This window comes from Paenibacillus sp. JCM 18996 (assembly GCF_055392555.1).
Genome location: NZ_AP043884.1, coordinates 1126118 through 1241460, shown reverse-complemented (window position 1 = coordinate 1241460; position 115343 = coordinate 1126118). Strand labels below are relative to the sequence as shown.

The window sequence follows — 115343 nt, the reverse complement described above, 5'->3', positions numbered from 1 at the left end:
CCAGGTCACTGGGAATGCCGGGATCGATGGCGATGCGCCTTATCGTATTCCCGCAAGCGCTCCGTAACGTTCTTCCCGCGCTGGGCAATGAATTTATCGTTGTAATAAAAGAATCATCGATAGTCTCCGTCATCGGACTGCATGAACTGATGTTCAGCGCGGATACGATCAGAGGAGCGAAATACCTTGCGTTCGAGCCGTTGATTGCGGTGGCTGCCATTTACTTTGTGATGACCTATACGCTGTCCAAACTGCTTGGTGTCGCTGAAAGGAGAATGAGCAACTGATGCTGGATGTGAAGGATCTGCATATATCGTTCGGAAAACTGGATGTTTTGAAAGGCATCGACATCGGAATTGACAAAGGAGAAGTGGTGGTAGTGATCGGTCCCAGCGGTTCGGGAAAGAGCACATTCTTGCGCTGCCTGAATCTGCTTGAGGTGCCTACGCGGGGCGAGATCGTTCTGGAAGGCGTTTCGGTCCTGGACAAAAAGAACAACATCAATAAATTGCGGCAAAAAATGGGAATGGTGTTCCAGCAGTTCAATCTGTTCCCGCATTTGTCCGTGCTGGACAACATTACGCTCGCTCCACGCAGGCTGAAGGGATTGTCCAAGGAGGAAGCGAACAAAGTCGCGCATGACCTGCTTGCGAAGGTAGGCTTGTCGGATAAGGCGGGAAGCTATCCTTCCCAGCTGTCTGGCGGCCAGAAGCAGCGGATCGCGATAGCTAGGGCTCTCGCGATGAAGCCGGATGTAATGCTGTTCGACGAACCGACTTCTGCGCTTGATCCGGAAATGGTCGGAGAGGTTCTCGATGTGATGAAGAAGCTGGCGAAGGGCGGCATGACGATGGTAGTCGTCACTCACGAAATGGGCTTTGCCCGTGAAGTTGGAGACCGGCTGGTCTTTATGGACGGCGGCAAAATCGTCGAAGAGGGCAAGCCGGCGGAGGTTTTCGCCAACCCTCAGCATCCGCGCACTCAGGACTTCTTAAGTAAAATACTGTAGGATCCGTCGAGGCCCGTTAACCCTTCCGATACAGCGGCCAGGTTTTCGGGCCTTTTTGTGCCCAGGGTACTGCAATGCTATAATAAAAGAAATCCAAAAAAAGGGAGTGAGTGATGTGGCAGATACCTTCTACGTTTTGAAAGCGACCCGAGCGAACGGGGAAGAAATTTCATTGGAAGCTTATAAAGGCAAAGCACTGCTTATTGTAAACGTGGCTTCCGCCTGTGGTTTTACGCCTCAATATGCGGGGCTTGAACAGCTATACCAGAACTACAAAAACCAGGGACTGCGTGTCCTCGGATTTCCCTGCAACGATTTCGGAGGCCAGGAGCCGGGTACGATGGAAGAGATCCAGCAGTTCTGCTCGACCAACTACGGCGTGACATTCGAACTTTTTCAAAAAGTGGAGATATTGGGTGACTCCCCGCATCCTTTGTATGGGTATCTGATGGAAAATGCGGAACCTGCAGGCAAAGTGCAGTGGAATTTTGAAAAATTTCTGGTTTCCAAAGACGGTGATATCTTGGCCAGGTTCGGCAGCAAGGTGGCTCCCGGCGACGAGGAACTGGTCAGCAAAGTGGAAGCCGCGTTAAACCAGAAAATCGAGTAAAACATAGCCAGCATGGGCGACAGGAGGAATCGACAGCGATGAAAGTAAGAGTTTCTGCGGTACAATATCATCTGCATACGATTTCAGCGTTTAGCGAATTTGCCGCGCAAGTGGAGCATTACGTTAAAACGGCTGCTGAGTTCGAACCGGATTTTATTCTTTTTCCCGAATTGTTCACTACACAGCTGATGTCGATCGGAGATGGGAGTGGGCGGGCTCTTTCCATTAACGAACTGCCTGAATTTACGGACGAATATATCGGTTTATTCACCTCCTTGGCTAAGCAGCATGATGTACATATCATCGGAGGGACACATATCATCCGCAGAGGCGACCGCCTGCTGAATAACGCTTATTTGTTCTATCCGGACGGGACATGGGACGAGCAGAACAAGCTCCATATCACTCCAACGGAAGTCAAGGAATGGAATATGGAGAAGGGCGACGGGCTAAAGGTGTTCCAGACCTCGAAGGGAAAAATCGCCATTCTCATTTGTTATGACATGGAATTCCCGGAGATTGTCAGGATGGCCAAAGCTAGAGGAGCTGACATTCTATTCTGTCCTTCCTGCACGGATGACCGCCATGGCTTTCATAGGGTGCGTTATACAAACCATGCCAGAGCGGTGGAAAATCAGGTGTATACTGTAGTCACGGGTACGGTGGGATCGCTGCCGACGGTTGATTTTATGAGGGGGAATTTCGGGCAAGCAGCGGTAATAACGCCGAATGACGTGCCTTTTCCTCCCCAAGGTATATTGGCTGAAGGTGAAATCAACCATGACACGGTCATTACGGCGGATTTGGACCTCGATCTGCTTTACGAAGTAAGGGAACGCGGTTCAGTGACCACCTGGCGGGACCGGAGAACCGATCTTTATCCCGATTGGGAGTAGGACGGCAAGAACATCAGAGCAAACTGCTCAGCAGCTTGGGAGGCGAAGGAATGTACCGCAAAAGGCTGTATGTTTTTGACGGCGACCGTTCGGTACATGCGATTGTCCGAAATTATACGGCAGACGATTTTGACGACCTGATCCGTATTCAGCAGATAAGCTTTCCTCCGCCGTTTCCTTCCGAGCTTTGGTGGAACAAAGAACAGCTGGCGAGCCATGTGCAGCATTGCCCGCAAGGGGCACTGTGTGTTGAACTGGACGGAGTGGTAGCCGGCTCTATTACAGGGCTTATCATTCAGTTCGATGAGGACCAGCCGGAGCATACGTGGGAGGAGGTCACCGACAGCGGCTATATCCGCAATCATAACCCGCACGGGGATACTCTGTATGTTGTTGACATTTGCGTGGAGCCTGCCTATCGTAAGTTTGGCCTTGCCAAATTGATGATGCACTCCATGTATGAAACCGTGGTTCATTTGGGACTCGCACGGCTGTTGGGAGGCGGGAGGATGCCCGGTTACGGCCAGTATGCCGCCGAGATGTCTGCGGAGCACTATCTTGAGCATGTGCTGGCAGGGCGGAAAAAGGATCCGGTGATCACTTTTTTGCTGCGCTGCGGCAGAACCCCCGTCAGAGTATTGAAGGAGTATGTGAAAGATGAGGAATCGCGCAATTATGCGGTTTTAATGGAATGGAGCAATCCTTTCATCCAAAATTAATCGAGATCGGAGGAGAAGATACGTGGAATATATACGCATTAACGATATTGGCAATCCGCTGTTCGCTCAGATGCACCGGATGATGCAGAACATTTTTCCGCCGGAGGAAGTGCTGGAATTCAGCCTATGGAAAGAGCCGCTGGAAGATCCCGGAATTCGGGTGTTTGTTGCTGTGCATGAAGGAGAAGTGGTGGGGGCGACGGAGTACCGCTATTATGAAGATACCAATACCGCTATGACCGATTTTACGATTATTGGCAGGGAAGGGCTTGCAATCGGCAGATTCCTGACGGAACAGCGAAGCAAGGATTTGTTCGCTCTGGCGGAAGCTGCAGGCAAGAAGCTGCGCGGCATGTTTGCCGAAATATACAATCCTTATCTGGTGGAGGACGAAGGGTTTGGCGGGGTAAAGCCGATGAATCCTTTTGTGCGCAGGGAGGTGCTGTCTCATATGGGATACCGCCGATTGGACTTCACTTATGTGCACCCTTCCTGGAAAAATGACGGGGAAGTCGTGACCGGACTTGATCTGTGCTTTCTGCCGTATGACGGGAACGAGGAATCCATAGAAGCTGGCCTGGTTGCCGCTTTCTTAAGGCGCTACTACGCCGCTCTCTCCGAAAAGCCTCAGCAGTGGGAAGAGATGGTACAGGCTCTGGAGAAAAAAGATGAGATCAAGCTGCTGCCGCTGTGATTATTCTTGCTGAAAAGGGGAACACTATTATTTATCGAAAAAATAGATAGGAGTGACCTTTATGCCGGGGGATTACCGTTTTGCCGATCTTGAAGACCGGACGGATTTAATAAAAGAAATCGCGGAGCTGGAAGCAAAGCTTGGGCAGGCGACCGGTGACGATGTCACGCTGATCGCATACAGCAAAACAGAAGATTTGGGATGCCGAGCTTCTCTCGACGACTAGTAACCTGCCATGGGCGGGTTCTTTTTTTGGCTTTTGCCGGATAATGAAAGGATGGATGTTCTATGCGGAATGTGCTGCTTTCGACTATAATGGTTACAGCCCAAATATACAATAATTCGTGAAGGAGGCTGCGATGAACAAATACGGTTCCGAGCGGTACCTGGACAGCCAATTCACTTTATTGATCAAAGAAGTGGAAACGCAGCAGCAGTGGTTGAACGTTTATATGGATCTGATTTTTGCGGAAGGGTCCGTCAAGCCGGAGGAGCTTCAGGATCCGAGTCTGCTGGTTATCGCCACGCACGACGGAGACATCATTCAGATCGTCCTGCTGGAGGAAGACTGTGACAGCGAATTTTTGCTTTCTCCCGGAGAAAAGGAACTTGTCAGAAGCTTTTTTTTCGAGCATTGGAACACGATTAATAGGAAGTAAACACAACCATACTCTGATTCTCTTTGAGTGAATATTGATCCGGAGAAGCCGAGAGCCAGACAAGAAAATCCTTTAAGAGGGTATTTGGTCGGCTCTCTTTTTCTATCGTCCAACCAAGACAAATACATTTCCATCCGGCGCTTTCATTATTAACGGATCGAATAAAGGCTATCAGGCTGCTGTTATTGTATACTTACATTAATTCATATCTATTCAGGGGGGAATTCAGATGGAACAGTACATATTATCCTTAGACCAGGGAACGACCAGCTCTCGCGCCATCTTGTTCAATAAATCCGGGGATATCGTCTATACCGCCCAAAAAGAACTTACGCAATATTTTCCGAAGCCGGGTTGGGTTGAGCAGAATGCCTATGAAATTTGGAGCTCCATCCTGGCCGTTATAGCTTCCTGTTTGTCCGAGTCGGGTGTGAAAGCGCAGCAAATCGCGGGCATAGGGATCACCAACCAGCGGGAAACTGCCGTGGTCTGGGAGAAAGCTACGGGGAAACCGGTTTATAACGCTATAGTATGGCAATCCCGCCAAACGTCGGGCATTTGCGAGGAGCTTAGAGCGAAGGGACTGAGCGATCTTTTCCGGGACAAAACAGGCCTGCTGATCGATCCATACTTTTCCGGCACAAAAGTAAAGTGGATCCTCGACAACGTAGGGGGGGCAAGAGAGCAAGCGGACAAGGGTGAGCTTCTTTTCGGAACGATCGACACCTGGCTCATATGGAAGCTGTCGGGAGGTAAAGTTCACGCCACAGACTACTCCAACGCCTCCAGGACGCTAATGTATAATATTTATGAGCTGCAATGGGATGACGAGCTTCTGGAGTATTTATCGGTTCCAAAATCGATGCTGCCGGAGGTACGGCCGTCATCCGAGGTGTACGGACACACGGTGGACTATCATTTCTTCGGATGCCACGTTCCTATCGCAGGTGCGGCGGGTGACCAGCAGGCGGCTTTGTTCGGGCAGGCCTGTTACGAGAAAGGAATGGTCAAGAATACGTACGGCACGGGCTGTTTTATGCTGATGAACACCGGGGAGAAGCCGGTCAAATCCGCACAGGGGTTAATTACGACACTCGCATGGGGACTGGGCGGCAAAGTGGAGTATGCGCTCGAAGGAAGCATTTTCGTGGCGGGCTCCGCGATCCAATGGCTGCGTGACGGGCTGCGTATGTTTAGAGATGCCAAGGACAGTGAATCCTACGCGGACCGGGTGCCAAGCACGGAGGGCGTTTATTTTGTTCCCGCTTTTGTAGGCTTGGGGAGCCCCTATTGGGACAGCGATGTGAGAGGCGCCATGTTCGGCTTGACCCGGGGCACGACCAAGGAACACTTCGTACGCGCGGCTTTGGAAGCGCTGGCTTATCAGACGAAAGACGTGCTGACCGCGATGGAACAAGATTCCGGTATACCGATACCCGCCTTGCGTGTGGACGGGGGTGCGGTCAGGAACAACTTTCTCATGGGCTTTCAGAGCGATATACTGGGTATTCCGGTCGAGCGGGCAGTGATTAACGAGACGACCGCGCTTGGTGCGGCATATCTTGCAGGTCTCGCAGTAGGATATTGGAAGGATCAAAGTGAAATTTGCGAAAAATGGAAGGCTGACCGCCGTTTTGAGCCGCAAATGCAGGAGGATGTTAAGGACAGTCTCTATGCCGGTTGGAAAAAAGCGGTAAACGCAGCAAGAGCTTATAAATAAAGCTGTCCGGACGAGTTTGACGCACGCCCCTACTCCAAGGGCTGTTTCTCAAGCTTAAGAATACGCATCCTATATGCATTCATGCCGGTGATTCCGAGTTCCTCCTGGAGGCCGTAATTGTCCCAAGCGCCGATGACTGCGTCTATGCCGGGGATCATTTGAAGCATTTTGCGAAAATCAATCGCATCCCGTTCCTGTAAGAAAAGGCCGACTGCCACTTCCTTTTTGGGCAGATACTCGGCTCCGGCCAGCGCGGACTTCACTATGCCTTTTACACTTGCGGTTATCGCGGCATGCACTATGGCCGGGATCAGATTATTCACCTTCACCGACAGGTTTTTGGAAGTACGCTGAAGAAATCCCGGAGGCTTGAGCAGCTCCTGCTCCCAACGCTTTAGTTCGGTCTTCACTTGAATTGCATAAATGTCCATACCTGCCCTCCATTCGGCAGAACGATTGATTCAGTCACGCACTTCAGCAATATCTATAGGCAAAATGGCATATTTTATCGTATCATACTCATTGGAGCAGAACCAAACGCCCATGTTAAAACGATCACTAAAATGGATTGAAAGGTGACATCATGGCAGGAATTAAACTTTTTACGGACAGCACAAATGACTTAAGCCCGGAGCTCATCGAGCGGCATGAAATCGGAGTCGTGCCCCTTTATGTGACATTCGGAACGGAATCCTATCGCGACGGAATAGATATGAACCCCGGACAGCTTTTTGACAAAGTGCGGCAAACAGGCGTTTTACCCAAGACGTCGGCGCCTTCTCCGGCGGATTTCTATGCCGCGTTCCGTCCGTATGCAGAGCAGGGTATGGATGTTGTCTACATTGGCTTGTCTTCTGCTTTATCGTCCACGGTACAGAATGCATTGCTTGCCTCGGAACAGCTGCCCGGTGTGTCCATCTCGGTTATAGATTCGAGGAATCTGTCAACGGGTATAGGATTATTACTGTTAAAAGCGGCCGATGCGAGGGCGCAGGGCGCAGTATTACCGGAAATTGAAGATTTGGTAAAAGAAACCGTGCCCAAAATTGAAACCTCCTTCGTCATCGACACGTTAGAATATTTACATAAAGGCGGACGTGTCTCCAATCTGCAGCATCTGCTGGGTAGCCTGCTCAAGATCCGTCCTATAGTGAAAGTGGCCGATGGCGGAATGATTCCTGCGGAAAAAATTCGCGGAAAACGTGAGAAAGCGGTGGAAAAGTTGGTCCGCAACGTGCTGGAAAACAAGCAGGCCATTGATCCCCGGCGTGTTTTTGTCACTCATGCAATGTCCTTGGCGGAAGCCGAACAAATCAGGCAGATTCTTGTGGACAAGTCCGTCGCGCAGGAAGTCATCGTCACGGAAACAGGCTGCGTGATCTCCAGCCACTGCGGACCGGACACGATAGGGATCGTTTATTCAAGAAAATAAGAAGTGAGTTGATACAGCAAGATGGCAAACGTAAAAATCATAACAGACGGCAGCTGCGACCTGCCTGAGGAGCTTTTGAAGCAGTGGGAGATTGGCGTAGTCCCTCTTACTGTGCGTTTTAACCAGTCTGAGTATAAATCCGATATGGATTGCGACTTGTTTTATAGCATGATGAAAGCCTCCAAAGAGCTGCCCAAAACGGCAAGCCCTTCCCCGAACGATTTTTTGGAGGAATATAAGGAGGTAGAAGGGGGCAGGGACATTCTTGTTCTTGCTCTATCGGCCAATTTAAGCTCCACCTACAACCATGCTATCATGGCGAAAGAGCTGTATAAAGAAGCAGGGCACAAAGGGCGGGTGGAGGTTCTCAACTGCAAAAACACTTCCGTGGGCCTCGGCCTGATCGCTTATAAAGCTGCTATGATGGCCGAAGAAGGCACGAGCCTGGATGTGCTTATGGACAGAGTGAATGAGCTCATTAAGCAAGCGCATATTTATATCATGCTGGATACTCTTGAGAACGTGATCAAGGGCGGCCGGCTGGACCGTGTGAGAGGAGCGGTGGCTACCGTACTCAATATTAAACTCCTTATGCACAACAGCGAAGAAGGCACCATCGAATTGATTGAAAAGATCAGAGGCTCCCGGAACACGATAAAAAGGATGGTCGAAAAAATCGGCGAAACGAAGATCGGTGCCGGCCGCGATATTATAGCTGTTGCCCATGGCAATTGTGAAGAGAAGGCGAAAAGCATAATCGAAATGATCATGTCCAAATACCCTTTTAAAAAGGCAATTTTGTCCAATATGGGGTCTGTCATCGGCACCTATGCGGGAGAGGGCGGCATTCTGGTCGCCTATTAGTCTCTGATTAGAAATCTCCTGTGATGGTTAATAAAACAGTGTTCAAGGATTGTCCATCACATTAATAGGAGGATGAAACATGAATAAGCATATCGTTGGTGTATTCGAATCAGAGCATGAGGCCATTAAAGCGATCGAGGAATTGAAAAGCCTGGGGTTCCGGTCCGATGAGATTTCTGTCGTAGGCAAGAATAAAGAGGATGTTAGTCACGTAGGCGACGAAACCGGAACGAAGGCTCCGAAAGGACTGGCTACTGGCGCCGCAACGGGCGGTGTGCTGGGAGGTCTCACCGGACTTTTGGCTGGTCTCGGTATGCTTGCCATCCCTGGAGTAGGACCCATTCTGGCAGCAGGGCCAATTGCGGCAACCCTGACCGGAGCTGCGGTAGGCGCTGGAGCGGGCGGTTTGGTGGGCGGCTTGATCGGTCTGGGCATCCCAGAGGACGAAGCCAAGCGCTATGACGAATATGTGAGAAATGACAAGCTGCTGGTAATGGTGGATGTGGCCGACGACCGTCAATCCAGAGTATACGATATCTTCCGTACTCACGGATCTCTCAACTCCGATATGTATGGAACGATGGACTCGAATGCAGTTCACAGCCGTTCTGGCCGCGACCATTTGGACAGCGACCGTACGATTCTGTAATATTGTTTAATACTTGATGGCATTTAAATAGCAGATCAAGAGAGGCACACGTAAAGCTGTATTGCTTTGCGTGTGCTTCTTTTTATATAAAGAAAGATAAATTCTTTTTTTATATCATAACGAAGACATAAAGGATCAGCAGGGAGCTATTCCTCTTGCAGTTAATACATATCGACCCTATAGCGGATTTTCAAGTTCTTATTCCGGCCCATTGACTTGGGAAAGGCAAGAATGTAGCGAATAAGAACTCCAAACGGCGTTATCGGGTTAAAACGTACAATAGGAGAAAGAATAAGGCCTCCGAAATCCGCTATATCCCAGAAGAACAGACCGCGCGATGCACACCGAACCAAAAATACGGGCATCGACAACAACAGAAAAGTAATCCCCCAAATGTCATCTTCTTATCATGCATCGTGGGAAGAATTCATGCAGTGCGAGTATCGATATGAGTTGGCTTTTCAGCAAAAGAATCCATCACGGAGAGGCAAATTTAATATGAAAGGGAGTATCATTTTAATATGCTGTATACAACTTCACTTCAAGGCATCTCCCCTGAGATGTTAAACGGTTTCTTTGCAGGTTGGACTAACCGTCCTTCGAATTCTAAACATTTACAATTGTTGCACCAAAGCTATAAAGTTGTCCTTGCAATTGATCAAAGTGCCAATCAAGTTGCGGGTTTTATTTCGGCAATTAGCGATGGCATATTATCCGCCTATATTCCTTTGCTTGAGGTGTTGCCGGACTATCAAAGAAAAGGAATAGGGCAGAATTTGGTTAGCCTTATGTTAGATGAACTGCATGATATATATATGGTTGATTTAATTTGTGATGAAAATTTACAATCATATTACGAGCGATTTGGTATGTTCAAAGCAGCAGGCATGGCAATCCGAAATTACAATTTTCAAGCAGGAAGATAGGGAGGTTGTATATGTTTTTGATCACTAATCCTAAAGTCGCTGGATTTGTACCTCAGTGGGCCCCATTCAAAGGTTTTTCCATTCTGTTCGATAATCCGGGAGTCAGTTTGATAGATTAACGAAGTGGGGAAATTCCGTCCTGGCAGCGCGTTTTTCTCATCACCGCTCTATCCACTCTAATCTTGTCAGCAACTTTTTGTAAATTACACATTTCGTCCGAGCCGCCGGTTAAATTCGTCCTTGATCGACTTCAGCACCTCAGGATTCGAGATCGCATCGTATGCGGTGGAAGCCAGAACTTTGGCCGCAAAAACCATGCCGTCCAGGGCCCTGTCCTTCATAGCCAAATCCCGGAATTCGGGTGTGTGCAGCAGATGCTTCTCGTCCACGACTTTTACGTAGGGATGAATTGCCGGGCAGTGGATTGAGACATTGCCCAAGTCAAGCGATCCGTGGTCTTTTCCGGTCTGTATTTCCGCCTCGCTGATCCCCATAGCAGTAAGATTGTTTGTAAAAAGCTCCGATAGCGCCTCATTCGTCATCAGCTCATCGTACGAATATTCATAGTTGGACACCTTCAAGGTGCAGCCGGTTTGCAGTGCGGCGCCCTCCGCGCAGCTGAGCACTTTATGTACCACTTCATCTGTGTATACGCGGGTGGCCGAGCGGACATAGAACTGGGCGGCCGCATAATCGGGAATGATGTTGGCCGCTTTGCCGCCTTCCGTGATGATCCCGTGGATCCGGGTGTCGCTGCGAAGCTGCTGCCTTAACGCGTTTATGGAGTTGAACAGCAGCAGGACTCCATCCAGAGCGTTTACGCCTTCATAAGGGCTTGCCGCCGCATGGGCCGCTTTGCCTGTATATTCAAACTGCAGCGCATCCATCGCGAGGGAGGCGCCCGATTTCTCGTACGCATAATACGGATGGGCCATAAGAGCGATATCTACATCGTCGAATAAACCTGCTGCTGCCATCGGAACCTTGGCCCCTTTCGTTTCTTCTGCGGGTGTGCCGTAGACCCTGATCGTTCCGCCGGTTTCGTCGATGACGGATTTCAAGCCAACCGCCGCTCCGATACTCATCATGCAAATAAGATGATGCCCGCAGGCGTGTCCCAGATCTGCCAACGCATCATATTCACATAAGAACGCCACCACCGGCCCCGGTTTGGCAGCGGAGTACGTCCCCAAAAAAGCGGTCGGAATATCCAAAACCGCCCGCTCCACCTGAAAACCGTGAAATTCCAGCTCTTCGGTTAAGCGCTCGAAAGCTTTGAATTCCTCATGCCCGAGCTCCGGATTTTCTCCGATATATCTGGAAATTTCTTTAAAGCGCCCGGAACTCGCGTCAATGGCGCTATGAATCCTTTCTTTCATCAACCAAACCTCCCGATTGAAATGTTATGAGTTATATGAGATTCTCGGGATTCAGAACGAGAAGCTCATCCACGACGAAACGCCCGTCCTTGCGGATCAGCACATCATCGAACCAGATCTCGCCGCCGCCGTAGTCCGGCCTTTGAATAAGCACCATATCCCAGTGAACGGAGGATCGGTTGGAGTTATCCGCTTCTTCATACGCTTGTCCCGGCGTAAAGTGGATGCTGCCGTCGATTTTTTCGTCAAAAAGGATGTCTTTCATAGGATGTTTAATGTACGGATTGACACCGATCGCAAATTCGCCTGCATAACGGGCGCCTTCGTCCGTGTCCAGAATTTCGTTTAAACGTTCCGTATTGCTGCTTGTCGCTTCCACAATTCTGCCGTTCTCGAAGCGGAGGGAGATATTCTCGAAAGATGTGCCCGAGTAGATCGTAGGCGCATTGTAAGCAATGGTGCCGTTTACGGAATTTTTCACCGGAGCGGTGAAGACCTCCCCATCCGGTATGTTCAGCTTGCCAGGGCATTTGATCGACGGAATGCCTCGGATGGAGAAGGTGAGATCGGTGCCCGGCGCGGTTAGCCTCACCTTATCGGTCCGCTGCATAATGCCGACAAGGGCATCCATCGCTTTGGACATTTTGCTGTAATCCAGATTGCATACCTGAAAATAAAAATCCTCGAAAGCTTCCGTGCTCATATTCGCCTGCTGGGCCATCGAAGGGCTCGGATATCTCATCACAACCCATTTGGTGTGGTTAATCCGCTGGTCGAATACTTTACGCTGATATTCGCTTAAGTACAGCTTCATTTGATCTTTCGGCACGTCCGACGATTCTGTAATGTTCTCGCCGCCGCGGACCGCGACATAAGCCTGCATCTTCTTCATCCGGTCCACTTCAAGCTCGGCAAGCTGCTGAAACTGCTCTTTGCTGCCATGCAACTGAAGGCTCCTTGTCACCGCGGGATCGCGCAGGTCGATAAAGACGCGGCCGCCGACCTCGGCGACTTCTTCGATAAAGCATTTGGCCAATTCCTGGTCCTTGACTCCGATCATTTCGATCAGTATGTTTTCACCGGGCTGCAGATCGACGGAATAACGGATTACGCTGCGGGCAAAGCTTTTTAAACGAGGGTCTCTCATGATGTTGTCTCCCTGTTCCAGAATGACTGTCCTGGTAAAATTATAGCCCATCGCGCTAAGAATACCAAAACAGCGGAGATGCCGCATTCATTCCCTTTAACCGGCGAGATATGGCATGGGCAGGACATAATAAAGCACGCAAATAAAGTGGCAAAAGCTTCCCGCCAGCACGAACAGGTGCCAAATCATATGATGGTAAGGAATCCGTCTCCACAAGAAGAAGATCGTGCCGAAAGTATAGGCCAATCCGCCCCCTACAAGCCAGGCCATGCCGTTAAAAGGAAGCTGCTGATACAGAGGCTGTATGACAAGCACGATGAGCCAACCCATGCCGATATAGAATAATGTCGAGAGCAGAATAAACCTTTTGACGAAAAAAGATTTCAGTATGCATCCAATCAAAGCGAGCCCCCATACGATGCCGAAAACCGTCCAGCCGATCGGACCGCGCAGAGTTACCAGAAGAAAGGGGGTATAAGTGCCGGCAATGAGTAAATAAATGGAGATATGGTCAAGGATCTCAAATATATTCTTGATTCTGACGTTCTGAAAGCTGTGAAGCAGCGTCGAATTCGTATACAGCATCAACAGGGATACCCCGAACACGGTAAAGCTGACGACATGCCAGATGTCGCCGTACTTGACGGAGAACACGATGAGCAGCACGAGCGCCGCAATGCTTAGTAAAACGCCGATACCGTGGCTGACCGCGTTAGCAATTTCTTCTTTCAGGGAATATTCCATTATGGACCTCCTTAATATGACTCGGGACGGGGCAGCGGACTATCGGGACAGGCTTGACTCATGGTAAAATTGTAACGTATTTCAAGTAACAGGTAAACCTTTGTTGAAGAGGGAGGGTGGACGAATGGACAGTAAGCGTGAAGATCAGCTTAACCTGTCGATGATCTTTGCCATGGGCAGTAACAGGGTCATCGGAAGGAACGGCCGGATGCCGTGGAACCTCCCGGGCGAAATGGCCTATTTCAGGCGAACGACTTGGGGGCACCCCGTCCTGATGGGCCGAAAAACGTTCGAGTCGATAGGCAAGCCGCTGGAAGGCCGCACCAACATCATCTTCTCGAGAAATATAGATTATGCGCCCATAGGCTGTTCGGTGATTCATTCCGTGGAGCAATTTTTAGAGGAATACCGGGGCAGCGAGCAAGAAATATTCGTCATCGGCGGAGAGCAGATATACAGGCTGTTCCTGCCCTATGCGAATAGGCTCTTCATGACTTTAATCCATCATGAGTTTGAAGGAGACGCGTATTTTCCGGAGGTGGACGAGCAGGAATGGGAAGTGGTATCGGAGCGTAAGGCGGAGGACGAAGGAGACAGTCCGTACGATTACAGCTTTCTCATTTGGGAAAAAAGATAGACACACTTTGGTCACAACCCTGTCGGCTTAGAAAGTCACACTTTTGTCACATATCCGTCGGCTTAGGCTGGTCATAACAACGTGTTTTTCACCATATATTCAAATGTCCGGCACAGTTAGCTGCCAGCCAAGAAAGGGTGATTCTCGAAAATTATGACAATTGACGGTAGAGCGCAGGCCATGATGAAATTAACGGTTAAGCAATTGGTAGTAGCGCACCACAAGAAGCACGCGGTGGAGATGGCTTGGGCAAGGTTAAACATCGAGAATGTTTCGCTTAGGGCGCTGAATTTAGTCGATGAACGAGGCACAAAGCACAAGGCAGTCATCCAGCAAATGGAAAGTATAGTTTGGCTTGAAGCGGAACAGACGGATATCAGCAGCCGATATAATGTTATGGGAGAAATGTATTTCCATCTTTCCTTGCTCGAATGCGGCAATGACGGCAAATGGAGCAAGAAGGAGTGCTTCACCGATTCCGAATACTGGCTGCCGCCCTCCGTTGTGAGCGAAAACTCGATCCTCGCAATATCCTCCAGCATGGATAAGATATTTCTGGAAGTGCTCCAGCAACTGCTTGTTTGGAACCTTCCGGCTGCAGGGGAAGATGAGGGCAGCGCGGCTTAATTATAACGGGGATAACAAAAAGAGATTGGGCCGAGGTTCAGGGCCCGGTCTTTTTTTCCTTGCACGGAGCGGGATAACCACGGGTCAAAAAAGGATTGATTTGCAAAAGTAAAGCATGTAATATAGAACCATGTTATTATAGATTACACTTTTGTAACATCAATTATTTTCCGGCAGCGCTTTTTTTATACGTTTATACCTGGGCAATTTCCGTAGTGCTTAAAAGGAGGGGTTCGATGATATCATTTCGCAGCGTCAATAAATATTATGGGAGTTTTCACGTTCTACGGAATATCAACCTGCATATTGAGCAGGGGGAAGTCGTCGTAGTTATCGGCCCGTCCGGATCAGGCAAAAGCACACTGCTGCGCTGCATCAACCGGTTGGAGTCTATAACGGACGGAGAGCTGACGGTGGGTGGGGTGAAGGTGAACGACAAAAAGACCGATATCAACAAACTTAGACGCGATATCGGCATGGTCTTCCAGCATTTTAATCTTTACCCGCACAAAAAGGTGCTGAACAACATCACTCTTGCGCCAACCAAGGTGTTGGGCCAGTCGCAGCGGGAGGCGGAAGAGACGGCCATGTATTATCTGGAGAAAGTGGGCATTCCGGATAAAGCCGCGTCCTTTCCTTCCGAGCTGTCCGGCGGACAGCAGCAGAGGGTGGCTATAGCCAGGGGTCTTGCGATGAAACCGAAAATCATGCTGTTCGATGAACCGACCTCGGCTCTGGATCCGGAAATGATCGGCGAGGTGCTGGAGGTTATGAAGACGCTTGCCCGCGAAGGAATGACGATGGTTGTCGTCACGCACGAGATGGGGTTTGCGCGTGAGGTGGCGGACCGCGTCGTTTTCATGGATGGCGGACAAATCGTTGAAGAGTCGGCGCCTGCCGATTTTTTCGCAAATCCCAAGGAAGAGCGGGCCCGCTTGTTCCTCAGCCGCCTGCTGCAGCATTGAAAGCCGATGTGCCATCTTTGTGTGAACGAGTGCGGAAGAGGTTTGGCGCCTATACAATAGAAGAATACATAGCCGGCTGAGCGCCGCGGCAGCCATCCTCCGAAGCCTCTTTACTTTAAATCAACAGAAAAGGAAGGGGATTGAAAGATGGTATTGAAAAAATGGTTTACAGTCAGCCTGACTATGGCTTTGGTCGCTATGGCGCTTGCCGCCTGCGGAACTAAGCAGAATGAGCCGGCTGCTCCGTCCGCGCCGGGTGGGGGAACTGCTGCTGAAGCTCCGAAGATCGACAGCAAGACGATGGATGCCATCAAGAAGCGCGGCAAGCTGGTGGCCGGCGTGAAGTACGACACGATGCTGTTCGGGCTGAAGGATCCGAAGAGCGGCAATGTGGAAGGCTTCGACATCGACATGGCGAAAGCTATCGCCAAATCGATTTTCGGCGATGAGAATAAGCTGGAACTGAAAGAGGTCACTTCCAAAACCCGCATCCAGATGCTGCAAAACGGCGATATCGACATTATTATAGCAACGATGACGATCAACGAGGAACGCAAAAAGCAGGTGGACTTCTCCGATGTTTATTTCACGGCCGGCCAGTCATTGCTTGTCAAGAAGGGCAGCCCGATCAAAAGCCTGGATGATATCAAAGACGGAACCAAAGTTCTCACCGTGGTAGGCTCCACTCCGGCTAAAACCATTAAAGAGAAGAAGCCTAAGGCCGATGTCCGCGAACTGCCTAACTACCAGGACGCGTTTACTGCGCTGAAAGCCGGCCAGGGCGATGTATTGACAACCGACGATATCATTCTTTACGGTATGGTGAAGCAGGATCCGAATTTTGAGGTTGTGGGCGGAAAATTTACCGAAGAGCCTTACGGGATGGCGATAATGAAAGGCGACAGCGGATTTGTCAAATATGTCAATGATGTGCTGGCCAAGATGAAGTCTTCCGGTGATTACGACAAATTGTATAAGAAGTGGCTTGGCGAACAACCAAAAAAATAAACCCGTACTAAACACAGGATGGGCGGCGCTTAAGCCTCTCATCCTGTTTACTTCATGGACACAGGGGTGAGCACACCGCGATGCTGGACTTTCAAATATTGACAAAGTACTGGCCTCAATTTATGGAGGGATTCATTCATACGATTCAGATCAGCCTGATCTCGCTGGTATGCAGCTTTATTCTGGGCACTCTCATTGCAGTGTTCAGAATCGCTCCTTTCAAACCGCTGAATTACATAGGAACGGCTTATGTTGAATTTATCAGGAATATCCCGCTGCTCCTTGTAGTGTTCTTGTTCTACTTAGGACCGCAGGTCATCCATCAGACACTGGATCCGTTCGTGGCAGGGACACTCGGGCTTACGGTTTATACTTCCGCTTTTATCGCCGAGGCTATCCGTGCCGGAATATTGTCCGTCCCTAAAGGCCAGTCAGAGGCGGCCCGTTCCTCCGGCTTGACCTATAATCAAACGATGAGACATGTCATTCTGCCCCAAGCGATCAAAATTGTTATCCCGCCGCTCGGCAACCAGTTCATTAACCTGGTCAAAAACTCTTCGATCCTGAGTGTCATTGCCGGGATGGATTTAATGTACTTCGGGGATATCGTCAATTCCGAAACCTTTAATGCGGTTGACACCTATATCTTCGTGGGCATGTTCTATCTGATTCTGACGGTGCCTTTGAGCCTGGCGGTCGGTTATTTGGAACGCCGTCTGGCCAAGAGCTATTAGAGGAGGAGAGAGATGGACGTATTTTCAGCTTTTACACCGGATAATTTGAAGTTTTTGCTGGAAGGCTTCGGAGTCACTTTAAAAGTAGCCTTTATCTCGATAGCGTTCAGCTTTATTCTCGGTACGCTGATTGGAACCTTGCGTTATGCCAGAATCCCTGCCGTGTCGCAGCTTATGTTCCTGTGGGTGGAATTGATCCGGAACCTGCCGCTCATCCTGATTATCTTTTTTACGAAATTTGCTCTTCCGAGCTTCGGAATCCGGATGAGCATCGAATGGGCGGCCATAACCGCATTGACCGTATTCGAAGCGGCCATGATTTCTGAAATCGTCCGAAGCGGCCTGCGCAGCATTGACAAAGGCCAGATTGAAGCAGCCCGTTCTTCCGGCTTGACTTATACGCAGACGTTATGGGAAATCGTGCTTCCCCAGGCACTGAGAAGAATGGTGCCTCCGATGGTGAGCCAGTTTATTTCCCTGTTAAAGGATACTTCGCTTGCCGTCGTCATTTCGCTGCCTGAATTAATGCACAACGCCCAAATCGTCAGCGCCAAGAATGTGAACCATATTCTTCCTGTGTTGGCGCTTGTCGCTTTGATGTATTTTATCATCAATTTCTTGCTCTCGCGTTTGGCCCGGAAGCTGGAGCTCAAGAGCGTGTAGTTCCATCGGTTAAAACAAAAACTTGCCGCCGTTTAAGCAGCAAGTTTTTTTGGTTTTTAAGTATTCTCGATGGCCACGGCATGCGCAATACATGGGATACTTTCGCCCTGCTGAAAAGACAGGGGAGAAAGAAGGGCTCCGGTCGCAACGACAAGGATCCGGTTCAGTTCTCCTTTTTTCAGCTTTTTCATCAGGTGTCCGTATGTTACTGCTGCCGAACAACCGCATCCGCTTGCCCCGGCTTGAAAAGCCTGCTTTTCCAGGTCGTAGATCATAAGGCCGCAGTCATTGTACTGGGTCTGTTGGATTGGAATGTTATGCTTCTTAAACAGATCGTTTGCAATTTCATAGCCTACTTTCGCCAAATCTCCAGTGACAATCAGGTCGTAATAACCCGGTTCTCTTTTAAAATCCCGCATATGGGCCTCAATCGTATCCACAGCCGCAGGCGCCATGGCAGCGCCCATGTTCAGCGGATCTTTGATCCCCATATCCACTACCCGCCCTATTGTGGCTCCGGTTACAACAGGACCTTTCCCGTGCTTAGCAAGCACGGCAGCGCCGGCGCCTGTGACTGTATTTTGAGCCGTAGGAGGCTTCTGCGAACCGTATTCCGTGGGGTAACGGAATTGTTTTTCCACGGAGCAGTTGTGGCTGCACGTTCCGGCGAGGACATGCTTCGCATGGCCGGAGTTGACCATCATGGCGCCCAAAGCCAGTCCTTCCATAGATGTAGAGCACGCGCCGAAGATGCCGATATAGGGAATGGACAGCGTTCGTGCGGCAAAGCTGTTGGAAATGATCTGGTTCATCAGGTCGCCGCCGACATAGAACTGCACCTCGCCGTTGGTCAGCCCGGCATTCTCGACAGCCAGCTTCGCCGCTTCCTCCATCAATACTCTTTCCGCTTTCTCCCAGCTCTTCTGCCCTAGTAGGAGATCCTCGTGAATGATATCGAAATCCTGATTCAAAGGCCCCTTTCCTTCATCGGGACCGACTACTGTGGCTGTAGCCAAAATGACCGGCCGATTCTCGTATTCCCAGCTTTGATGTCCTTTTAAAGTCATGAGGAGCCTCCCGCCGTCAAATTAAGTAGTAGTAAAAATAGGCTTTAATTGATCTACGATCGATTTGATCTTTGCAGCGCTGTTCTCATACATCATCTTGGCCAATTTGTCCTGAGTCGTTAAACCGAACAGCTCGAGATCGGCTTCGCATTTTTTCAAGGTCGCATAAAGCAGTTTTTTTTGCTGCGGCGAAGCTACCTTTAACTTGTCATCGTATAAATCCGCATAGAATTCTCCATAAGAATCGACTTGTCCGATAAACACATTGTCTTTACTCACACCGAGCTTCTCCATCTCGGTTTTTAACCAGGCGCGGTTAAGTCCCAAAGTCGAGAGCGGCTCGTCCATAATTTGGCCATCAAGGATAACGGCCTGTGTTTCCCGTTCCGGCCCTACCTTGAGGCCAAGGTGCTTGGGAGTCAGCGGCTGATTCTCGGTTTTCAAAAGCACGCTTAAATCTCCGCTCGCTTCCAGTACGGCAAATTCTACGTCCGCCAGTTTAAATACATTTTTGGTCCTGAGCTGTTCCAGCAGCTCATCGCTGGAGAGTCTTTCCTTCTTTAAATTATCTTCCAGGACTTTTCCTTCTTTAATGAGGACTCTTCCTTTACCTTCGAACAAGTCGCGCAGCTTCTTGCTTTTCAGAGTGAGGAATTCAATGGACAGAGGAACCACAAACCAAACGGCGAGCGCCACAACGCCCAGAAAGTAATGGGATTCCAGATCGGTCGAAATAAAGCCCGTCAGCTCTCCTAAAGTGATGCCTGTTATATATTCAAAAAAGGTCAGCTGGGAAATTTGTTTTTTGCCAAGCACGCGTGTTATCACAAACAGCATGCAGATGGCAAAAAACGACTTGATTGCGATCAATAACCAGTCAGGCACGGTTCTCTCCCCTTTGCTTAAAATCGTTGTCGCTATGAATTATTTGCTAAAAGCGAGCGAACTATGATTGTATTTATCTTACAGTTATTTAAGCGTCCGCGGCGGGCAAAATAAAAAACGGCACCAACAATATCAATGAAGAGGTGAACGAAAATGACAGTAGCATCCCAGGTCAAAACAACAGTAGCTTCTTTGAAAAGCGCGCAGGCCAGTCTGGAAACCTTTGCGCTCAGCACTCAAAATCAAGCGGCAAAATCGCTGTTTGAGAATGCGGCCCAGACTACGCAGCAAGTAGTCGACCAACTATCGTCCCGGGTACAGGAAATTGAAAACGAAGAACCTCAGTACAAAGGATTTTAAAAAACGAAAAAAGCCTGTCGGGAAGTTCCCCACAGGCTTTTTTCACTTGGTAAAATGCTTTCAGTTTCGCCGCGTTGTTAAAAACTGTCCGTTATGTAAATAATGAGACAAACTTTTATTTACTGAAGAGGCAGGTAAATGAAACGATGGACACACAAGTAGAAATGGAAATGGAAAGCAGCTACGGTCTTATTGAAGAAGCAAATAAAAGAATGTACCACATTTGGATGGAACATGTTATCTTCAGTTGGCAGTGGTGGTTAGGAGTAATTTTGACCTTGGTTCCATGGGCATTATGGATCTGGCTGCGAAAAAAAGGAAGTGAAGGACGGCTCTTGTCTGCCGGGCTGCTTGTTATGATTATCATTTCCTGGTTTGATTTCCTGGGGGTTGCATTGGGTGCCTGGCATTATCACATGGAGGTCCTTCCTTTTATTCCAGCCTTTGTGCTATGGGATTTTTCGCTCATCCCCGTAATAGTCATGTTTTTGATCCAAATCAAACCGGACTTAAACCCTTTTGTGAAAGCAATTATGTTTGCGTTATTTGCAGCTTTTGTAGCCGAGACTATAGCCAAGGGACTTAACCTTTACAATCCGGAAAAGTGGAACAGCATTTATTCGTTCCCGATTTACATAATGATCTATTTGGGTGCGCATTTTATCACTACCAGAAGATTCGAACATATATAACCCGGCTGCTATATTCCTTATTGTCCGGAACGGAAAGTGAAATCGCCTCGGATCGCAGCGATCAACGGGGAAGGGGAGCCGTCGTGCCAAAGCTCCAGTGTATGCAGGGCTCGGGTGCAGCCCACGTAAAGAAGCTTCGCGTCCTGCGGGGAGGCCTCATAATTTACCTCGTCCGTGTCGATAATGATCACCGCGTCAAACTCCAGTCCCTTCGCCATGAAGATTGGGAGAATCGAAATACCGCCCTCGTATTGCTGCTGCCCCGGTGCGATCAAATTCACCGGCAGGTGCTCGGCAAGCAGCCGCTTGTGGAGCTGCAGGCACCTGGCCTCCGTCCGCGCCAGGACAGCTACCGTATTGGTATCTCCGCGCAGCCTCCGGATAGCTTCCTTGAGGGCGGCAGTGAGCTTGTTCTCGTCAACCTGTACAATCTTCACCGGCTCGCCGCTGCGGAACACGGGAATCGCCTCGATCGCCTCTTCAGCCATGCCGCCCCGCAGCACTTCGTTGGCAAAACGGATGATTTCCATCGTGGAACGGTAACTGCGGTTAAGTGCAAAATAGGCCGATCTTCCCTCGCCGAACAGATCCGAAAATTCACGCCAGTCGTTGATCCCTTGATAGCTGTGGATCCCTTGCGATAAATCGCCGAGAATGCTGAATGAATCGTTCCTCGTATGCAGCCTTAGCAGCGATACTTGAAACGGCGAGAAGTCCTGTGCCTCGTCGATCACGGTATGGTCAAACGTAAGATCTCCATGGATGCCGAACAATTTGGAGCGGATATAGAGCAGGGGAGCAAAATCCTCCGGCTGCACCCGCTTCTTCTCCATATAAGTCTCCGATTCCATACGAATCGGCTCAGGCAGGAAGGACAGCATTTCCTTGTTCAGAAAAGCGGGTCGGCTCTCTGCCCTGAAAAGCTCCAGGTACAAAGAAAACGGAGTGTACAACTTCCATTTTTTGCCGAATTCGCGCAAACGCTGGGAGGCTTTCTTTTTGTATTCTTTTTTCAGATGTACTTCCCACACCTTTTCCAGCTGCATCTCCTGCCAGCGCTTGATCCGCGCCAGAACCCGCTCCCGCCGCTTCATCAGAGGCTCGTGTTTGTTTTCAATATCATGCCATTGAACGATCGTGCTGCGGTCCAGTTTGGCTCCGTCCCAAGGGAAGTAGTCCGTATCGGGGACGGCGTTCGCCTCATAAAGCTCGAGCACCCGGTCAAGCCACCGCATGAATCGAATGGAGCCCTTGAACCGGCCTGGAGCCATATCGTCAATCTGCGGCCTTCCGGGTCCGGTCTGGAACCAATACCGCAGCCGTTCGGCAGGGTTGGCCGGCTTCACCTCATGCTCGAGCAGCTCCAGCGCCCAGTCGGCAAACGTCGTTTGCTGGATTTGGCCCACGCCAAGCTCCGGCAGCACACCTGAAATATAGTCCAGAAACATCCGGTTCGGGGCAAAAATAATCATCCGTTCCGCCTTCACCTGATCGCGATACTGATACAACAAAAAGGCGAGCCTGTGCAGGGCTACCGTCGTTTTTCCGCTGCCCGCGACGCCCTGGATGATTAGGGCGCTGTTCTTCACCGCGCGGATAATCGCATCCTGCTCGGATTGAATGGTGGAGACGATGTCGCGCAGCTTGTTGTCCTTGTTCTCGCCCAGCCTGTAGAGCAGGAATTCATCCGTTACCGCCATTCTGTCGGAAGAGCGGTCGAACGTATCTACTACCCGCTGCAGAATTTGTTTGCGGATAACCAGGTTTCGTTTGAGATAGACCAATCCTTCCACCGTTCCGTCCGGCGAATCGTAAGACGCCCCGTCGACTCCCCCTGTAAAGGAATAAAACAAGCTCGCCACTGGAGCCCGCCAGTCAACCACCATCAGCTCGTTTGAGGAGTCCCGCTCTACGCCCACTTTGCCTATATAGAGGGGTGACGGTTGGCTTTTGCCGGACTCTTGAAAGTCCAGTCTTCCGAAATACGGCTCCGGATGCGCCGCTGTCAATTTCCTCCGTCTGTCTGAACGGATCGATTCCAGAACCTGTTCCGTATGGTCGGGACCGTTGTACACCGGGATTTGCGCCAAATTTTGCAGCTGCAGGTCGATTTCCTTCATGGTTTCCTCCAACTTGTGGAGTTCTTCCTGATACGAGCTTTGTATTTCGGTTTCCAAATAGGTACCTCCGATCATTCTTCCATTATTCTGGAAAGAGAGATACATTATATCACAATGAACGCACGGTTCAAAGCAGGTTTCGAAGCGGTTCCAAGTTTTGAGCCCGGCACGGGCAATGAATATTAAGTTTACAAAGAAAAATTTATTGGTTACCATTATGGGACGAAGGTTGTTTTTTGAGGGGCGATAAGGTTTTGAAAACACTCATCATTGCGGAAAAGCCGGACATGGGGCGGAATATAGCTGCCGCGATAGATCCCAAGGCCAAAAATCATCGCATTTATATAGAAGGCGAGCATTATATCATTACGTGGGCGATAGGCCACCTGATTGGTTTGGCTGAGCCCGACGCCTATGACGACAAATATAAAAAGTGGAATTTGGGCGACCTGCCGATTATCCCGGATCATTTCAAGCTTGTGCCCAATCACAAAACGAGGGACCAGCTAAAAGTGATCGCCGAGCTTGCCGGGCGCTGCGACAGGCTTGTGAACGCTTGCGACGCGGGGCGGGAGGGGCAGCATATTTTTTCGCTGATCCAGCGGCATTTGAAGCTGAAGCAGCCGGTAAAGCGGCTATGGATCTCGGATTTGACCCAGGAGACGATCCGCAAAGGGTTCGAGGAGCTGAAGGAAGGGGCGGAATTCGAGAATTTGACCAAAGCCGCCCGCGTCCGCAGCGAAGCGGATTGGCTGGTTGGTATGAACGGGTCGAGAGCTTTTACGACGAAGCATAATACGCTGCTTTCAGTGGGCCGGGTACAGACTCCCGTGCTTGCTTTGATCTATGACCGGGAGAAGCAGATCGAGGCTTTTGCTTCGCAGACATTCTTCGACGTGGAAGCGCAGTTTGTGCAAAGCGAAATCCGCTATAAAGCGATGTGGCAGGGAGAGCGGTTCACCGATAAACAGAAGGCGGATGCCTTGGCCGACAAAGTCAGGGGAAAAGAAGGCCGGATCTCTTCCTACGAAGTGAAGGAGACGAGAGAGTATCCGTTCAAACTGTACGATTTGACGCTGCTGCAGCGGGAGGCGAACGGAAAATACGGCTTCTCGGCCAAAAAGACGCTCGATACCGCTCAGTCTCTCTATGAGAAGCACAAAGTGATCACGTATCCGAGGACGAATTCGAACTATGTAAATGAGCAGAACATCCCTGAGATGCACCGGGCTTTGGACGCGCTCAAGGGTACAAGCTATGAAAGCTGGTTGCCGGGCGCGCAGCGGAGCCTTGTGCATAAAAACAATAAACATATCTGCAATCCGGCGAAAGTGGAAGATCACCACGCCATTCTTCCTACGCATAAAAGGGCGGGTTCGCTGAATCCGGACGAGCAGAAAATTTACGATCTGGTTGTCAAAAGGTTTCTTGCCCAGTTCTATCCGGCCGCGGAGTACAAAGTCCACACGGTCATGACGGAAGCGGCGGGCGAACTGTTCAAGACAACAGTGAAGGAATTGCTGCAATTGGGCTGGAAGGCAATCTATGCCGACGATAAGAAAGAGAAGCGTGGCGGCAAAGGGAAAAGCGGCGAAGCTTCTGACGAGGATAAAAGCGGGGCGTCCGAACCGGAGGCGGAAGAGGAACGCGATACGCCGTTTCAGCTGGACGCCGCGCAGCCTGTGCTGTGTGCGGACGCGGAAGCGAAGCAGCGGGATACGCAGCCTCCGAAGCCGTACACCGAGGGCACGCTGCTGAAGGCGATGGAAAGCGCCGGCAAGCAGATCGAGGACGAGGAGCTGCGGGAGGCGATGAAGGAATCGGGGCTGGGCACGCCGGCCACGCGCGCCGCGACGATCGAACGGCTGAAGCAGGTGGGCTATATCGAGATGCAGGGCAAGCGGATCCGGGTGACGGCCAAAGGCCGCACAGCCGTGGAACTGATCCGCGCAGCCGGCATCGAGCTGCTCACCTCGCCCGAGATGACGGGCCGCTGGGAGCGGCGCTTGAACGAGATTGCCAAGGGCGTGGCGACGGACACAGGGTTTATCGACAACGTGAAGCGATTCACGGTGCAGATTGTGGACAAGGTCCGCAGGCAGGCGAGGGTGCAGTTTGCGGCGGAGGGGGCCGTCGCCGCGGGCGGGCGCAAGGGGCGCGGCACGGGCCGCGCCCCGAGAGGCACCGTCGCCGCGAAAGGCGGCGGTGCCTCCAGCGCCGAAGGCGCTGGAGCGCGCGCGAGCCGTGCGAGCCGCGGCGCCGCCGGGGCCGCAGGCCCGGCGGCAGCGGGCACGGGCTCGCCGGCGGAGCGGCGGGCTGCGCCTGCGGCGGTAGCGGCGTGCCCGCGCGAGGGGTGCGGCGGCCGCATTTTTATGGGCCGCAAGGGGTACGGCTGCAGCGAGTATAAGCAGGGCTGCGGCTTCGTGATCTGGAAGTCGAGCCTGGGCAAGACGCTGAGCGACTCGATGGTGAAGTCGCTGATTGAGAAGGGCAGGACGAATAAGCTGAAATTCAGCACCCAGTCGGGGGAACCTTTTGAAGCCAGAATCGTGCTGGCCGACAGAAACACCGGCGCATTGGAGCTGGAAAGAGGATGACCATGGTCTTGGAGACATTATTTCCGTAGGCTGGTGCGTAAGATGGTTGGTGAACTGGAATGAAGATGGGCGCCGTTGTATTTTGTGCAGTCAACAACCCTATATTTTTCGGAAAATCGCCAGCCGATTGTATTTCATACAATGGAATACGGTAAATCCATGTGATTTGGCTCGATTTTGAGAAAAGTATTGTACTTTGCAACGAAACCTCTGACAGCGTTCCGAGTACATTCATCAATTGCACAAATTACAATCGAGCGAGACTAACCCTGTCTCGAGAAGTCCATTGAGGAAGCTTCTGTCGCCAAGCTTCCCAACACGTGTCTCTCCCGGCGCGCGTTGTGGCGTTGCATGGCGGGTGGTCAGACCCCAAGTTACTATTTGCCACTGCCGATGAAGTATAAAAACCTCTTGATTTTTCCGAATCCAGCTGGTAAGATGATAAAAATCATATCTACAATCGATGAATAGGACAGTAATCACTGCAGATAGTCGCAGCGAGCCGGGTGGGTGGAAGCCGGTACGGAAGCGGTGATGAACGGGCCTTGGAGATTGCCTCCGGAACGGGAGAATCGGACCTCATAACGCCTCGCGCTTTGAACATCCGACCCAAGTAGGAAGGCACGGATACTCCGTTAACGTAACTGAGGGGTGCGGACGCCGCAGAGGCAGCCGTGCACTAAGAGTGGTACCGCGGGAACAACAGCTCTCGTCTCTTTATGGAGACGGGGCTTTTTTTTACGTATTTTCTGCGTTACAAAACATCAGAATTCGCAAAGCGATCCATCAACCCCTGAACCGCTGCAGCTCGTCCAGATCGAAATTCACTTTCTGTTCTGTACCAGGAAAACCTGCCTTTTAAGTCGCGATCGAGCATCCATGGAATGCCTACAACAAAGGTTTTCATATCAAAAAACAAAGGAGGAAATCAAATGCTGCTCAAGAAAGCCGCACAAGCGCTGCAGCCTTATTTGCAAGTGCCAGAGGAACAAATTCTGGATTGGCTGGAAATTCCGCGAAGCTCGGAGCTGGGGGACGCCGCTCTGCCTTGTTTCCACCTTGGCAAACAATGGAGAAAGTCGCCTCAGGCTATCGCCCATGAGTTCGCTGGCCAGCTGAAAGCCTTGCCGAACACTCATGGTATAACGTGCAGCGCAGCGGGTCCTTATCTCAATCTCTCTTTTGACCGCAGCGTGTACGGCAAGCTTTTACTCACAGAGATACTGCAGACCGGCTTCGGACAGTCGCAATCGGGGCAGGGGGCCAGGGTGATAATCGACATGTCGTCCCCCAATATCGCCAAACCTTTTGGCATCGGGCACCTTCGCTCCACGGTCATAGGCAACGCACTGTACCGCTTGTACAAGGAAACCGGATCCGAGCCGGTGAGGGTCAATCATCTGGGAGATTGGGGCACCCAGTTCGGCAAAATGATCGCAGCCTACAAACATTGGGGTACACCGGAAACGCTGGAGCACAATTCCATAAAAGCCTGTCTCGACCTGTATGTGAAATTCCACGAGGAAGCCGAACACCGGCCCGAATTGGAGGATGAAGCCCGCGAATGGTTCCGTAAGCTGGAGCAGGGCGATGAGGAAACCGTACGCTTGTGGAGCAAGTTCATCCAAATCAGCATGAAGGAATTCAAACGAATGTACGAGAAGCTCGGCGTTTCTTTTGATTACACGCTGGGAGAGAGCTTTTACAATGATAAAATGGCCGAGGTCGTGGCTTTGCTGCGGGAAAAAAGATTGCTCGAACTGAGTGAAGGCGCCTACGTCGTCAGGCTGGATGAACGCAATCTGCCGCCCTGTTTAATCCTCAAGTCTAATGGAACTACGATTTACCCTGCCAGAGATTTGGCAACGGCGCTGTACCGCCACCGGGAGATGAAAGGTGATCGTTTGCTGTATGTCGTGGGTATGGAGCAGACGCTTCATTTTGAGCAGGTATTTGCCGTGCTTGAGAAAGCGGGCTTTGACTGGGCGGAAAGCTGTGAGCATATCGGTTTCGGGTTGATGCGTTTTGAAGGAAAAAAGATGTCCACACGCAAAGGAAAGATTGTAGTGCTCGAAGAGGTACTTGACGAAGCGGTGGGTAGAGCCCTGCAAATTATTGAGCATAAAAATCCGGACCTCCCTGACAAACAGCGCGTGGCTGAACAAATCGGAGTGGGGGCCGTCATTTTCGGGGATTTAAAACACAACCGTTTGAACGAAGTGGATTTTTCACTGGAGGAAGCTCTGAATTTTGATGGTGAAACGGGGCCTTATGTGCAGTATGCTTTCGCCCGGACGCAGAGTATCCTGCATAAATCCGGCATGGAAGCTTCCCTGCTAACCGGCAGCTCGGTTTCCGGGCTAAACGGTATTTACCTTGAAAGCGCCCAGGCGTGGCAGCTGCTCAAAGAGCTGGCGGACTATCCGTCCGTGGTCCTGAAAGCGGTTGAGAAGAATGAACCTTCCCTGCTGGCCAGATATTTGATCCACTCCGCCCAAACCTTTAACCGTTTTTATCATCAAGAACGCATACTGGCAAGCGATGAAGAGGAGAAAGCGGCGAAGGTCATTCTGACTTATGCAGCGGGATGTATTTTACAAAAGGGGCTTCATCTTCTGGGAATTCACACTCCCTCACAGATCTGACAGGCGCGCGTTCGCCGGCATGGCTTGAGACAGCCGTTCTACTCTCCACCCGACTGTAGTAGGTATGAGGTAAAACTATGCTGCAGGGGAGAGGGAATATGAGCTTGTCCAAGAATCAATCCGTCGCGATTATCGGGGTGCCTATGGATTTGGGAGCTGACCGAAGAGGAGTGGATATGGGCCCCAGCGCGATCCGGTATGCCGGGCTTGAGTCCAGACTGGAGCAGTTAGGATGGAAGGTGTCGGACATCGGAGATTTAATTGTAAAAAGATCGAAGCATGCCGCGTCCCCCTATGCGAATTTAAAATATTTGCAGGAGATTGCCAGAGTGAATCAAGAGCTGCGGGATACAGTGGCGAACGTTATGCATAGCGGACATTTTCCCTTGATCCTCGGAGGGGACCACAGCATTGCGATAGGAAGCCTGGCTGGAGTAGGCCGCCACGTAAAGCGGGTCGGCGTGATCTGGTTTGATGCGCACGGAGATGTAAATACACCGGATACGTCACCCTCCGGCAATATCCATGGAATGCCGCTGGCGGCAGCGCTCGGGTACGGCCATCCGGCTCTTACTTCCATTGCGGGGGCCAGCTCCGCTGTTCAACCTGAGCATACGGTTTTGATTGGCACCAGGTCCTTGGACGACGGTGAAAAAGTGTTTTTGAAGCATGTGGGCATCACCGTCTTTACCATGCATGAGCTTGACCGTCTGGGAATGAGCAGGGTAATGGAAATGGCGATAGATATCGCTTCCAATGATACGGATGGAGTGCACCTCAGCCTGGATCTTGACGGACTTGACCCTAATAACGCGCCGGGAGTTGGGACACCGGTTCCGGGAGGAATCACCTTCCGCGAGAGCCACCTTGCGTTGGAGCTGCTTTCGTCTGCAGGTTGTGTCGTCAGTGCCGAATTCGTTGAAGTGAATCCGCTGCTAGATCACCGCAATCAAACTGCCGATACGGCGGTGGCGCTGATTGGCTCTCTTCTGGGCGATAAAATTATGTAGCGTGGTGCGGATTGGCTCTCTTCTGGGCAATAAAATGATTTAACGTCGATTTAGGGCTAATTCAAGGGAGGAAACTTGAAGTTTATATCGAATTGTTAGAATAATGCCGATTATTCCCGTGTGAATATGCGCTGGCAACGCGCGGTTGTCCCGGTACGCGTTGCTGCACTTCAAGCGGCTGCAGCCGTCCAAGACTATCAATTAATAACATGAATAATTAACGGAATGAATCGTGAAAGTTCCGTAAACCCACTTTGAGTTGTACTGGAGGTACATACACGATGGCCAATGTTATGCAACAGAAGTATGAACAACTCGGAGAAGTTTTACGCTCGATGGAGCAAGTAGTGGTAGCTTTTTCCGGCGGTGTAGACAGCGCTTTCTTGTTGAAGGCGGCACTGGATTTTCTTGGAGAAGACCGTGTGCTTGCCATAACGGCGGACTCCGAGACCTACCCTGTTAGAGAAAGGGAGGAAGCGATCGCGCTCGCCAAGGAGCTGGGAAGCAGGCATGAAGTTATTCACACCAGCGAGCTGGCAATCCCCGGCTACGCAGAGAATCCGACAAACCGCTGCTATTTTTGCAAAAATTCCTTGTTCGAGCATCTGATCCCTATCGCCAAAGAGAGAGGTATCGAGCACGTCATCTTTGGCGCCATAGCGGATGATTTGGGAGACCATCGCCCGGGCCTGCTCGCGGCGCATGAGAAAGGCGTAAGAGCGCCGCTGATGGAAGTCGGGATCAAGAAATCGGAAATCCGGCATATGTCGCGTGAATTCGGCCTGCGTACATGGGATAAGCCGTCCTTTGCTTGTTTGTCCTCGCGTATTCCTTACGGAGAAGCGATTACGGCACAGAAGCTCTCGATGATTGACCAAGCAGAGGATTTCCTGATTCAGCTGGGATTCCGGCAGGTGCGTGTCCGGCAGCATGAGCTTATGGCCCGGATTGAGGTTCCTGCGGAACAACTGATGGAAGCGGTCAACGTCGCCGGAACCATCTCGGCCAAATTGAAGGAAATCGGATACGCTTATGTAACACTTGACCTGCAGGGCTACCGTTCCGGCAGCATGAACGAGGTGCTCGCGGCCTCTGCTACGAGTTGATCGGCGGTTCCGCGCTACACCGCCAAGGCTTGTGCAAATTGTACCTTCCATGTAGATATATTACGCCTGCTTCTTTGTAAAGAAAAATGCCCGTTTCGCTGTTTTTCCTGGCTCTGTTCCGCAACAAACGGAATAAGATAAAGTATCGGGCAGGAGCGAAAGGGGCATAGGCGATGGGAAAAGAGGCTTTACATTACACAGCTTTGGGCGATTCCTTGACGGTAGGTTACGGGGCGGCTCCGGGTTTTGGGTTTGTACCGATCTATGCCAATTTAACGGAGCAAAGCCTGCAATCCAAAGTCAATATTTTTAACGCGGGCACGACAGGAGCCGGTTCGGAAGAGATTCTTTCTCAAATAAAACGGGAATCATCCGTGAGAGCTCATATTGTGGCCTCAGATCTGATAACGATTACAGCGGGCGGGAATGACCTGATTGAGGCGGGAAAGAGTTTCTTTATGAATAGGGACACCCGGGTATTAACGTCAGCTTTGAACCGATTCCAAGCAAATTATTCGGAGATTGTGGCCCAGTTAAAGGAATTAAAAAAAGGGCGGAAAAGCCGCCATATGGTCAGATTGATCAATCTGTACAACCCGCTTGTCGGAATAAACGAGGCGGAAATCTGGATCAAGAGGTTCAATAAACCGCTGCTGCAGTTCAGAGACCGGAACATTCAGGTCGTAAACATCTACGACGCCTTCGCAGGCCATGAAGTACGGCTGCTATCCGAAGACGGGATTCATCCCAATGCGGCGGGTTACAAAGCGATTGCCAAAAGACTGCAGCAGACCGGCTATGCTCCGCTCGTGTAGCCAATGTGCCGCCTGGTTCCGCGACTCATGGTTCGTTGCGCATAGAGTCCGCTATGGATCGATATTCCCCGGGTCATATGCGGATAGTGACTGGCGTGCCGACGGGAACCAAGTGAGCGAGCTCAATCACATCATCGTTGTACATGCGGATGCAGCCTTTGGATACCTCATGTCCGATGGACTCCGGTTGATTGGTCCCGTGTATACCATATCCCTGTTTGGAAAGCCCCATCCAGTAGGCGCCATAAGGACCGCCTGGATTCGGGGCTTTATTGATGATCGTAAAATGTCCGACCGGCGTCTTCGTAACAATTCGCCCGATTCCGACAGGATAAGATTTCACCCACCGGTCTCCATCGTACAAATGGAGCTTTCGTTCCGACGTGACTACATAGATACGATAATTAGCCATACAAAAATCACCCCAAGACAGCATATGCCCGGGGACAATAAACGTAACCTTACATTAACGAACTTGCTTAGGCTGCCTGGTCGCAGTTTCCAGTCCCTGTATCTCCTGAAGCGCCTGGACCAATTCATTACGCAGCGGTGCCGATTGCTGATCGTGGACGGGGTCCTGCGCCAGCAGCTGATTCTGTGCCTCCTCTACACGGTGGAGGGCGAACTCCAGCTGGTCTCTTGCAACTCGCATTTCATTCGGATCCGCGTTATGCTGCGCCTCCAGTACTGCCTGTTGAGCCTGCTTCGCTGATTCGATGGCCTCTTGAGCGTTCTCAAAAGCGTGCGTTAAAAACTGCTGATGCTGGTTCGGTTCAACCATGATGAAACCTCCTGTCGTTAAATTGCGTGAGTAAGAAAGGAAACGGCATTTGTTAAGTTGCACCAAATAAATCAATTTCATTCTTGACTGGATCAGGCTTCATTTCCTGGGTAAGCGCGCAAAACGAGCGAATGAATGAAATTTCGACAAATTATTCAGACAATTGCGACTATTTTACTTCTTCTTTGACAGCATTCACCTGTACACGGCAGGGACGTACCGCTTTCTTCGCCTTCCTTGCAGGATAGAACCATAAATCAGGCGTATCCGTGATATAACGAAGCTCGGCGATGAATGACTCGGCAGGTAAATGGTCCGACTTCAGTTCCAGCAGGTTGCCATCGACTCTGACCGCGTTCAGCCGGAGGGGGATTCGCTTCCCATTCACGATATATGACACGCATTGCATTCGTTTGCCGTCCAAAATGCGAATCCGTTTATTGAAGGATATTAATACCACCCCACGAGAACCGCATCTTTCGGCTTGAACGGGCCGAGGCTTCTCGGCCACAATGCCCTTACTCAAATGATACTCATAAGCCGTCCAAGTCGAGTATCCTGATCTCCAGGCGGTGTCGGTAAAGCGATCCAGCCACCGCTTGCTGCGCATCATCTTCTTCGAGGAACCGCTGTCGGTTTGAACCCCGATGGGGATTTCAGGATGGGATCGGCGGATCTCTTCAACGAACGGCCTGTACTCTTCGACATACCCAGCTGGCAAAAAGGGATCCATCCAATCCGGCCAATGGGTTTGAAGAAAATGGATGTCGGGAGAGACTTCCTTTATCATCGCCGCCGACTCCAATCCTTGTTCCTCCCGCAGCTTATCCACAGCCTCAGTCCCGCCCCGCACGGCTAACGACCAAGTGGCCACCCCGATTCCCGGTCTGGCCTGGCGCACTCCACCTTCACCGTTGAATATCTCATTAATGAAGCCGTTCACCGCGTTTACCCTGAACTCCACCCAGAGCCGATACCGCTCGCTGTCACGCAGATAATAGGAGGCCGAGGAAGGGTCGCGAAAATCCGGTATCTCCACTCCGTACAGCCGTTTAAAGGCATTCTTCGCATTTGTGCCGATATCTCCGTACACTCCCGATTTAAGGCCGTTCCACTCGGGCAAGTAGGGTTCGGCTATCTCCAAGCCGTCAAACGGGTATTCCCGCACCAATCGGCTTAATGCTTCCTTCTTCCATTGCTTGTAGTCGACGCTATGCGGAGAGAGCCTGCAGTACCCATCGTTAACGTCCTTAAGCAATTCCATGCGCCAAGCAGGCCATTCCTTCGGCAGGGGGTCCGTGCTGTAGGTGCCGTTGCCGAGCACCATCGCCCATACGATTATGCCTTTGGCATGAAGTGCATCGATCAGCTTGGCATTCACACGTTTCTCGGAAACGACAAAATAGTGGACAATGCCAAATCCGGAGACAGCCAATTCGTCGGCGATGCTGGCTTCGGAACGGTTCAGGTAGTAAGGGAAGGTGGGATCAATCTGTATGGAGGCGCCGCTCCAAAGCCTTGAACGGTCACCGCGTTGTTGCCGTGAAATGTAGACTCGCATCCTGACCTCCTCCAATCTGGTTCGTATACTTATACCTGACATGTATGTACTTCAGCAGAAGAATATTAATCATTTACCCGCCGGTACGGTGACTAAAAAGATGGAAAAAGCCGGCCCGCTGCCTTAATCATAGTCGACAAGGGGCAGGCTGGCTTTCGCCGCTGTCAAACGTCAGGATTCATTCTTCGGCAATTCATTCAAGGAAGCTGGAGCTTCTTCGGCTTTCCTGGAATTCAATGTAGTGTATTGTTCGGCGAATCTTGCGCGGTTCTGCTGATTTTCCTTCTTCCCGCTCTTGTTGATCGGCATCGGTCTTCACCTCCATGGTAGTATGATTCGAAGACGGGACTGCCGCTATTCGTTCACGCGGGCTGCAGCAGCTTCTCCTTCAGCGAAGTCTTGATCAGATCGATCCTGCAGCGGATATAAAAATCCAGTGGAGCTCCTGAAAGCTCGCTGGGCAGAACCTCTTTGTCCGAATCGTTATCTATTATAAGAACGGATCCGTTCCCGTAAAATTTGAAGGTATAATCAACGTATCCGAAGGGAGCATTATCCAGCATCTCGTGAATTTGCTCGCTCCCCATATGGTCACTGGCCGAAAGAGCCTTCTGATACCAATAATCCCGTTCGATGAACCGATAATTCTTGCACCGCATAATGTTTGTCCCTCCCGAAACTTGTAATTGAAATATCAGAACATTTGTTTGTATACCCAGTATACCAAACATATATTCGTATGGCAATTAAAAAATTTACAAAAAAAACCTCTTTAAGAAATTTTTCTTAAAGAGGCAGATGCAATAAACTACCGTTCCACTCTATATCAATATCCCGGTGATCTGACGTCTAACCCGGGAAGGAGCCGGTCAAATATCTTTCCGTCATAATGGTAAGCAGCTGAACCCCGATTTCATTATGGGCTCCTTCAGGTATGATGATGTCCGCGTATTTTTTGGAAGGCTCAATGAATGCGTCGTGCATGGGTTTGACGGTTTTGAGATACTGGTCGTAGATCGACTGGATGGTCCGTCCCCGTTCATGGATATCACGCAGCACGCGGCGCAGGATCCGCACATCATTGTCGGTGTCGACGAACACTTTAATGTCGAGCATGTTCCGGACGGTTTCTTCCGACAGGACATGCAGCCCCTCGATAATGACTACCTGGGTGGGTTCTACCACAACCGTTTTCCCGGACCTGCCGTGGATGGCAAAATCGTAAAGCGGCGTCTCCACCGCGCGGCCCTGCTTTAACTGTTCGAGCTGGCTGAGCAGCAGCTCGTGGTCAAACGCCAAGGGATGGTCGTAATTGATAGTTTCCCGCTCGCTCATCGGCAGGTGGGAATGGTCCAAATAATAATTGTCCTGCGAGATCAGCGCCGCATTCTCCGGACCCAGATTCGTGATAACTTGGCGGGCGACGGAGGTTTTCCCCGATCCCGTCCCGCCGGCAATTCCTATTGATAGCATATATTGCGCTGCCTCCCGAACAGAGTATAGTCACAAGTCAAGCTTGCCATTTTTGTATTTTAACACACTCCTCCCCCATGTAAAAATGAGATCCCTGTCCGCGCGGCGATTCCCTGATTCAGTGTTGGATTTTTTATACCGGAGCGGCCATGACCTTTTTACCCAAAATAAGCTATAATAGATTCACCATCATCTGCATCGGTTCGAGCCAAGGGGGAGAAGCATAGGTATGATCATTGTGAGGAATTTGACAAAAGAAATCGTAAACGGTCCCACCGTCCTGCATAGAATGAGTTTTCAGGTGGACCAAGGCGATTTGGTCGCCCTTGTCGGCGCAAGCGGAAGCGGGAAGACTACTTTATTCCGCTGCTTGATGCTGAAGGAGAGGTGGACGGATGGCCAGTACATATACAACGGCAAGGATATCTCCAAGATCCGCGGACTTGAGAAATTCAAGATCAGCAAGGACTGGGCCTACCTGGAAGAGAACCCCCAGTTTAATCTCAATCAAACCGCAGTCAAAAATGTGCTGTCGTCCCGTTGGCGCCACCTTCCGCTATGGAGGACGCTGACACGCAGCGCGTCGATGGACGAGCATGTCGGGGCAATGGATTATTTGGAAAAAGTGGGACTGCTGGATAAGGCGGATATGCCCGTGAGCAAGCTTAGCGGTGGAGAAAAGCAGAGGGTGGCTATTGCCAGAGCCTTGATCAAAGGAGCGAAGGTCATTTATGCGGACGAGCCCGTGTCCGGACTTGATCCCGATGCGGCGTCCTCCGTCATGCAGGATATGAAGAAGCTGTGCGAGAAGGAGAAAATCACGATCGTCTGCGCTCTTCACCAACTGGAGCTGGCGGAGAAGTACGCCGCCCGGATCTGGGGCCTGGCCGGCGGCCGGCTCGAGCTCGACATCCCCGGGCGCCGCCTGACGATGCGGGAGAAAGAGCTGATCTTTTAAAATCACGGCATTAAAGCGGTTTGCTAAAGTGAGGCACAGGACAACCTGTGTCTTTTTGTATTGGGCGGGCGCTCGTACGGAAAATGGACGAATGGAGGAGGATTAACTGTCGTGCCGAAATGAGCTTACCGCAAATATATTGTACTACCCAGGTTGCAGGAGGTGAGAAGCCGCTATCGCCTCTCTGGCACGCGGCGATATGAAGCCGAAGCTGATGCTGTTCTCCCATATTTGCGGTTCGTCCGAAATAACCGGCGCCGAGAAGTTTTTGCTGTTTCTGATGCGCGAGCTGCAGCCTCATTTTCACTGTACATTGGTGGTGCCCGCCGACGGGATCCTGTCTGCCCAAGCCAGACACCGCGGCATAGACACAATTGTTCAATCCTACCCGCTGCTCTACAGCTTATGCATTCCGGGACCGAACACTTCCAGCGAGTTCCGCTCTCTTAGGAAGCATAAAGCGATGCCCGCCTTGCTGGACTTGCTGCATATCCGGCAGCCCGATTACATTGCGGCGCTCACCTGCGTCAATCCGCTTCCGGCATTAGCAGCCAAAATTATGGGTATCCCCTGCCTTTGGCTGATTACGGAGGCGATTGTTTCCAATCCTTATACAGGCGTTTCCGCGGCTCTGATCCATAAGCACTCGAACTGGATTCTCGGAATTTCCGATACTGTGCTCCGTCCATTTCAACCGCTGTCTATCGAATCCAAACTCCATCTGGTTTACCCGTCCTGGCACGAGGAAGATTACAAACCGGAAAGCTGGCCGAATCTTCGCTTGATGAAGAGGGGGCAGCTTGGCCTGAACGAAGCCCGCCCGCTTATAGGATGCCTCTCTTCCTACCTCATTCCGAATAAAGGAATACAGCACTTCATTTCCATGGCCATTTCTTTAAGCGAAAAGTACCCGGACGCGGAGTTCCTTCTGGCCGGGAGGCCTCTCGATGAAGATTATTACAGGCACTGCGTACAGCTGGTGGAGGCTGCGGCGCTTGGTTCCCGTTTCCATTTCGTACCTTTTTCCGCCGACGTGCAGCAGATTTATTCAGCACTGGATATTGTTGTCGTTCCCAGCTTGGTGGACGAAGGCTTTGGCCTGACTGCGATGGAAGGCATGGTCTTCGGAAAGCCCGTCGTGTCCTACGGAGGCGGAGGAGTGGAAGAAATCCATCTCCAAACGCGCAATGCGGAGCTGCTTGCCGTGAAAGGCAATATCAACGAGTTGGCGAGTAAAATATCCCCGCTTGTGGCTGATGCCGCGCTCCGCGAACGGGTTGGGACGGATAACAGCCTGGCGGTAAGAGAGGCATTCGGGATCCATTCTTTTCGCAGCAGGATGCAAGGATGGGTGGATCAGGCTAAGCGGCACACTGCGGTTCGAACCTCCGCGCCGCGCCGGTACCTTGACGGCAGACTGCTGAAAGGCTCCGAATCCATAGTAGTTTTTCTGACCGACAAAGGATCGAAGAGGCCCTTCCTGAGCAAGCGGATTTTGAAATTCTACAGGCAGCGAATGAGCAAGGTCAAGGTGCTCAAGGACGCGATGTTAAATGCGATTCCTACAGGCGCCGCCGTCGAGCGAACCCTGAGGATCAGAAAGAAAAGAAAGAGAAGAAGAAAGCCGGCGGTGACCCGAACAAGAAAAGCTATCGGACAAAGATCGGGATCGTTCCGAAAGTTTGTTTCACTCAATAGAAAACGCACCGTCAAGAAAGCTTCTTCCGCTCGAAAATCAGCTTGAACCGAAGGAGGGATACAGCTGAAGCTATGAGAGTGGTAACCATACTTGGTACAAGGCCCGAAATTATCCGGCTCAGTCTTATTATGAAGGAACTGGACCGGCTGGCTGAAAGGCATGCCGTCATTCACACAGGGCAGAATTTCACTGCCACGTTAAGCGATATTTTCTTTCAGGAAATGAACTTGAGGCAGCCGGATTATTTATTGAAGATGCAGGGGCAGACATTGGGCGGACAACTCTCCATAATGATGGCGCAGGCGGAGAGGATTTTACTGGAAGAAAAGCCCGACCGGGTGCTCATCCTCGGCGACACGAACAGCGCTTTATGCGCCGTTCTGGCGGAACGGATGGGAATCCCTGTGGTTCATATGGAGGCGGGCAACCGATGCTTTGACCTGAATGTACCCGAAGAAAAGAACCGCAAAGTGGTGGACGCAATTTCTTCAATCAATATGCCTTACACGAAGCAAAGCAGGGAGAATCTGATCCGCGAAGGGATCCCCGGCCGACGCATCGTCCTGACCGGCAATCCGATCTATGAAGTGCTTACGGCGTATGGACGGCCGATAACGGACAGCGCAATTTTACAAAAGATGAAGCTGCAGGCAAGACAGTATTTTCTGGTCACGGCCCACCGGTCTGAAAATGTCGATTCGGTCAAGAACTTGACTGAAATTCTAGAGGGACTTAACCTTATCGCAGACAAATATAAACTTCCTATCGTTTGCAGCACCCACCCCCGCACCACATCCCGTCTGTCCCTCCTTCCGGCTCTATCCGTCCATCCGCTCATCCAATTTCATGAACCTTTCGGCTTCTTTGATTTTGTCCATTTGGAGCAAAATGCTTTCTGCGTGCTGACAGACAGTGGGACGGTACAGGAAGAATGCTGCATTTTCGGGATTCCGACAGTCACCATGCGCAGCACGACGGAGAGGCCGGAAACGGTTGACTGCGGCAGCAATATCGTATCTGGGTTAAAAGCGGAGCGGATCGCCGAAGCGGTAACGCTGATGACTTCGATTCCGGCCGTCTGGAGCTGTCCCGAAGGCTATCTTGATCCTGGTGTCTCCCATAAAGTTGTCAAATTTTTGTTAGGAGGGAACTTACATGTTTGAACAGGCCGCTATTCTGATCACCGGGGGAACCGGTTCTTGGGGCCATGAGCTGACCAGGCAGCTGCTTCCTCTGAATCCGCGGGAAATCGTGATTTTCTCCCGAAACGAATGCTCTCAAGTTGCGATGAAAAGGGAGTTCGACGACACGCGGCTTCATTTTTGCATAGGGGATGTCCGTGACCGGCAAGCGATGTTCAAAGCATGCGAAGGCATTGATTTTGTGTTTCATCTCGCTGCGCTCAAGCACGTGCCCGTATGTGAGGATCAGCCCTACGAAGCATTGAAGACCAATGTGAACGGAACGCGCAATGTGATTGAAGCTGCCATCGGGAACAAGGTTAAAAAAGTCATTAACATCTCGACCGACAAAGCCGCGAACCCGTCCAATTTTTACGGCATGACCAAAGCCATCGGAGAAAAGCTGATTGTATTTGCCAACCTGCTCGGTTCCGAGACGCAGTTCGTTTGTGTGCGGGGCGGGAACGTTCTGGGAACTAACGGAAGCGTGGTGCATTTGTTTAAGGATCAGATTAGAAACAAGCGCCAGATAGGCATTACGGATAAAAGGATGACGCGTTTCTTCATGACCCAGGAGGACGCCATCAACACCATGCTGCGTGCGGCAAAAGAAGGGCGGGGCGGGGAAACGTTCGTCATGATGATGCCCTCCTGCTCCATTATTGATTTGGCCGAGGTCCTGATTGAGGCTTCCGGTGAAAAACATGTGAAGATCGAGGAAATCGGAATGCGTCCGGGAGAGAAGCTTCACGAAATTCTGTTGTCGGAATATGAGAGCCAGTTCTCCGTTCAATACGACGAAAACTACCTGGTCATCCTACCTTCCATCGACATTCCAAACCTGAAGGAGCATTACGAAAAATATTTGCGACTCGAAACCAAATCCTATTCCTCCCATGAAGCGCTGATTTCTAAAGAGGAGATAAAAAAGCTTTTGGTCAAAGGCAGGTTTTTATAAATGAGAATTCTGATCTTGGGCGGTAACGGGATGGCAGGGCATATGCTGGTACAATATTTTAAAAAGCAGTCAGCCTATGAGGTGCACTACACTTGCAGGGATCCGCGGGATCCGGACGGCATTCCGCTGGATGCCTTTGTTCCACATGCGATTGAGCCCATTCTGCAGCGGCTTCGTCCGGATTATGTTATTAACTGCATCGGCATTCTTAACCAATACGCGGAGCGGAATGAAGCCGCCGCCTTTCGCATCAACGGAAAATTTCCTCATGAAGTGAAGGAAGCGTTGGAACCGCAAGGCGGAATGCTGATCCATATCTCGACCGACTGCGTATTCTCCGGGGAATCGGGTTTTCACACGGAAAACCATCCTCCGGACGGCAAATCCGTCTATGCCCGTTCCAAAATCGTCGGCGAGGTGATCTGCAGCCGCCATTTGACGATTCGCACGTCCATTATCGGACCTGAAGTGAGGGAGCAGGGCATCGGGCTGCTCCACTGGTTCCTGCAGCAGACCGGCACGGTCCACGGATATGTCAACGCGCTTTGGAACGGGGTCACCACTTTGGAGCTTGCCAAGGTTATCCATGGCATGACCCTGAGGCCGGTTTCCGGCTTGGTTCATCTCACAGCTCCTGAGCCCATCAACAAATATAATCTTCTGAGGCGGTTTCAGGACGTATTCGATAAAAAAGATGTGGAAATCATGCCGGACGACAGGGTTGTGATCGACCGTACGCTGTTAAACACGCGTTCCGATTTTAAGCCCTGTACACCTCCATATCCTCATATGCTGCGGGAACTGCGGCTTTGGATGCGGTCGGGATGAATGGAAGGACGATCCTGATCACCGGCGCGGGCGGATTCACAGGAAGGCACGCATGCGGACATTTTCACACAAAAGGGCTGAAAGTAATAGGATTGGTCCGCCGTAAATTGGAGAATGCGGTGGAATACGAAACAATGGTTTGCGATTGTACCGATGCGGAACAGGTAAGGAAAGCCGTCTGCGAAACCGCTCCTGATTACGCTCTGCATTTGGCCGGCCGCAATGCTGTAGGCGATTCCTGGACCGATCCCGCCGGGCATTTTACGGCGAATGTGATGTCTACCGTATATTTGCTTGACGCCTTGCGCGCATTTCCTGCATGCCAAACGCTGATTGTCGGCTCCATGCTGAATTTCAAACTCTCGGCAAAACCGCAGCCTGTAAGCCCCTACAGTCTGACTAAAACACTGCAAACCTTAACTGCACACTCTTGGCGCGAGTTGTACGGACAGCCTATTAAAGTGGCGCTGCCCTCCAATTTGATCGGACCAGGGTTCTCGGGCGGCGTCTGCGGCCTGCTGGCCAGAAAAGCCGTGCAAGTTGAGCGGGCAGGGGATGAGACGCCTTTCCGATTGTCTTCTCTGGTGGAGCAAAGGGATTTTCTTGATGTCCGCGACGCAGTCAGAGCTTATGAAAGAATTCTTTTCCATGGCGCGTCCGGAGTGGAGTATCGTGTGGCATCCGGCAATTTACATTCCCTGGAAGACGTGGTGAACGGGTTTCAAAAGATATGTTCCCGGCCAATCCCTATTGAAGTGGGAACGGCGCTGCCTAAACAATCTGCTGAGCCCATTAATATCGACGGGGTGAAATCCATCGGATGGGTGCCTCAGTATTCATTCGATGAGTCGCTCCAAGACGCCTTCCGATTCTTTCTGGATTTGAAAACCGCATCTCCTTCACAAAACAATACTCTGTCGTGATGCGGCGAATTGGAATTATCCCTTCATGGTTGATAACGAAAAAAGGCCATCTGTTAAGATGAGCTTTCGATGTCGACCGGAGGGGATTTTTTATGTCTGAAAAAGGACCTCTCCGGTTATATGAATGGACGATGTCACAATAAGTAGCAGCCGGCGGCAATGCCTTCCAGGCTGCTGTTTGATGGCAGGTCGGTTTAAGATTCAAACTCTTACTTACTTTTGGATCTTAAATACGTGTCGTAAAATATTTTCCTCGCCACGGCATAAGGCAAGCCTGTCTTCGCGATTCCGGAATCATGTACGCACCACGGCTTTTCCTGTGCCGGGACAGCGATATCATATCCGGCCTTTGCAAATTCCATGCATTGCGACGCATCATAGAAATGCCACCCTTGAAAAAGGTCTTCCCTCCAGGGCAGATCGTATTGGGTAACCATAAGAAGCCCGTCGATGACTTGAACCGTTTCGTAATCTCCACAGATTTCGCGGCCAGAGTATAGCTCCATTTTTCCCAGATGGCTGTCGTATACTTTTCCAACGATATCGTCGCTCTCCCACCAAACGCCGTTTGCGTGAATCGTTTTGGCGCCGATAATGCCGAGCATTCCGATGTTAGCATTGTTTTGGAACAGGGACAGCATATCATATATAAAATGGGAATGAATTATAAAAACGTCCTGGTGCAAATACACCTTATATTTTGAGTCGGACCTTCTCATCGCATCGTTATAGCCCGCCGTCATGCTTGAGCTGCCTTCGCTCGAAATAAGCTCGATGCCGTACCCGTCCGGAACTGCCAGCGACCGGACATAAGCTGCGGATTCTTCGTACAACATCCAGTCGTTCGTACAATAAATGAACGATATTTTCCTATCGTTCATTTACAGCACCCCTCAATTTTGGATACGAATTCATCTGCGGAAGCGGTCAGACCTCTGGCAAAGCTGGTATCGGCCAGCAAACGGATCGTATATTCCTTTTCAATGATGTCGCTCTGCAAAATGTCCGCTATATCCTCATACCCGATGTCGCCGCTTGCCAGCATCGTCATGACCGTATTTATGCTATCTGCCCTTTCAACGTTCTGTTCAATTCTCCGCATCAAAAACTTCACCTTCTGCCGATGTGCGGGATCCGAGTCGTTACGGGCGGGCGCATGCTTCGCAGCCCGGAACAAATACTGGTACGTATGGTAATGATCCCACAAGCTTTCATGGCTCCACTTACACAGTTCCGTGATGAACGCTTCATCTTTTTCTGTGTGCCCGATGGTGGCCCGATTATAAACTAGGTTTTCATATCCGGTTTCCTTAAACATTTTGCAAATTTCGTAAAACGTAAAAAAGCGGATATGCGTTCGATCAAGCAACCCTCTATCGGTGTAGGTCCAATATCCGTTCAGCAAATCCCGGATCAGGCTGAAATGCATCGCGTTCGGAATGCTGGCGAGCACGTTACCGTCTTCTTTCAAGTAGAAGGCTATGTTTTTTAACACCTTCCAGGGATCGTACAAATGCTCCAGAACGTCCCCAAAAATAACATAATCGAAAAACTGTCTCGGGTAGCGCAGATCCAATGTTTCGACGTTTTGACTTTCCACGTGAGCAACCAAGGAGGCAACAGCGGCGGAATGTTCGTTTAATTCGATTCCGTACAGTTCCGCATGAGGATACAAGTTCTTCAACTGCAGCAAAGTGGCTCCACAGCCGCAGCCTACTTCAAGAATTCGGAGCGGCTCGTCTTTTGGCCGGTCGATGAACGAAAGGAGATCATACCGGATATGGGTAGAGTAGACTGGGTTGTATTTCCATTTTTCTTCAAATTTTTGTTCATTTTCCTGCAGCAGGTTTGAAAAAGCGGACGGATCGCCGCTAAACGAAGCACTGCCAAAATGCTGAATAAACGTATCCTTGCACAGCATCAGCTTATATCCGGCCAATCTGATCCGCAGACAGTAATCTTCGTCTTCAAAGTTGCCGGGAGAAAATCGTTCATCGAGCGGCCCGACCTTCTCGAACACTTCGCGTTTCATCAGCAGGCAAAAGCCGATGAGCTTGATCCGCTCCTCCCATTTCGCCCGATCGGTCTTGTTGTATTCGCCGGCGAACTGATGAAGCTCTTCCAGCGTACGGTACGGCACCTGAATTGCCGTATAGTAGGATGCATTGTTGGTCAGCGGACCTGCGGCGCCGATCCGTTCGTCGCTGTTCAAGCAGAGGAGCAGCTGGTCGAGCCAGTTGACGGTTACGATCGTATCGTTGTTCAGCAGCAGAATATAATCCCCTGTAGCTAACGCCATCCCTTGGTTGCAGCCTTTCGGGAAACCGGCGTTCTCTGCGTTATAAATCACGCGGAGATCCGTCTGATTTTGCAACCATTGGGCCGTGCCGTCCGTGGAGCCGTTATCAACGATAATGAGCTCATAGCTGTCCGCCCTCGTATAACGGCGTATGCTTTCAAGGCAAAGCTTCGTATATTCCAGTTTGTTGTGTGTAAGGATTACGATGCTCGTTTTCATGACTGCTGAACCTGCCCTTCGCGCCCAAGGTGGGTTTCCAGGATTTGTTTATTGCTCAGTACAGCCGGGTCGTCCGGCAAATAGGAACGTGCAATTTCATTATGATAAAATGCTTGTTCCAACATTCCGATTTTGCCGTAACAGACGGCGAGCTGCAGGTGGGGAAGCCACGTATAGAACTGCAGGTTAATCAATCCCCAGGAGTTCTTCGGTTTTTCCATTTGCGCTGCCAGGTTGAACCAGAAAACAGCTGTATTCCAACTTTCCTTCACAAAAAAATGATTGCCGATCCTGCAGCATTGTTCAGCGAGCGGCACATCGTACTCGAATGATTTCAATAAATAGTGAAGCTCCTTTTCCCGGTTTCCCAACAGCAGATAACATTGTGATATTTTAATACATACCGTAACCATATCTTCAAGGGCGAGCTCCTGTTTGTCTAATAAATGAAGATATTGTTCGATGGCTTTTTCATAAGACTCATTTACCAACAGCTCATCAGCAAAGTGAAACAGGTCCCGCTGGGAAAGCTTGTTCCCTTGGGCAATGAGTTTCTCGTAAATCCTTAAATTGCGCTGCGTTCTTTGAGCGAGTTTGTTGTGGGTGACGGAGATGTTGCTATGAAAGATTGTCGCTTCGGGACCTAAAAACAGATATTCGTGAACCGCTCCATACCACTTATAGTTGTTGATTCGCTTGACCAATCTGTTTCTGCGGCAGCTGGCGGCAGGATGACCGTGCAGATCCAAAGCTACATGATATAGCATCGAAACGGAATCCACTGAGGGCTCGAGCGATGCTTTTATTTCCATCAGCTTTTGCCGATCTTGCTCCAGCAGCTGATCGTCCGCATCCAGCCAAAGAATGTAATCCATCGTCGCCAAGCTGAACGAATAGTTTCTTGCCGCAGCAAAATCGTCAATCCATTCATAATCAAAGATGTTGTCCGTATAGCCGCGTACAATTTTTTTGGTACGGTCGGTCGAACCCGTATCCACGATTATGATTTCATCCGCAATATTCTTCACGGAATCAAGGCATCTGGCAATCGTATGTTCTTCATTTTTTACAATCATGCACAAGCTGATCGTTATCATCGGAGCACCTCGCATTCAAAAAGAAATAACTGCAGTATGACGCAGAAAACTTATAGAAACGGTTTTGTACACACGGTTAGAACCGGTGGATGTCAGAGAAAAAAAGATACCGCCGCGGGGGCGATATCCTTGCATACCGCATAATTACGGAGTAGCTGCCAAACCGTTCTGAGCAATCCCGCTGAAGGACTCGGGGCCAGACCGGGTAACAACTCCCACTGTAGTAGTAGCGCTTATAAACATAGCATAAACTGTCTCTGCCGCTGCCGGAGCGTTAAGGTCTACAGCATTGAAGGTAATCAAGTTATTTTGAAGTACAGCAGCGCCAAATTGGTGCTCAGCCGTATAAATGATGGTGCCGGCACCGAATACAGCGGATCCTCTCTGCACATTAACGATTACGGTTGCAATTGCAGCAGCTGCAGCCTGTGCTCCTACGGTTCCAGTAAGATTCACGATAAGGCCATTCGTGCCTGTGCCCGCTACGCCTTGCGTTTGCAGACCGATCACGCCTGCCAATGCAGGAACGGTCGCTACGGCTGTACCAGGAGCACCGAATAAACTAGAGTTCTCGGAAACTCTCAAATCAAGAAAACGTCCCATTTAGATTTCACCTCCTTGACTTAAGATATTATACGATATGACAAACTCTGTAAGATGGCATGGATGGATTATAGAATACATTTGCCTTATTTTCCTTGCGTTCGCTCGCCTGTTCACAATCTCATTTTCGTTTATACCAGGACGATAGGTATAGCATTCTTAGCGGGACATGCCAGGACTTGTCTATCATTTTTTGAGTATTGAGACTAATTATGACGATGTGGCATTTCACAGGGGAACGCCTGGTGATCAACGAACACGTGAAGTCGGCTCACGGCAATGTTCTTTCGCAGCATCTGATCCGTTATGACCTTGCCTGTCTATACCGCATGATTACGGAGTAGCTGCCAAACCGTTCTGAGAAACACCGCTGAAGGATTCAGGGCCAGTGCGAGCAACAATTGCCGCTGAATTAGCGCTTATAAACATAGCATAAACTGTCTCTGCCGCTGCTGGAGCGTTAAGGTCTATAGCATTGAAGGTAATCAAGTTAGTTGCACCAGCGACAACTTGGTGCTCAGCCGTATAGATGATGGGGCCGGCACCGAATGTGGCAGATCCTCTTTGCACATTAATAATTACGGTTGCAGATACTTCATTCGAATTCTGTGCTCCTACGGTTCCCGTAAGATTCACAATAAGGCCATTCGTCCCTGTACCCGCTACGCCTTGCGTTTGCAAACCGATCACGCCTGCCAATGCAGGGACGGTTGATACGGTTGTGACGGGGACAACCCCGAAAGTGCTGGAGTTTTCGGAAACTCTCAAATCAAGAAATCTTCCCATTTGCATTTCACCTCCTAGACTTGAGATATTATACGATATGACAAATTCTGAAAGATGGCATGGATGGTTTACAAAATTCCTCTAATGCTACAAAATGGTGACCCATTCTCAATTCAACTGCGTGGAATACAATGTACTGTCGGACAATGGATGAAGCATTCTTAGCGGGAAGTGCCGGGACTACCAGAAACTATAGGAGGAGTTATTAATGACGAATCTAAAAGACAGTACAGGCGTGTATGACATTATCAGACAGTATAACGCCTCTTGGTCAGCATTTGCCGATCTTACTCTATTTGACGAAATCACGAAAAAAAATCATGACGATGTGGCATTCACAGGGGAACGCCTGGTGATCAACGAGCTCGTGAAGTCAGCCCACGCGAATGTTCTATCGCAGCATTTGATCCGTTATGATCTTGCCTGTCGTTTCGTCGCAGGAAAAAAAGTGCTCGACGCAGCTTGTGGATCCGGATTCGGCTCGAAAATGTTGGAGATATCCGGGGCAGAGGAAATACAAGCTATCGACATCTCGGCAGAGAGCCTAAGACACGCGCTGAGAGATTATGCTGGAAGCCGTATTCATTACGTTTGCGGTGATATCAACCATCTTCCCTATGAAAGTGAAAGCTTTGATGTGGTTGTTTCGTTTGAAACGATTGAACATGTTTCCAATGGCAGCCTCTGGATCTGTGAATCCGCACGGATGCTGAAACCTGGCGGACTGCTTATAGTTTCGACGCCAAACCGCGATGTGACCAACCCGGGCCTCTACTACGGAGAACAGCCGGTTAACCCGTATCATTGCTTCGAGTATACAATTTCCGAATTTATAGGCGAGCTGTTGCCATCCTATGATGTACTGGAACTTTACGGGCAAACGATCATACCGGACCACAAGATCCATGCTCGACAGGCTGTTCGAGGGTCGCTCGGTCGAGATTTATCGTATGTACCTGGATTCTGTCCCGATATTCACGGACATCAACTTGTGCCTCTCTCAACGCTCAAGAACGCACAACCTATTTTTATCGTCGCTGTATGCCTTAAAAAGTAAGTAACTCCACCAAGCGGCCTCCCTGAGGGATGGCCAAGACTCATTGGACATTGAAAAGCCCTGGGAAGCAAGCTGGCGTCGTTACTCAATCAACGTCAGCTTCGGACTAACCCGGGACTTTTTCAATGTCTATTCAAATAGGTGAGCGCCTGGTTGCCGGCTTGCTCCTTTACGCTTATGAAATGATCGCTGGTCCCCGCGGATATCGATGGAACACTTGAACAGGAAGGGGTACTGCTTTCTCAGCCTGCCAACCGTAGGCTTGTAATTCTCTCTGGCTTGGAATCGGTCGTAAGCGCCCGCCTTCTGAATAATAAAGCCCGTTATCCGGGCCCAAAAACAACCGATACTCCAGTAATTCATGCTCCGCAAACACGTCCGGACCGATAGGAGGTCCTTCGATCAAACTTTCCAGCTGTCCGGTTAACAGCCGAATTGTTTCGTCAACATCGAATCTTAACCGGAGGAATGAATCGAAATCTTGAAAAGAATAGCGAATCCCATGGCTCACCAAATGCATAAAGTTCTTTGCGTCACGTGCCACGAAAACTGACGGGTAATGCTCGGGGAACATGCCGCCATGCTGCAGCGGCATTCCTTCGAGGATCGTAGCAATAATAGAATCCGGCAGCTGAACAAGCTGATCCGGTCGGAATCGGAACGCTTGAAATGCCTCAGTAGATACGACAGGCCGCTTGAATCCCCTCTCAATTTTGTAAATGTTCCCCTTTGAATCACTAACCAATATTCCGCCTGGCAGCGGGTTTCCGACCGGTTCATGATGACAGTGTGAATTTCCGTACCTTCCGGGTAAAAACAATTCATCTACAGTATATATAAGACGTTCGGGGTTGAATCCCCATTTTCTTATGAAGCTTCGGCGGTTTTTCCGGGCTTGCTCTGCCATGTCAATCGAATTACTGCGAAAGCTCGCATTGCCCTCATGATGGACATGTGTATCGCCGGCAACGATAAGCCGAAAGCCTGCTTTCAACGCACGGTATCCGAAATCAATATCTTCATATCCGCCTGTGGCAAACCCTTCGTCTAACATGCCGATTTTATCGATCAAGCACCGCGGGAACAGCATGCAAAATCCGCTTACCGCGGTTGTTTCCCGCCAAAGGTACGGGTTGTGCCGATTGAATATTTCCGCAAAGGGATGGTACTCTTCATACGTTGCATAAGACATCGGGACTCGCTGCATAGGCATTACCATATTAGACACAGGTCCGACGATGCCGATATCAGATGAACTATGGAGCGTGAGGACAAGATTTTGAAGCCAACGGTGGGAAACGACAGTATCGTTATTAAGTAGAAGCATCATGTCTCCCCTTGCTGCAGAGATACCTTGATTACATGCACCGGCGAAACCGCGGTTGGTCGAATTTTCAATCAAGAGAATATCCGTCCGGTTACGCAGCCGGCCTTGTGTGCCATCCGTTGACCCGTTGTCGATGCAGATCAGCTCATAGGGTAAATGGGTGTATTGAACAACGCTATTCAGGCATCGTTCCGTCATTTTCCAATTGTTGAAAGTTAATATGATGATACTGACTAACATTCCGCCCCCTCCAGTATTGAACTATGGACATGATTATCAAAGTTTTTTTAAAAGTTTCCGCAGCTGGGGCAGGCACGCCTTCTTGACTGTTTCAAACTCAGTTTGAATGGCGGCAATATGTCGTACTGTACCCATCTGTTTATGCTTGCGGTAAGCGGTGAGGGGTTCGTTAATGTAGTAAAAATCTACCCTGTGCAATAACGTGCGGAGCCAAAATTCATAATCATGAGTAAAGGGCAGGGATTCATCGAAATACCCTATGTTGTGTACAAAATCTTTTCGCATCATAACAGTGCTGCCGTTCACCGGACAGTATGAAGCGAATGCTTCAATAAGTGCTCGAGCGGTCGGAAATTTCACAGTCGCACAACTCTCTGTGACCTGGCTGGATTCGTTTATAACGTGGTAATCTGTGTAGCTGATGGCAGCATTTTGCTGCTCCATAAACGCCAGTTGACGTTCAACCTTCGTCGGATAAAACATATCGTCCGAACTAAGCCAAGCAACATACGTTCCGGCAGCCAGCCTTATTCCGTGGTTGAGCGCACTTGCTGTTCCACCGTTGGCCTTAGTGATGTAATGGATGCGATCCATGTAAGGTTTAATCCGTTCCTTATGAATAGCAGACCCGTCATCCACTACAATAACTTCAATATCCCGGCAGGTCTGGTTCATTACACTAAGTAAAGCCTGGTCTACGTATCCGCAGTTAAAAAATGGAATGACAACAGTTACTTTCGGCAATGTTCTCTCACCTCTCTATTGTGTGGGCTGCAAGCACCGTCATATTACGATATGCTGATCGCAGGATATGATTGTGGACGAATTAGGCAGATTTACATGCACTGATCATTTTTTTTAGATAGCAGTCGAGGCAACTTTTTTTAGAGGAACGAATAGTTATTCGTACAACCCGGTATCTTCCTGCAACATACATATATTAAGACCACAAATAAGGAGGACCATAATTGAGAGTATTATTTAGCTATATCATACCGAGCGGCGGGATGGAAACTCTGAATAGAACCCGAGGCGAGGCGCTTCGAAAGCATGGCGTCGATTGTCATCTGCTGTACTCACGCTGCGGGGCAGGGATGCAGAACGCCTCGGACTCTCCTACACATGTTACGGACAATGATCAAGATATTCAACATCTTCTTAAAAATGAAGGGTTTCAAGCAGCGGTGGTTTCATCCGACTATATCATGCTGGAGAGACTTCGCCGCATGGGTTTTACAGGTCCCGTAATCTATGAAGCACAAGGCCTCGGTCAGATAGATCATGCAACCAGGCTGGTAACCCAAGCTTCGCCATACATTTTGGCTTATGCCGATGCGCTGCTGTACCCTCCAACTTCTCACCTCGTGCAGCTGTTTTCAAGGTTCCCGACCAAACTCCATTTTTGCTTTCCAAACTGTGTTGATACTGCGAAATTTCAATTCCGTCCACATGCAGGAACTTCTTATCCGGTCATCGGTTGGGTAGGTCGACTTGAACCAAACAAAAATTGGCGGGAGTGCCTGGAAATCGTTCATCGGATTGCGTTGTACGAACCGCAATTGCGGTTGTGGTTGTTCGAGGACTCCAATCTGTCTGCCGAACCGGAAAGGGCTGCTTTTCAGGCTGCGGTCGCGCGCTTAGGGCTTGGTCATCGAATCGACGTGTTCTCTAACGCACCGCATAGTGATATGCCTCATTATTACTCGGTTATAGGTGAATCAGGAGGATTTTTACTGTCATCGTCTGTTCTCGAAGGATTCGGATATGCAGTCGCTGAAGCCTTGAGCTGCCGCTGCCCGGTTCTTTCAACTGATTCCGACGGGGTGCGTGCTTTCATCAATCACAATTCAACAGGCAAGTTTTATCCTCTCGGCAACATTGGGCAGGCGGTTCAAGAAGGACTGGAACTGATGAAAAACGGGCCGCTGCGTGAGTCAATCCGAATGCGAGGCAGGTCGCATATCGAATCTTTATTCAGTTCAGACACCTACGCCGCTCATTTCATCGGGATGTTACACCGACTCGGTTTACAATAAAATCGCCTTGCAACATTAGCCAAGAAGGCTGGTGTGACAGGCGAACATCGACCTCGGCAATTCCAAGAGGCCTGGCATTTATTTTACACCTGATGAGGTTAGATTCGCCTTTTTGGAAAACAGATCCCGAAATGACTTACGCAAAATTAGAAGGAAAACGCCGGATATTGCTGTTCATTATGAGTCTGACACCGTTCGGGGTATATATAACGGGAGTAACCGGCTCTGCAAACTTACCCGTTACTCCAGGAAAATTTTCGACTGAGTACAATGGCGGGATTTTTGACGCTTTTGTAACAAAGCTGAATAGCTCCCCAGTCTGTGGCGACAAGGACAGTGAGTATTGCAAGGTTCCCCGCCTATGAAACACAACTCCGTGTAACCGGCGCTAACGTAGTTGCAGATTTTTTTGCCTCAAACGCTGCGGGCAATGTAAACGCTGCACAGCGCGTTCTGCAGGCAGAAGAAAACACGATTGCGGCTATAACTCCAGTTCCGTAAAATAAATGTATGCTGGGAAGGAGCGCTCTTAAATGGAACGAAACTGGTGGAAAGAAAGCGTTGTATACCAAATTTATCCGAGGAGCTTCAAAGACAGCAACGGGGACGGCATCGGGGACCTGCAGGGGATTATCTCCAAACTGGATTATGTAAAACAACTGGGAGTGGATGTCATCTGGCTGTCTCCCGTGTTTAAATCGCCGAATGACGACAACGGCTACGATATCAGCGATTACCGGGATATTATGGATGAATTCGGCACTATGAAGGATTGGGAGCAGCTAATCGAAGCGATTCACAGCGGGGGAATGAAGCTGATGATGGACCTGGTTGTAAACCATTCCTCTGACGAGCACTCCTGGTTTATTGAATCCCGAAAGTCCAGGGACAACGAATACCGCGATTATTATATTTGGAGGGACGGCCTTGACAACGGCTGGGAACCGAACAACTGGACCTCCGTCTTCGGCGGTTCGGCTTGGCAGTTTGACGAACAGACGGGGCAGTTCTTTCTTCATTTGTTCAGCAGGAAGCAGCCGGACCTGAACTGGGATAACCCTAAACTACGCCAGGAAATGTACGATATGATGACATGGTGGCTGGATAAAGGGGTAGACGGCTTCCGTATGGATGTGATCAACATGATCTCCAAAGCGGAAGGATTGCCGAGTGTTCCCGGAGGACAGCGCTACGCGTGGGGAGGCGAATTTTTTATGAACGGTCCCCGGGTGCATGAATATTTGCGGGAAATAAACGAGCGGGTTCTATCCAAGTACGATATCATGACGGTAGGGGAAACGCCGGGGGCTTCCACCGAGGAAGCTCTTCGGTATGCGAACGACGGGGGTACGGAGCTGAATATGATTTTTCAGTTCGACCATATGTCTTTGGATGAAGGCTGGGGCGGCAAGTGGGATGTAAGGCCGTGGGAGCTGCACCGGTTGAAGGAGACGATGTCGAAATGGCAGAAAGAGCTGGAAGGGAAAGCGTGGAACTCGTTGTACCTGAACAATCATGACCAGCCGCGGATGGTCTCGCGTTTCGGCAACGACGGTAAGTACCGGGTCGAATCGGCCAAAATGCTCGCTACTTTTCTCCATATGATGCATGGCACGCCCTATATCTATCAAGGGGAAGAGCTGGGCATGACGAACGTGCGGTTCGAGAAGCTTGAGGACTACAACGATCTCGAGACCCGCAACATGTACCGTCAGAGAGTGATTGAGAACGGAGCGGACCACAACGAGGTCATGAGCGCGATCTATCTGAAAGGCAGGGATAACGCCAGAACACCCATGCAGTGGGACGACAGCCCAAATGCGGGTTTTACGACCGGTACTCCTTGGCTGAAAGTGAATCCCAATTACACACATATCAACGCTGAAGCCGCTCTGAGGGACCTTGATTCGACGTACTTTTATTACCAAAAGCTGATTCAGCTCCGAAAAAAGCACGACATTATCGTATACGGGACATACGATCTTATTCTGGGGCCCCATCCGCAAATTTACGCGTACACCCGGTCACTCGGGAATGAAAAACTTGTGGTCATCAACAACTTTTCAGATCGCGATGCGCTGTTTGAGCTGCCGCAGGAGATCGTTTATACGGAAAAAGAGCTGCTGCTATCCAACTATGAGGTTGACGGCAACGAGGCTGTGGAAAGAATGGCTTTAATGCCATTCGAGGCCAGGGTATACTTGCTTACGTGATCCTGCTGAATCGGCTGCCGCCTCTGCGGCGGTTTTTTCGCACAAGCGAACCGGACAAGGCAGGGCGAATCCATTTGGTATAAGAGGGAGGGGCGGCTATGGGTAATGTCGACATGCTGCGCAGTTATCTAAAAGAAGGCGATTCCGTTGTTTTCCTGGGAGGAGCGGGTACCTCTACGGATAGCTCCATACCTGACTTCCGCTCGGCTTCCGGTTTATACGGCAGTGAAGCCGGAGCGGAGTTCCTTTATCCTCCGGAGGTCATGCTAAGCCACAGCTTCTTCATGGAAAACACGGAGGAATTCTACAGGTTCTATCTCTCGAAGATGATCTACAAGGATGCGAAGCCGAACTACGCTCATTCTGCGCTCGCACAGCTTGAACTCTCAGGCAAGCTGAAAGCGGTCATTACGCAGAATATCGACGGCCTGCATCAGATGGCGGGGAGCAGGAAAGTGATCGAGCTGCACGGCTCGGTCCACCGCAATACCTGTCTCGGCTGCGGCAGATTTTATTCGCTGGAGGAAATGCTTCGTCAGGCGGATACCGGAATTCCGAAGTGCGTCTGCGGAGGAGTGGTGAAACCGGACGTCGTGCTCTATGAGGAACCTCTGGACACCGAATTGTTGAGCGAGGCGGTTGGACTGATTGCAGACGCGGACATTCTTATCGTCGGGGGCACTTCACTGACCGTCTATCCCGCCGCAGGGCTGGTCGATTATTATCGGGGAAACCGGCTCGTTCTGATCAACCGGTCTGCTACGGGCTATGATGCCAAAGCGAACTTGATCATCAAGGATTCGATCGGAAAAGTGCTGAAAGAAGCGGTAAACTCGCTTGAATAATGGATCCGGGCGCTGACTGCTCCGCAGAAGGTATTGTTCATCAGAATTTGGCGGGATCTTCCGCGAACTCACTTACATATTTTGCGTTAAATTTATCCATAATATGTAAGACTGTGAACAATAACCGGATGAAGGAGTCGTTAAAATGTTGAAAAAATGGTACCTGCTCATGCTGCTTTTTACCCTGGTGGCGATGGGCTTACGAAAGCTCCCGTTAACCGGAGAGGCGTCTTCCGCTCCCGCGGAAGCGCCCCGCAATTTGATTGAAATCCAGACGAAGCAGGTGAACGTGAGCGCTGAGGGGAGCCGGGATATCGTACAACTTGCAGGCCGCAAACAAAATAACGCAAGCACGGCATACAACGAACTCACCATAAATGTATTTGACGGAGGCACCCGTGAAAGAAAGGCATCCCTTTCCTTAAAAGGCGGATACAATCCCAGAATGCGTTTCTGCGATCTCAACGGGGACAAGACCAATGAAATGCTGGTCTCTGTAGAGACCGAAAGCAGCGGCGGTGCAGTCGACCTGGCTATTTATTCCTTAAAAGAATTTAAGCCTGCCGGGATTCCCAATCCGCCCGAGCTGACCGCCACCGGCAGCCTGGAGGACCATTATGCGGCAAAAGTGAAGGTGGCAGAGGCTAACCGGACTTTTTCGCTGGATTTGAAGGACAAAATGGCAGCCTACGAACAAATGGGAATTTATCGCGGCGGAAAGCTGGTCAAGCCTGTCGAACTGAAGGTACACCCGTACAGCATATGGACTGCCAAAGACCTGGACCGCGACGGAGTGTGCGAATTGAGAGGCGTACAAAGAATCAGCGGCGTAGGCCATGAGGATACGGTAGGAAACGCGCAGTCCGTCTGGAAGTTGAAAGGTTCCGAATGGAAACCGATAGATATCCGTATCGAAAAATAGCAAAATTTTGTACAATTGAAGTACACAATGAAGTTATGTACCAGATGCGATATGAGGAGCTGCTGCCATCATGCAGATCGGAATCCCCAAAGAGATTAAAAATAATGAAAACCGGGTCGCCCTCACTCCGGCCGGTGTGTCGGAATTAGTGCGGTCCGGACATCAAGTGTTCGTTGAAACTGACGCCGGTTCCGAATCCGGGTTTTTAGATAACGAATATCAGGCGGCCGGCGCCGTAATCTCCTCTACTGCAGATGAGGTATGGGCGAAGGAAATGGTCATGAAAGTTAAAGAACCGCTTCCTAAGGAATATGAGCTTTTTCATGAAAAACTGATCTTGTTCACTTATCTTCACCTGGCTGCCGAACCGGAGCTGACCAAAGCCTTGATGGATAAAAAGGTGACTGCGATCGCTTACGAGACCGTCCAGCTTCCGGGCGGCCAGCTTCCTCTGCTGATGCCGATGAGCGAAGTGGCGGGACGCATGGCTGCTCAGATTGGAGCCCGGTTCCTGGAAAAGCCGCATGGCGGCAAAGGCTTACTGCTGGGCGGAGTGCCCGGAGTAACAAGAGGGAAGGTTACGGTCATAGGCGGCGGAATTGTCGGTACGAATGCCGCTAAAATTGCGGTGGGTTTGGGGGCGGATGTGACAATCATCGATCTGGACCCCAATCGGCTGCGCATGCTCGATGATTTGTTCGGCAACTCCATCAACACGCTCATTTCCACCTCTTCCAACATCGCCGAATCAGTTGCGGAATCGGACCTTGTAATCGGAGCGGTCCTCATTCCGGGGGCCAAAGCTCCCCGATTGGTGAAGGAAGAGATGGTGAAAGCGATGCCGGCCGGTTCAGTCATTGTGGATGTTGCGATTGATCAGGGAGGGATTTTTGAAACTTCCGACCGCCTTACCACGCACGATAACCCTGTACACATCAAACATGGCGTCCTGCACTACGCGGTGGCAAATATGCCGGGAGCCGTTCCCCGGACCTTCACCATCGCTTTGACCAATGTGACCGTCCCTTATGCGCTGCAGATTGCAGGCAAGGGTGTACAAGCAGCCGGTCTCAGCAGCACCTCCTTAAGAAAAGGCATCAATGTAATGGGCGGGCATATCACTTACGAGGCTGTGGCAGCCGCGCATGGATTGGAGTTCATAGACGCCAGCGCTTTGTTGTGAAAAATACCTTTCACTCAGGGGGGAGAAGCAGGAGCTGCTCAGGTGTATATTTTCCACCCCATATGAACTCCAAATCATACGCGGTCGAATCGTGACGGATCAAAATCATAAGTGAAACTATCGGCACGGCAATAATCAACGCAACTATCAATAACCATACAAAAAACTGAATCACTTCAACCATGTGCAATCCCTCCTTGGGCTTAGCTCACATTTTTTACTCACAGTTTATGAGTGCTTTTTATGAAAGATGTATGAACAATAGAAAAGCCGACCTGCTGCAGGTCGGCTTATTGCTCATCTTAAGTTATGCTGTGCTTTTGGCTTCAGGATTCCAAATGGAACGGCACTTTGACGATAATAATGTCCTTCCGTTTCAACAGCGCACGCTCAATAAAATACGCGGCCTGGTTATGAAGCATCCTATGCCACCATTTTTTGGTAATGAAAATCGGCAGAACCACTGTAATTTCATATTTATCGCCGACTCGCCGCTGGACTTGGTCAATAAACCGCAGTAACGGATCTTTAATGCTTCGATAACGTGAATAATACGTTTCTAACCGGACTCCAGGATTCCACGCCTCCCATTTCTGTTCGAACTTCTCCTCCGCCTCCTTATTGATGGCAACATGGAACGCAAGAATCTGTTCTGGCGAGCTTGATTCCAAGGCGTATTCGATCGAATTGCGCACGACTTGATTGATCCCTCCAACCGGGACAATCATCAGCGTGCTTTTCAAATGCAGTTCTTGATCGACAGCCATTTTTAACTGCTTGCCAACGCTGACATAGTGACGTTTGATTCTTACCATAACCCATACCAAAGCCGGAATAATAATGGCAATGGTCCAAGCTCCAGCTGCAAACTTTTCTACAAGGGAAATGATAACAACCGAGAAGGACATCACAGCACCCAGACCGTTGATGAATACCTTCGATTTCCAACTGGACGGTTTTTCTTTCAGCCACTTTTTAACCATGCCGGTTTGAGCAACCGTAAAAGAAAGAAATACCCCGATGGCATACAATGGAACAAGAGCATCGGTCTTGGCCCGAAATGCAATGATTAACAAGGCGGACATGACCGACAGAACGACAATACCGAAGTTGAGAGCAAGCCGGTCACCCCTGGCATGAAACTGTCTCGGCATATACCCGTCCTGTGCCACAATAGCGGCAAGAAGCGGAAAACCGGCAAACGCCGTATTTGTTGCAAGGAACAGAACGAGAGCGGTTGAGATTTGAACCGAATAATACAGCCACGAGCTTCCGAACAGAGTTGAGGCTATTTGAGAAAGCACCGTGGGATTTCCTGTTTCAGTAGGAGCAATGCCGTATAGATTGGCCAAAATAGAAGTCCCGCTGAACATCAAAAACAATAAAATACCCAGATATAAAAGTGTGGCTTTTGCATTCTTCACGGTTGGCTCCTGAAAGGCTGGAGTGGCATTAGAGATGGCTTCAACCCCGGTTAGTGCCGAACACCCCGAAGAGAATGCGCGGAGGAGAACATAGAGAGTCACACCCGCCGGTATATGCGCTGGCATGGAAATGGCGGCAGACGGAATCCCTTGGGTAATAACCTGATAAAAACCGGCAGCCAGCAGGGCAAAAATATTGAAAATAAAAAAGTAGGTCGGAAAAGCAAAAATGGTTCCGGCTTCCCGTACACCTCTCAGGTTGATAAAAGCAACAAGCGCTACGCCCAGCACGGAAAGCTCGACATTAAACGGAAGCAGTTGTGGAAAGGCGGACGTAATAGCGGCTACAGCAGCTGTTCCGGATACGGCGACGGTTAAAGTATAATCCACGAGCAGCGCGGCGCAGGCAATGAGGGACATTAGCGGATTATAGTTGTCCTTGGCCACTGCATAAGCGCCGCCGCCTTTTGGATAGCCATTGATCACTTGACGATACGAAATAATGAGGGTGAAGAGCAGAATCACTATGATTAGTGAAATAGGGAGACTAAACCATCTGGCCGCCAGTCCATAAGCAACAAGGGCAATTAAAATGGATTCCGTTCCATAAGCCACTGAAGATAGCGCGTCGGAAGAGAGGATAGGCAATGCCATCCATTTGGGCATGCGTTCTTCCTCCATCGATTCGGTGGACAACGGGCGGCCAAATAAAAAATGTTTCATTTTCATACTGATTCCATCTCCTACGATTTAATATGTATTTTTATACTTATCATTATTTAAACTTATAATTTCTAACATATCATCCCCATCTCCCCATTAAGACATACAAAATAATATCACGACCCTCAACCAGTATAATTCTTTTTTATCTATTGTTAAACTTTGTTGTTGATATTCTTATTGAAGGACAGTAATGTTCGATGGTGGAATATATAGTTGTATTTTTTGAAATAAGGGTTTGTGGTTATGAAAGTTACGATGAAGGATATTTCTGATAAAAGGAGGGGTTGAATCAATAATTCAAGCTTTTTTAAAGCAAGATTGCACATTATTGGTGCCAACATTTTCTTCTACTTTTGCTGTTGATCCCCCTGACAATAAGAGACCATTAGATATGGGAGCTATTCCAAAAGCAATTCGAAACATGCAGGAGAGAAAACGTGGTCTACATCAATTGAATTCATTTAACGCAATTGGTCCTCTTGCAGAGGAACATTACACAGCACGCCATTCTTCAGAATCCAATGATAACACATTGCGGGAATACTGATCGTGAACGATGTAATGATGCAATACTGGAAGGACCAATATTATTGTAAAATTTCAACTGTTATTACGATAACGAAGACGATATTTCGGAATCAACTGCCATAGGTGGTTTTTCTTTTGGTCAAAAATCAACAATTAAAGATAACAGAGCCTATCTATTTAGTCACAGTCGAGTGAGTCCAGCAGCGGGCACATCTCTCTATCGGGTGTTTAATTCTATACGGATGTGTATAAAAGATAGAATAAACACAAAAGAGGTGACTACCATGGAACAGAAAAAGAATACTGCAAAAATAGAGCAGCAGGGGAACAGGGACCACCCGGAGCAGTATCCGACTGAAAACGAAAGCTTATTCGACCTTTACGAAAGCGAACGGAACGTGGATCCGATTCCGATGGAAGATTTGAATATGGAAGTGAAGGAAGAGAAACAAAAAGGCGCCACAAAACATAATTCCTCAAGCGAGAAGAAGTATAAGAGCGGTTTCGAATGAATAATCGATACTCGGCAGGCTGTGCCCACAGCCTGTTTTTTCATTGTATAGGAAATTATGTTTTTCAGTGGCTGTGGATAAGTGTGGGTAGATACATTCATCCGCTGGGAGATGATGTTTCGCATCGCAAGTCGCCCGTCTCCTAAATCACCTTTGCGCCTTCGGCATTATATCAGGTAGGATCGATCGGAGTTACAGCGATACTCCCTTGGTTTTTAACGGTATAACCATCCGCCGTTCAGTACCTCAATGCGAGTTAGGAGAACCGCACATTGGGCAAAATTAAGGGAAATCCTACATCTAATTTGACTTCGATATCGTTAGAGATCTATCTAAATGGAAAACCTCCATCAAAAACAGCGGTTACTCTAATAATTCACTGGAATGGATGGTATTAACGGGAGATTTTCCAGTTATATGGGTCGGAATGCATCAAACAGAGAAAATATCAGTATGTTTTCCAGTTAATCAAAGTAAGCCAGCATACCGCAAGCCAGCACATTCCGGGCAACCCTTTCACCATTGCCTAGCAAAGATGGGGGCAGCGAGCCTTCTGTACATAACTTTTTCCTCATCAAGACCGCCGTCTTATGATCAATTTTTAAAAATGACGCTCCACCTCTTTCGGCGGGAACGGCCAGCCAGGTCAGTCTCTAATACCCCTCCATAAAAACAGAAAAACATCCTGCTTCCACTCGTCAGAATGGAATGGTATGTTCTTCGTCACTTATCCCTGATTATAATGTATGAACATGACAGTCCCTGTTTCTAAAAACACGTCTTTATTCATCCGCAGGGTGATTTTGTTCTGGACGGGATAGGCGGGAGGAGAGTGTTATGGTAAAATTCACAGTAAAACGTACGGGAAAGGCGGAGCTTCAGGATGCGCGAGAGGAATGTTATAATCCTTGCTTTGTTCTATGCTTTTATTTATATGAGCACAGGTTCGTTCTCCTCCTATATCGGAGTCTATTTCACAGAAGCGGGGATCGGGCATACCGAGATCGGCATCCTTACGTCCATAGGCGCTGTCGTCGGATTGTTCGCGCAGCCGTTGTGGGGTTTGGCAGGTGACCGGTCGAAAACGAAAAACCGCATCCTTATGCTTTGCACGCTGCTGTCCGGGCTGACCGTATGGCTGGTGCCCTGGGCTGGGTCGGAGTTTATGCCGCTTCTGTTTGCCATGGCTCTGTTCAGCTTGTTTCAAATTGCGATCAATCCATTAAGCGACGCGATTACATTGGAGCTGTCATCCAGAGGAGTCGTTCGATTCTCGAGTATCCGCACTTTCGGTTCGGTCGGGTATGCCCTCATTTCCGTTGTTGCCGGCTGGCTGTTTGCCAAACATATCGATACCATTTTTCTCGTGACCTCGCTTATTATGCTTGGTTGTTTTTTATTGTCTGTCGGCATTCCGCAGGTAAGAGGCCATCAAAGCGGCACGAAAAAAGTAAAGCTGGTGGAAATTTTTAAAAATAGGCAGTTGGTCGTAATGTATGCGTATACGCTCGTATTATCTGCTACTATGGGATTTTTGTGGTCATTCCAAGCCATCTACAGCAAGGAGCAGGGGATCAGCATGGAAGTGATCGGCGTAGGGCTTGCCGTCGGTTCGCTGAGCCAATTTCCGTTCATGATCTTTTTTCAGCGGTTTTATAATCGGTTCGGCATACGTAAAATCCTGCTTTTCTCCGGTGCGGTACATACGGTAAGATGGTGTTTTTACGCTTTCGCTCTAACCCCGGCCACCTATATTCTCAGCTGGATTCTGCACGGGGGGACTTATATTCTCTTCTATATGTGCCTTGCGGAGTATGTGAACAAGCATGTCGTAAAGGAGCTTAAGGCGACCGGGCAGATGCTTAATTCCGTCATCCAGCTGAGCATCGGCAAAATCATCGGCGGTATGCTGGGAGGACTGTATGCCGCCCGGTTTGGCTTTCATAACTCGTTTTTGCTTATGGCGGCAATAGGGGCGGTGTCCACGGCGGGTTTTTATCTGGTGAGCCGGTTCTACCGGGTGTTCACGGACATCAGGGGGCCGAAAATGGAGATCCAATCAGGCAGTCACACGGGATGAACCCCATATCCATCTCCCTGCAACGCGCCAAAGTATGGGTTAGCACCAAAAACCGTCAGGATAATCTGTTCCTGACGGTTTTTCTTCAATCGCCTAATAAATTACGAGATACGGTGCCCGACACCAACGGCAGGAACTTCTACAGCAGATGCCGGACCTAGCCTGCAGTTTCGTTCCACTTTTGCTGTGCGGCATGGACGTGTTCCCAGAAGTGTTCCAGCTCTTTTTTGGCAATCTCCCGTATAAAGCCGATGTCTTCGCCAATAAGATCCGGAGACCATTTTCTGCCCAAATTGGCATGAACTACTTCGTCGGCCCAATCGTAGTCTTGAAACTGCGTCATTAAAGGGTGCTTGGCTTGATCGCGGCAGAATTCATATTCGCCGGCTTTTCCAGGACGTTTCATAGCCCCTTCTTCAATACCGATCGCAAGCCAGGTGTATTGAGCTCCGGGGATTTTCGGTGCATTCACATCATAATCCGATGTGTATTGCGGACGGCTCATCCAGTCCACACCATCATTTTCCAGCGCGGCCTGACCGAATAAGGCATGCCTTACTTCGTCCCACAGATGACGGGCCAAGTCGCGGTAAAATTCCCAAGGCATGTTTTTTTGCGAGAAAATGACCCCGGCAATTAATTCAGCAGCGGTCATTTCTTCCTGCCTCACGCGCATTTTGGCGAGCAGTTCCTTTTGCACCGGATCTTCCGGCGGATTAGCCACACTGGTTCGCGCCCAGGTGACAGGGCCCATTTTCCGAGGATCCCGAATCGATTTAAGCGGCAATTTGTAGGGTTCGTGCGAACGCCAACGATAAGGCAGCACGGGTGTTTTTTCCTCAAGACCGTCTATTCCCCCTGCAGCAGCCAGGAAAGTGAGCATTTTTTGCCTAAACTCATCGCTGCCTTCCGGATAGATCCCTGAAGCTTCAACTTCCCGGATCATTTGTTCACCCCAGGCGAGCTGTTCCTCCAGGTCCAGGATCATTGTACGGAGAATACGAATACTAGGTTGGTCGACAATTTGCTGAGTGGAAGCTATATGCTTCTTGTATGCAGCGAGCATAGCGGGTTTCACAACGCCATAGATTCCGACGGCCAGCTCCAAATCATTGCGGGCTTGAATCAGCTCATCCATCAGCAGAGACAAAGACGCATCGGGCTCATGGTTCAGCACAGCCGGGGATGTACGCAGCTCCGTGATCCGTGACCGAAGTCTGTCGGCCGCGTCGGAATCCTCGTACAGATGCTTTCCAAGAGCAACTTTCAGGTTCCAATCCTCTGCGGCAGGCAGATGGCCCGCTGCGATTCGAAGCAGACTTTCATGCAGGAAACGATAGCGCTGCAAAACTTTTGCATTTTTCTCTACTCCATACTGTCCCAAAGCGTACGGATTTCTTATTCCGGCGAAACTTAACATGAAACTTCCCTCCCGCGGATTGTAAACGTTTGTGTAACTGCTTTCATTACATCAGATGACGGTTTGCCGTTCAATAGAGCAAAACGTTGCAATTGTGGATTTATTTGATATGGTTTTCTTGTGCCAATACCAAAAATTTATTCAGTGGATATAATGCCCGATATTCTTCGGTAGGCGCCAGATGCTGTGCGCGCGGATCGGCGAATTGCCTGCGGTACTCGGATGCCGTGGTTCCTTTGATTTTCAAAAAACAGCGGTAAAAATAATGTTCGTCATGGAATCCTACTTCATAGGCAATCTGTTTAATGGTGGAGTCGGTCTGAATAAGCAGCTGGCATGCCCTTTCAATGCGTCTGTAAGTGATTGCCTTTTGCGGGGAAATCCCCATATACCGGACAAAAATACGGGAAAAATGTTCATGCGTCCAGCCTTGCGTCTTGGCGACATCGGCAACTGAGAGTGGGAGATGAAGGTTGTTATCGATGAAATGGAGCGCTTTTGATATCTGGGGAGGGAGCTGCAAGCTGCTGGATGGCAAATCATCGGCTCCCGAAAGAGCATCTAACTCGGCCAAGAGCATACACAGCGCAAGATTGCACCTTTCCTTCCAGTGCGTATGTTTGACGGCAGCGAGGTGCAGGATATGCTTGAATAATGATGGAAGAAACGATGCATGGCCTAAATGCACAGAGCGGGCGTCAGGCGATGCCAAGATCGATAAATGATCGTTATCCGGCGGCAGGTCAAGACTAAAATGAATAAACAAGTGCCTTGTTGGCATGGCTGGATCGAAAATATAGGAATGCTCCTCCGCAGGCCGTGTCAGGACAAAGCACGGCTCTTCAAGAGCGTACACCCGGCCGTTCACCCTGTATTGCGTACCCGAGCCCACAGGAAAATAAACCAGCTCGTATTCATTGAGTTGTCTGGGCCCTAACGTCCAGCCCGCCTTCACGGTAAAATCACCGGCCATATTAATCCGGCAGTCCAAAACAGTGGATGCTTTCATCAGACACTTGTCCTTTCATAACGCGATTAATAGCAGAGCAGGAAAATTGTATCCCTTTACCGAATTTTGTAATATAACGTCTCCTGCAGCTCAGTGAAAATTGCTATCATAATTTCGAATGGGGGAATATGGATGCCGCTGCCAAAGAACTTACGAACGAACCTTTTCTCAGGCTTCCGTTTTAAACGCTTACATTCCATTGCAGTGCAATTATTTCTGTTGTTTTCTATCAGCATTATTATCCCGGTGCTCACCGGAGGTTATATGTCCTACAAAAAATCGGCTAACATGATCGAAGTCCAGGTGAGCAATGTAGCATCCTTGACTATAAAACAGGTGAGCGACAATCTTAATTATAGTTTTAAGGGCATTGATAATACTTCAATGAGGCTCCTCAGCGATAAAACGATTCACGAAGCGCTGCAAGCTAAGAATAACACATCTCCTTATGATAATTATAAGTTGAACCTCGAGGCGAAAAATTTTGTAATTTCATTAATCGCAAATATGCCTGAAATTCTGGATATTTATATATTGGATGTGAATAAGCAAAATTCGGTTGTAAGCTCAACTATCCAAATTGATCCCTGGCAAACAGAATGGTACAAAAGTATCATCGAATCTGACAGTCCCGCGGTTTGGTTCGGCTTATCCAATACTTCTTATTTGAAAGGCGTAAGCGTGGGCATTCCCGTGTTCGGATTGGGACGCAAGGTCATAGATGTAGAAACGGGCAAAATCATCGGCGTCATGTTCATCGAAGTAATAGGCAACGTGCTCAGTAAAACGCTGGATGATGTGAAATTCGGCCAGACAGGCTACACTTATGTGATCGACCAAAATAACAACTTTGCTTATCACCGCGACCCGTCCCTTTTTGGCAAAGCTTCAGATATGGTCTTGCCGAACAGGACACAAGTGATGAAGATGAGAAACGGCGATATGATGGTTATACCTGCTGAACTCGGGAACGGCTGGCGGGTTGCGGGTGTCGTGCCTGTCAGGGAGCTGGTGGCGAGCTCGACTGCCATTCGCGACTTGACCATCTGGATCGCTTTGGCTTCCGTCCTCTTGGCCGTGATTATGGGGTATTATGTGGCTCATAAGATAGGCCGTCCGCTCGTGTATTTAAGTAAACTCATGACGCGCAGCGAGGAAGGAGACTTAACCGTACGCTCCAATATAGCGGGCCGAAATGAGATAGGGCAGCTTAGCCGAAGCTTCAATAAAATGATTCGTCAAATCGACGCCCTCATCCAACGTATCGCCGAGGAAGAGAGCGAGAAGAAAAAAGCGGAGATCCGCGCCCTCCGCTACCAAATAAATCCTCATTTCCTTTATAACACGCTCAATTCCATCCGGTGGATGGCAAAGCTGCGCAGGACCGAAGATGTGGCTAATGCGATCTCCACGCTGGTGATTCTGCTTGAAGCGAGCCTCGAAAGAAGCGGATCCATTGTCAAATTGGGAGATGAGCTTGATTTGCTGAAGAAATATATGATTATACAGCAGTATAGATACAACAATGGTATCACTTTGAACATCCATTGTCCTCCGGAGCTGGAAAAGTTAAATTTGCCGAGAATGCTCCTGCAGCCACTTGTGGAAAACTCCATCTTCCATGGCATTGCGCCCAAGGAGAATAAAGGCTCCATCGAGGTGACCGTGTATACAGAAGGAACTGACGCAGTGATTGAGATTGAAGATGACGGCGTGGGAATAGAAAAGGATAAATTATCTCATCTGCTGACCGGCAAGGGCAGCGCCAGAACGAGCGGCATGACTCGCATCGGACTGTTACATGTTCATCAAACGCTGCAGCTGTATTACGGGGCCCCGTACGGGGTGTCGGTGCATAGCACGGAGGGTCAAGGAACGAGCGTCAGGCTGATTTTTCCAATACAAAAAGCTTCTGCAGAAGATCAGCCCGACAGTGTATACTAGTTTACAGAAAGGGGGATGGACATACATGTACCGAGTTCTGCTCGTTGATGACGAACCGTTCGCCCGGATGGGGCTAAGGTCTACATTTGATTGGGAGATCAATGGCTTCCAGGTGGTAGGGGAGGCATCGAACGGAAAAAATGCGCTTCAATGGATTGACCGGAACGAAGTGGATATTCTGATAACCGATATAGCGATGCCGGTGATGGATGGCCTTGAGCTTATGCGTGCGGCTCGGGAGCGCTGCCCATGGATCAAGATCGTTCTGCTTAGCTGCCACAGCGACTTTGCTTTTGTTCGGGAAGGAATACGTATGGGGGCATCGGATTACTTGCTCAAGCCAACTTTAGAACCGGACGATTTAAAAGAGGTTTTGGACAAGATCAAACAACAAATAGTGGAAGACAGGAAAATAAACCATTTTTATCTTCAGCAGGAGTTGTCGGGTAAACGGGCAGCTCTGGAAAAAGCATTCACACAGCTTATAGCGAGAGAAGAGACGGATATAAGTTTAACACTTGGCCTGCCGTGGCTGAATGAAGGGTATCGTATCGTGGTTTGCTTGCTGGACAATGCAGCTGAGCTGCGCTCCGAAAAAGGTGGCATTTTCATCGAGATCGTTGTAGAAGAAGTGCAGGAAAGCTTTTACGAGCTGGCAAGAGATGGTATTGCCTTTCGAAGCGACGCGGATCAGCTGATATTGGTCATGCCGGAAGCAGCGGAGGGAGAAGATTATTTTAAAGAGAGATTGGGAGCCTTTCATTCTTTGCTCAAGCAGAAAGGTGTGTCATTTACTTTTGGCATCAGTGGAAAAATCACCGGGGTAGAGAGGTTAAAGGAAGCCGTCCAGGAAGGACGTCAAGCTGCCAAAATGCGGTTTTACCAGGGGGCCGGCGGAATTCATTCGTATGAACAGGTCCCTAGTTCGGCAACAGGCAAAGAAGAAACGGAAGGATTAAAGAACATGCTGAAGGACTCGCTCACGGAAGGGGCAAGGGAAGAATCCTCCCATTATTTGCAAAAGCTCTTTATGTATTGGACATACGAGCATCGGACTCCGTCTGAGGTGAAGCGCGAAGCGTTGGATCTGCTCTATCTGTTCCAGATGTGGAAGAAGGATAATAAAGCCGTTACAATTGGGCAAATCGAGGCTCTGCGACTTATGGTATCGGTTGAACAGGTACAGGAATTGATAAGCTCCGCTTTCGAAGAGATTTGGAGGCAGCAGGATGAGATCACCGAAGACCAAGGAATCCACCGGCGCTCTGTGGCCAAGGCGATCGAGTATTTGAAAAGCAACTACAGGCGAAACGTCAGTCTGCAGGAAGTAGCTGACCATGTGTCCATGAGCAAAAATTATTTCAGTGAAGTGTTTAAGAAAAACACCGGGCAAAACTTTATCGATTACCTTATCCAGCTGAGGCTCAGATGTGCCAGCGAGCTTTTACGCACCTCGTCGCTGAAGGTGTATGAAGTTGCCGAAATGTCCGGATTTAACGATGTAAAGTACTTCAGTAAAGTATTTAAAAAGATCATGAAAGTGTCGCCGGCCGATTACAGGGAGAAAATCAGCTGATTGTTCAGACAGTTTCAAAACTTCGGAAATCAATACACCTTTTCGGAATAAAAGCGGTTTCACAAAACGGTGGATTAAAGCTATAATGAAAGCGTATTCAAATATTATATTGAAAAGGGTGATCGATATGAATTTGAAAGGGAAATTATCGCTTTCGTTGTTAACGGCGACAATGGCTTTATTTCCAGTGCTGCAAGCATGCAGTAATGGAGGGGGACAAGCTGGAGGGGGACAAGCTTCATCGACTGATGGGAATGCACCTAAAGCTGGAGAGAAAATAAAAATGAAATGGTCGACATGGGGCAACCCCGGCGAATTAGGCAGATTTCAGGAATTCACAAAGGACTATAATTCAAAGCATCCGAATGTTGAGTTTGAATTAATTCCAGTGCCGAGCGACTATGAACAAAAACTGTTGACCCAGCTCAGCGGGGGCACAGCGCCTGACGTGTTTTATGCCGGGGACGGCACGATTGCAAAAATGATCCAAAACCAGACCATTGCGGAACTGACGCCGTATTTGAAATCCGGAGACAATGTTAAAGAATCGGACTTCATTCAGGGCTTGTGGGGCGCAGCGAAGAAAGACGATAAAGTATACGGTGTGCCGGTTGACTGTAATCCTCTGATTCTATGGTATAACAAAAAATTGCTTCAGGATGCAGGAGTTACCACAATGCCCGCCGACCTTTATGAAAAGGGCGAGTGGAATTGGGAAAACTTCAAAGGAACACTTGAGAAATTGCGTGCAAAAGGAAAGCACGGATTTGTAATGGATAACGGTTGGACCAACTACTACAGCTTTGTAACCGCTAACGGAGGCACTCTCTACAATGACAAAGGGGAGTACGTGCAGGATAAAGATCCTAAGAGCGTAGACGCATACAAGTTCCTTTATGACAACGTGAAGAACAAAAACATAACGTTTGCTGGCACGCTGCCTAAGGGCCAGGGCGGAGACGCAATGTTTATGTCAAACCAGGTCGGATTTGTAACAGCAGGCCGCTGGTATCTTCCAATCTTTAAACAAAATAAAGACCTTCAATTTGATATCGTTCCATATCCGACTAACACCGGCAAGAAGATCGAGCCTGCCGCTGTAGCTACCGCGTATATGGTTTTGAATAAGAGCACTAAACATCCGAAAGAAGCCTATGACTTTATAAGCGCATTTGTTTCCAAGGAAGGCCAGAAGTTCCGCTTGCAGGGCGGCGGTAATGCGGTTCCTTCCGTACAGGGTGCTGATGACGTCGTATTGGAAGGCAATCTGCCTGAGCATGCGAAATATTTCATTGATGCACGTAATATCGGTTATGCCTTAACACCAGCTGAATCGGGAGTACCGGGTCTAAGCAAGGTTATCACCGACGAAATGGAAGCGCTTTGGCTAAAGGACGGCAAGCTTGACGAGACACTCAAGACTATCAATACAAAAGCCAACCAAAAGATCGCCGATTTCAAAGCAGGAAAGTAATTTCTAACCACTTACGGTTCTATGAACATAGGAAGGCTGCCATGGCCAATGCCATGGTGCCTTCCTCCATATGAAGGGGAAGGATGGTGGCATATGAACAAACGCGTGTCGGAAGGCCTTTGGGGTTATTTTTTCATTTTGCCCCAGATGATAGGACTCCTATTATTTGCACTAATTCCGCTCGTTTCCGCTATTGCTTTGAGCATGATGAAGTGGGATGGATTCGGCAAGAAAGAATTTATAGGATTCGGGAATTTTGCCGGCCAGTTCAGTAATCCGGATTTTAGACTGGCACTGCTTAATACGGCAGAATATACGCTTTTAGTGGTTCCTGTCGGTATTTTTCTCGCTATATTGGTCGCCGTGGCGCTAAACAAGGTACGAGGCAAAGTCTTCTATCGATTGTTTTATTATATGCCGGTCGTGACCGGATCTATCGCTGTCTCTGTTGTTTGGCTGTGGCTACTCAACTCGGATTTCGGGATCATTAACGTTTACTTAAAGCAGTGGTTTGGGATCATAGGTCCCGATTGGTTGACGAACCGGTCGCTCGTTATTCCGTCAATCGCACTGCTCAGCGTCTGGTGGGGGCTAGGAGGAAACATGGTATTGTTCCTGGCCGGTTTGCAGGGGATTTCGTCCAGCTACTACGAGGCTGCACAGATTGATGGGGCCAACAAATTTCATCAGTTCTGGCACATCACTCTTCCATTGTTGTCTCCGACGACTTTTTTTGCAACGATTATGTCCATTATCGGATCGTTCCAGGTGTTTGACCAATCGTTTGTTATGACTGGCGGAGGGCCGGCAAAGGCCAGCTACACGATAGTGTATCATATTTACCAGCTGGCATTCGTAGACTTCACTTTCGGCAAGAGTGCTGCAGCAGCCGTTATTTTGTTCATAATTATCCTGACACTGACCCTGATACAAATGAACATGTCAAAGCGCTGGGTGCATTACGGGGGTTAATTTCTCACAAAAGGAGGGGATGTAATGGAAGCAAAAATGGAAGCTAAATCCCAAAACCGGCGGATAACCGCGGCAGCGATTAGAACGAATCGGAGCGGAACTAGTCCCATTGCCACGCTGCTGCTGCATGTGGTACTGATTATAGGCGCCATATTAATGACAGGCCCGTTTATCTGGATGATTCTCAGCTCATTAAAACAGTTTTCACAAGTCTTTCTGATCCCGCCCAAATGGATTCCCGATCCCTGGGAATGGGGGAATTATAAAAGATCGTGGGAAGCTTTGCCGTTCGGCAGGGCATATTTTAACAGTTTCTATATCGCTTTAATTTCCGTTGCAGGCCAGTTGATTACCTGCTCGATGGCGGCTTATGCGTTCGCCAAAGTTAGATTTCCATTCCGTGAGTCCATCTTCGTCTTATTTCTGGCGACCATGATGGTTCCTCACCAAGTGACTATTATACCTCTTTATTTGATGATGAAAGGTATTGGATGGCTGGATACGCATTATGCATTAATAGTACCCAGTGCACTGTTTAACGCTTTTGGAGTATTTATGCTTCGTCAGTTTATGAAGAGTATCCCCGATGAATTAGAGGAAGCGGCCATCGTCGATGGAGCCAATCGCTTAACGATCTATTGGCGCATTATCCTGCCGTTGGTGAAGCCCGCGCTTGCGGCACTAGCCATATTCACATTTCTCGGCATGTGGAACAGCTTTTTCGGACCTCTCATCTTCTTGAACAGTCCAGATAAATTTACTGTACCGCTTCTCCTCAATTTATTCCGCGGTATGTATATAACAGACTGGACATTGTTGATGGCGGGTTCAGCGATCGCTGTCATTCCGGTGCTTATCGTTTATATTTTCGGCCAGAGATATATTATTGAGGGCGTTACCTTAACTGGAATAAAAGGATGATTTTTTCAGATATATGAAGGACGATAGAGTTCAATCATTACACCGAAGGCTGCCGCCGATTCCGTTCGGCAGCCTTTTTGCCAATGGGGCAGGATCCCGGATGAGTGGAAAATAAGCGCGAGGAGGTTCGATAATGTCAATCGTTTGTGAGCACTGCGGAGAGTACGTGGAAACTTCCGTAAAAAAAGAAATGGAGCTGCGTGTTTGTCCTGAGTGCGGGTATGAGGAGAAAATCACAATGTTAGCGTTGTTCATCGTGACAGGGGCGAGCGGAGTCGGCAAGACGACCGTGGCTAAGCGGCTCCGCGAAACACTGCCGGATTGTGACATATTTGACACCGACGAAATGCACGCTGCTGATTGGGACCAGGCACGATCCAATTGGCTCAAGGTAGCGTTTCAGGTTGCGCAGTGCGGCAGGCATACAGTGCTGTGCGGCACCATGATGCCGCGAGACGTCGAAAAGTGTGACCATTACCGGTTCTTTCGGGAGGTGTATTATCTTAACCTGCATTGCGACGACGCAGCACGGGAGAAGCGGCTTCGCAGCCGGCCGCAGTGGAGAGGATGCACCGAGGAGTTCATAGAGGAGCATAAGCAGTTTGCGCGGTGGCTGCTGGATAACGCGGCTGTGGAATACGACCCGCCGATGCAAATAGTGGACAATACGAGCATACAGCCGGAAGAAACAGCCTTACGAATACGAGACTGGGTGAACGGGAGAAGGCAATAATGTTATGAGCATGCAATATTATCCGGCGCCTTTCAGCCTACAAAATACGCATGACTTCAGGAAAAGCCGGTGACTCGCATCGTTTTCCAATCAGATTAAACCTCGTATAGCACATCTAGGCGGAGTTGCTATTTCACCAACACAACGATTCCCAGGCTTAAGGTAGTCAGAGAATAGCTTAAAAGTAGAATCTTCGACCATTTATTCATTCATGCACCACGCCATTCATTTTAGATTGTACATTGTATGAGACGGGCGGATAAAATGATTGGGTGATTAGGTAATGCGAGATATAAAGTTTTGTCATTTTCACAGCTGCGTTCAGATGAGCGAATAGACAGTACATTTGCGCTGCCAGACTGGATGCTGGTGAAAATAAAAACTAAAAAAATCAAAAGAAGGCTGCCCATAAAGCAGCCTTCTTTCTTCACTCTTACATCGCTGTTACAGTTCCATTACTGCAGCTCGGTTCTTTTTTGCAGGAAGCGGTAGAATGCGGTGGCAGCCTGCGCGCGCGTAACGACGCTGTCAGGATGGAAATACCCGACGTCAGTCGTCATGATTCTGAGACCTGTAACGATGGCGACCTGGCCTGTATGCTTGACCTGATCAGAGTCCGCTACATTCAGCGCGAAAATATCTTTGTTCTGCGCTAATTTGTAATAACCGAGCGCGCGGACGATCATTTCCGCCAGGTCATCGCGGGTAATCTTGGCGCCCGCGTCAAAGTTACCGCCTGTACGGTCCAGCAGCTTACGGTCAACCGCGGTTTCTACAAAGGAGAAGTAGGGAGATGCCGCACTGACATCTGCAAAGGAAGCTTTGCGTTCCGTTCCAAACATCGGGCCAAAATTGCCGACGCCATTCATAGCAGCAACCAGCATTTTAACCATTTCGCCGCGTGTAATGCTTTCATCCGGAGCGACCTTTCCGTCTTTTACTTCAAGCGCCTTGTAATCAAGCATCAACTGCAGTTCCTTTTGCGCCCAATGCCCGTTGATATCCTTAACCTGGACCTTTTCCAGCGATGTCAGCTCTCCGGTGTCCGCGCTTCTCCAATTTCCGGTGACGGCATCAAGAAATACCTGCTCCATTCCATTCTTCGGCACCATCTGATACACAAGCTTCGCTGTTTTATCTTCCGGCTTCGCAGCAGGCTGTCCTGTTTTCATAGCATTAATGTAAAGATATTCGTTCGGCAGGGAATAGCGCAGTTCCACGTTATATTGCGAGAAAAAGAGATCCTTTGCTTTTGCAGGAGGCAGCACCTCCGGTGTTATGTTCGGGTAAGCGATGTCTGACAACTGATTGTAAAAATTCATCACTTCTCCGGTGTCGGCATTGATCGCTGCGGTAACATTTTCGCTTTCCGAGCCGATGCCATTTACTAGCCGTTTGAATGTAAAGTTATACGCCCGTGTCCCTTTAAACTTGGGATCCTTCATATTAGGGACAGGCATAGGAAACAAATACAGTTCGTGAGTATGGTAGGGCACAACCTTTTTGATAAAGTCTATTGCGATCGCTTTTGCCTGTTCCATAGAAACTTTCGGATCTTCCTGATTCTGGGGACCGCCATAGTAGGGTACGTACCAGCCATAATTGATAACTTCACCCGACTTGCTGTTTACGCTCGCCGATATATTTTGGTCGAATCCGCCTTTGTCTCCGGGCACGCGCCAGTTTATATTCCAAGAAGATACAAGCTTCCAAGGGTTATATCTTGTATTTTCCTGGTAAGAAGCATTGTTCAGGACGGCGTTGTCGGGAATCTTGAACATCGATTTGGCTTTGGACAGCGCCTGTTCCTGCGTCAAATTGAGATCGTTGGACGGGGCTTCTGCGAGCGGTTTGTCCGTCAATGGCTTGTTATCATACACTTGATCGTATTTGTCGCCATTGAAATTTAGCAATTCACCGGTTCCCGCGTCCAGCATAAATATTCCGGCAGCAGGCTGATAGGATAAATAAGGCTTGATTTCGGACTGCTGCTGCATGCGCCAAGGAAGTTTATACGTTAACGATAAATTTAATTTGTCCTGAAAAGTTTTCGTGGCATCCTGCAAACTGATTGCGGATTTTTCATCCTGAAATTTTACGGAGTTATCCCAACGATAATCATAGCCTACGACTTTTCCGTTTCCGTCTATGGTCACACCGATTTGATTCTGGGCATATCGGATACCATGGACGGTGCGGTCAAACCTGATATTATAACGGATGTTGCCATTCAGAGGCGGCTGGAAGGATTTTTCAAAATCAGCGTTGTAAATGAGTTCGGACTTTTCCTCCGGGTTCACCTTGGCGATAAATTGCTGTGCGATCTCTTTGGCTTGCGGCAGGTCTACTTTGGGCGGAAAGGATGCTTGGCTGCCCGGATCGTTATCATCGATATGGAAATTAATCAATTTACCGGTCGCGGCATCGATGGCACCGTTGGCATTACCGAAATAACGCTCCTGATTCTTTTTGGCGAAATTGAGATTCCAGACTCCATGGTTCAGATAGTTAAAATTCGAGTTGTAATTGACCGCCTGCAGCACATAATCCTCGGGAATCGTGACAAAACTCCGAAATAGCTCGATCGCCTTCTCCTTGCTGATCTGAGCTGCAGCGCTGTCATTCGGCATGCTTGATTTGGCGTCCATGGATGATACCGCTTGCGCAGTACCCGCCGATGCATCAGCAGCCAATACTGGGGATACGAAGGATAAAATAAACGCTGTAGACAACCCGACAATGCCGGCCCTTTCCAAAAACCTCATAATCTTATTCCTCCTGGTCTTTTAAGCTTTCAATCACAAACAAGGTAAATTATGTATAAATTAGCTGCTATAACATTAGACGGCGGATGATTGGGAAAAGTTGCATTGCAGTGTGTTAATATTTGGAAATTAAAACCTTCCGATCATCTGGCATTGCACTTTGTGCAATAGAAACTGCGAATGAAGGTGGATTTTCGAATTTCCTATACAACAAAAAAGTGAGTCACATATAGGCATGACTAATATGTGACTCACTTTTATTTAATTGTTTTTGATGTTTAGGTCTTGATAATTTCGTTCCCTCCTGCTCGGTTAAATTATTTTTCTGAATTCCTCGGTGAGAAGGGGAACGATTTCGAACAGGTCACCGACGATGCCATAGTCCGCCACTTTAAAAATCGGGGCTTCCGGATCTTTGTTAATCGCGATGATAACTCGGGACTGGCTCATACCGGCCAAATGCTGGATCGCTCCGCTGATGCCGCAGGCGATATAAATCTCAGGAGTGACGACCTTGCCGGTCTGCCCGATCTGCAGAGAGTAGTCGCAGTAGCCGGCATCGCAGGCTCCACGGGAAGCGCCCACCGCACCGTTTAACAGAGCCGCCAGCTCTTCCAGCGGTTTGAAGCCTTCGGCGCTTTTTACGCCCCGCCCGCCGGAAACGATGATTTTGGCTTCGGAGAGGTCGATTTTTCCGGAGGTCTTCTTGACGACTTCTTTGACGACGGAGCGGAGGGTAGGGGAGGGATAAGCGACTTCTATGATGTTGCCCTGCCGGCTGGCGTCGGGCTGGTTCAAAGGCTCGGTCGAAGGCTGGGTCAATGGCTGGGTCAAAGGAAAATTGTTAGGGCGAATAGTGACGACCCATGGACCAGAGGCAAATGTTCTATGTTCGAACGCTTTCCCTGCGTAAATCGGGCGGGAAAAGCGCACCTCTCCGCCGGTGTTTTCCAATGCGATTACGTCCGAAATTTGTCCGGCTTTCAAGGATGCTGCCGCCATAGGAGCCAAATCGCGGCCAATCGCGGTATGCCCGAAGAAGAGGGCATCCGGTTTCACCTGCTCTATGACAACAGATAAAGAAGAGAAATACGCTTCCGGGTTATAGGACGTGAGCTCTTCATGATCAACGACGTATACGCTTTCAACGCCGTAGGCAGACAGCTCATCCGCCAAAGCAGCGACCCCGCTGCCGATCAGCGCGGCTGCGATGCTGTCCCCAGGCTGAGAGCACTGTCTTGCGGCGCTGACGGTTTCAAAGGACACTTGGCGCAGTCCGCCTCCACGGCTTTCTGCGAAGACGAGAAATGTTCTGCTCATATGGGTGCCTCCCTCGGGAATAGTATAAGGCAAGAAACGGCTCGAATTTAGATGACTTTAGCTTCCTGGCGAAGAAGGCGGACGAGTTCCAGCGCCTGGGCCCCCGGCTCGCCTTTCAGCACCTTGCCGGCATTGCGCCGGGGCGGGAGGGTGATCTCCTGCCTCACTGTTTTGGCTTCCAGGGAATAGGCATCGATGTGCAGGTCATCCAAAGTCAGCTGCCGGAAGGGCTTCTTTTTGGCTTTCATAATGCCCTGCAGGGAAGGATAGCGTGGTTCATTAAGCCCTTGCTGGGCGGTAAAGAGAGCCGGCAGGGACGTTTCCACCACTTCGACGTCGCCTTCCGCGTCTCTGTGGGCAAGCGCTTTGCCATCCGTGAGTTCGAGCTTGGTAATCGAGCCGACGTGCGGAAGATCCAGCAGGGAAGCCACCCGTACGGCCACCTGGCCTGCCCCTTGGTCAACGGAGAAGTTACCGCCAAGGATCAGGTCGACGTTTTGGCTGGATAAAAAGGCAGCTAAAGCTTGCGACACGACGAATTCCTCTGCAGGAATCCGATCGTCCGAGATCAGGACCGCTTCGTCCGCCCCCATCGCGAGTGCGGTCCGCAGCGCTTCAGCCGAGCGGCCCGGCCCTGTGGATACAACCGTAACCTTGCCTCCCAGCTCGTCGCGGATCCGGATCGCCTCCTCCACCGCATACTCGTCGTAAGGGTTAATAATAAACTTCACTCCTTCTTCGGAAACAGCCCCGTTCTCAAGAACGATTTTTTCCTCAGTGTCAAAGGTTTGCTTTAACAGCACATAAATGTCCATATTCTAAGCCCCTTTCTTGAAGATCACGATTGTAAGCCCTGCAAAAAAAACTTCAATGTGCCATCCACCTGGCCTGTGAGCGAATATTTCCTTCCGGAAATGAGCCAGGAGGTCACGACCTCATCCATAGCCCCGAAAAGCAGAAGCCGGACGAGCTTCACATCCAGATCCGGGCGGAAGACTCCCTGATCCATCCCACGGCGCAGCAAATCTTCAATCAGTAATATATATGGCTTCAGCCCGTCACCTATTTCCTTTCTTAATTCCAGGGAGCTCTGCCTGAGCTCAATTTGCGTTACATAGGCCAGATCGACGTTGTTTTCCAGCATGGTGTAATGGATTTCGCAGACGCTGCGCAGCGCATCCTTGACATCGTTCGTATCCTTAAGGCGCTGGTGAAACTTGTCTACCATCTCTCCGAGCTTCTCGCGGAACAGGGAGATGAGGATATCCTCCTTTCTTTTGAAATAAAGATAAATGGTTCCGTCGGCGACCCCTGAAGCACGGGCGATTTTGGAAACTTGAGATCCGTGGTATCCGTGCTCTGCGAAAACTTTAAGAGCGCCTTCGAGGATTTGGTAATATTTTTCATTTTTTTTACTTGTCATGGCGCCACCCCGGTGGTAAGATATAACTAAATGGTGAATGAATACTCATTCATTTTATGAATTTATCATAAGTCAGATGCCCGTTAATGTCAATGACAAACCTGACAAGCGAGAGACACTTTAAGGAGGGGATTTGACAAGCGCTGGACACGTGGAAACGCTTTACGAGGCTTGGCCGTTGGGATGAATTCGATTTTTGTCGAATAGGATGAAGTAGAATCCGTTCCATATCAGCTAAGTTTAATTTTATGCAAGAAATGTAAGCGCTTAAAAAAAACTGGGTATTATTTTACAAGGACCGGAGTGGTGCGGATGATTGGGTCATTGGTCCAGGTGACCGCTTTTCTTGCAGTGACAGGGCTGTTCCTATATATGTTTGCAAAAGTAGTCTACCACCGTTTTCTGTACCTGAAGCTGGGGCAGCCTGTGGAGTTGGAGAAGCAGTTGAAGGAGCGGCTCACCGCCTTCCTAGTGCAAACATTCGGGCACACGAAGCTGTTAAAAGACCGCCGAAGCGGTGTGATGCATCTTGCCGTCTTTTACGGATTCATTATTCTCCAGTTCGGGGCTTTGGATATTATCTTGAAAGGGCTGATCGGCAGAGGTTTGCCCATTCCGGGTTACGCGGCGTTCGGACTGATGCAGGAGGTTACGGTGCTTGCCGTGCTTCTGGCTATCGGATATGCGGCGTACAGGCGGTACGTTGAAAATCTGAAGCGGTTGAACAAAGGCTGGAAGCCGGGCATCGTCGTATTTTTCATCTTCTTCCTCATGCTTTCGGTTGTGCTCACGCTGGGATTCGAACGGATGCGCGAAGGGCTGCCGGCCTCCGGCTATGCTCCGGTCTCCTCTTTGATTGCCGGGGCGCTCGGCGGTTTGAGCCATTCGCAGGCTGAGGCCAGATTTTACATTTTCTGGTGGGCGCACCTGCTGATTCTTCTGTCTTTTCTGGTATATGTACCGCAGTCGAAGCATTTTCACATCCTTACCGCGCCGGTCAATCTGTTGCTGCAAAGGACCGGCCCCGTCGGGCGGCTCAGAAAGCTTGATTTGGAGGATGAAAATGCGGAGTCGTTCGGTGTCTGCAGGATTGAGGATTTTACGCAAAAGCAGATGCTGGATTTTTATGCATGCGTTGAATGCGGACGATGTACGAATGTATGCCCAGCCGCGAATACCGGCAAGCTGCTGTCGCCGATGCACATGATTGTGAAACTTAGGGACCATCTAATGGAAAAAGGAGCCGCGATTACGTCCAGATCTCCGTGGATGCCGGCTTTGGCTTTCGCATACAGCGGCATCCACACCATGAAAGCAGACGAAGAGGGGATGGAGGCAGGCTGGCGCAGCGACTCGATAACGGATATTTCGTCAACGATGCAAGCCCAGAAAAACTCCTGGATGACATCGCAAAAATCCGTCATGGAAGTGGAGCTGGTCGGAGACGTGATGACGGAAGAGGAGATTTGGGCCTGCACGACCTGCCGCAACTGCGAAGACCAATGTCCGGTGGGCAATGAGCATGTGGATAAAATCGTCGATCTTCGCAGACAGCTTGTACTGATGCAGGGAAGTATGCCGCATGACGGGCAGAGGGCGATGCAGAATATCGAGCGCCAAGGCAATCCATGGGGGATGAGCCGGAACGACCGGAGCAAATGGGTGCAGGAGCTTGACGAGGACGGCGGACTGAAGGTATTTACCGTAAAGGAGAATCCGGATTTTGACTATTTATTCTTCGTCGGGTCGATGGGATCCTATGACAACCGCAGCCGCAAAATCACCCGTTCGTTCGTTCGTCTGCTGAATGAAGCGGCAGTCAATTTTGCCATCCTCGGGAACGAGGAGAAGAATTCGGGGGACACGCCGCGCCGTTTGGGCAACGAGTTCTTGTTCCAGCAGCTATGCGCCGAAAATATTGCCGCGTTCCAAAAGTACAACGTCAAGAAAATAGTGACGGCCTGCCCGCACACCTTCAACATATTAAAGAACGAATACCCTGAATTCGGCCTGGAAGCGGAAGTGCTGCACCATTCGCAGCTTCTCGAATCTCTGGTCCGGGAGGGCAGGCTGAAGCCGGTTCATCCGTTGAAGGAGCGAATCACTTACCATGATTCCTGTTACTTGGGAAGGTACAACAACGTGTATGAACAGCCGCGTAATATCCTGCGGGCCGTGCCGGGCGTCGAGCTGGTGGAGATGGATCGCTCCCGTGAGAACGGAATGTGCTGCGGCGCCGGAGGCGGCATGATGTGGATGGAAGAGACAGCCGGCAAAAGAGTAAACGTGGCGCGCACGGAGCAGGCTCTTGCGGTGAAACCGACGATGATCTCCTCCGCCTGTCCATACTGCTTGATCATGCTGGAAGACGGTACGAAGGCCAAGGAAGTGGAGGAGCAGGTGAAAGCGAGAGATATCGCGGAGATTTTGGAGCAGGCGGTGTTTGGACTTCGGGTGCAGCCGGTGTATGAAGAAGAACAGCAGAAGGCGCGTTGAGGGAAGTGACAGTAAGGTGAAGCAGGGAAAAGCGTGTTGGATGGAGCGGGTGCCGGCGAAAGGAAGGTCAAAGGAAATCGATATGCTTTTGCAGGGGAAGAGGACTGGACAGCAGGCTGGTTGTACAAAGGAGATTAACGATTGAGGAGGGTATGAAATGGGGAGAACGGTTCGTAAAGCCGCGGTCATCGGCTCAGGGGTTATGGGCTCGGGCATCGCCGCTCATTTGGCCAACTCGGGAATCGACTGTCTGCTGCTCGATATTGTGCCGACAAGCTTGACACCGCAGGAGGAGCAGGCAGGGCTTCTGATGACGGATCCCAAAGTGAGGAACCGGCTGGCTGCCGGCGCATTGCAAAGGTTGGGCAAAACAAGTCCGGCTCCGCTGTACAGCGAAGCTTTTGCCTCAAGGATCACTCCCGGAAACCTGGAGGACGATTTGGCGAAGCTGTCCCAGGCGGATTGGATTATTGAAGCGGTGACAGAAAATCTCCAGGTAAAGAAAAATTTATTCAGCCGCATCGAAAACGTATGGAGGCCCGGCATCATCGTATCCTCGAACACCTCGGGGATCTCGATCAATGAAATGGCGGAGGACTGCAGCGAGGAGTTCAGGAGACATTTTATGGGGGCCCATTTCTTCAACCCGCCCCGCTATATGAAGCTGTTGGAAGTGGTCCCCGGCGAGAAGACGGCGCAAGAGCTTGTCACGTTCATGCAGGAGTTCGGCTCCCGCACATTAGGCAAAGGCGTCGTTATCGCCAAGGATACCCCGAATTTTATCGCGAACCGGATCGGTACTTACGGCTTGATGGTAACGCTGCGCGAGATGCTGGAAAAAGGGTATACGGTGGAAGAAGTGGATGCAGTCACTGGTCCGGCGATGGGGCGGCCGAAAAGCGCCACTTTCCGCACGCTGGATCTGGTGGGACTGGATACGTTCGTGCATGTCGCGCGAAATGTGTATGACCATTTGAAGGATGGGCAGGAGAAGGCTGTTTTTGAAATGCCGGCTGTCTTGAATGAAATGGTCGCTCAAGGATGGACCGGCGAAAAGATGGGCCAGGGATTCTACAAAAAAGTGAAAGGCGCCGAAGGAAGTGTCATTGAAGCGCTGAATCTGAACAGCAAGGAATATGCTCCTGCCCGAAAAGTGTCCTCGGCCTCCCTTGAAGCGGCGAAAGCCGCCAAAGGCGCCGCCCCGAGGCTGAAAGCGCTGCTGTCCACACCGGATAAATATTCAAGCCTGGCGTGGGACGTGCTCAAGCATGTGTTGATTTATTCGGCAGAGAAGCTCGGAGAAATCGCCGATACGATCGTGGACATCGACAATGCGATGAAGTGGGGGTTCAACTGGGATTTGGGGCCGTTCGAAACATGGGACGCTATCGGATTGAGCCGCTCCGTGAAGAGGATGGAGGAAGAGGGATTAACGGTTCCGGTGTGGGTGAAGGAATGGATTGAGCAAGGAAACGAAAGTTTCTATCAGCGGCGCGAAGGTGAGACCTTGTACTATTTAAGGAGTGAATATGCAAGCCTGGACGCTCCCGCTGAGCGCATTTCCCTGCAGGCTTTAAAGCAGCGCGGCAAAGTGATCCGTTCGAACACCGGAGCCAGTCTGGTGGAAATAGGAGACGGTGTGGCGTGCCTGGAATTTCATTCGCCGAACAACGCGATCGGGGCGGATATTTTGTCCATGATCAGCCAGAGCGTCGATGAAGCGGAGGCCAATTATAAAGGATTGGTGATCGCCAATGAAGGCAAAAACTTCTGCGTAGGCGCGAACCTGATGCTGCTGCTGATGGAAGCGCAGGACGGCGAGTGGGATGAAGTGGACAGCATCATCCGCCTGTTCCAGAATACGATGATGAAGCTCAAGTATTCGAACATCCCGGTGGTCGCGGCTCCGCACCAAATGACGCTGGGCGGAGGCGTGGAGGTGTGCATGGCGGCCGACGAGATCGTCTTCCCGGCCGAAACCTATTTCGGCCTGGTCGAGACGGGCGTGGGCCTCATCCCGGCCGGAGGCGGCTGCAAGGAGATGGCGCTCCGCGTCAGCCGCCGGGTCGGCGACACGGAGGCGGACCCGCAGCCGTACCTTAACCGCGTGTTCGAAACCATAGCCATGGCGAAGGTTTCGAGCAGCGGGCACGATACGCGGCGGCTGGGCTACATGCGGCCGCAGGACCGGGTGATCGCTAATGCCGATCACCGCGTTTTTGCAGCGAAGCAGGCCGTGCTTCGCCTGCATGCAGCCGGCTATGCCAAGCCGGCTGCGGAAAAGCTCCGCGCCGCCGGGGACACCGGCTGCGCGGTCATGCGCCTTGGCGCGTACACGCTGCGCCAAGGCGGTTACATCAGCGATCACGATCGTCTGATCGCTGATAAGCTCGCGCATGTGCTGGCAGGAGGCCAAGTTCCGGCGGGAACTTGGGTGACGGAGCAGCACATGCTCGAGCTCGAGCGCGAAGCGTTCCTCAGCTTATGCGGCGAGCCCAAAACCCAGCAGCGGATGTCCCACATGCTGAGCAAAGGCAAACCGCTTCGCAACTAGCGAAGCGCACACGCAAAGCTTGACCGTCGTCCGCACCCGAAGCTAGTGCCGTCGCCCGCACCCGCACAATGCGCGTTCTTCTTGACTGTCAAGCTTCAGAGGGTACCTATCGTGCCAATTTCCCATAGCCGTTGTTATTCAAAGCACAAACCGATAAAGAGGTGATCAGAGTGAGAGAAGCAGTCATAGTATCGGCGGCCCGTACCGCCGTCGGCCGCTCCGGAAAAGGCAGTCTGGCGCAAACCCGCGCCGAGGACATGGGCAGGACGGTGCTGAATGCGGTGATCGAACGGGCTCCAGGCGTTTCGAAGGAAGAAGTGGAGGATGTCATCATCGGCTGCGCGATGCCGGAAGGAGAGCAGGGGTTGAACTTCGCCCGCATCATGTCTCTCTATGCCGGTTTTCCGGATACGGTGCCCGCGTTGACCATTAATCGGTTTTGTTCGTCCGGGCTTCAAGCTATCGCTTTCGCAGCGGAACGGATCAAGCTTGGCGGAGCGGATGTGATGGTCGCGGGCGGAGTGGAAAGCATGAGCCATGTGCCGATGACCGGCTTCAAACCGGCGCCCCATCCACAGATTGTAGAGCAGATGCCGGAGATTTATATAAGCATGGGCCACACGGCCGAGAATGTCGCTTCCAGATTCGGCGTCTCCCGCAGCGACCAGGATCAATTCGCACTGAACAGCCACCGGAAGGCGGCGGCCGCGATTGCCGCAGGCAAATTCAAGGAGGAAATTGTACCCCTGAACACCGGCCTGAAGGGTATGGACGACAACGGCAAACCGTGGCAAAAAAAGTTTAGCTTCGACACGGACGAAGGCGTCCGGACCGATACGAGTTTAGAGGCGCTCGGCAAGCTGAAGCCGGCTTTTGCCTTGAATGGAACTGTCACCGCAGGCAATTCCTCCCAAACCAGCGACGGTGCCGCAGCGGCTCTGCTTATGAGCAAGGAGAGAGCGGAGACGCTGGGCCTGAGGCCGCTGGCAACCTTTCGTTCCTTTGCTTTGGCAGGCGTTGAGCCTGAAATTATGGGAGTCGGACCGATCAAGGCGATTCCAAAGGCTCTCGCAATGGCCGGGATTTCGCAGGAACAGGTAGATTTGTTTGAAATTAATGAAGCGTTCGCTTCTCAATGCCTGCACGTCATTCGCCGTCTGAATCTCGATGAAAGCAAGGTCAACGTCAACGGCGGAGCGATCGCTCTCGGCCATCCGCTCGGATGCACCGGCGCCAAACTGGCAGCGAGCCTGATCTACGAGCTGCGCCGCCGTGGCGGAGGGATAGGGGTCGTGTCCATGTGCATCGGCGGGGGCATGGGGGCCGCCGGTGTGTTCGAAGTTCACGCCGATTAACCGATTACTGGTTGCTGACCATGCCAACGCACTGGGCTCTGACCACCCGCCGTGCAGCGCCGCAACGCGCGCCGGGAGAGGCGCGCGTTGCGAAGGTAACCGGCTTCCAAGTGAAACCATTTCCAATCCAAGGAGAGATGAACGATGTCCGATAACCAGACCGCCCGGAAAATTGTTGGAGGAAGCTTCGTCATTGAGGAATTGCCCGCCCATTTCGTTACCGTTCCCGAAGATTTTACAGAAGAACAGCGCATGTTTGCCGACACTACCCGCGAATTCGTCGAAGGGGAAGTGCTCCCTCACGATGAGCAGCTGGAAAAGCTGGACTACGGGCTGACTGTGAAGCTGATGCGCAAAGCCGGTGATCTCGGCCTGCTGAGCTCCGATATACCGGAGGAATATGGCGGACTCGGCCTCGACAAGGTCAGCTCCACCATTATCAACGAAGGGTTGGCCAAAGCCTCCTCGTTCGCCCTGTCCATCGGCGCGCATGTCGGTATCGGAACGCTGCCCATCGTCTTCTTCGGTACGCAGGAGCAGAAGGAGAAATATTTGCCGGACCTGGCCACAGGCGCCAAAATCGCGGCCTACTGCCTGACCGAACCGACCTCCGGCTCAGACGCTTTGGGCGCCAAAACGACAGCCAGGCTGAGCGAAGACGGCAAACACTATGTACTGAACGGCTCCAAGCTGTATATCACCAACGCCGGTTTTGCCGACATTTTCATCGTTTACGCCAAAGTGGACGCCAAAGACTTTACTGCTTTTATCGTGGAAAAGGAAATGGAAGGCTTCACCCTTGGCCCGGAAGAGAAGAAGATGGGCATCAAGGGCTCCTCGACGCGTCCGCTCTTTTTTGAAGATGTAAAAGTGCCTGTCGAGAACCTGCTTGGCCAAATCGGCAAAGGCCATCTGATTGCCTTCAACATCCTGAACATCGGCCGTTATAAATTGGCAGCAGGCTGCCTTGGAGCCTGTAAAGAAGCAATCGAGCTGGCCTCCAAATACGCTAACACGCGAACTCAGTTCAATACTCCAATCTCACGCTTCCCGTTAATCGGCAAAAAGCTGGCCGAAATGAACATTACGACCTACGTCATGGAAAGCATGGTATACCGCACAGCAGGCCTGATCGACAGTATTTTGAAGGACATCGATTACAGCAGCCCGGATGCCGGCACGTATGCCGCTAAAGGAATTTCAGAGTATGCGCTGGAGTGTTCCATCAACAAGGTGTTCGCCACCGAAGGGCTGGATTTTATCGCCGACGAAGGCGTGCAAATTCACGGCGGCTACGGATTTATCCAGGAATACAAAATTGAACGGATTTACCGCGATTCCCGCATTAACCGGATTTTTGAAGGGACGAACGAGATCAACCGCCTGCTCATTCCAGGCACACTGCTCAAGAAAGCGATGAAGGGAGAACTGCCTTTGATGCAAAAAGCCCAGGCGCTGCAAGGCGAGCTGCTTATGCTCGTTCCCGGCCAATCCTTTGAAGGCACGCTTGAACAAGAGGCACATCTCCTCCAAATGGCCAAGAAAATCTTTCTGATGACAGGCGGCGCCGCCGTGCAAAAGTACGGTACCGGCCTCGACAAAGAACAGGAAATCCTGGCAGCCCTTGCCGACCAGATGATCGAAATCTACGCGATGGAAAGCGCCATGCTGCGCACACGCAAGCTGATCGACCGCTCTGGCGAAGTGAAGGCGCTAGGCGCGGTGGAAATGACGCAGGTTTACATTCACGAGGCGTTCAGCCGTATCGAGAATATTGCGAAAGAAGCTCTCTCCGCAATGGAATCCGGCGATATGCTCCGCACCCAATTGTCCATCTTGAAAAAACTAACCCGCAGCACCCCGGTGAATACGTTTGAGATCAAACGCCAAATTGCCGCACGCGTAATTCAGGAGGAAAAATATATCGTCTGACAGCCAATCAGAAACTTGCGGAAGGGATTGGTTTGGAATGGATTTCTCACGACCATGGCTGCGCCACTATCCGGAAGAGGTAGCTTCTTCCTATGAGTATCCGAGACACAATCTGGCCAAGTTTCTTATCAATTCGGCAAATAAGCTCCCGCACAATCCGGCTGTTTATTTTATGGGCAAAAAAATGAGCTACAGCCAGCTGCTTTCCGCTTCATACCGGTTTGCCAACGGACTGCTTGGATTAGGTATCACAAAGGGCGACAGGGTGGCGATCATGCTTCCCAACTGCCCCCAAGCCGTGATCGCCTACTTTGGAAGCTTGTTGATGGGCGCTGTGGTCGTTCAGACGAACCCGCTTTATATGGAAGGGGAGCTCAAGCAGCAGCTTGAGGATTCCGGTGCTGTCGCAATGGTCACCCTTGACGCATTGTGTCCCAGAGTCCTCAAGGTCCAGCCTCACACCTCGCTGCGTACTTTGATCATTACGTCCGTTCAGGACTATCTTCCTTTTCCCAAGAACTGGGTCAACACCTTAACGCAAAAGAAAGCCGGAATCGTGCCCAAAGTGGAGTATGGAAACGGGGTTCTTGCTTTTGCCAAGTTTCTGTCGGAAGCTTCGACAGCCCCGATCTGCGCAGAAGTGGTTGCGGAAAAGGACCTCGCCGTCCTGCAGTACACAGGAGGAACGACGGGCGTGTCCAAAGGAGTGATGCTCACGCATTACAATCTCACCGCCAATACTGTGCAGAACGCGCATTGGTCCTACAAAGGGCGGTTTGGCAAAGAACGATATTTAGCAGCGCTTCCATGTTTTCATGTTTTCGGGTTGACCGTATGCCTTCAGCAGTGCGTCTATAATGGGGGAATGCTCATTCTGATCCCCAGGTTCGAAGTGAAATCGGTTCTAAAGACAATCGACAAGCTGCGTCCCACTGTGTTTCCGGGAGCTCCGACGATGTATATCGCGTTAATCAACCATCCTGAGCTGGCGAGGCACGACCTGTCGTCCATCCGCATTTGCGTCAGCGGCTCCGCCCCGCTTCCTTTGGAGGTGCAGGAAAAGTTCGAAGCCATCACCGGCGGCCGGCTGATCGAAGGCTATGGCTTGACTGAGGCTTCCCCTGTCACTCATGCCAACAACATTTGGGAGTACCGCAAAATCGGCACCATCGGCATTCCTTTTCCTGGCACAGATGCCAAGATCGTTGATGCTGCTACCGGGAAACCTGTGGAAGCAGGGGAAATCGGCGAGCTTGCGGTTAAAGGGCCGCAGGTTATGGTGGGCTATTGGAACCGGCCGGAGGAAACGGAGAAGGTGCTCCAGGATGGCTGGCTGCTCACCGGAGATATGGCGCGGGTAGACGAGGAGGGCTTTTTTGCTATCGTGGACCGGAAGAAGGATATGATCATTAGCAGCGGCTACAACGTATATCCGAGAGAAATCGAGGAAGTTCTGTTCGAGCACCCGCTGATCCGTGAAGCGGCCGTAGCCGGCATCCCTGACGATTACCGGGGGGAGACGGTGAAGGCTTATATTGTGCTGAAAGACGATGCGAAGGTCACCGAGAAAGAGTTGGAAAGCTGGTGCAGAGAACGTCTCGCCGCCTATAAAATCCCCCGGAAGTACGAGTTCAGGGACAGCCTTCCCAAGACCATTGTCGGCAAAGTATTGCGCAGAAAATTGATGGAGGAAGAGCTGGAGCGCAGCAAGAATATCGGCTGATTGCAGGTCTTCTGGGGGATGCGTTGCCTTCCGGCCTTCTCCCGCGTACTGCTGCTTTACATTACATCTTTTATTTGATATACCTTAATGAGCCGGATACATTGCTGTACAGGAGAAGCCGGACAGGAGGAATGGAAAGTGGAGAATGGGATGGAGAGAGAACAATATATAAAGAAGCTGTCGGAAGCCGCCAAGCACACGTTCTGGGATTATCTCGGATGCAGTCTGGAGAGCCTGTCCGACAACAAGGTTGTAGTGACCTTGGACATAAAGCCCCACCATTTGAATCTGATGGGAATCGTTCATGGCGGAGTCACTTCTTCCCTGCTCGATAACGCGATGGGCATCGCCGTCATGGCGGCGCGCCCGAATGACCAATGCGTAACGACTAACTTGAACGTCCATTTTGTATCTCCATTGAAAAAAGGCCGTCTGACGGTGACCGCAGAAATTATCCACCAATCCCGCAAAATGATGACCACTTCAGGAACAGTAGCAGATGAAGAAGGCAGATTGGGCACTTTGGCAACGGGAACGTTCCGGGTGATCTCCTGAGTATGCTGGGAGCTATGCCTTTATACCAAAACGCTCACTTCTTTCGATGTGCATGCTGAACGGCAAATATGTCCTCTTCCCGGTTTTTGACGTGAGAAAAGCCGTTAATTGCCGGGCCCGCCTGATTTCAGATAATATCTGGATGGCTATTTAACCTGCTCTTCTTTCCGGTTATTGATCGCTTCCGCCATCGTCTTGTCGGTCAGGTGCGCATAGATCTGGGTCGTATCCGATGAAGCGTGGCCCAGCTGCTCCTGCGTTTTGTACAGGTCGTTCTGCAAATAATAGTCCGTGGCAAAAGAGTGCCGCAGCTTATGTACGCTTAAATAAGGCTTGCCGAACCGTTTGGCGTATTTGATGACCATTTCCTGGATCGCCCGTTTGGACATCATCCGGCCTTCCTTCTTGCCGTTCGGCACGGTCAGGAAGAGGGCTTTTTCCTTTTTTGGAGGTTTGTACGTCGTGTTGCGCAGCTCCAGATATCTCTGCAAATCTGTAAGCGCCTCTTGACGGAAGAATACTCTCGTTTTAAAGGAACCGTCGTTGTTTCCCTTGCGGTAAACGTACACGGTCCTTTTCTTCATATCCAAATCATCGACCGTCATATTTACAACCTCGGAAACCCGCAGACCGGAATGCAAAATAAGGCTGACGATACAGGCGTCGCGGTATTTATTCTGCTCAAATGCGTACAACGCCTGCTTGTTGTCGGCAATATCCGCTTCGTAGCCGGAACGGATATAGTCGATAAACTCGACGATTTCGGATTCCTGCAGAAGCTTGCCCTCCAGCTTGCTGGCCTGATCCTTCGCTTTGTTGGTCCGCTTGATTTCGACTTTGGCCATGACGTTTCTTTTGAGCAAAGGATAAAAGTTCTCGTCTTCCGCGATTTGGCTCAAATAATGGAACAGAGAACGAAGAGAGGAAAGCTTGCGGATGATGGTTACCTTGGCGTTTCCGTGATCTTTGCGCGTGGCCAGAAACGAGCGGAAGGAGTCCACATTTTCCATATGAAGGTTTTCCAGATCCGTCAGTTCTATCTCTCTTATCGAGCTTCCGTGAGCTAGCCCTTCGGCCAACAGCCAGGAGAAAAAAGTCTCATAATCTCTTGCATATTCGAGCAGCGTGGAGGGGGACAGGTCCGGCAGCTTATGATGGATAAAGCGGTCCACATACCATGGCATATGAAGCAGCTTTTTGTCCAGTTCCTGGCGGTCTTTTACTTTCTGAATGTTCACAGCGCACCTCCTCCTGCCTATTGTAGCACAAAGCATAATGGGCATCTATGGAAGGAGTAAGGCGTTTAATCCCGATCAAAAAAGGGTAATGATGAATGATATTGGATCATTTTAGGGAATTCTATGTAAGCGGGTTCACCTAAAATCCCAAAATATCAGGAGGTAATGCTATGCCACAAACACCTTTCGACCCGTTCAGGCATCTGGACCATTGGAGAAGGGACGTAGACAAGTTTTTCTCGGGCTTCGGTTTCCAGTCGGAATTCGGTTCTCCCCGTGTGGATGTGCATGAGACGGAGAATGAAGTCGTTGCCACGTGCGAGCTGCCCGGATTGGACAAGAAGGAGGATGTCCATATCCATGTAGATGACAATATGCTGACGATTCACGGCAGCATTAACCGCAGCACCGATGTGAAGGACGAGCAGATGCACCGCAGGGAAAGGTCGTACGGCCGCTTCCAGCGGACTCTTGCTCTGCCGCATAAGGTGGAAGCGCAGGGAACGAAAGCCGTATACAAGAACGGCATCCTTGAAGTCATCATGCTAAAGTCGAACCATGAAAGCCACAAACGGATTGACGTTGATTTCCAGTAAGCCGGGCTTCCCCGCAACCGCGGGGCTAACCCGGCCCGCCACTACCGACCACGCAGAATGAATAAGCTGCCGAGGAGTGATGAATTTTGAATATTGCCATCCGTTCCAAGAACGTTGAGCTGACTTCCCCGATCAAGGAATACATTGAGTCCAAAATCGGCAAGCTGCAAAAATATTATGACGAGCTCGCAGACGCTGAGGCACAGGTGCTCGTTTCCGTCAAAAAAGAAGACCAGAAGATAGAAGTCACCATCCCGTTAAAACAGTTGTTTATCCGCGCGGAGATTACGAGCAACGATATCTATTCATCCGTCGATCTTGTACAAGAGAAGCTGCAGCGACAGCTCCGCAAATTCAGGACGAAACTCTATAAGAAGAACCGCAAGCAAGGCCTCGAGGAGACGCCAAAGATGCTGGCAACGGAAGCTCCGGCGGAGGAGGAAGAGGAGACGCTCGTGATCGAACGGACCAAATCTTTTGACCTCACTCCGATGGATGATGAAGAAGCGATACTGCAGATGAATCTATTGGGCCATCATTTCTTTTTGTATCTGGATGAAAAATCGATGCGGACCAGTGTGGTGTACAAACGCTCGGACGGAAGCTACGGTAAAATTCTGGCCAGCTGATTCCGCCCGCCGTAGATGAGAAGGACTTTCCTGTAAGCGGGATTTGTTAGCCGTCTGCTTACGGGCAGGTCCTTTTTTTCGGCTAGAAAGGAGATTGTTGAAAATAGGCGCCCGCTCTCTATGAAATACTTGGAAGAGCCGATATACTATATGAAAATAGTATTGGAGGTGGATTGATGTTAAGAAAGTATCCGGTCAGGAAGGATCCCAGAGACCTGAGGGACATGCAATTTATGAGCTCGGTGTATGCGTCTCCGGCAAGCCTTCCCCCGTCTGTCGACCTGCGGAGCAAGATGTCGCCGGTTGTGGACCAGGGGCAGCTCGGAAGCTGTACGGCCAACGCGATAGTCAGCGGATTGAGAGAGTATTTGATGTTGCAGCATGGCGGGACCTATACTCCCTTATCCAGACTGTATTTATACTGGCATGAGCGGCAGCTGGAGGGAAATGTGAACGAGGATGCCGGAGCCTATATCCGGGACGGTATGAAAGTGCTGCAAAAGAATGGGGTATGCCCTGAGGCCGATTATCCGTATGTTCCTTCCCATTTCCGGGAGGCTCCAACCCCGCAGGCCGAGAGCGGCGCGCACTTTTTTCTGATTGGCGAATATCACCGTGTTGCCGACCTGTACGCGCTCAAAGCGGCGCTAGCCGAGCAGCAGCCTGTAGTCATCGGCATGCAGATCTATGAAAGCTTCGAATCCGAGGAGGTTGCCCGCACCGGACGGGTGCCTGTCCCCAAGAAGTCCAGGGAGCGGATTTTGGGAGGACATGCGATGCTGGCAGTCGGCTACAAGGACCGGACCTCCTCCACGCCCGGCCAAGGAGTGGTCATAGTCCGCAACAGTTGGGGAGAGGGCTGGGGAGACGAAGGCTACTGTTATATTCCTTATAAAATGTTCCAGGATGCCGCATTCATGCTGGATATGTGGACGGGCAAATAGTATGGGATTCTACAGATTTTTTGAGAATTATTAGATAAATCACAGACATAGGGTGTTTTAAAAGGGAATAATTGGTTTATATAGTAAATAGCAGTATTTCAAAATGAGGTGATTATTAATGAATAATCGTACTTTGTTGGAGAATATCGAGTTTACTAGAAACCAATTATTGAGTCTTTTTGATCAAAAGAAAAGCTTGCTTGATCCTACGGTGATTAATATAAGTCAGGAGCTCGACAAATTGATTGTGCAATACCAACAAGCGGTGTGATATCTTGGCTGCTGTGTGATTGATTCATTGATGTCAGTGAAAAAAGGATGATTGAGACAGCTCCCGGGAGTGCTCTCAATTATCCTTTTTTTAATTTTAGCGGGCCGGACCGACAAAAGAATTGCGCCCCGCACCTAGTCCGACAAAGAGAAGGATGACACTGACGAGTACGAGTGTCGTCAAAGGAACAGACCAGGCATGGGTCAAATCGTGAAGAAACCCGAATAACATTGGTCCGAAGGCCGCGAGCAGATAACCGACCGACTGGGCCATGCCCGATAATTCTGCCGCTTGACGGGCGTTGTGCGTCCGCAGTCCGAAAAATGTGAGTGCGAGGCTGATGCTTGATCCCCCGGCAATTCCGATACATACAATCCACAACCAGGATAACGCGGTTCCCCCGCTTAGCAGCCCGATATATCCAATGAGGTAAAAAGCGATCGTAATCACGACAATTCCTCTCTGGCTTGGCCGGCGGCTCGCTATAATAGGAACGATGAAGGAAAGAGGGAGACTGACGAACTGAAGCAAGGACAGCATCCAACCGGCCGATTCGACGCTCATTCCTTTTTCATGCAAAATTTCCGGAAGCCAGGCGGCAACGATGTAGAACAGCAAAGACTGCAGCCCCATAAAAAGAGTAACCTGCCAGGCAAGGGGGGAACGCCAGACGGACCCTCGCCCTTTTGGCATTTCCGCGACATGATGATATCTCAGCTGCGGCAGCCAGAAGAGCAGAGCCAATGCCGCAAGCACGGCCCAGCTTCCAAGCGACCAGCGCCAGCCAAGACCGGCTCCGACGGAAAGCGGGATGCTGATGCCTGAGGCGAGCGCGGCAAAAATATTCATCGACACGGAGTAGGCTCCGGTCAATATTCCGACATGAGCCGGGAAATCGCGTTTAAGCAGACCCGGCAGCAGTACATTGCCCACCGCAATGGCCAGACCTATCCCGAGTGTTCCCAGGAAAAGCGCCGGCAGAGAAGGGGTAGAACGTATAGCAATCGCCACCGTAAGTACAATGAGGCTGATGAGCAGGGTGTATTCCATCCCGATCCGTCGGGCTATTCTGGGCGCGAGCGGAGAAAGGAAGGCAAAAGCAAGCAGCGGCAAAGTGGTAAGCATGCCCGTTAATGTATTGGATAAGCCAGTGTTGGAGCGGATCATCCCGACCAAAGGTCCCAAGCCCGTTATGGCTGCGCGGAGATTTGCCGCAATAAGCATAATTCCTATGATAAGCATAATATTCCCTGTCCGGGACCGGGTAAGTTTAGGTTCCACTCTGTTATTGATCATTGAGGCATACATCCGCTTTCTATGTTGTTTTGTTGGTATAATATACTGATTTTTTTGCATGAAAATAATAATAGAATATATCTTCTGGCAAGGCAAATTATATACTATAATACGCACCGCTTACGAAGCGGCCTATGAGGCTCTGGCAGGCAACGCGCTGTTTTACTACAATCCCAAAATTTCCACCTCCAAGTGGGTTCAAAGCCGGACGAAAACGGTTAAGATCGGCAATCATATTTTCGCAAAATAAATCCTCGAGAAAATACGCGGCCGTCACGACTTTTACATAGGTTCCTATTTAATTCGGTGCTTTGTGTCGATCAATCGATGCGCAAAGGCCGATTTTTTTGTGAAAAACATAAATACGTATTTACATAAAATGGATATAGATGCACAATAAAATTATACGTAATTACGTTTTTACGTAAATATAATGAAGGCGGCGATGCATGTGTCGAGAGACTTAGAAAAAGAAATCGATGCTCTGACCGAGCAGGTTGCTGGGCTCCAGCAGATGGTGCAGCATTTTTTTGCCGGCAAAAAAGAAAACCCTTTAACTGAACGTTCACCCATACTGAACCCAACCGAAGAGTTCGAAGCAGAAGAAGCAGGCGCCGTTTATTTCTCTGGGTTTTATCGAAACGGAAGGAGCGGCACCCGCTGGGAGCTTAAACAAAAAGATGTTAGCCACTTATTGGAATTAAACGGGGAGAAACTGGCCAAAGTGCTGTCGGCGCTTGCTCACAAGCAGCGTTTGGATATTCTGAGGGCCGTCATGCAGAAGCCTTTAACGGGGCCGGAGCTTGTCGAACGCCTAAATATGGGAACGACCGGCCAGCTGTACCACCATATTAAAGCGCTTGCTGCCGCCGATTTGCTGGCACAGGAGGAAAGGGGAGGACGCTATACGCTGCCTGCCCGCAGGATGCTGCCGATGCAGCTTTTGCTTGCTGCCGGATCGAATCTGTTGGATTCCAGCTCGTACATTGGTATGGAGGAAGCGAGGAATCAGGCTAACCTTTATCTTGGGACTGAGACCAACGGCGGCTATGATATCCATGTGCTGCTTTGGGCGGTATTGGAAAACAGCATCCTGGAGCACCGCGCCGGCCACTGCACTGAGGTCAGCCTCTACTTGCATGAAGACGGAAGCGTGACGGTGTCGGACAATGGCCGCGGCATTCCGGTCAAGGCGTTGCCAGGGTATCAAATTTCGAATGTGCAATCGATTCTGACCGACATTGAATGGTTAAGCAATACACCGGTATTCGTCGCGCCAGGGGCCGAGAAGGGGATCAGCATCGCAGTAGCCAATGCACTGTCCCGGAGCTTGAGTCTAGAAATCCGGAGAGACGGCCGCATCTTCAGGCAGGACTATAAAAAAGGGATCCCGCAAACAGGCTTGATCACTGTGGGAGCAACGCAAGAAACCGGCACGAGCGTGACTTTCCTTGCGGACCCGGATCTTTTTAAAAACACATTTGACGATAACGAGTTAGAGCGGAAGGTTGCTGAAATTTCATCCAACTATTCCGGATTGCGTTTGTCGCTCTACAAGAATGCATAATTTCTGCCGGCGGCACCTGTCCGCTCATTGCTGTCGAAACTGTAAAACAGCGGCAATCTAAGGTATACTGGATTTACATTTAATCTGTGATGGGGGTCCGCAATACGATGAGTCAGCAGGTGGATTTGGAAAGTCTGGGACGGCATTATTTACAAAATGAAGCTTATGGTGCGGCGGCTTTCTGTCTATACCGCGCCGTACAGCAGCAGCCGGGGAACGGAGGAGCCTGGAACGGCCTTGTTCTGTCCTTAAGCCTCATGCGTAAGGAAGAGGATGTCCAGACCGTGCTGGCCAGGTTTGGGTCAATGGATCTTTTGCCGTTCGACAGGGATATGGTCACCTTTGCGATGATGATGTGGCAGCACAACCATCGCGCTTTGGCGGAGTGGATCAGGGCTGTTTCCAAAAGAAAGGGCATCAGCGCACAGGACAGCAAAATGCTGGCCCAGATGGCCGACAATCTTGACAAAGCCTATCAGGAGCTGGTTGACCAGTATGGCGAAGACACGCTTAAGGCGCAGGGAATGCTCCGTCTTTCGGACTATGCCGAGCGCCGCATAGAACTGGATTGGCTCACCGAGGTTTCGCCGGACGAGATCTTCGCACAGGTCAAACAATGGCTTGAGAACCCCGAGACCGTGCTCGTCGCGGTAAGAATGCTGTGCATGCTGCCCGATCCGCGCAGCGAGAAGCTGCTTCGCAGGGTATGCCGGGATGAGAATGTGGCCGGCAAAGTAAGGACGCACTCGCTGCTCGCGCTCAGATGGCTTGGAGTCCGCGGTAATGCCCGCCTTCATAAGTTCGGCGAGTCCTTTATCGTCGACCTGGAACATCCCGTGCCGGAACTGACGGTCTCCGTGCCGGAAATTTTCAAGCCTGCACTGGACCGGATGAAGCTGTGGATTGCCATGCGGCAGGGATTCGTGACGCCTGAGGAATACGAGCGGCATGCGGCGACCGACGAACCTCAAATGTCGGAAGAGCTCGCGGCCAAAGCGGATGAAGCGCATATTCCAAGCGTGCTGCAGGAAGTTGCGCATATGCTGCTTCGCACCGCTTACGACCAGTATTATCCGCTTGTGCCTCGCGTAACCGGGACACGCCAATGGAGCGCGGCGCTGCTGATGCTGATCAAGGATTATGCCGAAGGAATAGGGGAAGAATGGCCCTACGGCGATCCGGAGAGCGATGAACAATCGCGGCTTCACCGGAATTGGCTGATAAGCGGCAGCCCGGATTACTATAATTCGATCAAAGAAGCTGCCGAGAAGAGGGCCATGGCCCGACAGCAAGACTGAAGCGTGAGCAATGTTGCGGTGGTGCAGGAGGGCTGATCCTTCGCCGCCTTTCTTTATATACACGACCACCCTCCAAACCCGAGATTAATCCCGCCCTTTTTCGGTTAAAATTCAGTACCTGCCACAACGCGCGCCGGGAGGGGTGCAGATTTGGCAAAGTCCATTATTTCTGAAAAAGGGGAAGATCGGCATGCTGAAGAAATACACGATATCCAAAGCAAAAGAGGTCAATTTGGACAATTTCGATCCGGAGGATACGGACCGTTTTACAGACAAGTCAGAAGTCACTGACGAATTTATGGAAATGGAAGACACGCTGAGGGACTACCAGGAGAAGCTGTTTGCGAGCAAGACCCATTCAGTGCTGATCCTTTTTCAGGGAATGGATTGCAGCGGTAAAGACGGGGTGATCAAGAAGGTTCTTTCCATTCTCAATCCGCAGGGGTTCCGGGCTGAGAGCTTTAAGCGGCCGACGGAGGAAGAGGGAGCGCACGATTTTCTTTGGAGAGCCCATAAAGTGACGCCTGCCAAAGGGTATATAACAGCATTCAACCGTTCTTATTATGAAGACGTTCTCATTACCAAGGTTCACAAAACGATCACCGATGAAGAGGCGGATAAGAGAATGGAGCAGATCCGGCATTTTGAGAACATGCTGTCGGACAATGGAGTGCTCCTTATCAAAATTTTCCTCAATATATCGAAGTCTTTTCAAAAGGAAAAAATCAACGAACGGTTGACGAATCCCGACAAGCATTGGAAATTTGACCCGAGCGATTTGCAGGAACGCGAATACTGGGATCATTATATCAGGGCCTATGAAGACGTGTTTTCTAAAACCTCCGGGGAGGAGGTCCCTTGGCATATCGTGCCCGCTAACCATAGATGGTTCAGGGATTATCTGGTACTCAAAGTCATCGTTTCTTCCATGGAGAAATTATCGCTTTCTTACCCGAAGGTGAGTATCGATCCGCATCTATTATTGGAAAAATGATCCAGCGGCAATGGAAAAAAACGTCTGCAACATGATTTGGCGGCGGGCAGCAGAGGGCTCCATTTATCCGTGTCACTGGAAAGATTGACAGCTTGGACAGGAGCCACGCCTCAGCGCACCGGAGTTTCAGCTACGCAAAAACCGATTGAGCGGATTGCGCGCTTTCTTGCCGGTTGGGAGAATCCATCCGATTTTGCGCGGCCCGTTAAGATCATCGAAAGCTCGATGGAAAAGCAATTCAGCCTGCAGGTCACCCTGCCGGAACAGACACTGCTGTCCGCAGACAATCAGGAAGCAGTCTGGTGTCCGCAAGATTATGATTGACAAGTGGAATGACATTCCCGTTCAGCAGTCAGAAGCTGCTCCGGTGCTGAAGCGGCTGGGAGCGCAGGTGGACCGCAAGTCCCTGGTGATTTGGCCGATTTCTTTAGTGAAAAGTGGAGGAGAATAGATGCAGCAAATTAAAATGATCGCAAAAGAAGAAGCGGAAAAGTTTTGGAAGCTAAGATTGGAAGCGCTGCTAACGAACCCGGAGGCGTTCGGATCAACTTATGAGGAATCAGTGAATAGAACGATTGAAGAGGTAAGATGCAGAATCAATACGACAGACGAAAATTACATTTTGGGGGCTTATTCACCGTCGGATGAGCTTGTTGGAATGGTTGGTTTTAAAAGGGAAACCGGCAGGAAGCTGCGGCACAAGGGTAAGATATGGGGCATGTACGTAACGGAAGCCTGCCGAAAGCAAGGTACAGGACGTATGCTTATGCAGGAAGTTATTTCCAGAGCATGGGAATTGGACGATCTCCTGCAAATCAATCTGACCGTGGTATCGACCAACGAAGGCGCCGGAAGGTTATACCGGTCTTTAGGATTTGTAGTGTATGGCATTGAAAAAAACGCATTGCGGCACAACGGGCAATTTTATGATGAAGAGTTAATGTGTTATTCGCTTAAGGGAGGTCAAAATAGCAAGGATTATTGAACAAATTAAGCTCTTTGAGCGTCGCAGAGGGTCCACCTAACTGGTACATAAATCAAAGATGGGGAGTGGTACTCGTGGAGAATAACCATCTAACACATAAATCACCGGAAGCCATTCAGTCCATTGTTTCTGCAATTAATCAGCGCCTGACAGGACGAACGAGTCCTATGGTGGTGTCCTTGGACGGAGGAAGTGGAGCAGGCAAATCTACGTTGGCTGCTGAGGTGGCTTCTCACTTGGGAGCAACAATCATTCAGTGTGATGACTTCTTCGCGGCAACTGTCACAGATAATGAATGGGACACATGTACATTGGAGCAAAAGTGCAGCCGTTGTATTGACTGGCAGCGTATGCGCAATGAGGCTTTGTTAAAACTGGTGGCAGGCGAGAAAGCCTGCTATCACCCTTTTTCCTTTACTTCTGGAAGCGGTTTGGCATCAAATTGGGTCACTTTAGAGCCTTCAAAAGTAATTATCCTCGACGGAATTTACAGCTCGCTGCCTGAACTATGCGATGTGCTTGATTTTACGGTTTTAGTGGATGTGTCACCCGGGCTTCGCCGCCATAGGCATAATCTTAGAGAGGGCAGTGACGATGCGGCTTGGCATATTCGATGGGATTCTGCTGAGGATTACTATTTCTCAGTCCTGCGTCCACCGGCATCTTTCGATTTAATAGTGGTGAATGATTAGTTCATAAAGGAGTGGTTCGGCTGCTTTACCATTTTAGCGAGAATCCGAATATAGACATCTAAATCCCGCAAGCCAAGCAAAATCGGACAGACATGCCGCCAGCAATATGGGCTATTGATGAGACGCACTCTGTAAATTTGCCGGGAAGGAAGGCGAAACTTGTAAAAGATATATATAGTGAGGCACTGCTAAGCGAGGAACCTGTGCCGGACTGGATGGAAAAGCTGGCGGAAACTTTCCGGGATTACGACCCTATCCGGGCGGCGAGTCCTCAAGCGAAGCGATGCACAGGGGAGTCCAGGTGATTAAGGAATTGGAAAACAGGCCTGCACAGAACTCAGCAGTGGTGACGCACGGAAATCTTATGTCTTTGATTCTGAGCCATTTTGACCGGGTGTACGGACTTGAGCAGTGGAAACGTTTAACCAATCCGGACGTTTATTTACTTCCAATAAATACGGAAGGCACGTCCACTAATCGATTATGGAGGTAACATTGAGAGATGACAACAGTTGTTTATATGATAAGGCATGCGGAATCGCCATATACCTCGGGTAACGAGAGAGAGCGCGGCTTATCGGCAAAAGGGGTGGTCGATGGGAAGCGGCAGCCGATATTTTGACGGAAGGAAGGATTGAGGTGCTCCTATCCTGTTCGTATGAGAGTGCAGTGCAAACGCTTGCAGCATTATCAAATAGATTGGGCATTGATTCGAAGTGGTTGAAGATCTGAAGGAGAGACTTCTCGCAGACGAGAATACGGAAATTTCAGATGAACAATTCCTGGCTGCAATTGCAAAAGTGTTTGCGGATGTGGCCCATATGGCAAGATTTGCCACTGTCGGACAGCTTCCCAAGGTCAATCGAAAAGAGGATAGGCCGTTACAAATACGTAGAATACCTTGTAATGCCAGATCATAATATAGATTCGATCTCCATGGAATGAGGTGAACTAATGGCCGTAGTGAAGGCAAGGGCAAGAGATGTAGATCTGCTGGCAAGGCTTCTGCGGGCTGAAGCTGAAGGAGAAGGCATTCAGGGCATGCTGCTTGTAGGCAATGTCGGGATAAACCGGATTAGAGCCAACTGCTCCGATTTTAAAGGGCTCCGGACGATCCCGCAAATGGTATACCAGCCGCATGCGTTTGAAGCGACGATCCACAGCTTTTTTTATCAGAAAGCAAGAGACAAAGAAAGACGCCTGGCCCAGAGGTCGATCAACGGTGAGAGCTTGTGGCCTGGTAAGTTCAGCTTGTGGTATTTCAGGCCTCCGGGGGATTGTCCTCCGACCTGGTACAATCAGCCTTTTGTAGGCCGATATAAGCTGCACTGCTTTTATGAACCCACGGCTGCAACATGCGAAAATGTATATAATACGTTCTGACTTTAACAGAAACTCTGCATGGGCGAATGCAGGGTTTTTTTTCTTATTGTATAGAAAATTATGATTTTCGGTGGCTGTGGATAAGTGTGCGTCAGATACATTCATCCGCTGGGAAATGTTGTCTTGGTAAATCCCCTCTATTCCAATCCAGAGGATCACCTTTGCGCCCCCTTCGTTATAATGGTGTTGGATCGATCCAGCTTCAGCGGATATTCCCCTGCTTTAACGGTCTGAGCACCCGCCGTGCACTGTGCAACGCCCGGGAGAATCGCGGGTTGGAAAAATTAAAGGGAATTCCTCCATTTAATTTGACTTCGATTTGGTTACAGATGCATTTAACTGGAAAAGTGCCATCAAAATCAGCGGTTATTCTAATATTTGGCCGGAACGGGTTGAATTAACAGGAGATTTTCCATGGATATGGATAGGAAGGCAATCGAACTGAGCAAATATCAGCATATTTTCCTGTTAATCAAATTAATCCAGCTTGCCGCAGGGCCGGCACATTCCGGGCAACCCTTCTACCATTGCCTCGCAAAAAAGGGAGCAGCCAGCCTTCTTTACATAACTTTTTCCTCATCAAGACCGCCGTCTTATGATCAATTTTTAAAAATGACGCTTTACAACCATTCTGATCATTGCGTCAACGGCCGGGCTGATCATTGCGTGGATCCTGTTCCTGTTCTTTTCCAAGGTGCTTATGCGCATGAAAGGGTTATGTTTATTCTTTATATTATTGCCGGCATTGTTGTAATCGTTTGGTTCTGCTCAGCACTATGATCAGCGCTTATAAGAAGGTACCGCCCAGATGCTGAAGAGCTTTGACGTCGTCCCCCAGCAGAACATGTTTTCCAAGCAGGGCATCGCCCTTAGTATTGAAGCGGTAGCCCAAATCAAGATCAGAAGTGACCCAACCGCCATCCTCACCGCCAGCGAACAGTTCCTCGACCGCCCGGACAGCGAGCGCGAAAGCATCATACTGCACAGCATTGAAGGCCACCTTCGGGGGATCATCGGGCAGCTGTCCGTAGAGAGCATATTGAAAACCCCGGAAGAAATCAACAGCAAAATGCGCGAAACCTGTTCCGAGGACTGGATAAAATGGGGCTTGAGGTCGTCTCGTTTACTATCAAAAAAGTTAAAGACGACAACGGGTACATAGAGAATTTGGGAGTGCCGGAGATCGGACGCGTAAAAAAGGAAGCTTCAATCGCCCGGGCTGAAGCGGAGAGGGATGTGATGAAGAAAGCACCGCCCGGCAAGCAGGCGGAATTGTAACAAGCCTGCCGCCGCGAATTCTCACGGCGGTTTTTTGGCGCCCCGGGCCCCTCTGTTTGAGTATCTTGCTTACGTGGTAAGAATAGGTAAAAGTCTATGCAGAGAACAAACCACGAAGCTGGAGGGGGACATAATGGATCAACAGAAACATACGGATAACTCAGGGAAACCGCCGGGAAATGACGGAAAACGCAGAAAAAAATTCCCGGTGTTTCGCGTTACGGTGCTCGCTTTTATCGTTGTGGCTGTTATTTGCTGCGGATGGGCGTGGACCGTTTTTTTACATATCTATAGAAGCGCCGATATTTCTTTGCTGGGAAAGGAGCCTCCGCGTTCGACGATCTTTTATGACCGGAACGGCGGAGTGATTACGGAAGTGACCAATTCCAAAATGGAGTACATGCCGATCAACAAGTTTCCGAAGACCATGCTGGATGCTATTACAGCCGTAGAGGACTCCCGGTTCTATGAACATAAAGGCGTTGATTTCTACGCGATCGGAAGGGCATTATACCGCAACTTCAAATCAGGCGATACTGTCGAAGGCGGCAGTACGATCACCCAACAGCTTGCCAAGACGATGCTTTTTTCCACGGAACAAACCTACTCCAGAAAAATCAACGAAGCGGCAGCCTCTGTAAAAATCGAACGAACCTATTCCAAGGAACAGATACTTGAGCTTTATCTGAACCATATATATTTTGGGGAAGGGGCGTGGGGGCTTGAGAGGGCGGCCAAGATCTATTTTGGCAAGAGTACACCTGAACTCAGTCTGGCGGAGTGTGCAATGCTCGCGGGGATCCCGAAATCTCCTACCAATTACTCGCCGGTGGATAACCCGCAGAAGTCCAAGGACCGCAGAGACCTCGTTTTGAATTTGATGGCCGAGCAGGGAAAAATTACTGAGCAAGAGAGGGATGCCGCGAGGAACAGCGAAATCAAGCTTGCGGATAAAAGCGCCGCAAAGGCGCCAGGCAAATATGCTTCCTATGTCAATCATGCGATTCAAGAAGCGATTGACAAGTACGGTTTAACCGAGCAGCAGATCCTGACAGCCGGTCTGCATATTTATACCAACCTGGATCCGAAGGTGCAGGAAGCGGCGGAGGCGGTGTATAAGGAAGCTTCCTTTTTCCCGGAGGACCGTGGAGGGCTGCAGAGCGGAATTGTGCTGATGGATCCAAAATCGGGCGCTGTGCTGGGCATTGTCGGGAGCAGGAGCCAAAACCGCGAATTTCGTGGATTCAATTATGCCACTCAGGCAGAGCGCCAACCGGGGTCGACGATCAAGCCGCTCATGGTTTATGCTCCGGCTTTGGCTGAAGGCTACGGACCGCAGGATATGATCTATGACGAGGAGACGGATTTCGGGGGCGGCTATAAGCCGATGAACTACAAGAAGCAGTTTCATGGGTGGGTGACGATGGAGGAGGCTTTGGTCCAGTCCTACAACATACCGGCGGTCGCGCTGTTGAAGGAGATCGGGATCAATAAAGGCTTTGAATTTGCGAAAAAGGCGGGACTGCCGCTGCAGAATTCAGACAAGACTTTGGGTATAGCGCTGGGAGGCATGCAGAAAGGAACATCTCCTTTGCAGATCGCCCAGGCATACACTATTTTTGCGGGCGGCGGCAAAATGTCCAAGGCTTTCGCGGTGACGAAGATTACCGATAATAAAGACCATCTGGTGGCGGAAGCCAAGCCTGAGTTTCAACAGCTTTTAGACCCGAATGTGGCCTATACGATGACGAAGATGATGGAAAAGGTCGTTACGGAAGGAACGGGACAGAACGCTATGATGGACAGGCCGGTGGCGGGAAAAACCGGAACGACCCAGCTTCCGGACATTGCCGAATTTAAAGATAAAGACGGAAATGTAATCGACGGCTCCAAGGACGCCTGGTTTGTCGGCTATACTCCGGACATCGTGGCTGCCGTATGGCTGGGATACCAGAAAACGAATAAAGACCATTATCTTACGACGACGGGAGGCAAGTATCCGGCTTCGATTTTTAAAGAAGTCGTAAGTCGTGCTTTGCAGGATGCTCCGGTGACGGCTTTTTCCGAGCCTGCATCTTATGTGGCGGCGCTCGGAGGGGATAAACGGATCAACGGAGACAAGGATACTCTGTTTGCCGGCTCGGGCGCTTCCAGGAAAAAGAATGTATCGAGCAGCACTGATGATACCGCCCGTCCTGTGCCTTTGAAAGACAATCAGCCGGACGCTTTGAAAGAGAAAGGCCAGCCGAAGCCTGCTGACAGCAAGGACGCTGGTGTGCAGCTGCAGCCTGCGGCAGGAGGAGCGGCAGGCGGTCCTGCCGCCGCAGCCCCGGCCCCTGACGCAGCCCCGGCCCCTGACGCAGCCGCGTCAGGAGTCAAAAATCCCGCGCCTCCGGCAGCTGCCGGAGGCGGAAACGCTGCTGCGGCCGGCACAGCCCGGCCGGGCGCAGCAGCCCCAGCCGCCGGCACGGCCGCGGCTGGAACGCACGGCGCCGCCGGTGCCGGCGCCGATGCAGGTGGCGCTGCCAAAGGCGGCAGCGCCAAAAGCGCCGGCGCAGCGGCGCCAGCCGGCCCCGCCTCGGGGAGCGGCGGGGCGCCGGCCGGCGACGGCAGCGGCGCAGCCGGCCAGGCTGCCGCGCCCGGCAGTGATGCCGGCGGCAGCGCCAAGGCGGCTCCGGCGCCGGCAGCCAAGGCGGGTCCAAGCCCGGCGCCCGCTGCCAAAGCGGGGCCCGCGCCCGCCGTCAAAGCGGGCCCAGCCCCGCCCCCAGCCGCCAATAGCGGCTCGTCTCAGTCTGACGATTGACTGCAGAAACAAGAGGCCGCTGGCTCACTCCCTGAGCAGGTCCGCTGTGCAGGTGCGAGGAGCTTGATGGACAACGAAAATGACATTCGAACGGACAACAGTTTGAATGTCATTTTTCTTGTCAAATCCGATTTGTTTTAGCAATTAGGGCATTAATCTAGAGCCGTTGCCTGATTCCTCATTGCATTTCATACAGTGGACTCTACAAATTATTTCGATTACGCCCAATTGATTGTAAAATGTACAACGTTTCCGGTCGATTACGCTTGAAAGGGTCAGTTTCACGCGAATCTGTTGCAGATTCCTCCTAGGCCCCCTAATTAAACTGGAGTCCGAGCCCCCAATAAATTAGACTGAAGGTAATGGGAGGCGGGACAAAATGCGTTCGAAAAAAGTATTTGAAGAGACTCGGTTAAAGATCGTTCGAGAGGCCCTCTCAGGGATCAAGATTGCGGTATTAGCTAGAAAATACGAGATTCATCCCGAGACCATCCGTAACTGGCTTAGGGAGTACCGAGATCAAGTGGGTACCGACGAAATCCCTTCGACTGATGAACAAATTCAGGAGCTGAAAAGGCTTCAAGAGGTCGAAGAGAAATATGAGAAAGCAGTCAAAATTCTTGGTGAAAAAGAGCTTGAGATTGAAATACTGCGTGAACTCTTAAAAAAGAAGAACCCCGCTTATCCGAAAAATACGAAATAGCAGACCGGTTTATTAAGCGGGGTGAACAAGCAGCGCTAGTTCTGCGAATCATAGGTCTGTCAGAGTCAACTTACTACGATCGGAGGAAGCGAGCGGCTACAGAGACAGTTCACGCGTCTAACGGCCAGAAAGGTAGGCCCTGCCCCGGTTATTCATTGACAACCGAAGGGAAGAAAATAAGCGGTGAACAGATTAAAGAATGGCTCTTGGAGCTTGTAGAAGGCGAGGAACATGTGTATGGGTATAAGCTCCTCGCCCAATCTCTCCGAAATGAGCGCGCATTGGTGCTGGATAAAAAGAAGTCCTATCGACTTTGTAAGGAACTCGGTATCCTGCAGAAACAGCGGGAGAAGCACACCAAGCACCCTCGCAGACTGCCTAAGAACCGCACAGTGACTGGACCGAACCAGCTGTGGCAAATGGATATTAAATACGGCTATGTTCCTGGTCGTGAACGCTTCTTTTTTGTACTCAGCATCATCGATGTGTTCGACCGTGTCGTCGTCGACTATTATAGAGGTCCTGTATGCGAAGCCAAACATGCCTGTCAAACGTTATGGCGAGCGCTACAGAAGCGAATCCATGCGGGAGAAACGCTACCCGTGATTCGCACGGACAACGGGCCTCAATTCGTCAGCACACTTTTCGGAGATACTTGTGAAAGTCTCGAAATGGTTCATGAGCGGATCCCGCCGCGAACCCCAAACATGAATGCATATATTGAATCCTTCCATAGCTTGCTGGAACGTGACCTCTTTTCAAAGATGGACTTCATGTCCTTTGAGGAGGCTTACGCCGAGATCGATCGTTACATGGACTTTTACAATAATCGAAAAATGCACGGCAGCTTAAAACGAATGCCGCCTGCTAAATTTTCAGAGTGGGTCATGCAACTGGAAGACCGTTCGATCTTCCACAAAGCCCTGTAAAATCTCGAGAAATAGAGCTATTCTGATAAACTACGGTTTTAATTGGTGCGGACTCCGGATTTAGGGGGCCTAGCCGATTCTACAATGCGTGCTGCCGTCGGAAGAGAATTTTCTGGATTGCATTGTACAAATTGCAACAGGCAGTCCGGGAATCCCATTGTATAAACTGACATCTCGTCCAGCGTCCTTTCTTTGATTGCAAGGCGCGTTAATGCTACTATAATAAGGTAATCGTTTCCAAAAGTGTATCTGAATCCAAATGGGAGAGGAGCGGCACACATGGCGTTAACCAACAAAATAGGCGTCATTGCCGACAGCTTCAGGGTGGGCGTGCGGGAAGGTCTGAGCAAAGCAAAGCTCGCGGGGGCGGACGGCGTACAGATCTATGCGGTAAGCGGAGAGATGGATCCGGCCAATCTGACATCCGAAGCGAGAAAAGAACTTAAGGACTATATCGCTTCCATAGGTCTTGAAATTTCCGCGCTCTGCGGCGATCTGGGTGGACACGGCTTCCAGGATAAGAATGTAAACCGGGAAAAAATCGAAAAATCCAAACGCATTCTCGACCTTGCCGTTGAGCTCGGTACAAACGTGGTTACTACGCATATCGGAGTCGTTCCCCGGGATCAGAACGATCCCATTTATGCGGCAATGCAGAATGCCTGCGAGGAACTCGCATCGTATGCGACCGGAATGAATGCTTTTTTTGCCATCGAAACGGGTCCCGAGCCTGCGGCGCATTTGAAATCTTTTCTCGATACGCTGGGCAGCAAAGGGGTGTCGGTCAATTTCGATCCCGCTAACATGGTGATGGTAACAGGGGACGATCCTGTGGCCGGCGTAAGACTGCTTCAGGATTATATCGTACATACGCATGTAAAAGATGGCATCCGTTATGCAGAGGTTGATCCGCGTGAAATTTATGGAGCCTTGGGTTACAAGAAAATGAGCCACAAGGAACTCGCCAGGATGGCAACAGAAGGAAAGATCTTCCAGGAAGTTCCTCTTGGCGAAGGGATGGTTGACTTTGATGCCTATTTTGCCGCGCTTGAGGAAATTGGTTACAAAGGCTATCTGACCATCGAAAGGGAAGTGGGCGGGCAGCCGGAAGAAGACATCCGCAAAGCAGTCGAATTTATCCGAAAATATAAGTAGCATCAGCTTCAAGAGAGGATTTACGATGGAAAAAGCATTTCTCGAGCAGGACACGGTCCATGTGGCGGAACAGTTGATAGGCTGCTGTCTTGTGAGACAGACGAAAAAAGGGACGATCAAGGTGCGGATAACGGAAACGGAGGCCTACAAAGGCAGTGAAGATCCGGCGAGCCATGCCTATCGATCGATGACTCCGCGCAACCGTTTGATGTTCGGCGAAGCAGGGTTTCTCTACGTTTATTTTATATACGGTATGCATTACTGTATGAACGTGGTGGCTCATCCTCCGGGAGGGGTCGGGGCCGTACTTATCAGAGGGGCTCAGGCTGTGGAAGGATTGGAGTTGATCAGGCTGAACAGGCCCGGTGTGGGCGACCGGCTGCTGCTGAACGGACCGGCCAAACTGACTTCGGCACTCTCTGTCGACGGCGGGTTCAACGGACATAATTTACTGGACAATCCGGGAGGCCTGCTGGGGTTACAGCAAAAGGAGCGGCAGTTGGAAGTGCGGCAAACGCCCCGCATAGGCATTAAGGCCGGGACCGATCTGCCTTGGCGGTTTGTGATGGTCTGACCACCCGCCGTGTAACGCCTCAACGCATGCCGGGAGAGGCAAGCGTTAGGAAAAACGTTAAATAGGAACCCTTCCTTTCCTCAAAGGGAAGGGTTCTTTTCTGCTTCTCCGGGTATTCGGGATTCTTTTGTTTCTTGCCCGAGCAGCAGCAGGAGGACAGTTCCGGCGATCAGCACCGCTGTAAAGATGAAGAAAATGCCCGCGAAAGGGAATTTGGCGGCAGCCAGGTACCCTACGAGGTAAGGGGCAATCGCGCTCCCTATCCGGCCAAAGCCCGAGGCAAAACCGGCGCCGGAGGCTCTGACTTCCTCTGGATAGTTCTCCGGAGTATAAGCGTACAAAGCCCCCCATGCTCCCAGGTTGAAAAAGGACAGCAGCGCGCCTGACAGCAGCAGAGTGAAAGCGGATTGGCTCCAGCCGAATATGGCGGCCATAATAGCGGTCATAAACAAGAACAGGGCAAGCGTGGGTTTGCGCCCCCAACGCTCTACCAAGAACGCGGCCGCGAAATAGCCCGGCAGCTGCGCCAAAGTCATGAGCAGCACGTAGCGGAAGCTGTTGATCGCGGTAAATCCTTTGGCAACGAGCACGGAGGGCAGCCACAGGAACATGCCGTAGTATGAAAAGGCGATGGCGAACCATACGGCCCACAAGGCCGCTGTCTGCCGTCCAAAACGGCTGAAGAGGCTACGCAGCGGAACCTTCGCCGTCCTGGGAATAGCGCGGGCAGGTTCGGCAATGCCGCGGCGTATGAATATGGCGTAGATGACGGGCAGCCCGCCGACGATGAGGGCCGTTCGCCAGCCGTACGAAGGCATAATGAAGTAAGCGATGACGGCTGCGGCAATCCACCCGACCGCCCAGAAGCTTTCCAGCAGAACGACGGTCCGTCCCCGCTTTTCAGGTGGAGAGAGCTCGTTTACCAGCGTGGAGGCGACGGGCAGCTCCGCTCCCAAGCCAATGCCCATGAGTAGCCGAAACAGCAGCATGACCGCGAGGCCCGGTGAGAAAGCGCTGCCCAGACTGGCCAAACCGAACAGAACAAGGGTACACAGGAACACCGGCCTACGGCCGACTCTGTCCGCGAGATATCCGCCGAGCGGCGCCCCGAACGCCATACCCGCCGTAGTGAAGGTGCCAAGCAGGCCCTTCTGAATGGGGGTAAGACCCCATTCGCTGGAAAGCTGCACGATAAGAAAGGACAAGAGGCCGACGTCCATCGCGTCAAACAACCATCCGAAGCCGGCTGACCAGAACACTTTACGATAAGTAGTTTTCATTGACAGTTCCTTCTTTTCCCAATCAGTATAGTACTTTCACCAAATAATACCATACGCTTAACCTTCAAATCCAACTGGCGGATACCCCTTCCATTCAACATCTTCCAGCAGCTTTATCCGACGACAAAAAAATGTAACAGGATGAGCGAATTTCGTTCTGCCGTAGGTTGGACTCAAGAGCAGCTGTCGGAACGAACGGGAGTGTCCAGGCAGATCATTTCTATCGAGACTATGATTAATCTGTCCGTTTCACGCGGATATGCTATAATCTAGGTAAAAAAGAATCGGAGCCAGGGGTATGTATTACATCGGGTTGGGCGTTTTTTTCTTTGTTTTGCTCGTATTTGCGGGGGTCGCGACTTTTATGATCGGTAAATCCCAAAAGAATCAGGAAGGCGACCCGACGTATGACATGCATACAAACAGGAAATGGTTAAGGCTGACGCTAATCTATACGGTTTTGTTTTTGATCAGCTTTGTCATACTGGGTGTATACACTTATTATCATATCTAAATCAGATATGGAAGCTTTGAATATTCGTGCAGAAGGGAGAGATTCGTTGTGGAATACAGAATCGAAAAGGACACGATGGGGGAAATCCGGGTTCCCGCGGATAAATTATGGGGAGCGCAGACCCAGCGGAGCATGGAGAATTTTCGGATCGGCACGGAGAAGATGCCCTTGGAACTGATCCGCGCGTTTGCGATTTTGAAAAAGGCGGCGGCCTCCGCTAACCGGAAGCTCGGGAGGATGGACGCCGAGAAGGCGGATGCCATTTCCTCCGCAGCAGATGAAATTTTGAACGGACAATGGGACGACCAATTTCCGCTTGCAGTGTGGCAGACAGGGAGCGGCACGCAGACGAATATGAACGTCAATGAAGTGATCGCGCACCGGGCGAACCAGCTTCTCGAGCAAAAGGGAAGCGCGGCGCGTGTCCATCCGAACGATGACGTCAACCGTTCTCAAAGCTCGAACGATACGTTTCCCACCGCCCTGCATATCGCAGGTGTTCTGGCCGTGGAAGGACAAGTTCTGCCTGCGCTGGACAGTTTGAAAGGTGTATTGGCGAATAAAACGGAACAATTTCAGGACATCGTCAAAATCGGCAGGACGCACCTGCAGGACGCAACCCCGCTGACGCTGGGGCAGGAAACCAGCGGCTGGCAGGCCATGCTGGAGTTCTCCGGGCAAATGATCCGGTCAGGCGTAGAAACGATGAAACAGCTTGCGATCGGAGGCACAGCCGTAGGGACAGGACTTAATGCGCATCCGAAGTTTGGGGAAACGGCGGCCGAAGAGATCAGCAGGCTGACAGGAGTCCGTTTCGTTTCCGCCGCCAACAAGTTTCACGCGCTGACAAGCCATGACCAGGCCGTATTTGCCCACGGCGCTTTGAAAGCACTCGCTGCGGATCTGATGAAGATCGCCAACGACGTTCGCTGGCTTGCCAGCGGGCCTCGCTGTGGAATCGGGGAGCTTCGCATTCCCGAGAACGAGCCTGGAAGCTCGATTATGCCGGGCAAAGTGAATCCGACGCAGTGCGAAGCAATCACTATGGTGGCGTGTCAGGTCATGGGCAACGATGCCGCTATCGGGTTTGCCGCCAGCCAGGGCAATTTTCAGCTGAATGTGTTTAAGCCGGTCATTCTGCACAATTTTCTTCAGTCGGCGCGTCTGCTGGCAGATGGCATGAACTCCTTTAACGAGCACTGCGCCGCAGGAATCGAACCAAACCGGGAGGTCATTCAAAGCTATCTTGAGCGTTCCCTCATGCTGGTTACCGCTTTGAATCCGCATATCGGCTACGAGAAGGCGGCCCTCATAGCGAAGACAGCGCACAAAGAAGAGATTACTCTGCGGGAAGCCGCGTTAAAGTCCGGTTTCTTGACTGAAGAGCAGTTTGACGAGTACGTCAAGCCGGAGGAAATGGTAGGTCCGAAAGAGTAAGCAACAGCTTATCAATGCTCTAGCATCATAGTCAATAACAGTGTTGCATCAATAATCCAGGCTGCCGAGCCATCGGCAGTCTTTTTGCCGATCAGCCGCGAACCTTTTGCCACAAAATATAATCATTCCTATTTTGAAATAATTATAAATAAGTATTGATAATCATTATCATTCGTGTTATTGTATTTCTACAAACCACACAAGGAGGAATTAACTATATGGCATCAAGATTCGTAGGATTGCAGGCACCCGATTTTAACATGGAAACAGCAGGGGGAGACGGCGTGGAGTTTGGCCGCGTTTCGTTATCCGATTACAAGGGCAAATGGCTGGTATTCTTCTTTTATCCGCTGGACTTCACATTTGTTTGCCCAACCGAAATTACTGCGTTGAGCGAATCTTACGATGAATTCAAGAAACTGAATACCGAAGTCCTCGGCGTCAGCACCGACAGCAAGCATTCGCACCGTGCCTGGATTAATGCGGCAAGAAACGATGGGGGTCTGGGCAAAATCCAATTTCCTCTCGCCTCCGACATCACCAAGAGGGTTAGCAGCGATTACGGCGTGCTGATCGAAGAGGAAGGCGTCGCTTTGAGAGGGTTGTTTATCATCGATCCGGAAGGCGTTGTAAAATACCAGGTCGTTAACCATAACGATGTGGGCCGGGATGTAGGCGAAACGCTGCGCGTGCTGCAAGCTTTGCAGTCCGGAGGTTTGTGCCCTATGAATTGGAAGCCTGGCGACAAGCTTCTGGGTGACTGACAGGAAATGAGAGAATGTAAAGGGGGAGCATGAATGCACAAAGCTGTAATCATAGGTACGGGCCCAGCCGGCTTGACGGCTGCCATTTACTTGGCTCGCGCCAACTTGAGCCCGCTGATTATCGAGGGGAACGAGCCGGGCGGACAGCTGACCACGACAACCGAAGTCGAGAATTTCCCCGGATTTCAGGATGGAATTATGGGACCTGAACTAATCGAGAATATGAGAAAGCAAGCCGAAAAGTTCGGTGCCACTTTCGTACGCGGTTGGGTCAAGAACGTCGATTTCTCTCAGCGCCCTTTTCAAATGCAGGTGGAGGGACTGGGGGACGTTATCGCAGAGTCCGTCATTATCTCGACAGGGGCATCCGCAAGATTGCTGAATATTCCGAATGAGAAAGAGAGCATCGGGCGCGGAGTCAGCACCTGTGCCACATGCGACGGCTTCTTTTACCGGGGGAAAAAGATTATCGTGGTCGGCGGAGGGGACTCTGCGATGGAGGAAGCCCATTTCCTTACCCGCTTTGCTTCGGAAGTAAAGGTTGTGCATCGAAGAGGCGAGCTTCGCGCATCCAAAATCATGCAAACCCGAGCACAAGAAAATGGCAAAATCTCCTGGGCGCTGAACCGCACACCGCTTGAAGTGGTGGAAGGAGAACGAGGGGTAGCCGGCCTGAAGGTGCTGAATAACGAAACCGGAGAACAAGAAATTCTGGAAACCGACGGCATTTTCGTAGCCATTGGACATACGCCCAATACAGGATTTCTGGACGGGCAGATTCACACAGATGCGCAAGGGTACATCCTGGTGAATCCAGGCAGTTCGGAAACCAATATTCAGGGAGTATTTGCCTGCGGAGACGTACAGGACACCAAGTACCGGCAAGCGATTACCGCAGCGGGCAGCGGCTGTATGGCCGCTCTGGATTGCGAGAGATTTCTGGAAGCAGCAGTTCCGCATTTGGTATAGTTGAAAAAAAGACATTGACCGGCCCGGCGGCGGGTACTTTTCTGAGGTGAAAAAGCTTGTTTTTTCAAACAAATTGACCAATGCTGTTGAATAATCAAATGTAAAAAGGATGGCTCAATTGCCATCCTTTTTCTATTGGCCCTCATTGTATTTTGTACAATCAAAAGTGCATTTGGATGCCATTATCGCTTAATCGATTGCATTTAATACAATAGAACTGGGTAAATGAGCAGGTTTTATCTGTTAGATTTTATTAGGTTCGCAGAGCAGCATATTGACGGAATTCGCTTGGTGAAAGGCCTGTCAGCTTTTTGAACAAACGGGAGAAGTAGGGGGGATCCATTCCCATTCTCTCAGCGATATCCGACACCGTATAGTCGCTCGTTAACAACAGATTCTGGGCTGTGTCCATTCTTTTCTTATTGATATAAGCTATTGGTGAGATGCCCAGCATCGTTTTGAATACCTGGATAAAGTAATTAGGATGGAGGTGGACGAGCTTTGCCAGTACCTCAATCGTCATTTGTTCGGATAAATGTTCTTCGATGTACTGCAGTATTACGTTGATTTTGGAGACAGAGGGCGAAGCGGCACCGTCCGACCCGTTCAAATCCGCCTCCCGAATAAAAGGTGAAATGATCTCGTACATAAGCGATTTAATGCGGAAGGGCGCCGTGAGTTCCGTGCTGCTCTGAAGGGCAATCAGTTCCTGGAATTGATTTTCCAGCCGTTCCTGATCGGCAACCTCTACATAATGCGGGACATTCAATAAGTGAAACAGATGAATTTCGCCGACGGTTGCGGTAAAATGGCACCAATATTTGCGGAAATAATTGTCATTAATCCATGAGAAAGACTGTTCTACTCCGGCTGGCAGCAGGAACAGCTGTCCCGGCTTCGGGTAATACTCGCGATTGCGGATTCTGATCCAGCCCTCGCCTTCCCTTATATAGTAAAGCCGGTTGATCTCCGGGAGAATGTTCATAAATTTCCAAATGCTGCTCACCTTCGTATGCTGTGTCGTAAATAAGGTGATTTTCGTATTGGATAAATAGCTTTGGGCCAGATGCAGTTGTTGTAAAGTGTCCATTTCCATCTCCTGAATTACCTTAGTATTGTGTAAAAGTTCGCTATAATCCTCTATCGATTTTTCAGTGGGAGAAAATTACAATGGTTTTAAGAAACAATATCATTTCCTTTTCAGGGGGAGAACGATGCGATGAGCACTACAAGACAGCAGCTTTTATATTTACATTTAAGCGGTCCCGATCCGGAATCCCGGACGATCGCCTGGGCGCTGTATGACAGCGCAATTCCCGAAAGGGATCTGCAAATGAATACGGGAGACTCGGATCAGCCGATGTATGAGAGCGTCCTTGATGCTATGCGCGACGGCTGGAATGTTCTGCAGGTTCCTGTTCCAAGGCAGTTTGTCAGCGGTTTCGAACATGAGCAGGGCCACCTTATGTATGAATTTGTGTTGGAAAGAAAGGTGACGATCCATGAGTAAAGTAGAGAAGCAGCACCTACTGACCGCCGCCCAGATGGCTGATTTTGCTGTGAACGGCTTTTTGAAGATGGAGGATCTGGTTCCCCGCGAATTGAACGAAGCGGCCAGCGCCGAGATGAGAAAATACGAAAGCGGCACCGGCGCCTATTGGACAGAATCCAACGTAATCCAGGAGATATTCGGGCTTCCGCAGGTGAAAGGAGCCATTCAAAGCTTTGTAGGACAGCACCCGGTGTATGACCATTCCTTCCTGCATGTCGTTAAAGCGGGCAATAAGAAGGCGCAAGGATGGCATGCCGATTCTATCATTGATACGCGGCCGTTTGGCTACGACATTCAGGCGTTCTATTTCTCCCACGATGCTCCGGCGATTATGGGACCTACTCTTGTTCTCCCGGGCTCGCATTTAAGGAAGGTGAGCAATAACAGCATTGGACATTACAAGAATATCGTCGGCCAGAAGAAAATGGAGTCGAAAGCAGGAACGATCGCATTTCTTCATCAGGCGATCTGGCACTGCGCCCAGCCGAACTTTACCGACACTACTCGCTATGTCTTCAAGCTGCGGCTTCGTCCGGGACAAGAACAGCGGGCGCTGTTCAACACGGAAGACTATAACTCTCCCGAAGTAATGGCTATTGTACGTAAGGGCCACCATGCCTGGTGCGGCGACGAGTCGCGCATCAACCAGGTGAATATCGCCAAGTTCTGGCGCTATTTGACCGGCGACGACCGGGTCGACGCCTCTTTTGAAGGCGCTCTTACGCGCATGCGAATGTAGTTATTCGGTTTGTAACTCACGTTGCCCGCCGTTAAGCTTTGGATCTAATCCGTACTTACACTTTCGGGAATGTAAGTTGTTCGGCTTGTTACAGCTCCGCTTTGTGGCGGGGCTGTTATTTTTGTATGAGTTAGATAAGTTTTAACTAATGAATCAGATACGTGTATCTTAGAAAGTAGATTAGACGGAGCTTTTCCAGCTGCTTGAAGCGTAACGGCATGCAGTTCAAGTTTTGGTTAAACTTTAAATAGATGCTTCTTGCTTAAGAAAAAAATATCATGTTCGCTCTTCATTGTAAATCGAATCATAAGAAGAACCAAAACCATTGTTGATGAAACGGTCATCTATATCGTACAATTTTTACAGGATAGGGGAAGCGCAGATGCCGGTTGGACGCTCGCTACCTCGCAATCAGCAATACGCCGGCTGGAAAAGCAATTTCATAGAGAAAGGAAACGGTGTTGTGACTATAAAAGCGGTTTTGTTTGATTTTGACGGGACACTGGCCGATACGCTGCCGGTCTCTTTTAAGGCGTTTCAATCTGTTTTCAAAAAATACGACAAACGCGATGTATCGCGCGAAGAACTTGTGGCTATGTTCGGACCGACGGAAGACGAGATCATCTTAAGAAACCTAGACGCCAAGGGAAGCGTTCCGGAAGCGATTCGCGACTATTATCAGTTGTACGAACAAGGCCATCCTTCACAAGTACATAAGTCGGATGAAATAGAGCGTATGCTGA

Annotated in this window: 114 protein-coding genes, 1 pseudogene and 1 other annotated feature (2 of these 116 running past the window's edge); of the genes and pseudogenes, 83 read left to right on the top strand and 32 right to left on the bottom strand. The window is 50.3% G+C overall.

The features are described from left to right. The 9 genes from ACZ5N7_RS06100 to glpK form a co-directional block, all read left to right on the top strand. Nucleotides 1–287: the 3' end of an amino acid ABC transporter permease gene (locus ACZ5N7_RS06100; protein ID WP_464658233.1), read on the top strand. It extends 370 nt beyond the left edge of the window; only the last 287 of its 657 coding nucleotides appear in the window; the start codon falls outside the window, past its left edge; its stop codon occupies nt 285–287. Next, nucleotides 287–1009 (top strand): amino acid ABC transporter ATP-binding protein, encoded by a 723-nt coding sequence (locus tag ACZ5N7_RS06095; RefSeq protein ID WP_464658232.1) that lies wholly within the window; start codon nt 287–289, stop codon nt 1007–1009. The genes ACZ5N7_RS06100 and ACZ5N7_RS06095 overlap by 1 nt, the downstream gene beginning before the upstream one ends. Nucleotides 1010–1124: 115 nt before the next feature. Continuing rightward, the gene (locus ACZ5N7_RS06090; protein WP_464658231.1) at nt 1125–1619 is read left to right on the top strand and encodes a glutathione peroxidase; all 495 of its coding nucleotides are present in this window, start codon (nt 1125–1127) and stop codon (nt 1617–1619) included. Between the two features lie 38 nt (nt 1620–1657). Next, the gene (locus ACZ5N7_RS06085; RefSeq protein ID WP_464658230.1) at nt 1658–2515 is read left to right on the top strand and encodes a carbon-nitrogen hydrolase family protein; all 858 of its coding nucleotides are present in this window, start codon (nt 1658–1660) and stop codon (nt 2513–2515) included. A gap of 50 nt (nt 2516–2565) precedes the next feature. Next, a complete protein-coding gene (locus tag ACZ5N7_RS06080) occupies nt 2566–3234 on the top strand; it encodes a GNAT family N-acetyltransferase (RefSeq protein WP_464658229.1) in 669 nt (222 codons plus the stop codon). Nucleotides 3235–3256: 22 nt separating this feature from the next. Next, nucleotides 3257–3928, top strand: a complete 672-nt coding sequence (locus ACZ5N7_RS06075) for a GNAT family N-acetyltransferase (protein WP_464658228.1) — start codon at nt 3257–3259, stop codon at nt 3926–3928. 61 nt (nt 3929–3989) lie between these two features. After that, a complete protein-coding gene (locus ACZ5N7_RS06070; RefSeq protein WP_464658227.1) occupies nt 3990–4154 on the top strand; it encodes a hypothetical protein in 165 nt (54 codons plus the stop codon). Between the two features lie 133 nt (nt 4155–4287). Beyond that, complete coding sequence (locus ACZ5N7_RS06065) at nt 4288–4587, top strand: hypothetical protein (RefSeq protein WP_464658226.1); 300 nt, start codon at nt 4288–4290, stop codon at nt 4585–4587. Between the two features lie 229 nt (nt 4588–4816). Continuing rightward, nucleotides 4817–6307, top strand: coding sequence for a glycerol kinase GlpK (gene glpK, locus ACZ5N7_RS06060; protein ID WP_464658225.1), 1491 nt, complete (start codon nt 4817–4819; stop codon nt 6305–6307). Between the two features lie 29 nt (nt 6308–6336). On the opposite strand, the gene ACZ5N7_RS06055 is transcribed toward glpK, so the two are convergent. Continuing rightward, nucleotides 6337–6738, bottom strand: coding sequence for an EcsC family protein (locus ACZ5N7_RS06055; RefSeq protein WP_464658224.1), 402 nt, complete (start codon nt 6736–6738; stop codon nt 6337–6339). A 152-nt stretch (nt 6739–6890) separates the two neighbouring features. Between ACZ5N7_RS06055 and ACZ5N7_RS06050 the strand changes: the two genes are divergently transcribed. The 4 genes from ACZ5N7_RS06050 to ACZ5N7_RS06035 all read left to right on the top strand — a co-directional run bounded on the left by ACZ5N7_RS06050 (nt 6891) and on the right by ACZ5N7_RS06035 (nt 10178). Then, nucleotides 6891–7739, top strand: coding sequence for a DegV family protein (locus tag ACZ5N7_RS06050; protein WP_464658223.1), 849 nt, complete (start codon nt 6891–6893; stop codon nt 7737–7739). Between the two features lie 21 nt (nt 7740–7760). Next, nucleotides 7761–8603: a DegV family protein gene (locus tag ACZ5N7_RS06045; RefSeq protein WP_464658222.1), complete on the top strand. Its 843-nt coding sequence runs from the start codon at nt 7761–7763 to the stop codon at nt 8601–8603. A gap of 79 nt (nt 8604–8682) precedes the next feature. Next, entirely contained in the window at nt 8683–9252 is a 570-nt protein-coding gene (locus ACZ5N7_RS06040; protein WP_464658221.1) for a general stress protein, read from the top strand. Nucleotides 9253–9773: 521 nt separating this feature from the next. Then, nucleotides 9774–10178, top strand: a complete 405-nt coding sequence (locus tag ACZ5N7_RS06035) for a GNAT family N-acetyltransferase (RefSeq protein WP_464658220.1) — start codon at nt 9774–9776, stop codon at nt 10176–10178. A gap of 203 nt (nt 10179–10381) precedes the next feature. Here ACZ5N7_RS06035 and ACZ5N7_RS06030 read toward each other — a convergent pair whose 3' ends face one another. The 3 genes from ACZ5N7_RS06030 to trhA form a co-directional block, all read right to left on the bottom strand. Next, nucleotides 10382–11557, bottom strand: coding sequence for a M20 family metallopeptidase (locus ACZ5N7_RS06030; protein WP_464658219.1), 1176 nt, complete (start codon nt 11555–11557; stop codon nt 10382–10384). Between the two features lie 31 nt (nt 11558–11588). After that, entirely contained in the window at nt 11589–12704 is a 1116-nt protein-coding gene (locus ACZ5N7_RS06025) for an aminopeptidase (RefSeq protein ID WP_464658218.1), read from the bottom strand. Nucleotides 12705–12800: 96 nt separating this feature from the next. After that, the gene (gene trhA / locus ACZ5N7_RS06020; RefSeq protein ID WP_464658217.1) at nt 12801–13448 is read right to left on the bottom strand and encodes a PAQR family membrane homeostasis protein TrhA; all 648 of its coding nucleotides are present in this window, start codon (nt 13446–13448) and stop codon (nt 12801–12803) included. Nucleotides 13449–13572: 124 nt separating this feature from the next. Here trhA and ACZ5N7_RS06015 point away from each other — a divergent pair, with 124 nt between their 5' ends. The 6 genes from ACZ5N7_RS06015 (at nt 13573) to ACZ5N7_RS05990 (ending at nt 18082) form a co-directional block, all read left to right on the top strand. After that, the gene (locus ACZ5N7_RS06015) at nt 13573–14085 is read left to right on the top strand and encodes a dihydrofolate reductase (protein WP_464658216.1); all 513 of its coding nucleotides are present in this window, start codon (nt 13573–13575) and stop codon (nt 14083–14085) included. 153 nt (nt 14086–14238) lie between these two features. Then, nucleotides 14239–14712 carry a hypothetical protein gene (locus tag ACZ5N7_RS06010; protein ID WP_464658215.1) on the top strand — a complete coding sequence of 158 codons (474 nt, stop codon included), beginning with the start codon at nt 14239–14241 and terminating at the stop codon, nt 14710–14712. A 236-nt stretch (nt 14713–14948) separates the two neighbouring features. Beyond that, a complete protein-coding gene (locus ACZ5N7_RS06005; RefSeq protein ID WP_464658214.1) occupies nt 14949–15677 on the top strand; it encodes an amino acid ABC transporter ATP-binding protein in 729 nt (242 codons plus the stop codon). A 147-nt stretch (nt 15678–15824) separates the two neighbouring features. Continuing rightward, nucleotides 15825–16685 (top strand): glutamate ABC transporter substrate-binding protein, encoded by an 861-nt coding sequence (locus ACZ5N7_RS06000; RefSeq protein ID WP_464658213.1) that lies wholly within the window; start codon nt 15825–15827, stop codon nt 16683–16685. A gap of 80 nt (nt 16686–16765) precedes the next feature. Further along, nucleotides 16766–17419: an amino acid ABC transporter permease gene (locus ACZ5N7_RS05995; protein ID WP_464658212.1), complete on the top strand. Its 654-nt coding sequence runs from the start codon at nt 16766–16768 to the stop codon at nt 17417–17419. Nucleotides 17420–17431: 12 nt separating this feature from the next. Then, a complete protein-coding gene (locus ACZ5N7_RS05990; protein ID WP_464658211.1) occupies nt 17432–18082 on the top strand; it encodes an amino acid ABC transporter permease in 651 nt (216 codons plus the stop codon). Nucleotides 18083–18138: 56 nt separating this feature from the next. Here the strand turns inward: ACZ5N7_RS05990 and spoVAD are convergent, their stop codons facing one another. Both spoVAD and ACZ5N7_RS05980 read right to left on the bottom strand, forming a co-directional pair. After that, a complete protein-coding gene (gene spoVAD / locus ACZ5N7_RS05985) occupies nt 18139–19149 on the bottom strand; it encodes a stage V sporulation protein AD (RefSeq protein WP_464658210.1) in 1011 nt (336 codons plus the stop codon). A gap of 21 nt (nt 19150–19170) precedes the next feature. Then, nucleotides 19171–20034: a DUF421 domain-containing protein gene (locus ACZ5N7_RS05980; RefSeq protein ID WP_464658209.1), complete on the bottom strand. Its 864-nt coding sequence runs from the start codon at nt 20032–20034 to the stop codon at nt 19171–19173. Nucleotides 20035–20187: 153 nt separating this feature from the next. Here ACZ5N7_RS05980 and ACZ5N7_RS05975 point away from each other — a divergent pair, with 153 nt between their 5' ends. Both ACZ5N7_RS05975 and ACZ5N7_RS05970 read left to right on the top strand, forming a co-directional pair. Next, entirely contained in the window at nt 20188–20394 is a 207-nt protein-coding gene (locus tag ACZ5N7_RS05975; RefSeq protein WP_464658208.1) for a DUF1657 domain-containing protein, read from the top strand. Nucleotides 20395–20540: 146 nt separating this feature from the next. Continuing rightward, nucleotides 20541–21086, top strand: a complete 546-nt coding sequence (locus tag ACZ5N7_RS05970) for a CBO0543 family protein (protein ID WP_464658207.1) — start codon at nt 20541–20543, stop codon at nt 21084–21086. 17 nt (nt 21087–21103) lie between these two features. Here ACZ5N7_RS05970 and ACZ5N7_RS05965 read toward each other — a convergent pair whose 3' ends face one another. Further along, nucleotides 21104–23263, bottom strand: coding sequence for a HelD family protein (locus ACZ5N7_RS05965; RefSeq protein ID WP_464658206.1), 2160 nt, complete (start codon nt 23261–23263; stop codon nt 21104–21106). A gap of 197 nt (nt 23264–23460) precedes the next feature. On the opposite strand from ACZ5N7_RS05965, the gene ACZ5N7_RS05960 reads away from it, so the two are divergent. The 5 genes from ACZ5N7_RS05960 (at nt 23461) to ACZ5N7_RS05940 (ending at nt 31379) form a co-directional block, all read left to right on the top strand. Next, nucleotides 23461–25803 carry a type IA DNA topoisomerase gene (locus ACZ5N7_RS05960; protein WP_464658205.1) on the top strand — a complete coding sequence of 781 codons (2343 nt, stop codon included), beginning with the start codon at nt 23461–23463 and terminating at the stop codon, nt 25801–25803. 454 nt (nt 25804–26257) lie between these two features. Beyond that, nucleotides 26258–26523: a binding site (T-box leader), on the top strand. Nucleotides 26524–26735: 212 nt separating this feature from the next. Next, nucleotides 26736–28448 (top strand): arginine--tRNA ligase, encoded by a 1713-nt coding sequence (gene argS, locus ACZ5N7_RS05955; RefSeq protein ID WP_464658204.1) that lies wholly within the window; start codon nt 26736–26738, stop codon nt 28446–28448. A 98-nt stretch (nt 28449–28546) separates the two neighbouring features. Beyond that, entirely contained in the window at nt 28547–29458 is a 912-nt protein-coding gene (rocF, locus tag ACZ5N7_RS05950) for an arginase (protein ID WP_464658203.1), read from the top strand. Nucleotides 29459–29739: 281 nt separating this feature from the next. Next, nucleotides 29740–30564, top strand: a complete 825-nt coding sequence (gene larE, locus ACZ5N7_RS05945; protein ID WP_464658202.1) for an ATP-dependent sacrificial sulfur transferase LarE — start codon at nt 29740–29742, stop codon at nt 30562–30564. A gap of 173 nt (nt 30565–30737) precedes the next feature. Continuing rightward, the gene (locus tag ACZ5N7_RS05940) at nt 30738–31379 is read left to right on the top strand and encodes a GDSL-type esterase/lipase family protein (RefSeq protein WP_464658201.1); all 642 of its coding nucleotides are present in this window, start codon (nt 30738–30740) and stop codon (nt 31377–31379) included. A gap of 73 nt (nt 31380–31452) precedes the next feature. Here ACZ5N7_RS05940 and ACZ5N7_RS05935 read toward each other — a convergent pair whose 3' ends face one another. The 6 genes from ACZ5N7_RS05935 to udk form a co-directional block, all read right to left on the bottom strand. Beyond that, entirely contained in the window at nt 31453–31791 is a 339-nt protein-coding gene (locus ACZ5N7_RS05935) for a L,D-transpeptidase (protein ID WP_464658200.1), read from the bottom strand. Nucleotides 31792–31845: 54 nt separating this feature from the next. After that, complete coding sequence (locus ACZ5N7_RS05930) at nt 31846–32160, bottom strand: hypothetical protein (RefSeq protein ID WP_464658199.1); 315 nt, start codon at nt 32158–32160, stop codon at nt 31846–31848. A gap of 169 nt (nt 32161–32329) precedes the next feature. Then, entirely contained in the window at nt 32330–33721 is a 1392-nt protein-coding gene (locus ACZ5N7_RS05925) for an N-acyl-D-glucosamine 2-epimerase (protein WP_464658198.1), read from the bottom strand. A gap of 171 nt (nt 33722–33892) precedes the next feature. Further along, nucleotides 33893–34030 carry a hypothetical protein gene (locus ACZ5N7_RS05920; protein ID WP_464658197.1) on the bottom strand — a complete coding sequence of 46 codons (138 nt, stop codon included), beginning with the start codon at nt 34028–34030 and terminating at the stop codon, nt 33893–33895. A gap of 53 nt (nt 34031–34083) precedes the next feature. After that, nucleotides 34084–34380, bottom strand: coding sequence for a hypothetical protein (locus ACZ5N7_RS05915; protein ID WP_464658196.1), 297 nt, complete (start codon nt 34378–34380; stop codon nt 34084–34086). A 190-nt stretch (nt 34381–34570) separates the two neighbouring features. After that, a complete protein-coding gene (gene udk / locus ACZ5N7_RS05910; RefSeq protein ID WP_464658195.1) occupies nt 34571–35194 on the bottom strand; it encodes a uridine kinase in 624 nt (207 codons plus the stop codon). A 229-nt stretch (nt 35195–35423) separates the two neighbouring features. On the opposite strand from udk, the gene ACZ5N7_RS05905 reads away from it, so the two are divergent. The 6 genes from ACZ5N7_RS05905 (at nt 35424) to ACZ5N7_RS05880 (ending at nt 41741) form a co-directional block, all read left to right on the top strand. Further along, entirely contained in the window at nt 35424–36152 is a 729-nt protein-coding gene (locus ACZ5N7_RS05905; protein WP_464658194.1) for a phosphonate ABC transporter ATP-binding protein, read from the top strand. A gap of 199 nt (nt 36153–36351) precedes the next feature. Then, the gene (locus tag ACZ5N7_RS05900) at nt 36352–37896 is read left to right on the top strand and encodes a glycosyltransferase family 4 protein (protein WP_464658193.1); all 1545 of its coding nucleotides are present in this window, start codon (nt 36352–36354) and stop codon (nt 37894–37896) included. A 26-nt stretch (nt 37897–37922) separates the two neighbouring features. Continuing rightward, nucleotides 37923–39014, top strand: coding sequence for a non-hydrolyzing UDP-N-acetylglucosamine 2-epimerase (wecB, locus tag ACZ5N7_RS05895; protein WP_464658192.1), 1092 nt, complete (start codon nt 37923–37925; stop codon nt 39012–39014). After that, a complete protein-coding gene (locus ACZ5N7_RS05890; RefSeq protein WP_464658191.1) occupies nt 39007–39990 on the top strand; it encodes a polysaccharide biosynthesis protein in 984 nt (327 codons plus the stop codon). Before wecB ends, ACZ5N7_RS05890 begins: the two co-directional genes overlap by 8 nt. Then, a complete protein-coding gene (locus ACZ5N7_RS05885; protein ID WP_464658190.1) occupies nt 39991–40818 on the top strand; it encodes a dTDP-4-dehydrorhamnose reductase family protein in 828 nt (275 codons plus the stop codon). Next, nucleotides 40815–41741: an NAD-dependent epimerase/dehydratase family protein gene (locus ACZ5N7_RS05880; protein WP_464658189.1), complete on the top strand. Its 927-nt coding sequence runs from the start codon at nt 40815–40817 to the stop codon at nt 41739–41741. The genes ACZ5N7_RS05885 and ACZ5N7_RS05880 overlap by 4 nt, the downstream gene beginning before the upstream one ends. Before the next feature lie 209 nt (nt 41742–41950). Here ACZ5N7_RS05880 and ACZ5N7_RS05875 read toward each other — a convergent pair whose 3' ends face one another. From ACZ5N7_RS05875 to ACZ5N7_RS05860, 4 genes are all read right to left on the bottom strand, one after another. Continuing rightward, nucleotides 41951–42622, bottom strand: coding sequence for a glycosyltransferase family protein (locus tag ACZ5N7_RS05875; RefSeq protein WP_464658188.1), 672 nt, complete (start codon nt 42620–42622; stop codon nt 41951–41953). Next, a complete protein-coding gene (locus ACZ5N7_RS05870) occupies nt 42619–44259 on the bottom strand; it encodes a glycosyltransferase (protein WP_464658187.1) in 1641 nt (546 codons plus the stop codon). Before ACZ5N7_RS05870 ends, ACZ5N7_RS05875 begins: the two co-directional genes overlap by 4 nt. Then, nucleotides 44256–45356, bottom strand: a complete 1101-nt coding sequence (locus ACZ5N7_RS05865; protein WP_464658186.1) for a glycosyltransferase family 2 protein — start codon at nt 45354–45356, stop codon at nt 44256–44258. Before ACZ5N7_RS05865 ends, ACZ5N7_RS05870 begins: the two co-directional genes overlap by 4 nt. Nucleotides 45357–45500: 144 nt before the next feature. Continuing rightward, the gene (locus ACZ5N7_RS05860; protein ID WP_464658185.1) at nt 45501–45959 is read right to left on the bottom strand and encodes a hypothetical protein; all 459 of its coding nucleotides are present in this window, start codon (nt 45957–45959) and stop codon (nt 45501–45503) included. A gap of 212 nt (nt 45960–46171) precedes the next feature. Here ACZ5N7_RS05860 and ACZ5N7_RS05855 point away from each other — a divergent pair, with 212 nt between their 5' ends. Beyond that, on the top strand, nt 46172–46303 hold the full coding sequence (locus ACZ5N7_RS05855) for a hypothetical protein (RefSeq protein ID WP_464658184.1): 132 nt from the start codon (nt 46172–46174) through the stop codon (nt 46301–46303). On the opposite strand, the gene ACZ5N7_RS05850 is transcribed toward ACZ5N7_RS05855, so the two are convergent. Next, on the bottom strand, nt 46293–46745 hold the full coding sequence (locus tag ACZ5N7_RS05850) for a hypothetical protein (RefSeq protein ID WP_464658183.1): 453 nt from the start codon (nt 46743–46745) through the stop codon (nt 46293–46295). The genes ACZ5N7_RS05855 and ACZ5N7_RS05850 overlap by 11 nt on opposite strands. A gap of 208 nt (nt 46746–46953) precedes the next feature. Here ACZ5N7_RS05850 and ACZ5N7_RS05845 point away from each other — a divergent pair, with 208 nt between their 5' ends. Continuing rightward, nucleotides 46954–47802, top strand: coding sequence for a class I SAM-dependent methyltransferase (locus ACZ5N7_RS05845; protein ID WP_464658182.1), 849 nt, complete (start codon nt 46954–46956; stop codon nt 47800–47802). Nucleotides 47803–47977: 175 nt separating this feature from the next. Here the strand turns inward: ACZ5N7_RS05845 and ACZ5N7_RS05840 are convergent, their stop codons facing one another. Further along, entirely contained in the window at nt 47978–49369 is a 1392-nt protein-coding gene (locus ACZ5N7_RS05840) for a glycosyltransferase family 2 protein (protein WP_464658181.1), read from the bottom strand. Nucleotides 49370–49405: 36 nt separating this feature from the next. Continuing rightward, the gene (locus ACZ5N7_RS05835) at nt 49406–50113 is read right to left on the bottom strand and encodes a glycosyltransferase (RefSeq protein WP_464658180.1); all 708 of its coding nucleotides are present in this window, start codon (nt 50111–50113) and stop codon (nt 49406–49408) included. A gap of 224 nt (nt 50114–50337) precedes the next feature. On the opposite strand from ACZ5N7_RS05835, the gene ACZ5N7_RS05830 reads away from it, so the two are divergent. The 5 genes from ACZ5N7_RS05830 (at nt 50338) to ald (ending at nt 56568) form a co-directional block, all read left to right on the top strand. Next, nucleotides 50338–51405 (top strand): glycosyltransferase family 4 protein, encoded by a 1068-nt coding sequence (locus tag ACZ5N7_RS05830; RefSeq protein ID WP_464658179.1) that lies wholly within the window; start codon nt 50338–50340, stop codon nt 51403–51405. Nucleotides 51406–51938: 533 nt separating this feature from the next. After that, complete coding sequence (locus ACZ5N7_RS05825) at nt 51939–53618, top strand: glycoside hydrolase family 13 protein (RefSeq protein ID WP_464658178.1); 1680 nt, start codon at nt 51939–51941, stop codon at nt 53616–53618. Between the two features lie 98 nt (nt 53619–53716). Next, nucleotides 53717–54463: an NAD-dependent protein deacylase gene (locus ACZ5N7_RS05820; RefSeq protein WP_464658177.1), complete on the top strand. Its 747-nt coding sequence runs from the start codon at nt 53717–53719 to the stop codon at nt 54461–54463. 145 nt (nt 54464–54608) lie between these two features. Continuing rightward, a complete protein-coding gene (locus tag ACZ5N7_RS05815) occupies nt 54609–55385 on the top strand; it encodes a hypothetical protein (protein ID WP_464658176.1) in 777 nt (258 codons plus the stop codon). Between the two features lie 70 nt (nt 55386–55455). Beyond that, nucleotides 55456–56568, top strand: a complete 1113-nt coding sequence (gene ald, locus ACZ5N7_RS05810; protein WP_464658175.1) for an alanine dehydrogenase — start codon at nt 55456–55458, stop codon at nt 56566–56568. A gap of 10 nt (nt 56569–56578) precedes the next feature. Here ald and ACZ5N7_RS05805 read toward each other — a convergent pair whose 3' ends face one another. Further along, nucleotides 56579–56752 (bottom strand): hypothetical protein, encoded by a 174-nt coding sequence (locus ACZ5N7_RS05805; protein ID WP_464658174.1) that lies wholly within the window; start codon nt 56750–56752, stop codon nt 56579–56581. A 142-nt stretch (nt 56753–56894) separates the two neighbouring features. Then, nucleotides 56895–58721: an APC family permease gene (locus tag ACZ5N7_RS05800; RefSeq protein ID WP_464658173.1), complete on the bottom strand. Its 1827-nt coding sequence runs from the start codon at nt 58719–58721 to the stop codon at nt 56895–56897. Between the two features lie 259 nt (nt 58722–58980). Between ACZ5N7_RS05800 and ACZ5N7_RS05795 the strand changes: the two genes are divergently transcribed. From ACZ5N7_RS05795 to ACZ5N7_RS05780, 4 genes are all read left to right on the top strand, one after another. After that, nucleotides 58981–59265 carry an AAC(3) family N-acetyltransferase gene (locus ACZ5N7_RS05795; protein WP_464659159.1) on the top strand — a complete coding sequence of 95 codons (285 nt, stop codon included), beginning with the start codon at nt 58981–58983 and terminating at the stop codon, nt 59263–59265. Nucleotides 59266–59530: 265 nt separating this feature from the next. After that, nucleotides 59531–59758 (top strand): hypothetical protein, encoded by a 228-nt coding sequence (locus tag ACZ5N7_RS05790; RefSeq protein ID WP_464658172.1) that lies wholly within the window; start codon nt 59531–59533, stop codon nt 59756–59758. 883 nt (nt 59759–60641) lie between these two features. Further along, entirely contained in the window at nt 60642–61838 is a 1197-nt protein-coding gene (locus tag ACZ5N7_RS05785; protein ID WP_464658171.1) for an MFS transporter, read from the top strand. After that, nucleotides 61835–61999, top strand: a complete 165-nt coding sequence (locus ACZ5N7_RS05780) for a hypothetical protein (protein WP_464658170.1) — start codon at nt 61835–61837, stop codon at nt 61997–61999. Before ACZ5N7_RS05785 ends, ACZ5N7_RS05780 begins: the two co-directional genes overlap by 4 nt. Here the strand turns inward: ACZ5N7_RS05780 and ACZ5N7_RS05775 are convergent. Both ACZ5N7_RS05775 and ACZ5N7_RS05770 read right to left on the bottom strand, forming a co-directional pair. Beyond that, complete coding sequence (locus tag ACZ5N7_RS05775; RefSeq protein ID WP_464658169.1) at nt 61996–63258, bottom strand: hypothetical protein; 1263 nt, start codon at nt 63256–63258, stop codon at nt 61996–61998. The two genes, ACZ5N7_RS05780 and ACZ5N7_RS05775, sit on opposite strands and share 4 nt — an antisense overlap. A 100-nt stretch (nt 63259–63358) precedes the next feature. Continuing rightward, on the bottom strand, nt 63359–64267 hold the full coding sequence (locus ACZ5N7_RS05770; protein ID WP_464658168.1) for a helix-turn-helix domain-containing protein: 909 nt from the start codon (nt 64265–64267) through the stop codon (nt 63359–63361). A 264-nt stretch (nt 64268–64531) separates the two neighbouring features. Between ACZ5N7_RS05770 and ACZ5N7_RS05765 the strand changes: the two genes are divergently transcribed. The 6 genes from ACZ5N7_RS05765 to ACZ5N7_RS05740 all read left to right on the top strand — a co-directional run bounded on the left by ACZ5N7_RS05765 (nt 64532) and on the right by ACZ5N7_RS05740 (nt 71887). Next, on the top strand, nt 64532–66211 hold the full coding sequence (locus ACZ5N7_RS05765) for a sensor histidine kinase (RefSeq protein ID WP_464658167.1): 1680 nt from the start codon (nt 64532–64534) through the stop codon (nt 66209–66211). Between the two features lie 25 nt (nt 66212–66236). Continuing rightward, nucleotides 66237–67787 carry a response regulator gene (locus ACZ5N7_RS05760; protein ID WP_464658166.1) on the top strand — a complete coding sequence of 517 codons (1551 nt, stop codon included), beginning with the start codon at nt 66237–66239 and terminating at the stop codon, nt 67785–67787. Between the two features lie 127 nt (nt 67788–67914). Beyond that, nucleotides 67915–69261, top strand: a complete 1347-nt coding sequence (locus tag ACZ5N7_RS05755; protein WP_464658165.1) for an ABC transporter substrate-binding protein — start codon at nt 67915–67917, stop codon at nt 69259–69261. A 93-nt stretch (nt 69262–69354) separates the two neighbouring features. Next, a complete protein-coding gene (locus tag ACZ5N7_RS05750; RefSeq protein WP_464658164.1) occupies nt 69355–70233 on the top strand; it encodes a carbohydrate ABC transporter permease in 879 nt (292 codons plus the stop codon). A gap of 24 nt (nt 70234–70257) precedes the next feature. After that, complete coding sequence (locus ACZ5N7_RS05745) at nt 70258–71154, top strand: carbohydrate ABC transporter permease (protein WP_464658163.1); 897 nt, start codon at nt 70258–70260, stop codon at nt 71152–71154. A 133-nt stretch (nt 71155–71287) separates the two neighbouring features. Then, complete coding sequence (locus tag ACZ5N7_RS05740; protein WP_464658162.1) at nt 71288–71887, top strand: P-loop nucleotide/nucleoside kinase family protein; 600 nt, start codon at nt 71288–71290, stop codon at nt 71885–71887. Nucleotides 71888–72342: 455 nt separating this feature from the next. Here ACZ5N7_RS05740 and ACZ5N7_RS05735 read toward each other — a convergent pair whose 3' ends face one another. From ACZ5N7_RS05735 to ACZ5N7_RS05720, 4 genes are all read right to left on the bottom strand, one after another. Next, nucleotides 72343–74652, bottom strand: a complete 2310-nt coding sequence (locus ACZ5N7_RS05735; RefSeq protein WP_464658161.1) for a YcdB/YcdC domain-containing protein — start codon at nt 74650–74652, stop codon at nt 72343–72345. 312 nt (nt 74653–74964) lie between these two features. Further along, nucleotides 74965–75972 (bottom strand): electron transfer flavoprotein subunit alpha/FixB family protein, encoded by a 1008-nt coding sequence (locus tag ACZ5N7_RS05730; protein ID WP_464658160.1) that lies wholly within the window; start codon nt 75970–75972, stop codon nt 74965–74967. Between the two features lie 47 nt (nt 75973–76019). Further along, on the bottom strand, nt 76020–76787 hold the full coding sequence (locus ACZ5N7_RS05725; RefSeq protein WP_464658159.1) for an electron transfer flavoprotein subunit beta/FixA family protein: 768 nt from the start codon (nt 76785–76787) through the stop codon (nt 76020–76022). A 23-nt stretch (nt 76788–76810) separates the two neighbouring features. After that, complete coding sequence (locus ACZ5N7_RS05720; protein WP_464658158.1) at nt 76811–77395, bottom strand: TetR/AcrR family transcriptional regulator; 585 nt, start codon at nt 77393–77395, stop codon at nt 76811–76813. 312 nt (nt 77396–77707) lie between these two features. Here ACZ5N7_RS05720 and ACZ5N7_RS05715 point away from each other — a divergent pair, with 312 nt between their 5' ends. From ACZ5N7_RS05715 to ACZ5N7_RS05690, 6 genes are all read left to right on the top strand, one after another. Beyond that, the gene (locus ACZ5N7_RS05715; RefSeq protein WP_464658157.1) at nt 77708–79891 is read left to right on the top strand and encodes a (Fe-S)-binding protein; all 2184 of its coding nucleotides are present in this window, start codon (nt 77708–77710) and stop codon (nt 79889–79891) included. Nucleotides 79892–80048: 157 nt separating this feature from the next. After that, the gene (locus ACZ5N7_RS05710) at nt 80049–82445 is read left to right on the top strand and encodes a 3-hydroxyacyl-CoA dehydrogenase NAD-binding domain-containing protein (RefSeq protein ID WP_464658156.1); all 2397 of its coding nucleotides are present in this window, start codon (nt 80049–80051) and stop codon (nt 82443–82445) included. Nucleotides 82446–82615: 170 nt separating this feature from the next. Next, entirely contained in the window at nt 82616–83800 is a 1185-nt protein-coding gene (locus ACZ5N7_RS05705; protein WP_464658155.1) for an acetyl-CoA C-acyltransferase, read from the top strand. Nucleotides 83801–83944: 144 nt separating this feature from the next. Then, complete coding sequence (locus ACZ5N7_RS05700) at nt 83945–85732, top strand: acyl-CoA dehydrogenase family protein (protein ID WP_464658154.1); 1788 nt, start codon at nt 83945–83947, stop codon at nt 85730–85732. A gap of 37 nt (nt 85733–85769) precedes the next feature. Then, nucleotides 85770–87455, top strand: a complete 1686-nt coding sequence (locus tag ACZ5N7_RS05695) for a long-chain-fatty-acid--CoA ligase (RefSeq protein WP_464658153.1) — start codon at nt 85770–85772, stop codon at nt 87453–87455. Between the two features lie 150 nt (nt 87456–87605). Beyond that, nucleotides 87606–88010 (top strand): PaaI family thioesterase, encoded by a 405-nt coding sequence (locus tag ACZ5N7_RS05690; RefSeq protein ID WP_464659157.1) that lies wholly within the window; start codon nt 87606–87608, stop codon nt 88008–88010. Nucleotides 88011–88156: 146 nt separating this feature from the next. On the opposite strand, the gene xerS is transcribed toward ACZ5N7_RS05690, so the two are convergent. Continuing rightward, nucleotides 88157–89248, bottom strand: coding sequence for a tyrosine recombinase XerS (gene xerS, locus ACZ5N7_RS05685; protein ID WP_464658152.1), 1092 nt, complete (start codon nt 89246–89248; stop codon nt 88157–88159). A 170-nt stretch (nt 89249–89418) separates the two neighbouring features. Between xerS and ACZ5N7_RS05680 the strand changes: the two genes are divergently transcribed. The 4 genes from ACZ5N7_RS05680 to ACZ5N7_RS05665 all read left to right on the top strand — a co-directional run bounded on the left by ACZ5N7_RS05680 (nt 89419) and on the right by ACZ5N7_RS05665 (nt 91688). Beyond that, the gene (locus ACZ5N7_RS05680; RefSeq protein WP_464658151.1) at nt 89419–89844 is read left to right on the top strand and encodes an Hsp20/alpha crystallin family protein; all 426 of its coding nucleotides are present in this window, start codon (nt 89419–89421) and stop codon (nt 89842–89844) included. A gap of 86 nt (nt 89845–89930) precedes the next feature. After that, complete coding sequence (hpf, locus tag ACZ5N7_RS05675) at nt 89931–90473, top strand: ribosome hibernation-promoting factor, HPF/YfiA family (protein WP_464658150.1); 543 nt, start codon at nt 89931–89933, stop codon at nt 90471–90473. A gap of 176 nt (nt 90474–90649) precedes the next feature. Then, the gene (locus ACZ5N7_RS05670; protein WP_464658149.1) at nt 90650–91417 is read left to right on the top strand and encodes a C1 family peptidase; all 768 of its coding nucleotides are present in this window, start codon (nt 90650–90652) and stop codon (nt 91415–91417) included. Between the two features lie 118 nt (nt 91418–91535). Next, nucleotides 91536–91688 carry a Spo0E family sporulation regulatory protein-aspartic acid phosphatase gene (locus ACZ5N7_RS05665; RefSeq protein WP_464658148.1) on the top strand — a complete coding sequence of 51 codons (153 nt, stop codon included), beginning with the start codon at nt 91536–91538 and terminating at the stop codon, nt 91686–91688. A gap of 96 nt (nt 91689–91784) precedes the next feature. Here ACZ5N7_RS05665 and ACZ5N7_RS05660 read toward each other — a convergent pair whose 3' ends face one another. Then, complete coding sequence (locus ACZ5N7_RS05660; RefSeq protein ID WP_464658147.1) at nt 91785–92984, bottom strand: CynX/NimT family MFS transporter; 1200 nt, start codon at nt 92982–92984, stop codon at nt 91785–91787. Nucleotides 92985–93042: 58 nt separating this feature from the next. Here ACZ5N7_RS05660 and ACZ5N7_RS05655 point away from each other — a divergent pair, with 58 nt between their 5' ends. The 17 genes and pseudogenes from ACZ5N7_RS05655 (at nt 93043) to ACZ5N7_RS05575 (ending at nt 107345) form a co-directional block, all read left to right on the top strand. Then, complete coding sequence (locus tag ACZ5N7_RS05655; RefSeq protein WP_464658146.1) at nt 93043–93234, top strand: cell wall hydrolase; 192 nt, start codon at nt 93043–93045, stop codon at nt 93232–93234. A 201-nt stretch (nt 93235–93435) separates the two neighbouring features. Next, entirely contained in the window at nt 93436–94551 is a 1116-nt protein-coding gene (locus ACZ5N7_RS05650; protein ID WP_464658145.1) for an ArsR family transcriptional regulator, read from the top strand. Nucleotides 94552–94658: 107 nt separating this feature from the next. Further along, nucleotides 94659–95849: a HEAT repeat domain-containing protein gene (locus ACZ5N7_RS05645; RefSeq protein WP_464658144.1), complete on the top strand. Its 1191-nt coding sequence runs from the start codon at nt 94659–94661 to the stop codon at nt 95847–95849. Nucleotides 95850–96039: 190 nt separating this feature from the next. Beyond that, nucleotides 96040–96843 carry a PPK2 family polyphosphate kinase gene (locus tag ACZ5N7_RS05640; RefSeq protein ID WP_464658143.1) on the top strand — a complete coding sequence of 268 codons (804 nt, stop codon included), beginning with the start codon at nt 96040–96042 and terminating at the stop codon, nt 96841–96843. Between the two features lie 69 nt (nt 96844–96912). After that, nucleotides 96913–97167, top strand: a complete 255-nt coding sequence (locus ACZ5N7_RS05635; RefSeq protein WP_464658142.1) for a hypothetical protein — start codon at nt 96913–96915, stop codon at nt 97165–97167. Next, nucleotides 97160–97294 (top strand): hypothetical protein, encoded by a 135-nt coding sequence (locus tag ACZ5N7_RS05630; RefSeq protein WP_464658141.1) that lies wholly within the window; start codon nt 97160–97162, stop codon nt 97292–97294. Before ACZ5N7_RS05635 ends, ACZ5N7_RS05630 begins: the two co-directional genes overlap by 8 nt. Continuing rightward, the gene (locus ACZ5N7_RS05625; protein ID WP_464658140.1) at nt 97295–97828 is read left to right on the top strand and encodes an N-acetyltransferase family protein; all 534 of its coding nucleotides are present in this window, start codon (nt 97295–97297) and stop codon (nt 97826–97828) included. It abuts the gene before it with no gap. A gap of 74 nt (nt 97829–97902) precedes the next feature. Continuing rightward, a complete protein-coding gene (locus ACZ5N7_RS05620; RefSeq protein WP_464658139.1) occupies nt 97903–98520 on the top strand; it encodes a uridine kinase family protein in 618 nt (205 codons plus the stop codon). A 211-nt stretch (nt 98521–98731) separates the two neighbouring features. Beyond that, on the top strand, nt 98732–99013 hold the full coding sequence (locus ACZ5N7_RS05615) for a histidine phosphatase family protein (protein ID WP_464659156.1): 282 nt from the start codon (nt 98732–98734) through the stop codon (nt 99011–99013). Nucleotides 99014–99474: 461 nt separating this feature from the next. Continuing rightward, nucleotides 99475–99903: a cell wall hydrolase gene (locus tag ACZ5N7_RS05610; protein WP_464658138.1), complete on the top strand. Its 429-nt coding sequence runs from the start codon at nt 99475–99477 to the stop codon at nt 99901–99903. Nucleotides 99904–100317: 414 nt separating this feature from the next. Beyond that, nucleotides 100318–100683 carry a hypothetical protein gene (locus ACZ5N7_RS05605; protein ID WP_464658137.1) on the top strand — a complete coding sequence of 122 codons (366 nt, stop codon included), beginning with the start codon at nt 100318–100320 and terminating at the stop codon, nt 100681–100683. 28 nt (nt 100684–100711) lie between these two features. Next, a pseudogene (locus tag ACZ5N7_RS05600) lies at nt 100712–101076 on the top strand (flotillin family protein); the annotation flags it as partial. A 238-nt stretch (nt 101077–101314) separates the two neighbouring features. Beyond that, on the top strand, nt 101315–103984 hold the full coding sequence (locus ACZ5N7_RS05595) for a transglycosylase domain-containing protein (RefSeq protein ID WP_464658136.1): 2670 nt from the start codon (nt 101315–101317) through the stop codon (nt 103982–103984). A gap of 379 nt (nt 103985–104363) precedes the next feature. Next, nucleotides 104364–104687: a transposase gene (locus tag ACZ5N7_RS05590; RefSeq protein WP_464656153.1), complete on the top strand. Its 324-nt coding sequence runs from the start codon at nt 104364–104366 to the stop codon at nt 104685–104687. Next, on the top strand, nt 104684–105616 hold the full coding sequence (locus tag ACZ5N7_RS05585) for an IS3 family transposase (RefSeq protein ID WP_464659154.1): 933 nt from the start codon (nt 104684–104686) through the stop codon (nt 105614–105616). The genes ACZ5N7_RS05590 and ACZ5N7_RS05585 overlap by 4 nt, the downstream gene beginning before the upstream one ends. A gap of 279 nt (nt 105617–105895) precedes the next feature. Beyond that, on the top strand, nt 105896–106771 hold the full coding sequence (locus ACZ5N7_RS05580; RefSeq protein ID WP_464658135.1) for a sugar phosphate isomerase/epimerase family protein: 876 nt from the start codon (nt 105896–105898) through the stop codon (nt 106769–106771). Nucleotides 106772–106796: 25 nt separating this feature from the next. Beyond that, nucleotides 106797–107345, top strand: a complete 549-nt coding sequence (locus tag ACZ5N7_RS05575; RefSeq protein ID WP_464658134.1) for a DNA-3-methyladenine glycosylase — start codon at nt 106797–106799, stop codon at nt 107343–107345. A gap of 80 nt (nt 107346–107425) precedes the next feature. Here ACZ5N7_RS05575 and ACZ5N7_RS05570 read toward each other — a convergent pair whose 3' ends face one another. Next, nucleotides 107426–108625 (bottom strand): MFS transporter, encoded by a 1200-nt coding sequence (locus tag ACZ5N7_RS05570; RefSeq protein WP_464658133.1) that lies wholly within the window; start codon nt 108623–108625, stop codon nt 107426–107428. Between the two features lie 298 nt (nt 108626–108923). Between ACZ5N7_RS05570 and ACZ5N7_RS05565 the strand changes: the two genes are divergently transcribed. From ACZ5N7_RS05565 to trxB, 4 genes are all read left to right on the top strand, one after another. Further along, entirely contained in the window at nt 108924–109139 is a 216-nt protein-coding gene (locus ACZ5N7_RS05565; protein ID WP_464658132.1) for a hypothetical protein, read from the top strand. 48 nt (nt 109140–109187) lie between these two features. After that, a complete protein-coding gene (gene fumC / locus ACZ5N7_RS05560) occupies nt 109188–110576 on the top strand; it encodes a class II fumarate hydratase (protein ID WP_464658131.1) in 1389 nt (462 codons plus the stop codon). Between the two features lie 218 nt (nt 110577–110794). Next, nucleotides 110795–111340 carry a peroxiredoxin gene (locus tag ACZ5N7_RS05555; RefSeq protein WP_464658130.1) on the top strand — a complete coding sequence of 182 codons (546 nt, stop codon included), beginning with the start codon at nt 110795–110797 and terminating at the stop codon, nt 111338–111340. A gap of 33 nt (nt 111341–111373) precedes the next feature. Beyond that, entirely contained in the window at nt 111374–112309 is a 936-nt protein-coding gene (gene trxB / locus ACZ5N7_RS05550; RefSeq protein WP_464658129.1) for a thioredoxin-disulfide reductase, read from the top strand. A 253-nt stretch (nt 112310–112562) separates the two neighbouring features. Here the strand turns inward: trxB and ACZ5N7_RS05545 are convergent, their stop codons facing one another. After that, nucleotides 112563–113399 carry a helix-turn-helix domain-containing protein gene (locus tag ACZ5N7_RS05545; RefSeq protein WP_464658128.1) on the bottom strand — a complete coding sequence of 279 codons (837 nt, stop codon included), beginning with the start codon at nt 113397–113399 and terminating at the stop codon, nt 112563–112565. A 129-nt stretch (nt 113400–113528) separates the two neighbouring features. Between ACZ5N7_RS05545 and ACZ5N7_RS05540 the strand changes: the two genes are divergently transcribed. From ACZ5N7_RS05540 to ACZ5N7_RS05530, 3 genes are all read left to right on the top strand, one after another. Beyond that, a complete protein-coding gene (locus ACZ5N7_RS05540; RefSeq protein WP_464658127.1) occupies nt 113529–113819 on the top strand; it encodes a hypothetical protein in 291 nt (96 codons plus the stop codon). After that, a complete protein-coding gene (locus ACZ5N7_RS05535; protein ID WP_464658126.1) occupies nt 113812–114600 on the top strand; it encodes a phytanoyl-CoA dioxygenase family protein in 789 nt (262 codons plus the stop codon). Before ACZ5N7_RS05540 ends, ACZ5N7_RS05535 begins: the two co-directional genes overlap by 8 nt. A 382-nt stretch (nt 114601–114982) precedes the next feature. Then, nucleotides 114983–115343 carry the 5' portion of an NUDIX hydrolase N-terminal domain-containing protein gene (locus tag ACZ5N7_RS05530; RefSeq protein WP_464658125.1) on the top strand. Its footprint extends 989 nt past the window's final position, so 361 of the gene's 1350 nt are visible here — the first part of the coding sequence; its start codon is at nt 114983–114985; its stop codon lies off the right edge, out of view.

Excerpts from the sequence above, each read along its gene's own strand:
- ACZ5N7_RS06095 (WP_464658232.1), top strand. The coding sequence starts at position 287 with ATGCTGGATGTGAAGGATCTGCATATATCGTTCGGAAAACTGGATGTT.
- ACZ5N7_RS06085 (WP_464658230.1), top strand. The coding sequence starts at position 1,658 with ATGAAAGTAAGAGTTTCTGCGGTACAATATCATCTGCATACGATTTCA.
- ACZ5N7_RS06080 (WP_464658229.1), top strand. The coding sequence starts at position 2,566 with ATGTACCGCAAAAGGCTGTATGTTTTTGACGGCGACCGTTCGGTACAT.
- ACZ5N7_RS06070 (WP_464658227.1), top strand. The coding sequence starts at position 3,990 with ATGCCGGGGGATTACCGTTTTGCCGATCTTGAAGACCGGACGGATTTA.
- ACZ5N7_RS06065 (WP_464658226.1), top strand. The coding sequence starts at position 4,288 with ATGAACAAATACGGTTCCGAGCGGTACCTGGACAGCCAATTCACTTTA.
- glpK (WP_464658225.1), top strand. The coding sequence starts at position 4,817 with ATGGAACAGTACATATTATCCTTAGACCAGGGAACGACCAGCTCTCGC.
- ACZ5N7_RS06055 (WP_464658224.1), bottom strand. The coding sequence starts at position 6,738 with ATGGACATTTATGCAATTCAAGTGAAGACCGAACTAAAGCGTTGGGAG.
- ACZ5N7_RS06050 (WP_464658223.1), top strand. The coding sequence starts at position 6,891 with ATGGCAGGAATTAAACTTTTTACGGACAGCACAAATGACTTAAGCCCG.
- ACZ5N7_RS06045 (WP_464658222.1), top strand. The coding sequence starts at position 7,761 with ATGGCAAACGTAAAAATCATAACAGACGGCAGCTGCGACCTGCCTGAG.
- ACZ5N7_RS06040 (WP_464658221.1), top strand. The coding sequence starts at position 8,683 with ATGAATAAGCATATCGTTGGTGTATTCGAATCAGAGCATGAGGCCATT.
- ACZ5N7_RS06035 (WP_464658220.1), top strand. The coding sequence starts at position 9,774 with ATGCTGTATACAACTTCACTTCAAGGCATCTCCCCTGAGATGTTAAAC.
- ACZ5N7_RS06030 (WP_464658219.1), bottom strand. The coding sequence starts at position 11,557 with ATGAAAGAAAGGATTCATAGCGCCATTGACGCGAGTTCCGGGCGCTTT.
- ACZ5N7_RS06025 (WP_464658218.1), bottom strand. The coding sequence starts at position 12,704 with ATGAGAGACCCTCGTTTAAAAAGCTTTGCCCGCAGCGTAATCCGTTAT.
- trhA (WP_464658217.1), bottom strand. The coding sequence starts at position 13,448 with ATGGAATATTCCCTGAAAGAAGAAATTGCTAACGCGGTCAGCCACGGT.
- ACZ5N7_RS06015 (WP_464658216.1), top strand. The coding sequence starts at position 13,573 with ATGGACAGTAAGCGTGAAGATCAGCTTAACCTGTCGATGATCTTTGCC.
- ACZ5N7_RS06010 (WP_464658215.1), top strand. The coding sequence starts at position 14,239 with ATGACAATTGACGGTAGAGCGCAGGCCATGATGAAATTAACGGTTAAG.
- ACZ5N7_RS06005 (WP_464658214.1), top strand. The coding sequence starts at position 14,949 with ATGATATCATTTCGCAGCGTCAATAAATATTATGGGAGTTTTCACGTT.
- ACZ5N7_RS06000 (WP_464658213.1), top strand. The coding sequence starts at position 15,825 with ATGGTATTGAAAAAATGGTTTACAGTCAGCCTGACTATGGCTTTGGTC.
- ACZ5N7_RS05995 (WP_464658212.1), top strand. The coding sequence starts at position 16,766 with ATGCTGGACTTTCAAATATTGACAAAGTACTGGCCTCAATTTATGGAG.
- ACZ5N7_RS05990 (WP_464658211.1), top strand. The coding sequence starts at position 17,432 with ATGGACGTATTTTCAGCTTTTACACCGGATAATTTGAAGTTTTTGCTG.
- spoVAD (WP_464658210.1), bottom strand. The coding sequence starts at position 19,149 with ATGACTTTAAAAGGACATCAAAGCTGGGAATACGAGAATCGGCCGGTC.
- ACZ5N7_RS05975 (WP_464658208.1), top strand. The coding sequence starts at position 20,188 with ATGACAGTAGCATCCCAGGTCAAAACAACAGTAGCTTCTTTGAAAAGC.
- ACZ5N7_RS05970 (WP_464658207.1), top strand. The coding sequence starts at position 20,541 with ATGGACACACAAGTAGAAATGGAAATGGAAAGCAGCTACGGTCTTATT.
- argS (WP_464658204.1), top strand. The coding sequence starts at position 26,736 with ATGCTGCTCAAGAAAGCCGCACAAGCGCTGCAGCCTTATTTGCAAGTG.
- rocF (WP_464658203.1), top strand. The coding sequence starts at position 28,547 with ATGAGCTTGTCCAAGAATCAATCCGTCGCGATTATCGGGGTGCCTATG.
- larE (WP_464658202.1), top strand. The coding sequence starts at position 29,740 with ATGGCCAATGTTATGCAACAGAAGTATGAACAACTCGGAGAAGTTTTA.
- ACZ5N7_RS05940 (WP_464658201.1), top strand. The coding sequence starts at position 30,738 with ATGGGAAAAGAGGCTTTACATTACACAGCTTTGGGCGATTCCTTGACG.
- ACZ5N7_RS05935 (WP_464658200.1), bottom strand. The coding sequence starts at position 31,791 with ATGGCTAATTATCGTATCTATGTAGTCACGTCGGAACGAAAGCTCCAT.
- ACZ5N7_RS05930 (WP_464658199.1), bottom strand. The coding sequence starts at position 32,160 with ATGGTTGAACCGAACCAGCATCAGCAGTTTTTAACGCACGCTTTTGAG.
- ACZ5N7_RS05925 (WP_464658198.1), bottom strand. The coding sequence starts at position 33,721 with ATGCGAGTCTACATTTCACGGCAACAACGCGGTGACCGTTCAAGGCTT.
- ACZ5N7_RS05920 (WP_464658197.1), bottom strand. The coding sequence starts at position 34,030 with ATGCCGATCAACAAGAGCGGGAAGAAGGAAAATCAGCAGAACCGCGCA.
- ACZ5N7_RS05915 (WP_464658196.1), bottom strand. The coding sequence starts at position 34,380 with ATGCGGTGCAAGAATTATCGGTTCATCGAACGGGATTATTGGTATCAG.
- udk (WP_464658195.1), bottom strand. The coding sequence starts at position 35,194 with ATGCTATCAATAGGAATTGCCGGCGGGACGGGATCGGGGAAAACCTCC.
- ACZ5N7_RS05905 (WP_464658194.1), top strand. The coding sequence starts at position 35,424 with ATGATCATTGTGAGGAATTTGACAAAAGAAATCGTAAACGGTCCCACC.
- ACZ5N7_RS05900 (WP_464658193.1), top strand. The coding sequence starts at position 36,352 with ATGAAGCCGAAGCTGATGCTGTTCTCCCATATTTGCGGTTCGTCCGAA.
- wecB (WP_464658192.1), top strand. The coding sequence starts at position 37,923 with ATGAGAGTGGTAACCATACTTGGTACAAGGCCCGAAATTATCCGGCTC.
- ACZ5N7_RS05890 (WP_464658191.1), top strand. The coding sequence starts at position 39,007 with ATGTTTGAACAGGCCGCTATTCTGATCACCGGGGGAACCGGTTCTTGG.
- ACZ5N7_RS05885 (WP_464658190.1), top strand. The coding sequence starts at position 39,991 with ATGAGAATTCTGATCTTGGGCGGTAACGGGATGGCAGGGCATATGCTG.
- ACZ5N7_RS05880 (WP_464658189.1), top strand. The coding sequence starts at position 40,815 with ATGAATGGAAGGACGATCCTGATCACCGGCGCGGGCGGATTCACAGGA.
- ACZ5N7_RS05875 (WP_464658188.1), bottom strand. The coding sequence starts at position 42,622 with ATGAACGATAGGAAAATATCGTTCATTTATTGTACGAACGACTGGATG.
- ACZ5N7_RS05870 (WP_464658187.1), bottom strand. The coding sequence starts at position 44,259 with ATGAAAACGAGCATCGTAATCCTTACACACAACAAACTGGAATATACG.
- ACZ5N7_RS05865 (WP_464658186.1), bottom strand. The coding sequence starts at position 45,356 with ATGATAACGATCAGCTTGTGCATGATTGTAAAAAATGAAGAACATACG.
- ACZ5N7_RS05860 (WP_464658185.1), bottom strand. The coding sequence starts at position 45,959 with ATGGGACGTTTTCTTGATTTGAGAGTTTCCGAGAACTCTAGTTTATTC.
- ACZ5N7_RS05855 (WP_464658184.1), top strand. The coding sequence starts at position 46,172 with ATGACGATGTGGCATTTCACAGGGGAACGCCTGGTGATCAACGAACAC.
- ACZ5N7_RS05850 (WP_464658183.1), bottom strand. The coding sequence starts at position 46,745 with ATGGGAAGATTTCTTGATTTGAGAGTTTCCGAAAACTCCAGCACTTTC.
- ACZ5N7_RS05845 (WP_464658182.1), top strand. The coding sequence starts at position 46,954 with ATGACGAATCTAAAAGACAGTACAGGCGTGTATGACATTATCAGACAG.
- ACZ5N7_RS05840 (WP_464658181.1), bottom strand. The coding sequence starts at position 49,369 with ATGTTAGTCAGTATCATCATATTAACTTTCAACAATTGGAAAATGACG.
- ACZ5N7_RS05825 (WP_464658178.1), top strand. The coding sequence starts at position 51,939 with ATGGAACGAAACTGGTGGAAAGAAAGCGTTGTATACCAAATTTATCCG.
- ACZ5N7_RS05820 (WP_464658177.1), top strand. The coding sequence starts at position 53,717 with ATGGGTAATGTCGACATGCTGCGCAGTTATCTAAAAGAAGGCGATTCC.
- ACZ5N7_RS05815 (WP_464658176.1), top strand. The coding sequence starts at position 54,609 with ATGTTGAAAAAATGGTACCTGCTCATGCTGCTTTTTACCCTGGTGGCG.
- ald (WP_464658175.1), top strand. The coding sequence starts at position 55,456 with ATGCAGATCGGAATCCCCAAAGAGATTAAAAATAATGAAAACCGGGTC.
- ACZ5N7_RS05805 (WP_464658174.1), bottom strand. The coding sequence starts at position 56,752 with ATGGTTGAAGTGATTCAGTTTTTTGTATGGTTATTGATAGTTGCGTTG.
- ACZ5N7_RS05800 (WP_464658173.1), bottom strand. The coding sequence starts at position 58,721 with ATGAAAATGAAACATTTTTTATTTGGCCGCCCGTTGTCCACCGAATCG.
- ACZ5N7_RS05790 (WP_464658172.1), top strand. The coding sequence starts at position 59,531 with ATGGAACAGAAAAAGAATACTGCAAAAATAGAGCAGCAGGGGAACAGG.
- ACZ5N7_RS05785 (WP_464658171.1), top strand. The coding sequence starts at position 60,642 with ATGCGCGAGAGGAATGTTATAATCCTTGCTTTGTTCTATGCTTTTATT.
- ACZ5N7_RS05780 (WP_464658170.1), top strand. The coding sequence starts at position 61,835 with ATGAACCCCATATCCATCTCCCTGCAACGCGCCAAAGTATGGGTTAGC.
- ACZ5N7_RS05775 (WP_464658169.1), bottom strand. The coding sequence starts at position 63,258 with ATGTTAAGTTTCGCCGGAATAAGAAATCCGTACGCTTTGGGACAGTAT.
- ACZ5N7_RS05770 (WP_464658168.1), bottom strand. The coding sequence starts at position 64,267 with ATGAAAGCATCCACTGTTTTGGACTGCCGGATTAATATGGCCGGTGAT.
- ACZ5N7_RS05765 (WP_464658167.1), top strand. The coding sequence starts at position 64,532 with ATGTCCTACAAAAAATCGGCTAACATGATCGAAGTCCAGGTGAGCAAT.
- ACZ5N7_RS05760 (WP_464658166.1), top strand. The coding sequence starts at position 66,237 with ATGTACCGAGTTCTGCTCGTTGATGACGAACCGTTCGCCCGGATGGGG.
- ACZ5N7_RS05755 (WP_464658165.1), top strand. The coding sequence starts at position 67,915 with ATGAATTTGAAAGGGAAATTATCGCTTTCGTTGTTAACGGCGACAATG.
- ACZ5N7_RS05750 (WP_464658164.1), top strand. The coding sequence starts at position 69,355 with ATGAACAAACGCGTGTCGGAAGGCCTTTGGGGTTATTTTTTCATTTTG.
- ACZ5N7_RS05745 (WP_464658163.1), top strand. The coding sequence starts at position 70,258 with ATGGAAGCAAAAATGGAAGCTAAATCCCAAAACCGGCGGATAACCGCG.
- ACZ5N7_RS05740 (WP_464658162.1), top strand. The coding sequence starts at position 71,288 with ATGTCAATCGTTTGTGAGCACTGCGGAGAGTACGTGGAAACTTCCGTA.
- ACZ5N7_RS05735 (WP_464658161.1), bottom strand. The coding sequence starts at position 74,652 with ATGAGGTTTTTGGAAAGGGCCGGCATTGTCGGGTTGTCTACAGCGTTT.
- ACZ5N7_RS05730 (WP_464658160.1), bottom strand. The coding sequence starts at position 75,972 with ATGAGCAGAACATTTCTCGTCTTCGCAGAAAGCCGTGGAGGCGGACTG.
- ACZ5N7_RS05725 (WP_464658159.1), bottom strand. The coding sequence starts at position 76,787 with ATGGACATTTATGTGCTGTTAAAGCAAACCTTTGACACTGAGGAAAAA.
- ACZ5N7_RS05720 (WP_464658158.1), bottom strand. The coding sequence starts at position 77,395 with ATGACAAGTAAAAAAAATGAAAAATATTACCAAATCCTCGAAGGCGCT.
- ACZ5N7_RS05715 (WP_464658157.1), top strand. The coding sequence starts at position 77,708 with ATGATTGGGTCATTGGTCCAGGTGACCGCTTTTCTTGCAGTGACAGGG.
- ACZ5N7_RS05710 (WP_464658156.1), top strand. The coding sequence starts at position 80,049 with ATGGGGAGAACGGTTCGTAAAGCCGCGGTCATCGGCTCAGGGGTTATG.
- ACZ5N7_RS05700 (WP_464658154.1), top strand. The coding sequence starts at position 83,945 with ATGTCCGATAACCAGACCGCCCGGAAAATTGTTGGAGGAAGCTTCGTC.
- ACZ5N7_RS05695 (WP_464658153.1), top strand. The coding sequence starts at position 85,770 with ATGGATTTCTCACGACCATGGCTGCGCCACTATCCGGAAGAGGTAGCT.
- ACZ5N7_RS05690 (WP_464659157.1), top strand. The coding sequence starts at position 87,606 with ATGGAGAGAGAACAATATATAAAGAAGCTGTCGGAAGCCGCCAAGCAC.
- ACZ5N7_RS05680 (WP_464658151.1), top strand. The coding sequence starts at position 89,419 with ATGCCACAAACACCTTTCGACCCGTTCAGGCATCTGGACCATTGGAGA.
- ACZ5N7_RS05670 (WP_464658149.1), top strand. The coding sequence starts at position 90,650 with ATGTTAAGAAAGTATCCGGTCAGGAAGGATCCCAGAGACCTGAGGGAC.
- ACZ5N7_RS05665 (WP_464658148.1), top strand. The coding sequence starts at position 91,536 with ATGAATAATCGTACTTTGTTGGAGAATATCGAGTTTACTAGAAACCAA.
- ACZ5N7_RS05660 (WP_464658147.1), bottom strand. The coding sequence starts at position 92,984 with ATGATCAATAACAGAGTGGAACCTAAACTTACCCGGTCCCGGACAGGG.
- ACZ5N7_RS05655 (WP_464658146.1), top strand. The coding sequence starts at position 93,043 with ATGAAAATAATAATAGAATATATCTTCTGGCAAGGCAAATTATATACT.
- ACZ5N7_RS05645 (WP_464658144.1), top strand. The coding sequence starts at position 94,659 with ATGAGTCAGCAGGTGGATTTGGAAAGTCTGGGACGGCATTATTTACAA.
- ACZ5N7_RS05640 (WP_464658143.1), top strand. The coding sequence starts at position 96,040 with ATGCTGAAGAAATACACGATATCCAAAGCAAAAGAGGTCAATTTGGAC.
- ACZ5N7_RS05630 (WP_464658141.1), top strand. The coding sequence starts at position 97,160 with ATGATTGACAAGTGGAATGACATTCCCGTTCAGCAGTCAGAAGCTGCT.
- ACZ5N7_RS05625 (WP_464658140.1), top strand. The coding sequence starts at position 97,295 with ATGCAGCAAATTAAAATGATCGCAAAAGAAGAAGCGGAAAAGTTTTGG.
- ACZ5N7_RS05610 (WP_464658138.1), top strand. The coding sequence starts at position 99,475 with ATGGCCGTAGTGAAGGCAAGGGCAAGAGATGTAGATCTGCTGGCAAGG.
- ACZ5N7_RS05605 (WP_464658137.1), top strand. The coding sequence starts at position 100,318 with ATGGATATGGATAGGAAGGCAATCGAACTGAGCAAATATCAGCATATT.
- ACZ5N7_RS05595 (WP_464658136.1), top strand. The coding sequence starts at position 101,315 with ATGGATCAACAGAAACATACGGATAACTCAGGGAAACCGCCGGGAAAT.
- ACZ5N7_RS05590 (WP_464656153.1), top strand. The coding sequence starts at position 104,364 with ATGCGTTCGAAAAAAGTATTTGAAGAGACTCGGTTAAAGATCGTTCGA.
- ACZ5N7_RS05580 (WP_464658135.1), top strand. The coding sequence starts at position 105,896 with ATGGCGTTAACCAACAAAATAGGCGTCATTGCCGACAGCTTCAGGGTG.
- ACZ5N7_RS05575 (WP_464658134.1), top strand. The coding sequence starts at position 106,797 with ATGGAAAAAGCATTTCTCGAGCAGGACACGGTCCATGTGGCGGAACAG.
- ACZ5N7_RS05570 (WP_464658133.1), bottom strand. The coding sequence starts at position 108,625 with ATGAAAACTACTTATCGTAAAGTGTTCTGGTCAGCCGGCTTCGGATGG.
- ACZ5N7_RS05565 (WP_464658132.1), top strand. The coding sequence starts at position 108,924 with ATGTATTACATCGGGTTGGGCGTTTTTTTCTTTGTTTTGCTCGTATTT.
- ACZ5N7_RS05555 (WP_464658130.1), top strand. The coding sequence starts at position 110,795 with ATGGCATCAAGATTCGTAGGATTGCAGGCACCCGATTTTAACATGGAA.
- trxB (WP_464658129.1), top strand. The coding sequence starts at position 111,374 with ATGCACAAAGCTGTAATCATAGGTACGGGCCCAGCCGGCTTGACGGCT.
- ACZ5N7_RS05545 (WP_464658128.1), bottom strand. The coding sequence starts at position 113,399 with ATGGACACTTTACAACAACTGCATCTGGCCCAAAGCTATTTATCCAAT.
- ACZ5N7_RS05540 (WP_464658127.1), top strand. The coding sequence starts at position 113,529 with ATGAGCACTACAAGACAGCAGCTTTTATATTTACATTTAAGCGGTCCC.
- ACZ5N7_RS05535 (WP_464658126.1), top strand. The coding sequence starts at position 113,812 with ATGAGTAAAGTAGAGAAGCAGCACCTACTGACCGCCGCCCAGATGGCT.